The following is a 112,141-nucleotide window of genomic DNA, read 5'->3' as shown; positions in this document are numbered from 1 at the left end:
GAAGTGGAAGTTCCTACTGTTCATGGTAAAGTGAAGCTGAAAATTCCAGCAGGAACACAAACTGGAACAGAATTCCGCTTAAAAGGAAAAGGTGCTCCGAACGTACGTGGATACGGCCAAGGAGATCAATATGTAGTCGTTCGTGTTGTTGTACCGACGAAATTGACTTCGCAGCAAAAAGATTTATTACGTGAATTTGCAGGACAAGAAGAGCAGGATGATAGTTTATTCGGAAAGCTTAAACGTGCTTTCAAAGGGGAATAATGGAAATAAAAAATGGAGTTGGTAAATTGTGAAATGGTCAGAAATTAGTATTCATACAACAGAAGAAGCAGTAGAAGCTGTCTCTCATATTTTACATGAAGCTGGTGCTAGCGGAGTTGCGATTGAGGATCCAGCGGAGTTAACGAAAGAGCGCGAGCAACAATATGGTGAAATTTATGCATTGAATCCAGATGAATATCCGGCGGAAGGTGTATTAATAAAAGCATATTTCCCGCAAACGGATTCTTTACATGAAACGATTGCAGGTGTAAAATCATCTATTGATGTGCTTCCATCTTACGACATTGAAATTGGTACTGGAAATATTACCGTTAACGAAGTCAATGAAGAAGATTGGGCTACTGCTTGGAAAAAATATTACCATCCAGTACAAATTTCTGATACATTCACAATCGTACCGACGTGGGAAGAATATACACCATCTTCTCCTGATGAAAAAATCATTGAATTAGACCCAGGTATGGCGTTTGGTACAGGAACTCATCCAACAACAACGATGTGTATTCGTGCTTTAGAAAAAACAGTACAGCCAGGTGACACTATCATTGATGTAGGAACAGGTTCTGGTGTGCTTAGTATTGCAGCGGCAAAATTAGGTGCGTCTTCTGTTCAAGCATATGATTTAGATCCGGTTGCAGTTGAAAGTGCAGAAATGAATGTGCGTTTAAATAAAACAGATGATATCGTGTCTGTTGGGCAAAATAGTCTTTTAGAAGGTATTGAAGGTCCTGTTGATTTAATCGTAGCTAACTTATTAGCAGAAATTATTCTTTTATTCCCTGAAGATGCAGCGAGAGTTGTGAAGTCAGGTGGATTATTTATTACATCGGGCATTATTGCTGCGAAGGAAAAAGTAATTTCTGAGGCGTTAGAACAAGCTGGATTTACAATTGAAGAAGTGTTACGAATGGAAGATTGGGTAGCAATTATTGCACGAAATGCGTAATATAGATTTTAGTCTATAATGAAAAGGGGAGTCTCTCACTATAAGGTGAGGGACTTGCCGTTTGTTATATGAAAAATGATAATGTTTCGTTCTTTTCGTAAGTGTTGACTTACGAAAGGAACGAAACTCTACTAAGGTGATTATATGCAACGTTATTTTGTAGAAGAAAAACATGTAAGTGAAGCAAAAATTCGCATTGTAGGTGATGATGTACATCACATTGCGAGAGTAATGCGTATGACAGCTGGCGATCAAATTTATTGCTGTGTAAACGGAAAAACAGCAGTATGTTCAATTGATGAAATTACCAGTGAATTTATTAATACGGCTATTGTAGAATGGGTAGAGGCGTCAAGTGAACTTCCTGTTTTCGTGACGATTGCAAGTGGACTGCCAAAAGGAGACAAGCTAGAGTTGATTTTTCAAAAAGGAACTGAGCTTGGGGCAGCTGCATTCTTACCATTTCAAGCATCTCGCTCTATCGTAAAATGGGATGCGAAAAAAGCTGATAAAAAAGTTGAGCGTTTAAGAAAAATTGTGAAAGAAGCTGCGGAACAATCACATAGAAGTGAAATTCCGGAAGTACATGCTCCGGCATCATTTAAGCAACTGCTTACAATGAGTGGTGAGTATGATGTTTGTCTTGTTGCTTACGAAGAGGAAGCGAAACAAGGCGAGAAATCTAATTTTGCGAAAGCTTTAACGACAATGAAACCAGGTCAAAAGCTATTGATTGTATTTGGCCCAGAAGGCGGTTTAGCTGAGGAAGAGATTACAGCGCTTCGTGAACATAAATTTGTACCATGTAGTTTAGGACCAAGAATTTTAAGAACAGAAACGGCGCCGTTATATGCGTTAAGTGCTGCTTCGTATCATTTTGAATTGATGGGGTGATGATCAATGTCAACTGTTGCGTTCCATACGTTAGGTTGTAAAGTAAACCACTATGAAACAGAAGCCATTTGGCAATTGTTTAAACAAGGTGGTTATGAAAGAACAGAATATGAAAAGAAAGCTGATGTATATGTTATTAACACATGTACAGTAACGAATACTGGGGACAAAAAAAGCCGTCAAGTAATCAGACGTGCTGTGCGTCAAAATCCAGATGCAGTTATTTGCGTAACGGGATGTTATGCACAAACATCTCCAGCTGAAATTATGGCGATTCCAGGTGTAGATATTGTAGTTGGTACACAGGATCGTGAAAAGATGTTAGGTTACATCGAAGAATTCCGTAAAGAGCGTCAACCAATTAATGCGGTCCGCAATATTATGAAAACACGTGTGTACGAAGAACTTGATGTACCTTATTTCACGGATCGTACACGTGCGTCTTTAAAAATACAAGAGGGTTGCAATAACTTCTGTACATTCTGTATCATTCCTTGGGCGCGTGGTTTAATGCGTTCTCGTGATGGAAAAGAGGTTATTAAACAAGCACAACAATTAGTGGATGCAGGCTATAAAGAAATCGTATTAACGGGTATTCATACAGGTGGATACGGCGAAGATATAAAAGATTATAACTTAGCTGGATTACTTCGTGATATGGAAGCGGAAGTAGGCGGATTAAAACGTCTTCGTATTTCTTCTATTGAAGCGAGTCAAATTTCAGATGAAGTAATTGAAGTGTTAGATAAATCTGAAGTAGTTGTACGTCACTTGCATATTCCGTTGCAATCTGGTTCTAATACTGTATTAAAACGTATGCGTCGTAAATATACGATGGAATTCTTCCAAGAGCGTTTAGATCGTTTGAAAGAAGCGTTACCAGGCCTTGCGATTACATCTGACGTAATCGTTGGTTTCCCAGGTGAAACAGAAGAAGAATTCATGGAAACATACAATTTCATTAAAGAGAACCGCTTCTCTGAGTTACACGTGTTCCCTTATTCAAAACGTACAGGAACACCTGCAGCACGCATGGAAGATCAAGTTCCTGAAGATGTGAAGAACGATCGTGTTCATCGTTTAATTGAGCTATCTAATCAATTAGCGAAAGAATATGCATCAGCGTTTGAAGGTGAAGTGCTTGAAATCATTCCAGAAGAGCAATTTAAAGACGGCGACCGTGAAGGGTTATATGTAGGGTATACAGATAACTACTTGAAAATTGTATTTGAAGGATCAGAAGAATTAATTGGTAAGCTAGTGAAAGTGAAAATTACGAAAGCTGGCTATCCATATAACGAAGCGCAATTTGTTCGTGTTCTTGAAGATGATGTGAAAAAAGAATCAGCAAGCGCATAAAAAAGAGCGTGCAACCGGAAACGGTTTGCATGCTTTCTTTATTTGAAGCGGTTAAGTACTAGAAGGTGGAGAGGCGTTTCGTGCATCCCTGTATGAAAAAAGTTGAAATGATAAAAATATAGTTGTCTTCATGAAAGAAGGATACTAGCTATTTGTATAACTTTTGAAAAGGAAATGCTTCTATTCTTCTTTTATTCTGCCAAATAGTTGACCTGAAGTGATAAAATGTATTATAATCGTAAAAGACATGCTGAAGAAGTGTTTCTTTTTGCATGCTGAAGTTAGTATGTAAGTGTGATGTTTCGGAGGGAGGGAAAGAGAATGTCAAAAACAGTCGTTCGTAAAAACGAGTCTTTGGAGGATGCACTTCGCCGTTTTAAAAGATCGGTTTCTAAAACTGGTACACTTGCTGAAGCAAGAAAGCGCGAGTTTTATGAAAAACCAAGTGTAAAACGTAAGAAGAAATCTGAAGCGGCAAGAAAGCGTAAATTCTAAGAGAGGGTGTAAGTTATGAGTCTTCTCGGTCGTTTAAACGATGATATGAAACAAGCGATGAAGAATAAACAAAAAGAAAAATTAACCGTTATTCGTATGGTTAAGGCTGCTTTACAAAATGAAGGTATTAAACTGCAACATACTCTTACTGAAGAAGAGGAAGTAACAGTTTTAGCTCGTGAAGTAAAACAGTATAAGGACTCCCTCCTTGAATTTAAAAAAGCTGGTCGTGAAGACCTTGTTAATAAACTGCAAAGTGAAATTCAGATTTTAAGCGCATATTTGCCAGAGCAATTAACTGAAGAAGAACTAGTTGATGTAATCAAGCAAGTTATTTCTGAAGTTGGTGCGACTTCTAAAGCAGATATGGGTAAGGTGATGACTGCTGTTATGCCGAAAGTAAAAGGTAAAACAGACGGATCACTTGTGAATAAGTTGGTTATCCAGCTATTAGCATAAAAAAACGTCTCATTTCGTATGAGACGTTTTTTTATTGTTCTTATTAAGGAAAAACGCTATATTGCTTAATAAGCGTTTCTGTAAGTGATAGAAACGCCTCTGGTATGTAAAAAAAGGTAACAGCCTTAGTTATGATTAATCCCACCATAAAAAAAGCTTTTTCGTTTTCTTAATTTCTTCGACTAACTCCTCAATGCTTTCTGTTCCTTGTTCCACTATATCTGGACAAAATTCATACATTTCTTGCGCGAAAGATTGCATTTCTTCGTCTGTAGGTAACGCGCTAAAAATGGCATCAACCCAGTCATGATCTGCACCGATTATGATAAAAGGATAGCGATCATTCCATTTTCTTAGTTTAAAAATAACATCTATATTGCTAACTTCGTAATTAACGCCATTTGTTTGTTGGATTGTAAGGATATCAAATTGGTCATTTCCTTGTGTAATTGCAATTCTACACTCACTCTTACTTCCTTGACTAAAACTTCTTTCGCAAATAAAAGCTAAGTATCCAAGTTTCTGAACCTCAGATTGAAGTTTTATAACTTGCTGTTCAGCAGAATCCTCAAAGGTAACGAAAGAGACTCCGGCTATTTTAGATTTTGAATCAGTTGCATAAAAGGGCTGGATGCTGCTGTTAGTAACTTGTTTTATAACATTCAAAATTTCTTGACTAAATCCAATTTCCTTTCGTATTTCCTCGCTTATTAATTCATTTTTTTGTTTTTTAATGAATCCTAATATTTTTTTGAAATTCATATAACAACCACCTATAAAATATTCTTACTTACACCGCAAAATTCAGAGTGGAGCAATTTCCTTTTTCGGATTTTATCTCATTTGTCTAATGAATGACAACTACTTATTCTATGGTCAGTATGTCACGTCCAGAACGAATTGTAACAGGTTTTTTCAAGTTTCCAACTTCTTGCTAGGCTCAATTTCTTAATTTAACTTGTACTGATATCCCCTGAGGGCGCATATTCTTGTATTAATACTTCTATTATTATGGGTAACATTCTCTGATCCATCATTGTCCTGATAAATATGATTTCATATAGCGACTGTTTTAATTAACATGAGATGAACTCTTACAGAATATAGTTATGTTAGTGAAGTCGTTATAACACGATAGGCACTTGTGAAGAAATACATATATATGGGATGAGGAGGGGGTCTTTCGAGATGAAGAAATTAGAACAAATGAAAAATTGGTTAACAAAACAAGTAGACCTACCAGTGGATGTATTAATGGATCTGCCTCGGATTACTCTTGTTGGGCAAATACATATTTATATAGAAAATCATCGGGGGCTATTAGTGTTTTCAGATAAAGAAGTGCGATTGCTTTTAAAACATGGTCAATTACTAATTAAAGGACAATCCTTTGTTATTAAAACGATTCTTCCAGAAGAGCTTTTGCTCGAAGGGATAATTGAGCAAGTAACATTTTTAGAAAATGAAAAAAAAGGTGATTGAAGTGAAACTTCCATTTGTGAAGTTTTTCTTCTTTATCCTGTAAAAGTTTCGTTGATAGAGACCGATTACAGTTTTAATTTGTTTCATTTTAGTACGAGCTATTTTAATGCTTCAAATAAAAAGTAGTATATCTACTTTTAGAAAGGCAGTGAAGGTGGTAAATGAAAAATAAATGGTTTATAAAGTGGCTTGGATATGTAAAAGTGCGGATTGAAGGTAGAGGAGCGGAACGGTTTGTTAATGAATGTGTACGGAGGAATTTGTTAGTTTGGGATGTTAAGAAAATAGCTGATGAAACGTTAGTTTTTTGTATGTTGTTACGCGATGTGAAAAAAATAAAACCAATTTATAGAAAAAATGAATGTAAATTATATTTTATTGGACGTTATGGTTTTCCTTTTTGGAATAAGCGTTTAATTAAAAATAGTGGATTTTTAATTGGGTTTTTAATTTTCTTTTTTGGCGTGATTGCAATGTCAAATATGGTTTGGAAAATTGAAATTACAGGAGCAAAACCCGAAACAGAATATATATTGATGAAAGAATTGGATAAAATGGGTATTAAAAAAGGGAAACTACAATTTCAAATGCCGAATGTAGAAGATGTACAACGCCATTTGACAGATAATATTAATGCCATTACTTGGGCGGGACTAGAAGTAAGAGGAACGACGTATCATTTTAAAATTGTTGAAAAAAACGAACCAAAAAAAGAAAAGGAACAAAGGCCGCAAAATTTAGTAGCAAAAAAAGAAGCGATTATTACAAAAACGTTTGTAGAAGTTGGAAAGCCGGTTGTACTGAAGAATGATCATGTAGAAAAAGGGCAGATTCTCGTATCGGGAATATATGGTAATGAGGAAAGTCCGACGATTGTTTCAGCGAAAGGTATTGTGTATGGCGAAACGTGGTATACATCTAAGGTAGATGTTCCGCTAAAGACGCAATTCCAAGTGTATACTGGTAATGTATACAATGAACATTTTCTTAAATTTGGGGATACGAAAATAAAAATATGGGGATTTCAGCATGATAAGTATAAACGCTCTCGTACTGAAAGTGTAAAGCATGATGTGAAATTATTTGGTTTTACACTGCCGATTGCATATGAAAAAGATGTTGTGAGAGAAGAGGAAGAAGCGAATCGAGAATATACAGAAAAGCAAGCGCTGAAAGTAGCGAAGGAGATGGCCGAAAAAGAACTAAAGAAAAAATTGGATGAACATGCTATGATTGTAAGTGATAAGATTTTGAGTAAAGAGGTTGAGGCGGATCAACTAAAAGTCACATTGCATTATACTGTGGTTGAAAATATTGCAGAGCCACAACCAATATCCGAATCCGATATTCAAGGAGACTGAGTAATGGCAGAACAATTAGTAGAAATGAACCAACAATTGGAAAATACTAACGAAGCAATCGCTCTTTTTGGAGTCAATGATGCACATTTAAAAGTAATTGAACGAGAACTGAATGTATCGATCGTAACTAGAGGAGAAACTGTCCATGTATCTGGAGCAGTTGAAACGGTGACACTCGTAGAAAAAATCTTACAGCAATTACTTGTTGTAATTCGTAAAAGTATATCAATTTCAGAGAGAGATGTTGCGTATGCAATTCAGCTCGCGCAACAAGGGAAAATTGCTCAATTTGAAGAGTTATATGAAGAAGAAATTTTCAAGACTGCAAAAGGTAAATCCATTCGTGTAAAAACAATGGGGCAAAGAAGATATATTCATGCGATGAAGAAGAATGATATTGTCTTTGGGATAGGGCCTGCAGGAACTGGAAAAACATACTTAGCTGTAGTAATGGCTGTGAGAGCTTTAAAACAAGGATATGTAAAGAAAATTATTTTAACAAGACCTGCTGTAGAAGCTGGAGAAAATTTAGGTTTTTTACCAGGGGATTTGAAAGAGAAGGTAGATCCATACTTACGTCCATTATATGATGCCTTACATGATATTCTTGGACAAGAATATACGCAGCGTATGATGGAGCGAGGAGTAATTGAAATCGCGCCGCTTGCTTATATGAGGGGGCGTACGCTTGATGATTCATTTGTTATTTTAGATGAGGCTCAAAATACAACGGGTGCTCAAATAAAAATGTTTTTAACAAGATTAGGTTTTAGCTCTAAAATGGTTATTACAGGGGACCCTTCACAAGTAGACTTGCCAAAAGGGGTAAAATCAGGGCTATCCATAGCTGCTAATATTTTATCTGGTGTATCAGGTCTGTCATTTATTACATTAGAACAAACGGACGTTGTGAGACATCCATTGGTGCAACGTATTATTGAGGCATATGATAAAATGGAATGATCCTATTTGTCAGGATCATTTCTTTTTGTATGATAAGGTTGGCGAATGTCATATTTTTTACTATCATGAAAGATAAGGAAAATAAACTATAGGTACTGGTGTGTAAAATGTTGCCTCAAAGTATCGTTGGGTAGAAGAAATGAAAGCTATAAATAGTTTCACTTTATTTCTGGAGAGGAGAAGGTATTGAAATCATGTCAAGATCTCAAGAAATTTCTAAGTGGTTTCGTAATTTACAACATTCGAAAAAACTAAGTTGGATTTCTTACGTTGTGTTAGGAGCAGTGCTGTTTTTTGCGCTTATGAATAATGTAAAACCAGAACAATTAGATGTTAATATGTATTCTATTGCGAAAAAGACAATCCATTCTCCTATAAAAATTGAAGATAAAGTTACAACGGATAAAAAGAAAAAAGAAGCCGCTACAAAAGTTGAAGATCAATATACATATAAAAGTGAGTATAAACAAAACAAAGTTGATATTGTGAATGACGTCTTTGCTAAAGTGGATGAAGTGGTGCAAGAGATTAAAGCTGTTGGACCGGATGATCAAAAAAAGATGACTGATGCTGAGAAAGTGGATAAGTTAAAAAAGAAACTACCCGCTGACTTAACGAAAGAATTATCTGATTCAAACTTACTAAATTTGATTAATGCAGATTCGAGCCAATTAGTATTAGCGAAAGATGCTGCGGTCACAGCGATTAATAGTATCATGACTGAGCATATTAAAATGGACGAATTGAAAGATGCGAAAGAACGATATGTAAGTGAGATGAATAGTGTTAATGTTGATAATGGTTTAAAAGAGTCAATTAAGGCGCTAGGAAGATATGCAATTTCAGCGAACTATTTTTATGACCCGATCTTAACGAAAGAGAAGAGAAAAGCAGAGGAAGATTTAGTTCCACCTGTTTATATTCTTCAAGGACAAGTTCTTGTTAGAGAAGGTGAAACGATTTCAAGTGATGTGTATAATCAGTTGAAATTAGTTGGTTTGTTAGAAAAAGGGAACGGCTTTCAACCTTATGTTGGATTAGCGGTACTCATTGGTGTATTACTATACTTTATGCATAAACAATTTGAATTATTTTTAAAGAGAAAAAGAGAAGATAGACCGTATGTTTTAGCGTATATTACAATTTTGTCTATCACAATCGTCTTAATGAAAATCATTAGTTTGTTTCAAAAACTTGAATACGCAGGGATTGCATATGTTGTCCCAGTTGCGATGGGAACAATACTTGTAAAACTAATGATTGGTGATCGATTTGTCTTTTTAACGAGTATGATTTTTTCTGTATGCGGAAGTATTATGTTTAATGAAGGAGTAACGAGTACATTAAATTATAGTGTAGGGATTTACGTATTGTTAAGTTCATTATCGGTTAGTATTTTCTTGCGAGAAAAAAATCGTCGTACAATGATTTTACAAGCCGGTATACTCGTTTCTGTATTAAATGTAGTCGTATTAGCGGCGCTCTTATTATTACGTAATGGGAATTTTTCGCCTCTTGAAATTGGTACGCAATTATTAATGGCTTCACTTTCAGGGATTATATCATCCGTTTTGGCTATGGGGATTTTACCATATTTAGAAAGTGGACTTGGAATCGTATCAAGTATGAAGCTTATGGAACTATCAAGTCCAAATCATCCGCTTTTACGCAGAATTTTGTTAGAAGCGCCAGGGACATATCATCATAGTGTAATGGTAGCGAATCTTTCTGAGGCTGCTTGTGAAGCAGTTGGGGCAAATGGTGTATTAGCGCGTGTAGGGGCATATTATCATGATGTAGGAAAAACAGTACAACCGCAATTCTTTATTGAAAACCAAATGGGAATTAAAAACCCGCATGATAAATTAGATCCTGTAACGAGTAAAGATATTATAATTGCTCACGTAACGGATGGAGTAAGAATGCTCGAAGAATATCATATTCCACAAGAAATTATTGATATCGCTGGGCAACATCACGGTACAACGTTACTGAAATATTTTTATTATAAAGCTATTAAAGAAGATAAAGAAAAATATACAGAAGAGATGTTCCGTTATCCAGGTTCAAAAGCAACTTCGAAAGAATCGGCAATTGTTGGTATTGCTGATAGTGTAGAAGCTGCGGTACGTTCTATGAATCACCCAACGCCAGAACAAATTAATAATTTGGTGCAAAATATTATTAAAGATCGACTGCAAGACGGTCAATTTAGTGAATGTGATTTGACGTTTAAGGAACTACAAATCGTTGGAAAAACGTTGTGTGAAACGTTAAATGGTATTTTCCATTCGCGTATTACATATCCGGAACCTCCGGAAGAAAAGGAGAAAGAATGAGTTTGTTAATTGATTTTATTGATGAAACAGAAGAAGTAAAAGAAGAGTATATGAGTTTAATTCGTGAAGTGTTAGAAAAAGCAGCTCAAATGGAAAATATCGAGGATGGTGCGGAGGTATCGGTGACATTTGTAGATAATGAGCGCATTAGAGAAATTAATCGTGATTACCGAGATAAAGATCAACCTACAGATGTAATATCCTTTGCCATGGAAGAGATGGGAGAAGGAGAAATGGAGATTGTTGGTGTAGAGATGCCGCGCATGTTAGGGGATCTTATTATCTCTATTCCAAGGGCGAAAGAGCAAGCTGAAGAGTACGGACATTCTTTCGATCGTGAACTTGGATTTTTGGCGTTACATGGCTTTTTACATTTACTTGGTTATGATCACATGACAGAAGAAGATGAAAAAGAAATGTTCGGAAGACAAAAAGAAATTTTAGAAGCTTTTGGATTAGGACGATGAAAAAAGGAAAACTTATAGATAGTTTTGGATATGCTATAGCTGGTATATTCTTTTGTTTTCGTCATGAACGAAATATGAAAATCCATTATTTAGCCGCAGTCATTGTTATATGCTGCGGCTTTTATTTCCATATTACGAAAATAGAGTGGATGATATTACTTATTGTAATAGGGAGTGTAATGAGTTTAGAGATGGTAAATACGGCTGTGGAAAAAACGGTAGATTTAGCGACTGCCGATATTCATCCGTTTGCAAAAATTGCAAAGGATGTTGCGGCAGGAGCGGTTTTATTGTTTGCAATTATAGCTGTTATAATTGGTGCTATTATCTTTTTACCGTATATGGTATAGTTGCATTCCGAAGCTTTTATTAAGCTTCGGAAGTGCTGTAAGGGCCTTTAATGAGAGAGTGTATCTCTTCATAGCTGTGAACAGGAAGGATGCGGGAATATGAATAGTAAACAATTAATTCTAGAAGCAATCGAAGCGCGTAAACAAGCGTACGTACCATATTCTAAATTTCAAGTAGGTGCAGCATTATTAACGCGCGGTGGAAAAGTATATCGTGGATGTAATGTTGAGAATGCATCATATGGCTTATGTAATTGTGCTGAAAGAACAGCTTTATTTAAGGCGATTTCTGAAGGAGATAAAGAATTTGTAGCCATTGCGGTTGTAGCAGATACAAAGCGCCCAGTACCTCCTTGTGGAGCATGTCGACAAGTTATGGTAGAATTATGTAAACAGGATACGAAAGTATACTTATCAAACTTACATGGTGACGTTCAAGAGACGACAGTCGGAGAATTGTTACCAGGAGCATTTTTAGCGGAGGATTTACATGAATAGAAAAGGTTATAAATCAGGTTTTGTCTCTATTATTGGCAGACCGAATGTTGGAAAATCTACATTTTTAAACCGTATTATCGGCCAGAAAATTGCTATTATGAGTGATAAGCCACAAACGACTCGTAATAAAATTCAAGGTGTATATACAGAAAATGATGCACAAGTTATTTTCATTGATACACCAGGAATACATAAACCTAAACATAAATTAGGCGACTTCATGGTAAAGATGGCGCAAACGACATTAAAAGAAGTTGATATTGTTCTGTTTATGGTTAATGCAGTTGAAGGATTTGGTCGTGGTGAGGAATTCATCATTGAGAAATTAAAAGAAACGAAACAACCAGTATTTTTAGTCATTAATAAAATTGACCAACTTCATCCAGAGCAATTACTAGAGTTAATTGATCAATATCGTAAACTACATGAATTTGCAGAGATTGTACCAATTTCTGCGTTAGACGGTAATAATGTGGACGCTTTAATTGGAACAATTAAAAAGTATTTACCAGAAGGACCACAATACTATCCAGAGAATCAAGTAACGGATCATCCGGAGAGATTTATTATTGCAGAGCTTATTCGTGAGAAAGTACTACATTTAACACGTGAAGAAGTGCCGCATTCTGTGGCTGTTGTTATCGATGCGATTCAAAAGCGTGAGGGCGGGGCAGTTTATATAAATGCAACGATTGTTGTTGAACGTGCATCACAAAAAGGAATCATCATCGGAAAACAAGGAAAAATGTTAAAAGAAGTTGGTAAGCGAGCTCGTTTTGATATTGAAGCGCTACTTGGTTCTAAAGTATTTTTAGAAGTATGGGTAAAAGTGCAAAAAGATTGGCGTAATAAAATGTCTCAGCTTCGTGATCTAGGTTTCCGCGAGGATGAGTACTAAAATAGAGTAAAGTTGTAATCAGTGGATGGTTGGTTCATCCACTGATTATTGGTTTTTATGAACTTTGATAAATTAGGAAAAATTTTTCTCACATGAAAATGGACAAAATGGGTCAATTTAATAACAACAAAGGAAATTGGTTTATAGGCTACGCTTATTGAGAAAGGTGGATTCTTATGCTAGATTTTACCTGGAAGTTTTTCTCCAAAACAGGAAGCATTGAAACGTACTTGCTTTTGAAAGAAATGGAAAAAGACGTAAACGATGAGATGGATCAACATGAAGAGGAGCTAGCGCATCTAGACTCTCCAATTTCTTGACCCGTTTTGTTCAAACCTTGGATGGTGACGAACATGTTTCAAAAAGTTGAGGGCATCGTTATCCGTACGACAGATTACGGAGAAACGAACAAGATTGTTACAATATTCTCAAGAGAACTTGGTAAGGTAAGTGCAATGGCAAGAGGGGCAAAAAAACCGAAAAGCCGATTAGCATCTGTGTCGCAATTAATGACACATGGCCATTTTCTTATTCAAATGGGATCTGGGCTTGGAACATTGCAACAAGGCGAGATTATTTCAACTATGAAAGAAATTCGCGAGGATATATTTTTAACTGCTTATGCATCATTTATTGTTGAGTTAACTGATAAAGCAACAGAAGATAAAAAACATAATCCGTATTTATTTGAAATGTTATATCAAACGTTGCATTATATGTGTGAGGGTGTTGATTCAGAAGTATTATCATTAATTTATCAAACGAAAATGCTTCCGGTATTAGGGATGCGCCCGTACTTTGATACATGTGCGATTTGTCATCAAGAAACAGACTTTGTCGCCTTCTCCGTAAGGGAAGGCGGTTTTCTGTGCTCACGTCATGCAGAGCAAGACCCATATCGTATACCGGTAGGAGAAGCTGTTCATAAATTATTACGTCTTTTCTTCCATTTCGATTTACATAGGCTCGGAAATGTATCGGTAAAGGATAGCACAAAAAAACAAATGCGTTTAGTATTGAATACATATTATGATGAATATTGCGGAATTTATTTGAAATCAAGACGTTTTTTAGAACAACTTGATAAGTTTCAAATATAATTTTGGGCCGTATACGGTCCTTTTTACATACTTTCTTTTTCGAATAGCATATTTAGTATATAATATTTAAGAGATAGTATAACTTTTTTCGTTGTGCATTAAAGGTGGTGATTATCATAGAGCTGAATAAACGGCAAGAACATATCATTCAGATTGTAAAAGATCACGGTCCTATTACAGGGGAATCAATTGCAGCGCAATTGGGTCTAACACGTGCGACGCTAAGACCAGACTTAGCAATTTTAACGATGGCTGGTTATTTAGAAGCACGTCCACGCGTAGGTTATTTTTATACGGGTAAAACTGGGGGGCAGCTATTATCTGAAGCTGTTAAGAAAATTAAAGTACAAGATTATCAATCTAGACCGGTTGTAATTGATAAAAATGTTTCCGTATACGATGCAATTTGTACGATGTTTTTAGAGGACGTTGGTACATTGTTCGTTGTAGATCAGATGACTCTATTAGTTGGTGTTGTGTCTCGTAAAGATTTATTAAGAGCGAGCTTAGGAAAGCAGGATTTAACCTCTCTTCCGGTTAATATTATCATGACAAGGATGCCAAACATTGCGATGTGTCGTAGAGAGGATTCTTTATATGATATTGCGATGGAATTAATAGAAAGACAGATTGATGCAATGCCAGTTGTAAAAGATACGAAACAAGGTTTAGAAGTGATTGGGCGAATTACAAAAACAAATATTACACGTGCGTTTGTAAATTTAGTAAATAACGAATAAGTGTAATTTGTTTAAAGTGAGGTAATGTAATGGATAATAAAATCGTATATGTCGTATCTGATTCTGTAGGGGAAACGGCTGATTTGGTTGTTCGAGCAGCAATGGGGCAATTCCCGTTTGCTCCTGATATTAGACGTGTACCGTATGTAGAAGATACAGGGACATTAAAAGAAGTGATTTCGATTGCTAAGAGTAATCAAGCACTTATATGTTTTACGTTAGTTAAGCCTGATATGCGCCAGTATTTAGTAACAGAGGCTGCAAAAGAAGGGGTAGAGGCATACGATATTATCGGCCCTCTTATTGATCAAATTGAAGAAATTACGGGGCAAGTGCCGAGATATGAGCCAGGTGTTGTCCGTAGGTTAGATGAAGAATACTTTAAAAAGATTGAAGCGATTGAATTTGCTGTGAAGTATGATGACGGCAGAGATGCACGAGGTATCTTAAAAGCAGATATCGTGTTGATTGGTGTTTCGCGTACATCAAAAACACCACTTTCCCAATATTTAGCTCATAACAAACGCTTGAAAGTTGCGAATGTACCACTCGTGCCAGAAGTTGACCCACCTGAAGAACTATATCAAGTGGCAAAAGAAAAATGTTTCGGTTTGAAAATTACGCCAGATAAGTTAAATCATATTCGAAAAGAACGATTAAAATCACTTGGATTAAGTGATGGAGCAACATATGCAAATATTAATCGTATTCAAGAAGAAATTGATCACTTTGAGGAAGTAATTAGTAAAATAAATTGCCAAGTAATCGATGTATCGAATAAAGCGATTGAAGAAACAGCAAATATTATTGTGAATGCAGTGCAAAACCAAAAAATGTTTTAGCACATTTACCAAAGGTGAATGTGCTTTTTTCGCTCGTGTAAAATATGATACCTATGGATTTTGTAATAGATTGTAGTGTAATGGTTATACTTATACTCCTTTGTCTTTTAGTATATTCAAGGTGTGAGTTTGTCATCCTGAAATGTAAGATGAAAAAATAAAGGGATATGTAGCGTAGTTGAAGAAAATATATTATAATAAAAAATTGTGATAAAAACCTATATTTTACGTTTAGACTTTAATTTTTCAGAATAAACTAGGGATAGGATTTACGAAAAAGACATGTAATTACGTTAAATCGACAAAATCTATACAAGAAAACGCACATTATGGAAGGATTCACAGAAGGGATGTAGAATACAGAAATATGCAAAACATCAACAACATATTAGTTGGTGTAGATGTATATCCCGTGAAGGCTGAAATTGTGCAAGTTGGAGCGGAATTTCATGTCGGAATTTTGTTTGTCGCATCATATGCTCATCCTTTAAGGAAATAGCAAGGCAATTGGATCTTTGTAGATACTGAACAAAATGGAGTTGATTGTTATATGGATCAACATGCAAATGTTACAGATCTCAAGATCAAACAGTATATGTGGCTTGCTACTCTTCTTGTAAAAAGGTGTATATGTATTGTTTCTAAGAGATACATTTGTAACAGATGAGCAAATGTATACAATTTTATATAGCAAGTATGTATATGCGATTTATGCAGATAAAGGACCTATAGGAAAGGTTCAAAATCGTTTATACAATGTAATCGGCAACACTTTCTAACAAGTTTAGAAAAATATTGTCGAATTATAAAGGAATTTTTTAATTTATATCGAATACAAAATACGACACGGAGATGGAGTTATGGGGAACAGAATTCCCGAAGAAGTTGTTGAACAAATTCGGACATCATCCGATATTGTAGAAGTGATTGGTGAATACGTTCAACTTAGAAAACAGGGGCGTAACTATTTCGGCCTTTGTCCATTTCATGGTGAGAATTCTCCTTCATTCTCTGTTTCATCTGATAAGCAAATTTTTCATTGCTTCGGATGTGGAGAAGGTGGAAATGTATTTTCCTTTCTAATGAAAATGGAAGGACTGGCTTTTACCGAGGCTGTTCAAAAGCTAGGCGAAAGAAATGGAATTGCGGTTGCAGAGTATACATCAGGGCAAGGACAACAAGAAGACATATCTGATGACACTGTCATCATGCAACAAGCTCATGAATTATTGAAAAAGTATTATCATCATTTATTAGTAAATACGGAAGAGGGAAATGAAGCACTTTCATATTTATTAAACCGTGGTATTACGAAAGAGATGATTGAGAAGTTTGAAATTGGTTATGCATCACCTGCTTGGGATGCAGCGACGAAAATTTTACAAAAAAGAGGTTTATCGCTGTCTAGTATGGAACAAGCTGGCCTTCTAATAAGAAGTGAGAAGGATGGTAGTCATTACGATCGCTTCCGTGGAAGAGTTATGTTCCCGATCTATACGTTACAAGGTAAGGTGATAGCGTTTAGTGGAAGGGCGTTAGGGGATGACACTCCGAAATATTTAAATAGCCCTGAAACACCGATTTTTCACAAAAGTAAATTGTTGTATAACTTCCACCAAGCAAGACCGTTTATTAGAAAGCGTGGGCAAGTGGTTCTTTTTGAAGGATATGCCGATGTGCTAGCTGCGGTAAAAAGTGGTGTGGAAGAAGCTGTTGCGACAATGGGAACAGCTTTAACTGAAGAACAAGCAAAACTTCTGCGACGTAACGTTGAAACTGTTGTTCTTTGCTATGATGGTGATAAAGCAGGGCGAGAAGCGACGATGAAAGCAGGGCAATTATTGCTAAAAGTTGGTTGCCAAGTGAAAGTCACATCCTTGCCAGATAAGCTTGATCCTGATGAATATGTGCAACAATATGGGACTACCGCTTTTGAAAATCTTGTGAAATCAAGTGTGAGTTTTGTTGGTTTTAAAATAAATTATTTGCGTTTAGGGAAAAATTTGCAAGATGAGTCTGGCAAAGAAGAATATGTGAAAAGTGTTTTAAAAGAGTTATCGTTGTTACAAGATGCGATGCAGGCAGAGTCATATTTGAAGTCATTATCGCAAGAATTTTCGTATTCAATGGAAACACTTTTGAATCAATTGCACCAATATCGCAAAGAACAAAAGGTACAGCAAAAACAAATAAAGCAGGTTGCTAAACCGTCTCAAGTCGTTCAAACAAAACCGAAGTTAACAGGTTTTGAAAGAGCGGAAAGAGAAATTATTTACCATATGTTGCAAAGTGCAGAAGTAGCTGTTCGTATGGAATCCCATATAGAAGATTTTCATACAGAAGAACATAAAGGGATTTTATATGAACTATACGCATATTATGAAAAGGGAAATGAACCTTCAGTCGGAACATTTTTAAGTTGGCTCTCTGATGAAAAGTTGAAAAATATTATCACTGATATTTCGACGGATGAATTTATTAATCCAGAATACACAGAAGAAGTGTTGCAAGGCCATTTGGAGACGCTTAGGCGGCATCAGGAAAATCTTGAAAAGATGGAGATCATCTTTAAAGTGAAACAAATGGAAAAAACAGATCCTGTAGAGGCTGCTAAATATTATGTAGCATATTTACAAAATCAAAAAGCGAGAAAATAGCTTTTTTGATAAAGTTTTAGTATAATGAATGTTTGTATCTCGCGTAAGGAGGGGAACAGATGGCTGACAAACCAGCTCGTTCTAAACAAATTGAAACTGAAATGACCCTTGAGCAAGTGAAAGAACAACTCACTGAGCTCGGAAAAAAACGTGGCGTTCTTACATATGAAGAGATTGCAGAACGCATGAATGGATTTGAAATTGAATCCGATCAAATGGATGAATACTATGAATATTTAGGTGAACAAGGCATTGACTTAGTTGGTGATAATGACAACGAAGAAGGCCCTAATAATCGCCAAATTACAAAAACAGAAGAAGAGTTTGACCTCAATGATTTAAGTGTACCACCTGGGGTTAAAATCAACGATCCTGTTCGTATGTATTTAAAAGAAATTGGTCGTGTAGACTTACTATCTGCAGAAGAAGAAATTCGACTTGCAACGCGTATTGAAGAAGGCGATGAAGAAGCGAAACGTCGTCTTGCAGAAGCAAACTTACGTCTTGTAGTAAGTATTGCAAAGCGCTACGTAGGCCGTGGTATGCTTTTCTTAGACTTAATTCAAGAAGGTAATATGGGTCTAATTAAAGCTGTTGAAAAGTTCGATTATCGTAAAGGTTTCAAATTTAGTACGTATGCAACTTGGTGGATTCGCCAAGCTATTACACGTGCGATTGCGGACCAAGCGCGAACAATTCGTATTCCAGTTCATATGGTTGAAACGATTAATAAGTTAATTCGTGTACAACGTCAATTATTACAAGATTTAGGTCGCGAACCGTCTCCTGAAGAGATTGGTGAAGAAATGGATCTTGCTCCAGAAAAAGTACGTGAAATCTTAAAAATTGCACAGGAGCCAGTTTCTCTTGAAACACCAATTGGTGAAGAAGATGACTCCCATTTAGGTGACTTTATTGAAGACCAAGAAGCAACATCGCCTGCGGACCATGCAGCCTATGAATTGCTAAAAGAACAATTAGAAGATGTGTTAGATACACTAACAGATCGTGAAGAAAATGTTCTGCGTCTTCGTTTCGGTTTAGATGATGGACGAACTCGTACGCTTGAAGAAGTTGGGAAAGTATTCGGCGTAACGAGAGAGCGTATCCGTCAAATTGAAGCAAAAGCACTTCGCAAATTAAGACATCCAAGTCGTAGTAAGCGTCTTAAGGATTTCTTAGAATAGGTTATTTTTTAAGTTTACTTCACCTTTGTGAAGTAAACTTTTTTATTTTGTTAATTTTTGTTAAAATTTAGCTATCGGCAACGATTACAATTTCTTGTAATTTATTTTACAGAATTGTCTTTTGATTTGCAAATGCTCATTTTTCGATTTTTCGATTAATTTTGTTTATTCTATACAAAAATATATGTAGAAAAGCGAAAAATATGATGAGAAACGTTAATAATTATCGAAATAATAAGCTATATGACAATAAAAAACAATAAACTGAATTTATGGAATATTTTTAACAAGTAGTAGTTTTCTCTTTTCTGATAGAGCGTTTTCAAGTACAATGGAAATGACTGAATCATCTAACTATTTAGGGGTATAGAGGGGGGAGAAGAGATATGAAACGTAATCCGCTGATTCCGTTCGCTCTTATTGCAGCATTGGGTATTATCGTTATGTTTGTATTTTCATTTCAGGGGCTAAATAAATCTAAAGAGTTAGCTGATGCAAAAAATGGCGGGAAGCCAGCACAAACAGCATCAAAACCAGAGGATATTGTGAAGCAAAGCTGTACGAGCTGCCACGGTGATCAGCTACAAGGGGCAGTAGGACCTAACTTACAAAAAATTGGTGGGAAACTTTCAAAGGATGAAATTAAAGAAATTCTTTCGAAAGGAAAGGGCAATATGCCTGCTAATATAGTTCCAGCTGATCAAGCCACTAAAGTAGCTGATTGGTTATCGAAGAAAAAATAAAGTTCCGTATGACAAGTCTTTTGCTTATGCAAAGGGCTTGTTTTTCTATATTTTCTAAAATACGATGAATGATAGAGAAGTGAATTGTTGTTATGGGCTTGCAACAACTACTATAAATTCATTATCATGGAGACAGACTGACAAGAGAAGGAGTAATGGAAATACATGAATGAAGTAAAGCTTTCAAAACGATTAGAAGAAGTTGTGCGTGAAATACCGGTAGGATCTACAGTTGCTGATATTGGATCGGATCATGCGTATTTACCGTGTTATACAATTATAAATAATATTGCTACAAAAGCAGTTGCTGGAGAGGTTGTAGATGGACCGTTTCGCTCTGCACAAGCAACTGTAGCTGAAAGTGGCTTGCAAGATAAAGTAGATGTGCGTAAAGGGAATGGATTAGCTGTTATAGCGCCAGGAGAAGTAGATGTAATTACGGTTGCTGGAATGGGCGGAGCGTTAATTCGTGACATTTTAGAAAGTGGTAAAGAAAAATTAGAAGGTGTAACACGTTTAATTTTACAGCCGAATATTGCAGCACATCATATTCGTGAATGGTTTGTTGAAAATGGTTGGGAGCTTATCCATGAAAAAATCGTAAAAGAAGATGGGAAAATTTATGAGATTTTAGTAGGAGAGCGAGGAAATGTCGAAGCACCTTACTCGGAAAATAAACAAGCGGGATTGTTTATGGGGCCATTTTTAATAAAAGAAAAAAGTGAAGCTTTCGTTGAAAAATGGGAAGGGGAATTGAAAAACTTCCAAAATATTTTAAAACAGTTAGAACGTGCGGCTAATTCTGAAGAAACAAAAGCGAAACGTGCAGAAGTAGAAGCGAAAATGAAAATGATAGGGGAGATTTTATCATGAGTAAAATTCCAAACGGCCATGAAATTATTTCTTTATTTGAAAGTATGTATCCGAAGCATCTGGCGATGGAAGGAGATAAAATTGGTCTGCAGATTGGAGCGCTTAATAAATCTGTACAACACGTATTAATTGCATTAGATGTAACGGACGAAGTTGTGGAGGAAGCGATTCAATTAGGAGCGAATGTCATTATCGCGCATCATCCTTTAATTTTTAATCCGTTAAAAGCGATTCATACAGATAAAGCGTACGGAAGAATTATTGAAACGTGTATTAAAAATGATATTGCCATTTATGCAGCGCATACAAATGTGGATGTTGCCAAGGGCGGGGTAAATGATTTACTTGCTGAGGCGTTAGGGTTGCAAAATACAGAAGTTTTGGCACCGACATATGCAGAAGAAATGAAAAAAGTTGTTGTGTTTGTGCCAGTAACTCATGCCGAGGAAGTACGAAAAGCATTAGGAGACGCAGGTGCTGGTCATATCGGCAATTATAGCCACTGTACGTTTAGTAGCGAGGGTACAGGTACGTTTGTACCTCAAGAGGGGACAAATCCTTATGTAGGGGAAACTGGACAGTTAGAGCGCGTAGAAGAAGTGCGGATCGAAACGATTATTCCAGTTTCACTACAACGAAAAGTGATTAAAGCAATGGTAACGGCACATCCATATGAAGAAGTAGCGTATGATGTGTATCCACTTGATAACAAAGGCGAAACATTAGGGCTTGGGAAAATAGGATACTTAAAAGAAGAAATGACACTTGGACAGTTTGCAGAACATGTAAAGCAATCATTAGATGTAAAGGGTGCACGAGTTGTTGGGAAATTAGATGATAAAGTGCGCAAAGTAGCTGTACTTGGTGGTGATGGTAACAAATACATCAATCAAGCTAAATTTAAAGGAGCAGATGTATATGTAACAGGTGACATGTATTATCATGTTGCTCATGATGCGATGATGCTCGGTTTAAATATAGTTGACCCAGGACATAACGTTGAAAAAGTAATGAAGCAAGGTGTGCAAAAGCAATTACAAGAAAAAGTGGATGCAAAGAAACTCAATGTACACATTCATGCTTCGCAATTACATACAGATCCATTTACATTTGTATAAGAAAAATAAAAACCGTTGCTCATATAGGCAACGGTTTTTATTATTGTTCTTTTTTCACTTTTACACGAGGTAATATTTTTTGTAACGGTACTTTTCGAACTCTCTCCCATGTAGCGGGATTCATTGGGTCATATTGATCTAAGAAAGCGATAACTTCTTTTGTAATTGGAGTTGGAGTAGAAGCACCTGCTGTAACAGCTACGTTTTCTACACCTTGTAGCCACTCTAATTTAATCTCACTTACGTCTGCAACGCGGTATGCTTTCGTACCAGCAATTTCTTGTGACACTTGTGCTAAACGGTTTGAGTTGTTACTTTTCGGATCACCGACAACAATTGTTAAGTCTGCAACATCAGCTTGTTTAGCGACAGCTTCTTGGCGAACTTGAGTTGCTAAACAAATTTCTTTATGGAATTCTGCTGTTGGGAATTTTTTTTGAATGTCCTCCATTAAATGTTGAACATCCCATTGACTCATCGTTGTTTGATTCGTTACTAAAATTTTATCTGTTGGGATTTCTAATGTTTTTAAATCATCGGCTTTTTCGATAAGGTGAACGATGTCAGGTGCAATACCAACTGCGCCTTCTGGCTCTGGATGATTTTTTTTACCGATATAAATGACATGATACCCTTCCGCTTTCTTAGCTTCGATAAGGTCATGTGTCTTGGTAACATCTGGACAAGTGGCATCGATTGTTGTTAAACCTTTTTCTTTTGCGCGTTGTTTAACTTCTGGAGAAACACCGTGTGCAGTGAAAATAACAGTACCAGAATCAATTTTATCTAAAATTTCTAAGCGACTTGGACCGTCTAATGTGATGATTCCATCTTCTTCAAAAGCGTCTGTAACATGTTTATTGTGAACAATCATACCTAAAATATAAATGGGTCTCGGCAATGATTTATCTAATGCGGCGTTACGTGCAATTACCATTGCATCGACAACACCGTAGCAATAACCACGAGGGGAAATTTTAACAATTTTCATATGAGTAATCCTCTCCTTCTAAACAAGGGATACTTTTGTGCATAGTCTTTTACATTATAAAGGAGGAGTGGATAGAAAACAAAGGATTGTTACACATATAGTTTTGGTTTTGTTGCTGTTTTTTGAACAGGCTCCTCTCGTAATTCTTTTTCTATGACTGGCTCAATCACTATTTTTTTTCTTTTTCTTTTTTTTTGTGGAGGAGGCGGAGTTGCTACCTCAACCTTTTCTGTTATGTCTTCAGCCTGATTTTTAGTTGAATCTTCTTCCGTACTTTTTCCAGAGGTGAGGATTTTAACAATGCTTGGTAGGTTACGCATAATAGGGCCGTACTGTTCGACGACAGGGCTTACAGATTGAACGACTTGGGATACTTTTTCTATATTGTTTATCATATTAGTTGGATTCGAAATTAAATTCGCAAAAAAACTGCCGATGCCGCTACTGGATGCTGCTGTAGTTGTTGCACCGCCGCGCGTTTCGTTTGATTCGTACATTTGAGGGGGAATCATTTGCTCTGGATGCTGCTGCATGTATGGTTGATATTGCTGTGAGTACTGCTGTGGGTATTGCTGTTGATATTGGGGTTGATATTGTTGCCGATATTGAGGTGGCGGTTGCTGGTGCTGGTGCATCATTGGTGGTGGTCCTTCCATTTGTCGATAAGGCGGAACCATTTGCATGTAAGGTTCGGTTGGATCGTGTTTTTTAAAGAGTTTAGCAAGGAACCCTTTCTTTTTTTGTGCCATTGGTGGTAGTTGTGGAATTGGATATGGTGTATAAGGTTGCTGCCCTTGATTTGGATACATTTGTCTTGTAGGGGATTTTGGAAACATGTGAGAAATCCTCCTTTCTTCAGTTAGGTATATACACATACAATATGCAATAAGGGGGAAGAAGGTTAGTTTTTGAAGGGAAAACCTAAACTAAAGATGGATTTTACTTGTAGATTTCGATATAATGTAGACTTGACTGATTTGTGCGCGCAGTAGAAATTTAGAAAGAAGGTGTAACTTATGACACAACAAACTTTTACACAGTATGATTTTAAACCATTTTTAATAGATGCAGTTCGTGAACTACGCTTTACAGAGCCGACAGGAATTCAGCAGAAAATTTTCCCGGTCGTGAAAAAAGGTGTAAGTGTAATTGGACAATCCCAAACAGGTTCTGGGAAAACACATGCATACTTACTTCCTACATTGAACAGAATTAATGCAAGCCGTGAAGAAGTACAACTTGTTATTACAGCACCTACTCGTGAGTTAGCACAACAAATTTACGAAGAGATTGTGAAATTAACAAAATTCTGTGCGGAAGATCAAATGATTACAGCGCGTTGTTTAATTGGTGGAACTGATAAACAACGTTCAATTGAAAAGTTGAAAAAACAACCTCATATCGTAGTCGGGACACCAGGACGTATTAAAGACTTAGTAGAAGAACAAGCATTATTTGTTCATAAAGCAAATACGATTATTGTCGATGAAGCTGACTTAATGCTTGATATGGGATTCATTCACGATGTAGATAAAATTGCAGCACGCATGCCTAAAAACTTGCAAATGCTAGTTTTCTCTGCAACAATTCCTCAAAAACTAAAACCGTTTCTGAAGAAATATATGGAGAATCCAGAGCATATTCATATCAATCCAAAACAAGTTGCAGCTGGAAACATTGAACACTATTTAGTGCCTTCTAAACATCGTAATAAAATTGATTTAGTGAATAAAATGCTACTTCAATTTAAACCGTATTTAGCAGTTGTTTTCACGAATACGAAAAAAATGGCAGATCAAGTTGCTGATGGATTAATGGAACGCGGCTTAAAAGTTGGACGAATTCACGGGGATTTATCACCACGTGATCGTAAAAAAATGATGAAACAAATTCGTGACCTTGAATTCCAATATATTGTTGCGACTGATTTAGCAGCACGTGGTATCGATATTGAAGGAATTAGCCATGTTATTAACTATGAGCTACCATCAGATTTAGATTTCTTCGTTCACCGCGTTGGAAGAACAGCACGTGCCGGGCATTCTGGTATTGCAGTGACGATTTATGATCCAGCAAACGAAGAAGCATTAGATAGCTTAGAAAAACAACGTCATATCGAGTTTAAACATGTAGATTTACGCGGAGATGAGTGGGCAGATTTAGGTGAGCGTCGTCGTCGTAAGAGCCGTAAAAAACCAAATGACGAACTTGACGTTATGGCAACGAAAGTTATTAAAAAACCGAAAAAAGTAAAACCAAACTATAAACGTAAACTTGCAACAGAACGTGACAAAGTGAAGAGAAAATATAGCAATAAAAAAAGATAAGGGGTTTCCCTTATCTTTTTTTAATCTCGCTAATTTAAATGAAGAGTATAGTCTGTTTAAATACTCATATAAATTTGTGTAGTGCGTCTTTTGTGAACAAACAATTCACTACATATTTCTACAAATTATGCTATCATTATATCTATTGTATATTGAAGAGGTGATTGTATGTTAAAGATTGGATCTCATGTTTCCATGAGTGGTAAGAACATGTTATTAGCAGCAAGTGAAGAGGCTGTTTCATACGGTGCAACAACGTTTATGATTTATACAGGTGCACCGCAAAATACACGAAGAAAACCAATTGAAGAATTGAACATAGAAGCAGGAAGAAAACATATGGAGCTGAATGGTATTGAGGAAATTATCGTCCATGCGCCGTATATTATTAATGTTGGGAATACGACGAAGCCAGAAACATTCCAATTAGGTGTAGACTTCCTTCGTATGGAAATTGAAAGAACATCGGCATTAGGTGTAGCGAAACAAATTGTTCTTCACCCAGGAGCGCACGTTGGTGCTGGAGCAGATGCTGGTATTCAACAAATTATTAAAGGGCTTAATGAAGTACTAACGCCAGAACAGACGGTTAACATTGCGTTAGAGACGATGGCAGGAAAAGGAACAGAATGTGGTCGTAGCTTTGAAGAAATTGCAAAGATCATTGATGGCGTAAAATATAATGAAAAGCTATCTGTATGCTTTGATACGTGTCATACGCACGATGCAGGATATGATATTGTAAATGACTTTGACGGTGTATTAAACGAATTTGATAAGATCGTTGGTATAGATCGTTTACAAGTACTTCATATTAATGATAGTAAAAATGTACGCGGAGCAGGAAAAGACCGTCATGAAAACATCGGATTTGGTCACATTGGGTATAAAGCGTTGCATCACATTGTACATCATCCACAGTTAATGCATGTACCAAAAATTCTTGAAACACCGTATGTAGGGGAAGATAAAAAAGATAAGAAGCCACCATACAAATTGGAAATCGAAATGCTGAAAAACGGTACTTTTGATGAAGGGCTTCTTGAAAAAATTAAAGCGCAATAAGGAGGGGATTTCCCCTCCTTATTTTAGTAATTGCTGAAATAATGTATTTACTTGTTGGGCAGTGGCAGGGGAAGTTACTTTTGCAATCTGTTTTAAGAGCTCTAGTCGCTCGTTGTTATCGTAAATATTAATATTTTTACCTTTCATAAGTAAAACGATTTGGTCAGCTTGTGCAGTCGTAATAGAAACTTCATATTCTTTGCTATATTTTAATAACTCTTTTGTAGAAATATGATTTAATTTTTTATTAACAATTTGTTTAATGAGGTTCATCTTGTTATCCTCCTTCAGGCGTTCTTCTATCGAAATATATGAGCATATAGCTTGTACATATTCGTATAGAGTTTCTTTTTTCATGAGGAAAAGAAGCGTATGTTATAATATAAGGACAAAACTACAGAAAAAGAGTAAAGGGAGGACCTATGGAGCAAAAGCAACATCGAAAAGAAAGTGTTATTCATCTCATTTATCGTTTAGTTATGATTATTTTTGGGGCAGCATGCGCAGCGGTAGCGATTGAACTATTTTTAATGCCAAATAAAATTATTGATGGTGGAATTATTGGTATTTCTCTTATATTAGATTACCTTACTCCTAATATTTGGTGGTTAAGTTTTTCTACTTTAGTCGTTGTTCTCAATATCCCATTTATGTATTCGGGTTATAAGCAAATTGGAAAAACATTCATGTTATCTTCGGCATTTGGTATTGTAGCACTAGCATTCATTGAGTCAACGTTACATGCGGTGCCACCGTTTACAACAGAGCCTATTTTAGCGACTGTGTTTGGTGGTCTTATTTTAGGTCTTGGTGTAGGACTTGTAATTCGTCATGGTGGATCGTTAGATGGAACTGAAATTATGGGGATTTTATTAACGAAGAAATTACCGTTCTCTGTTGGTGAATTCGTAATGTTTGTGAACTTATTTATTTTTGCATGGGCAGCATTTGTGTTTGGTGTGGAACAAGCGATGTATTCTGTTATGACGTACTATATTGCATTTAAAACAATCGATACAGTAATTCAAGGGTTAGATGAAACGAAAGCAGTTTTAATTGTATCTGATCAATATGAGGAAGTATCAAATGCGATTTTACATCGACTCGGTCGTGGAACTACAAAGCTTGTAGCAAAAGGTGGTTATACAGATAAAGAAAAAGAAGTTATTTATGCAGTTGTAACGCGTCTAGAAGTGACGAAGTTAAAGTCAATTGTGCATGAAATTGATGAAAATGCGTTTGTTACGATTATGAGCACGCAAGAGACAAATGGTGGTAAGTTTAAATCGGCTATTCACTAAACGTATATAGGAATATTTTTCGAAAGCAGAGAATTTTTCTCTGCTTTTTGTTATAATAGTAAGGTTTCTTGAAAAAATAGATATATTTTAGGCAGATTGGTTTACAACTATAATAAGCTGTACTATAATTCAAATAGATATAAATCGGAATCATTCTGAATTAAAATAGGTGAGATGCTATGAATAATATATTAGAGATTGAAGGTTTAACATTCCGATACGAAGATCGGAATGTGTTAGAAAATATTAATTTGCAAGTTCCGAAGGGAGCTTTTTTAGGTTTAGTGGGACCGAATGGTTCAGGTAAATCAACTTTACTTAAGTGTTTATTAGGCGTTTTAAAGCCAAAAGAAGGAAGCATTCGTGTGTTTGGCGTTGATAGTAAGAAGTTTAAGGAATGGAATAAAGTTGGTTATGTATCCCAAAAAGCAAATAGTTTCAATTCTGGTTTTCCAGCAACTGTTTCTGAAGTTGTGTCAATGGGACTTGTTTCGAAAAAAGGGCTTTTTCGCTTTTTCACAAAAGAGGATAAGAAAAAGGTAGAAAAAGCAATTGCTGATGTAGGGATGAGTGAGTTTCAAGGTCGTAATATTGGAGAGCTTTCTGGTGGACAGCAACAGCGTGTATTTATTGCTCGTGCGCTCGTTAGCGATCCTGAATTGCTTATTTTAGACGAGCCTACTGTTGGAATCGATGTGAAAAATGTGGAAAGTTTTTACGAAATATTAGAGGATTTAAACAAAAGGCTCGGGATCACATTAATTCTTGTTACTCATGATATGGGAGCTGTTACCGAAAAAGTAACACATGTTGCATGCCTAAACCAACATCTACATTTCCATGGAAATGTAGAGAAGTTCCGAGAGTTAGAAGATGCAGAAATGTCCGTCTTATATGGACATCATGTTCATCGTTTAGAACACGAACATGAGCATCACGGGAGGATATAATGATACAAGATTTTTTACAATATGACTTTTTACGTAATTCTTTATATGCAGGTATTTTAATTGGACTTGTTGCACCGCTAATAGGTGTGTTTGTTGTTATTCGTCGTTTATCTCTTATTGCGGATGCATTAAGTCACGTGACGTTATCAGGTATTGCAGCAAGTTTATTACTTGAAAAAACCATTTTTACAGGTGGATTTTTAAACCCCTTATATATGGGGATGGTTTTTTCAATTGGTGGAGCGCTATTAATCGAAAAGTTAAGAACTGTATATAAGCACTATCAAGAATTAGCAATTCCGATTATCCTTTCGGCAGGGATGGGAGTTGGAGTTATTTTCATTTCACTTGCAAATGGATTTAACACAGACTTATTTAGTTATTTATTTGGTAGTGTCAGTGCTGTAACAAGTACGGATTTAATTATTATTGGGATTGTAGCAATTGTTGTTGTTGCGACAATTATTTTATTATATAAAGAGCTGTTTCTACTATCATTTGATGAGGAATACGCAGTATCAACTGGTTTAAGAGCGAAATGGATTCACTTTATTTTCATTATATTAGTTGCTCTTGTCATTGCAGTATCAATGCGTGTAGTAGGGGTTCTTCTCGTATCATCATTAATGACGTTACCAGTTGCAGCAAGTATTCGTATTGCTAAAGGATTTAAACAAACAATTTTCTTTTCCATTTTATTTGGTGAAATTGCAGTAATTGGTGGAATGTTTGCTTCGTATCAACTTGATCTAGCACCAGGTGGTACAATTGTTATGATAGCAGTTCTTATTTTAATCGGTGCGATTTTATGGAAGAAGAAAAAAACTGCATAAAGTAGGGATAGGTATGAATCTAACAGAAGCTTTACGCCTAATGAAGGAAAAAGGATACAAACATACTGGAAAAAGAGAAGAGATGCTCAGATTATTTGCAGCACATAATCGTTATTTAACTGCGAAAGACGTTTTAGAGCATATGAAAGACGATTATCCAGGGCTTAGTTTTGATACGATTTATCGTAACTTAACAGTTTTTGCTGAGATTGGTGTTTTAGAACAAACGGAATTAAATGGTGAAAAACATTTTCGTTTCACTTGTTCTATTATGGAACATCATCATCATTTTATTTGTTTGGATTGTGGTGGGACGAAAGAGATTACTTCCTGCCCAATGGATTTTATGAATAAAGATTTTACTGGTTATGAAGTAACGGGTCATAAGTTTGAAATATATGGTCGTTGTCCAAAATGTGCAAAGTAAAAGCTCGTCGGTTATATAACTGACGAGCTTTTTTTACGTAGAAAAGAAGGTTGCTCACAAATATTGTGGCAACCTTCTTTTTATTGTTCTTGTGTCTCTTTTTCTTTTTCTCGTTCAGCAGCCATTTCAGCAGCAATTACGTCGATTTCTTTTTTCAGTTCTTCTACCATTGTTTCTTCTGGTACTTTACGAACGACTTGCCCTTTACGGAATAATAATCCCTCTCCACGTGCACCAGCAATACCGATATCAGCTTCACGAGCTTCACCAGGACCATTTACAGCGCAACCAAGTACTGCAACTTTAATTGGTACTTGAAGTGTAGAGATGTATTCTTCCACTTCGTTAGCGATGCTAATTAAATCGATTTCAATACGACCACAAGTTGGACAAGAGATAAGTGTCGCTGCGTTAGACGCAAGACCGAATGATTTTAATAATTCACGAGCAACTTTTACTTCTTCAACTGGATCAGCACTTAATGAAATACGTAGTGTATTTCCGATGCCTTTACTTAAGATTGCTCCAAGACCAGCGGCACTTTTTACAGTTCCAGCAAACAATGTTCCAGATTCTGTAATACCTAAATGTAATGGGTAATCAAAAGCGCGAGCAGCTTTCTCGTATGCTTCGATTGCTAAGTTAACATCAGAGGCTTTCATAGATACGATAATATCGTGGAAATCTAAGTCCTCTAAAATTTTAATATGATGTAGCGCGCTCTCAACCATACCATCAGCAGTTGGGTATCCGTACTTTTCTAAAATGTGGCGCTCTAATGAACCAGCGTTTACACCAATACGGATTGGAATACCGCGCTCTTTTGCTGCATTTACAACAGCTTCTACTTTATGGCGACGACCAATATTACCTGGATTGATACGTACTTTATCAATGCCACCTTCAATTGCTTTTAAAGCAAGGCGATAATCAAAATGAATATCAGCAACAAGTGGAATGTTGATTTGTTTTTTTATATCAGCAATAGCATTAGCTGCGCGTTCATCTGGAACGGCAACGCGGACGACTTGACAGCCAGCTTCTTCTAAACGCTTGATTTCAGCAACTGTTGCTTCAACATCATGTGTTTTTGTTGTTGTCATACTTTGTATAATTAATTCATTATTACCGCCAATTGTTAAATTACCGACTTTAACTGGACGTGTTTTTGTACGATGAGTCATTTCATTCACGAATAGATCGCTCTCCTTATAAAAGAAGTTTCTTATTTAGTCCCTCATATCAATGATAGTATACGTGATATAGGGCTATAGAAACCGAAGTGCTCGGTTTCACTTTTACTATTGTATCAGCGCCTTTATGTAATTGACAAGGATTAAGTGATGGCTTATTGATATAACGGGAATTTATAAGACTTTCCAATTTGTATTTTTGTAGCAGATGTACTTTTGTTTAATTGTTTAAAGTCGTCAATGACTTTTTCTATGGAAGGAATTTTTTTCTTGTTAATTTGTTCTGTAATAGAAAGAACTGTCTCGCCAGTTTTTACTTCAATTGTTTTATAAGATGTATCCGTTTCTTTTTCTGTTTTATTCTCTTTATTTTGTTGGCTGTCTGTGTTTTCTTTTTTAATCGTTTGGGCAGCAGTTGTTTTTTTATATGAACTTAACATCGGTAAAGTACCGATTTTTATATCGTAATAAAATATATAACCGAGAACAAGCACGAATAGGAATATACCTAACCTCTTCATATTCTTCACTCCTTTGCTAGGAATATATGCTTGTCCAAAAAAAAAATGCCTATTTAGGCATTTTTTTATTTTTCTTTCGGTTGGGGTACCTCTTTAATCGTTAAGTATAGAACGATTAAAACAACAGCGATATAAATGAATGTTGCCCCAGGTACGACGATTTTGAATAAATCCATAATCATGAAGAAAATGGTTGGGATTGTGTAGCTGTATGCAGTTAGTGTCCAAACTTGTTTATAGGATAGTTTACGTTGACCGCTCATAGCAGAACCGATGAACGCAAGTAAAGTCACGCCTACAAAAGTGATGAATAATTGGAATAGGTACACTAAGAATCCAATAACAAATAATAAAATTGGATAAATATTATCGAATAAAGAAATAAATTCTTGTAGATCTTTTTTCTCAAGAGATGCACCTAACAAATCGTTATAAGAATACGTTTGTGTTTGACCATTTCCCATAGAGACTACTTTATCTTTTAAAACAAATAAACCTGTTTTATTTTGATATTTTTCTAGGTCTGTTGAATTTGGATCAAATACGAAAAGTGCATTTCCTTCTTCTTTTTCAATAGGCTGATCAATATCGGCTTTTAGTTCGCCATTTTCAATTTTAAAATCAGGTAAATCTTTATCGATGACTTGATTTACCATGCCTACACCATCTTGGATAAAACTACCGTACAAAAAAGTTCTTGGAATAGTAGTAATTAAGCAAAGTAGCATAATATACAAAATGGTTTTACCGATTTTTTGAAAACGGAATAGCGCCATATCTTTAGGCGAGTATATGCTTTTTACGAATTGGGTAAATATGGACATAGATTCACTTCCTTTATGTATGTATAAAATCATTGTAACGTAGGAATCTACAGAATCTCAAGATATATTATATTTACATATAGTGGAGATAACTAAATTTCTTTTTATTAACTTTCTTCTTTTAAATAAGAAAAATACAATTGACACTTTTCTTTTCTATATGGTAAATTTATCTTACATTTCTTAAAGGGCATATCCGATAGGAATTCCTTTATTTGATATGTTGTTACATACATAATTGTGGACCCTTAGCTCAGCTGGTTAGAGCAGACGGCTCATAACCGTCCGGTCGTAGGTTCGAGTCCTACAGGGTCCATATCCATTTCGCATGTTTATTATGTTAGCAGGAAGCTTCCTTGTAGAAGGAAGCTTTTTTTACGGAATATATGAGCATTTTAATTGAAAAGAAGTGGGAATTTTGCTACTTTAATGATAGCAAGACAATGTGATTTATTTGTTTGCACCCTATGGCAATTAGGGTAGAATGAAGTTGTATGTCACTTAAGTGGCAATACATAAACTGGGAGGAATATAACAATGGCAAAACACGAATTACCAAATTTACCTTATGCGTATGATGCTTTAGAGCCTCACTTTGACAAAGAAACAATGAATATCCATCATACAAAACATCACAACACGTACATTACAAACTTAAACGCTGCTTTAGAAGGTCATGCAGAATTAGCTGACAAAAGCGTAGAAGAATTAGTTGCAAACTTAAACGAAGTACCAGAAGCAATCCGTACAGCAGTACGTAACAATGGTGGCGGACATGCTAACCATACATTCTTCTGGACAATCCTATCTCCAAACGGCGGAGGACAACCTGTAGGTGAACTTGCAACTGCAATTGAAGCAAAATTCGGTAGCTTCGATGCATTCAAAGAAGAATTCGCAAAAGCTGGCGCAACTCGCTTCGGTTCTGGTTGGGCTTGGTTAGTAGTAAACAATGGTGAGCTAGAAGTAACAAGCACTCCAAACCAAGATTCTCCTTTAACTGAAGGTAAAACGCCAGTTATCGGTTTAGATGTTTGGGAGCATGCTTACTACTTAAACTACCAAAACCGTCGTCCAGACTACATCGGTGCATTCTGGAACGTTGTAGATTGGAACGCTGCTGAAAAACGTTACCAAGAAGCAAAATAATTGTAATAAATATAGAAAAAAGCTAGGGGAGAACCCCTAGCTTTTTTTCTATGCTTTCCTTTTACATAATTGGGCTTGTCTTTGGAAGACTAGAACATGAAGTAAAGGAGAGTTGTGTATGAAGTGGAAACATATAATTGGTGACGTTGAAGTGAATCGGGATTTAGTGTTATTGCTCCTTATAGGAGGTTTATACACGCTCGCAATTTCTTTATCGAATACGTTTGTAAATATTTATTTATGGAAACAAACACAAAATTATGTGAATCTTGGCTTGTATAATTTGGCCAGCGTTATATTACAGCCTCTCACATTTCTTGTAGGGGGAAAATTAGCGAAACGTATCGATCGCTCGATTTTATTACGAATAGGAGTAGGAACGCTCGCAATTTTTTTTATTGTTGTCTTAGTAGCGGGGAAAAGTGCTTCTCAGTATATTTTATTAATGGGGGCTCTTTTAGGAGTAGGATACGGTTTTTACTGGTTGGCTTTTAACTTATTGACATTTGAAATTACAGAACCAGAAACAAGAGATTTCTTTAATGGGTTTCTTGGACTTCTTACATCCTTCTCTGGGATGATCGGACCAATAGCAGCAGGATACACAATTTCACGTATGGAGAAATGGAGTGGTTATACTGTTATATTCTTTCTTTCATTAGTTCTATTTGCAATTGCTGTCGTCTTAAGCTTCTTTTTATCTAAAAGAGAATGTGAAGGGCGTTATGAAATCGTGCAAGTATTGAAAGAACGACGGATTGATAAAAACTGGGGAAAGATTACACGAGCTCATTTTTTCCAAGGATTGAGAGAAGGAACGTTTATTTTTGTCATTTCAGTATATGTTTATTTAGCAACTAATAGTGAGTTCGCATTAGGGAAATATAGTTTAGTGAACTCTGCTGTATCCTTTGTATGTTATTACTTAGTTGCTCGTATGTTAAAGAAGGAGTGGCGAAAAAAAGCAATTTTACTTGGAGGCATTATTTTATATGCTGTCGTCTTTTTAGTTATTTTCAATGTTACATACACGAAATTACTTATTTATGCGGCATGTATTGCGATTGCATATCCTATTTTACTTGTTCCGTATGGATCAATGACATATGACGTAATTGGTAGAGCGAAAAATGCGAGAGAATGGCGTGTGGAATATGTCGTTGTTCGGGAGCTGTGGTTAAACGCCGGAAGAATCTGTTCTATTTTAAGTTTTTTATGTGCTGTACTATTCTTTCCACCTGAAAAAAGTTTACCTTACTTATTATGTATTTTAGGTGCTGGACATTTTCTTATTTATTTTGCAGTTAAAAATGTCAAATATGATGAGGGAAATGCGAGTAAAACAAGTGTTGTAACGCAAGGGAACGCGCAAAACCAAACTGAACCAGAAGGTTAACTTCTCGTTTGTTTTATGCTAGAATAGAAAAAGATGTAAGACAGCAGTGAGGACACCTGTATGAAGGTGTCCCTTTCACATTACATAGCTGTTGGTAGAGGGGGTTTGTATGAGCAAGAAGCAGAAGCAAAATAAGAAAAAGACCCACGTTCCTTTTCGGTTAAACGTGCTGTTTTTCTGCGTGTTTTTAATGTTCTCCGCGGTTATTGTAAGGCTCGGATATGTACAAATTGTTCGCGGTGAAGAATATAAGAATGAAGTGGAGAAGAAAGAAAACTCAACGATAAGTAATCCTGTACCGCGTGGGAAAATATTTGACCGTTATGGGCGACCTGTAGTAGATAATGCAGCCATTCGTACTATTACATTTACAAAAATGAAAGGATCAACTGCAGAGGATCGCTTAGAAACAGCGAAAAAGCTAGCAGATTTGATTGAAGTACCGACAGATAAATTAACAGATCGCGATAAAAAAGATTATTGGCTTGCTATGCATAAAGAGGAAGCTAAAGAAAAAATTACGAATAAAGATCGTCAAGAGTTTAAAGATAAAAAAATTGATGATAAAGAATTAGACGAGCGTCAGCGCAGTCGTGTAACAGAAGAAGAGATTAATCAATTATCCGCAAAAGATCTAGAAATACTAGCGATTAAGAGTAAGATGGATGGCGGATATGCAATGACACCTCAAGTTCTTAAGAAAAATGCAACAGATGAAGAATATGCGATTATTAGTGAAAATTTAGCGCAATTGCCGGGAGTAGATACAAGTGTTGATTGGGAACGAAAATATGCATATGATGGTGATTTGTTCCGAAGTGTACTTGGTGGTGTAACAACTTCTGACGAAGGTTTACCAAGAGAAAGACTAGATTACTATCTTGTTCGTGATTATAATCGAAATGACCGAGTAGGAAAAAGTTATCTTGAACAACAGTATGAAGATAGTCTGCACGGTACGAAAGCAGAAGTTAGAAATGTTACAGATAAAAACGGTAATATTTTAGAAACGATTAATGTATCAAAAGGACAAAGTGGTAATGACCTGAATTTAACGATTGATATGGAATTACAAAAGCGTGTGGAGGATATTCTTACGAAGAATTTAATGAGATTTAAAGGAAGCGAACCTCTTTTAGATCGCGCATTCGTTGTAATGATGAACCCAAAAAATGGTGAAGTTTTATCTATGGCTGGGAAACAATTAGTTAACGAAGATGGTCAAACGAAAGTAAATGACTTTGCATTAGGTACCATGACAAGTTCTTATCCGATGGGGTCAACTGTAAAAGGTGCAACAGTACTTACTGGATATCAAACTGGTGCGATTCAACCAGGTTCAGTACAATTGGATGAACCAATTAAATTAAAAGGTACACCTACGAAGTCATCTTGGAAAACGATGGGATATATTAATGACCTTACAGCTTTAAAAATGTCTTCTAACGTTTATATGTTTAAAACAGCGATGAATATCGCCGGTGTTCAGTATGTGAGAGGTGGTACGTTAGATATACCTCAAAAAGCATTTGATACGATGCGTTATTATTTCGGACAGTTTGGACTTGGTGTAAAAACAGGAATTGATTTACCGAATGAATCTGCTGGTCAGATGGGGAGAGGTAGTCAACCAGGTTTCTTACTAGATTTATCAATTGGACAGTATGATACGTATACACCGCTTCAATTAGCGCAATATATTTCGACGATTGCCAATGGTGGATATCGTATGCAACCACAAGTTGTAAAAGAAATTCGTCAACCGGCAGTGAAACCAGATGAAGTTGGGAAAGTTGTTCAATCTATGGAACCGAAAGTATTAAATCGTGTTGATATGCCAGAATCGCAAATTAAACGTGTTCAAGAAGGATTTAGACAAGTGTATAATGATTCAGGTGGTACAGCTACCAAATACTTTACAGGTGCAAAATATAAAGCGGCAGGGAAGACAGGTACCGCGCAAACTGTGTATGGCGGAGATAAAGAGATTGGTAGAAAGGCAAATGGTGAACGTGTGGAAACATATAACTTAACATTAGTAGGTTATGCGCCACTTGAAGATCCAGAAGTAGCATTCTCTGTTGTTGTTCCATGGGTACATGATGATAAGACTGGTATTAATGGATATATTGGTCGTGAAATTATGGACGCCTACTTTGATTTAAAAAACCAAGAAGTAAATGGTGAAGCTCCAAAAGATGATAAAAACAATAAAAATAAAGATCAAGATGATGAATAAAAAAATTTTAAAAAAGCACACTATCTGAAAAGATAGTGTGCTTTTTTTTATGGTTTATGCATATCGTGTAATAAATGTGGACAAGTATACAATATTGGGAAATACGCGGCCTTATAAATAATACTTGTATATGATGAGATAGGGGATAACTGTTTTATAGGGAAATTATCAGAGAAAATGAATAACTACTACCGATTAAAATTGTATCCCGCTATTAACGGGCAGTAAGACCCCCATCTCAAAATTCAGCGAAAGCAAAAAAGTTAGGTGGGGGTCGGGCTGTCCGTAAAAGCCCGATTGGTGAGGGCTGATTAAAGTTTCACTTTATCGTATGTTGATTTTTGTGGAACTTTACAAAACTTTTACAAACAATTAAAACCGAATTAATAGTTTAGCAGTATTCTTATATCTGTAATCCTGTTATTTCCGGTTACTTCTAGGAGGAAGAACACGTGAAATGGATGCGTACACCGATTATAATTTTCGTACTATCGATATGGTTCCTCTGTTTTGAAATGTCTACTGCATTTGCTTTAAATGATATGGGAGAAGTGAGAGTTGATGGATCCTCAACGGTTTTTCCTATTATAGAAGCAGTAGCGGAGGAATATACAAAGGTGCATCCAGACGTGAAAATTTCCATCAGTGTTTCTGGAACTGGAGGAGGATTTAATCGTTTCAGTAAAGGAGAAGTAGATATAAATAATGCTTCGAGAGTAATGAAACAAGTCGAGAAAAATGAGATGAAGAAAAACTCTATTCAGTTCACACCTTTTGAGGTCGCTAACGATGGTCTTACAATCGTTGTGAATCGGCACAATACATGGGTAGACGATATGTCAGTAGACGAGTTACGTTTACTGTGGAGTGAAGATGGAAGAGAGAAGCGATGGTCACAAATTCATTCAACATGGCCACGTGAACAAGTGAAGTTTTATGCACCAGGCGTAGACTCTGGTACTTATGATTATTTTCAAAATGTCATCTTACAAAATCATCGCATTGTAAAAAAAGTCTCTTTGTCTGAAGATGATCAAGTTATTATGCAAGGGGTAATGAATGATAAACATGCCATTGCTTTTGTAGGATATGCTTATTATATGGCTAATCGAGATAAGGTGAAAGCAATAAAAGTGAATGGTGTATTTCCGACGAAAGAGACCATTCAGTCAGGTAAGTATAAGCCGTTATCTAGGCCGCTACTTACTTATGTGAATAATGCATCTATCCGAAATAAAATGAATGTAGCAAACTATGTTGAGTTTATGATTCAGCATGTTGGTAACCTCGCTGAAGAGGTCGGGTATGTAAAATTAAGAAAAGAAAAATACAATGAACAGCTGCGTATGTTAACAGAAATAAAAAGGTAATGTCAGGGTGGAAAGGGGTTTTCATCTTTGGCTCATAATGACAAAAGTCAAATTACATTTTCTGTACAACATTTGATTGAAAGAAATACAAAACAAAGAAAAAAAACGCAGCGAATCAATCGAATAATGCCTTTGTTACTAAAAATAATTGCTAGCGTTTCTATTGTTACGACACTTGGAATTGTTTTTACGCTCTCTAATGAAACAATCATGTTTTTTCAAAAAATATCATTGTACTCCTTTTTGACGGAGAAAGAATGGTTACCGTTTTTTGAAAATCCTAAATTCGGTATATTACCACTTATATGTGGAACGTTCCTTGTAACAGCAATCGCTATGTTTGTAGCAATTCCTATTGGTTTAGCGTGTGCCGTATTTTTAAGCGAATATGCTTCAAATAGTGCACGGAAAATATTAAAGCCGATGTTAGAGCTATTAGCAGGTATCCCGACAATTGTATATGGTTTTTTTGCATTAACAATTGTTACGCCGCTTTTACAAAGGATTATACCAGATTTACAGTTTTTTAATGCGATTAGCCCAGGAATCGTTATCGGATTTATGATGATGCCTACAGTTGCATCTCTATCTGAAGACGCGATGAGAGCTGTGGCGAAAGGGACGAAAGAAGCTTCATTAGCACTCGGAGCGACGCGGTTTGAAATGGTAAAACAAGTGGTGTTTCCGTCCGCTTTTACAGGGATTATGGCAGCAATTATATTAGCGGCTTCGCGTGCAATTGGTGAAACGATGATTGTTGTAATTGCGGCAGGATCCACACCAAATGTATCGCTTGATCCGACACATTCTATTCAAACGTTAACAGCCTATATTGTGCAAGTAAGTTTAGGTGATGCTCCGCATGGAACGATTACGTATTACAGCATGTATGCTGTAGGTGCAACATTATTTTTGTTTACTTTTATTATGAACATCATTTCGCAGTCAATTATGCGCCGTTTTAGGAGGATGACATAATATGCGGATGTTGAATCATAAAAAAATACAAAAAAACATGGCATCACGCTTTTTAAAAGATCGAATTTACAAATTGTTATTTTATATAGCGATTTTATTTTCAATCGTAATTTTGTTTGTGTTACTGTTTCAAATTGTTGAAAAAGGTATAAGCTATCTTTCAATAGATTTCTTTACAAATTTCGCTTCACGTAATCCGAAAGAAGCTGGTATTGCTGCAGCTTTGTCAGGGACAATATTATTTATGAGTATTGTTATACCTGTTTCTTTTATATTTGGAGTTGGAACAGCCCTTTATTTAGAGCAATATGCGAAGGAATCTCTATTTAAAAAAATAGTAGAGATTAATAATCAAACATTAGCAGGAGTACCATCCGTTGTATTTGGATTGCTTGGTTTAACTATTTTTGTATATGCTCTTCATTTAGGAGAGAGTATAGTTGCAGCAGCACTGACGATGAGTTTACTCGTCTTACCAACAGTTGTTGTGGCGAGTCAAGAAGCAATCCGATCAGTACCAAGTGCATTATTAGAGGGTTCTTACGGATTAGGTGCTACGAAGTGGCAAACGATGTATCAAATTGTATTGCCATATGCTTTCCCGGGGATTATAACGGGCTGTACGTTAGCGATATCAAGAGCAATTGGAGAAGCAGCACCACTATTAGTTATTGGGGCACTTGCGTTTGCAAATTATGTTCCATTTAGTATGTTTGATAGATTTACAGTTTTACCAATTCAAATTTTTAATTGGATGAGTAGGCCACAAGAAGAATTTCAGTATGTAGCAGCAGCTGGGATGATTGTTTTGTTAGGTTTGTTGCTATTTATCAATATATTTGTTTTATGGTTACGAAATCGAAAATAAGTTGGAAGTGGATGAAAGGGGAATTCAAATGGTAGCAACAGTAGTAAATGTACAGGTGAAAAACGAAGAGAAAATCGAGACTGCGCCAAAGAAAGTAGTATTTGATACGAAAAACTTAAATTTATGGTATGGGGAAGACCATGCTTTAAAAGATATTAATTTAAGTATTCATGAGAATGAAGTTACAGCAATTATCGGTCCAAGTGGCTGTGGTAAATCAACGTACTTAAAAACGTTAAATCGCATGGTAGAGTTAGTACCGATCGTTCGAACTACAGGTGTAATTGAGTATAGAGAACGCAATATATTTGATAAATCATATCCAGTTGAAGAATTAAGAACGCACGTAGGAATGGTGTTCCAAAAGCCAAATCCATTTCCAAAATCTATTTATGAGAATGTAGCATACGGTCCAAAAATCCATGGTATTCGTGACAAAAAGACATTAGATGAAATTGTTGAGAAAAGTTTACGCGGAGCAGCGATTTGGGATGAGTTAAAAGATCGTTTGCACGATAATGCATACGGTTTATCTGGTGGACAGCAACAGCGTCTATGCATCGCACGTTGCTTAGCTATTGAGCCAGACGTTATTTTAATGGATGAGCCAACATCGGCACTAGATCCAATTTCAACATTAAAAGTAGAAGAATTAATTCAAGAGTTAAAGAAAGACTTTAGTATTGTTATCGTAACGCATAATATGCAACAAGCAGCGCGTATTTCAGACAAAACCGCTTTCTTCTTAAGCGGGGAAGTTGTGGAGTATACAGATACAAACAAATTATTTACGACGCCTTCAGATAAGCGTACAGAAGATTATATTACAGGTCGCTTTGGTTGATATCGTTGCAAAGCTAAGAGAAAATGCCCTCTTAACAGAGGGCATTTCTTATTTTTATCTCACTTTAATAGGGAAGTAATACCTTCTCTTTATCTTAAGGTTTATTACAAGCGTAAGAGGTTATGTAGGAGATTTATCCCGCTATTTGCGGGCAGTAAGACCCCACCTCAAAATTCAGCAAAAGCAAAGAAGTTAGGTGGGCAGGCGGCCTGTAAAAGCCCGATTGATGAGGGGTGATTAAAGTTTCACTTTGTATATAATGGCACATAATATTGAGGGGGAAGAAAAAATGGTAAGAGAACAGTTTCAAGGTGATTTAAAAGTGTTACAGCAAAAGGTGATTGAGCTTGGCGAATTAGCAAATGCGGCTTTATTGATTGCTATGGAAGGTCTGCATACAAGGGATGTAGAGAAAGCGTTAGAGGTCATTGATGGTGATTACCGTATGGATAATTTAGAAGAGGAAATAAACGATCTTGCGCTTATGCTCATTACGAAGCAACAACCTGTAGCAAGTGACTTAAGAAGGATCTTTATTTCAATTAAAACAGCGACAGATTTAGAGCGTATTGCAGATCATGCTGTTAATATTGCAAAGGCTACAATTCGTCTTGGGGAAAAAGAAGTGGCTGTTAGTTTGCACAACCTGGATGAAATGTTTGCGGTTGCAAATAAGATGTTGCATTTAGCGTTAGAAGCATATGAACAAGAAAATTTAACTTTCGCGAAACAAATTGCTGAAATGGATGATTCCGTTGATGAAATATATGGAAAAGCAATTCGTGAGTTTATATCTTCAGTTCCGGAACAACCAGAAGCAATTACGCAAATTACACAATTATCATTTGTGGCGAGATATATTGAGCGTGTAGCAGACCATATTACAAACATTGCTGAAAATGTATTTTATTTAGTAAAAGGAAAGCATTATTTATTGAATGAGTAGGAATGAAAGTAGGTGATGAGAAATCACCTGCTTTTTTTAGTCAAAACATGACAAAAAAAGCTCGTTGTTTCCTTTAGTTTATGATGATAAGATGTATCATAATGTAATGGGAAAATTAGTATATATGTTGTTCGTTAATAAGTATTATTTATCAATTAATAGTAAGCGCTTTCTTGTTGTTTGAAACGTACGTTTTTATAGGTGGGAAATTTAATTATAGGGTCTTTTAAATGAGGATTCGTTTAACTAATCAAGTTTATGCTGCTAGTTCATGTGGGATAGAGAATATACATATGGTATATGGAGCTACTGAACATTATATAAGTGGAGGCTGAAGTATATGAAGGGGGTTATTTTAGCTGGAGGAAAAGGAAGACGCCTTAGACCATTAACATGTAATACTCCAAAGCCGATGTTACCATTATTAGAAAAACCAGTTTTAGAATACAATATTGAGTTATTACGCCAGCATGGTATTCGTGAAATTGCAATTACTGTTCAATATATGAGTACGACGATTAAGCGATATTTTGGTGATGGTAGTAAATGGGGAGTTAACTTGTATTATTTTGAAGACTCTCCTCCGCTTGGTACAGCAGGGAGTATTAAACAAGCAGAACAATTTTTAGATGAAACATTTGTTGTAATAAGCGGGGATGCATTAACTGACTTTCAATTATCAGAAGGAATTAGGTTTCATGAACAAAAGAAAAGAATGGTAACAATGTTTGTGAAAGAAGTAGAAAATCCACTCTCATTTGGATTGGTTGTAATGAATAAAGACCAGGAGGTTACACGATATATAGAAAAGCCGGGCTGGAATGAGGTAGTATCTAATGTTGTGAATACAGGCATATATATTATGGAGCCAGAAATCTTTTCTTACATACCGCCTAGACAATTTTTTGATTTCAGTCATGATGTGTTTCCGTTATTGGCAAACAAAAATGTGTTATTCGCATATTTGTCAGAAGGTTATTGGTTAGATATCGGCACATTTAATCAATATCGACAAGCACAATTTGATTTGTTAACGAAAAAGTTACAAGTACCTATTCCTTATACGGAAGTATTACCGATGGTATGGATGGGAGAAGGGGTGACGATTGGGAAAGGGACAAAAATTCATGGCCCCTCTTTCATTGGAGAAGGAGCAAAGATTGGTACAGGAGCTGTAATTGAGCCATATTCTATTATTGGAAAAAATAGTATCGTTTCAAATTATTCTCATCTTCAAAAAAGTATTGTTTTTGCAAATGCCCATATTGGAAAGTATTGTGAACTATTAGAAACGACAATAGGAGAGCGTACAATAGTTGAAGATGACGTTACACTGTTTCAAAAAAGCATTGTAGCGGATCACTGTCATATCGGGAGAAGTACGATAATTAAGCAAAAAGGAAAACTATGGCCTTATAAGGCGATTGATAGTCATTCGATAGTAGGAGCGGCTGGTATTCAAGAGAGTGAAATGAGTGCAGGGTGGTTACAAAAAAGCCGCATTGTAGGAAGAGGGAATGTTGAAATTACTCCCCAGTTTATCGTGAAGATTGCGATGGCGTATGGCTCTCTTTTTACAAAAGGAGAAAGTATATTAATTGGAAGTCAAGAAAATATAGAAACAACCTCTTATAAAAATTTATTTTTACATGCTATTCATGGTATAGGGATTCATACGATGGAATGCAAAGAAATGAACGAGTCACTTTTTCAATATAGTGTTCATCATTTGCAATGTGCAGGTGGGGTTTTCATTCAAGTGGAGAATGAGAATGAGATTGTTATAAAGTTGTATGGTCAAGCTGGCATGCCGTTAACGTATAAGCAGCAAAAAGAGATAGAACAAGTATATATGTCCGAATTGTTTTATTACGTGCATGAGAAAGAGATGGGGAGAAATAAGCTGGTTCATGTTTCTATGAATGAGTATATAGAAGTTATATTGGGGCATATTGATATCGAGAAAATACAGATGCAGAAGTTTCATCTTCTTATTAATAAGAGAAATGATACGTTGCAACATTTACTTATGCTCTTTCTACAAAGACTTGGTTGTACAGTTACATGGATTTATGCAAGCGAACAAAAAGATCATGTGAAAGCTTTGATGAAATCAAGTAAAGCAAATATGGCTCTTATGTTTTCTGAGCAAGGAAATCATTTCGAGTTATACGATAAACATAGTAATATTTACCAAGGTACAGATTTGGAAGAGGTAGATATTCCAGATTTCTTACTCGAATCTACAGGAAATATTTACCCAATGTCTTTGAAATTAGGAGAATGTTATCTTCTGTTTTATACGCAGGATGAAAGGAAGTCGTTTCAAGTAAGGTGGAAGCGAGATATTTTATATCGAATTGGAAAATTATTTGAGCTAATAGCATTGCAAGGAAAAACGTTTCTCAGCATAGTAGAGCAATCACCTCCGCTCTATTTACTTTATGATGAAGTGGTATGTTCATGGAATGAAAAAGGGAAAATTATGAGGAAATTATTGGATGATATTGAAAGGAAGGGAGAAGGTATATTTGAAGGAGTACAGTTCAAATATACTGAAAAAGAGTGGTCTTATATCGTTTCTGACACAAAACAACCAAAATTTTTAGTGTATTCACATGCTAGAAACCCAGTAATAGCAAGGGAAAACATGAAAAATCTTATAGAAAAAATTAGACAATATCAAAAGGTGTAGAATTTTTATTTTAAAAGTGGTATTATAGTATAGTCTGATTTAAGTTATTAGTACTGGAGGGAAATAAGAATGCGTGTGAATATTACTCTAGCATGTACAGAATGCGGAGATCGTAACTATATCTCAAAGAAAAATAAACGTAACAACGCTGAGCGTATCGAGCTTAAAAAGTATTGCAAGCGTGACAAGAAGTCTACGTTACACCGTGAAACAAAGTAAGCAGTAGGAATATTTTCCTACTGTTTCTTTTTTTATTCGATTCCTATGTTAAAAGTGATACACTATCATCATAGAGTAAAGTGTCACTGTAAGGAGGAGAATGTGTGAAAGAAGAGAAAGTGCGTTTGCGTAAACAAATAATAGAACACATGAATTCTTTATCAGAAGAACAATATACAACTTTATCAGAACAGATTGCATTTTCGTTGTATGCGCAAAAAGAGTGGGTTGAAGCTAAAACAATTGGAATTACTCTCTCAATGGAAAATGAAGTGAATACATATCCTATTATCGAAAAAGCTTGGGAAGAAGGAAAGAAAGTTGTAGTTCCTAAGTGTAATAAAGGAACAAGAACGATGTCCTTCCGGAAAATTAGTGATTTTGATCAATTAGAAACGGTGTATATGAACTTACGTGAACCGATTCCGGGACTTACGGAAGAAGTGAGTGCGGATGACATTGATCTTCAAATTGTGCCAGGCGTAGCTTATACAGAGCGAGGAGAACGGATTGGATACGGCGGGGGCTATTATGATCGTTATCTCGTGCATTATAAAGGGAAAACGCTATCATTAGCATATGATTTTCAAATGGTAAAACACATTCCGATAGAGCCATTTGATAAAAATATAGAAAAAATTATTACAGAAAAAGGAACAATGCTTATAAATGAGCTTGTATAGACAAATAAAAATTGACGAGACTTTTTCTTCTTGATTATAATAAAATATGTGAACGTTTTCTTATTATAATTTTTATAGTAAGTGAGCATAGAGGGTGATGAAATGGTATCTATTTATGATATTCAGCAATTGCTAAAGAAATTTGGTACGATTATTTATACGGGAGATCGAATTGCAGATTTACAATTAATGCAAGATGAATTGCGTGAATTAAATCAATCACAGCTAATCGATCCACAAGACTATCAAACAGCTTTATTTTTATTGAAGCAAGAAATTCAAAAAGAGCTAAATAAGAATTAGATAAAGGTAGGTAAGCAACATGGAAGAGAAATGGTTAGTTGGTGTTGACCTTGGTGGTACAACGATTAAATTAGCATTTATTAATGTATACGGCGAAATTTTACATAAGTGGGAAATCCCTACAAATACAGGTGAGCAAGGAAAACATATTACACTTGATGTTGCGAAAGCAATTGATAAAAAGCTAGAAGAATTAGGCGAATTGAAGAGCAAGTTAATTGGTATTGGTATGGGAGCTCCTGGCCCTGTACATGTGGCATCTGGAATGATTTATGAAGCGGTTAATTTAGGGTGGAAAAACTATCCGCTAAAAGATTTATTAGAAGTAGAAACAGGATTACCTGTTGTTATTGATAATGATGCAAACTTAGCAGCGCTTGGTGAAATGTGGAAAGGTGCTGGTGAAGGTGCAAAAGATTTAATCTGCATGACACTTGGTACGGGCGTTGGTGGTGGTGTAATCGCCAATGGTGAGATTGTACACGGCGTGAGTGGTGCTGCTGGTGAGATTGGACATATTACAGTAGTTACAGAAAATGCTTTCCCATGTAATTGCGGGAAGTCTGGTTGCTTAGAAACAGTAGCATCTGCGACAGGTATTGTACGTGTTGCTATGCAAAAAATACAAGAGACTAATAAAGAAAGCATGTTGCGTTCTATGTTAGCTGAAGAAGGACGTATTACATCAAAAGATGTCTTTGAAGCACTTGGACAAGGTGATGAATTAGCAGGCGAAGTAGTAGAAAAGGTAGCTTCTTATTTAGGGTTAGCTGTAGCGAACCTATCTAGTACGTTGAACCCAGAGAAAATTGTTATTGGTGGAGGCGTGTCTAAAGCTGGAGATGCGCTATTAGAACCAATTCAACGCTATTTCGAGCAATACGCTTTCTCACGTGCTGTAAAGAGCACGAAGTTAGCTATTGCAACACTTGGTAATGATGCAGGTGTTATCGGAGGAGCTTGGCTTGTAAAAAAGCACAAATACGAAGCGAAGATGATATAAGTTTTGAAATATGAAAAGAGGAAGGGGGAACCCTTCCTCTTTTTGTGTGAAATCTCGATGAAGAATAAAGTGTAAACGAATTAAGCTGCTGGTGGATACCCGTTATATAGAACAGTCATGATCGTAAACCATCCGAAAACGAGTACAGTTGCAATTGCAAAGCCGCTCGCGAAAAAGTTTTTTTCACGAAGTGTTCTAAGCGTAGCAAATACAGCTAACAGAGTGACAAGTGTAAAAATAATAACAAGGCCCATGCAATATCCTCCTCTGTCTACCCATTTCTTATTATGAGTTTTTGGAATATTTACTCTTTTATATTGTACATGTTTTAAAAATGATTGTCGAGATAGCATCCTTTCTTTTCCTAAGAGAAAGAAATGTTGTATCATTAAAAGTAAGTTTAATAACTGGAGGAGATTTTCATATGGAATGGATACAAATGCCGTTAGGCCCATTACAAACAAATGCTTATATTTTAATGAACGATCAAAAAGAGTGCATTATCTTTGACCCTGGGCACGAAGGTGAAAAGCTCGTTACATATTTACAAGAAGAACAATTAAAACCATTGGCTGTTTTATTAACGCATGCTCACTTTGATCATATCGGTGCTGTTGATGCGGTAAGAGACGCTTTTCATATTCCTGTATACGTACATAAAGAAGAAGCAGATTGGTTAGGAGATGCAACTGTAAACGGCTCTCAAATTTTTATGATGAACCGCAGTATTACAGCAAAACCAGCGGATCATATTATTGATGCAGAAGGTACATTAACAATTGGATCATTTAATTTTGAAATTTTTGAGACGCCAGGACATTCTCCAGGAAGTATTTCTTATTATAGTAAAGAGGCAAATGCTGTATTCTCAGGAGATGTATTGTTCCAAATGAGCATTGGAAGAACAGATTTGCCTGGTGGAAGTTTTGCTGAATTAATTGGAAGTATTGAAGAGAAATTATTTGTATTACCAGATGAGACAGCGGTGTTATGTGGACATGGTCCAGAAACAAGCATTGGTTTTGAAAAAGAAAATAATCCGTTTTTACAATAAGGAGTCATTATGGGAATGGAGCTCATTTTAAGAGAATGGATGGGGAAAGAAAAGGATTATTCAATTTCATATAGTACGTATATGAACCTTGTATTGTATACAGAAGGTCATGGATATTATATGAAAGAACGTGAAAAGATTGGAAGACAAGGGGATTTTTTTACAAGTAGCAATGTATCCTCTGTTTTTGCAAAAACTTTTGCTAAACTTTTTATTCGTCTTGTTGAAAATGGTGAAGTTGCTTCGAATATTTGTGAGGTTGGTGGGGGAACTGGAAAGTTTGCCTATGATGTTTTACAAGAATGGAAGCAATTATCTCCAAAAACCTTTATTGATTTAAACTATTCAATGATTGAAGTGAGCCCTTTTCATAGGAAATTACAGCAGGAGCACCTTAGCTCATTTTCTAATGTATCGTACTATACCTCTTATAGTGAAATGGGAGATTCTTTCGAGGGAATTCTTTTTTCGAATGAGTTGTTTGATGCATTTCCTGTTGAAATAATTGAGAAAAGAAATGGTATGTTGTATGAAGTGCGTATTACATATACAGAGGAAGGAAGCCTTTCAGAAATATGTAGGCCGTTAGATAAAAGAATTGGTCGATATTTATTGAAATATAATATTCATATTGCTGAAGGGCAACGTTTTGAAGTACCACTTGTGATGGAGGAGTATATAAAAGAAATTGCGAAATGGTTTCAAAAAGGTATATGTATTACAGTTGATTACGGATACACAAAAGAAGAATGGATGCATCCAGCACACCGTGAAGGAAGTTTGCGAGGTTATTATCAGCATAAGCTAATACGTAACCCACTAGCGCATCCAGGTGAAATGGATCTTACTACTCATATTCATTGGGACGAGCTAAAGGAGATGTTTAGTATGCAAGGAATGAGTGCAGTATGGCATAAGAAACAATCTGAGTTCTTGTTAGCTGCAGGGATATTAGAACAGCTTAAGAGCCATCAAGATATGAATCCTTTTTCTGAAACGCAAAAACAAAATCGAGCAGTTCGTTCTATGATTTTGAATGGAGGAGTAGGGAGTGCGTTTGATGTTGTTATACATACAAAAGATATGCAACATTTACATTTGGATCGGTATGTAACAATATAAAAAACAAGACACAGTATATACTGTGTCTTGTTTTTTAATACGACTTATGTAGTATTATATATTTCCTCTCATGATATATATTTATATTAAAGATATGAGATAAAAAATATAGAATACGTTCTTTTTCTTCGATTATTAGTCCCTAACCTAATAATACGCGAACGAGTTGAATTATTGTTTCGTTCTCTACTTTGTAATAAATTTCCAATCCTTTTCTTTCACTAGAAACGATTTTAGCGCTTTTTAATTTTGCTAAATGCTGTGAAATTGTAGATTGTGGCATGTTTAAGCCAGTGTACATTGTAGAAACGTTGCTTGGACCGCGCTCAATTAATCCTTTTACGATACATAAACGAACAGGATGAGCCAGCACTTTTAATAATTCTGCATTACTTTCATATAGTTCTAATTCTTTTTGAAAGGTTTCTAACATGTTCTTTTCCACCTCCGTGTGAGCTATTATACCATACTATACATACCAAAAATTTAAAGAAAAGAAAATAGTTGTTGCAGAAAAAAAGTCCTAAAGTAAAGAAATTGTAAGAAAAGAGACCATGATGTAAATAAAATAGGTAAATTAGCACGTTTTTGTAAAATGACATTTTTGGGTGAAAATTTCGATGCGTTTTAAAAATTGAAAGATATAGATATATTTGTAACACAATTTTATCATGATTTTCTTATTCTTTCAAATGAATATACGAAATTTTTAAAATAATATGACAAAGGAATTATAATGATATATATAGAATATAAAACAGGTTAAAAGAAAAGAAGCTGAATGTAATTCGCTTCTTTATGGTGATAATGAAATATTTGATTACGGCTGATAAATCTTAGGATAATCAAGTCATTAGTCATTTATTCTAAAATTCATCTTTTAGCAACGTTAAAAATCTGTGATTCCATATGTTCTCGTAAAAATCAATTGTCTCTTTTGCGGACATAAAAGGATTATTCAACGTAGAGGTTGTTTTCTGTATCATAAAGTTTTCGTATCCCAGTCCGTGGGCAAACTTAATCGTAGCATCCATACAGTACTCTGTTTGGGCACCGCAAAATTCAATGCGATTTACAGATAATTGATCTAAAATTTCTTTTAAGTTTGTTTTATAAAATGAATTTGCATGTGTTTTTCTTACAAAAAAATCTTGTTCTTGAACATCAAGATCGGTATGAATAGCCCAAAGTTCTTTCTCGGGTACTAAATCATCATCACAATGTTGAACAAAAAGGATTGGTTTATTTAATTTTCTGTATGAAGAAATTCTTTTATTTACTTTTGTTAGTAAGTTCTGTAAATCAAATAAATGCTCTCCGCCATAACATACGCCATTTTGTAAATCGATAACGATTAAAATATCTGCACAAGTATCCATTATTTTTACCCCTTTTTTATTTTTTAATATATCAATTAATCCATTATTTAGAAATAGATAATATACTTTTATTTTTTATGGACTATAAGAAAAATTTCAAATGACTATAGCTAAATCGCATAAAAAGAAGATATGAAAACCTATTCTCATATCTTCTTTTTTCTCTATGCATTTACAGGTTCTTCTACATAAGAAAGGGCATTTTCAAAATCGGATATTAAATCGTTAACATTTTCAAGACCGACTGATAACCGAAGTAATGAATTAGAGATTCCTCTTTCATCACGAGCTTCTTGCGACAGTGCTGCATGTGACATTTTTGCTGGATAAGAAAGAATTGACTCTACAGCTCCTAAACTAACTGCAAAAACAGGTAATTTTACTTTTGATAAAAATTGGCGGAGTGCATCTTCTGACTGCAAAGTAAATGATAAGACTGCTCCAGCTGATGTTGCTTGAGATTGTTGAATATCAAATCCGAGATGTGTTTGTAATCCCGGATAATAGACATTTTGTACTTTAGCGTGCTCTTGTAAATAATGTGCAATTTTATTGGCATTTTTAGCTGAATGCTCGAGGCGTACATGTAATGTTTTTAGACCGCGAAGTACGAGAGAACAATCTTGAGGTCCTAAAATAGCACCGAATGCATTTTGTAAAAATCCAAGCTTTTGAGCGAGTTCTGCATCTTTTACTACTGCTAATCCGGCAGTAACATCACTATGCCCAGCAATAAATTTTGTGGCACTATGAAGAACAACATCAGCTCCAAGTTCAAGTGGTTTTTGGAATAGTGGTGTCAAAAATGTATTATCAACAAAAGTAAGAGCCCCAATAGATTTTGCAAGTTTAGAAACCTCGCGAATATCTGTCACCTTTAAAAGTGGATTAGAAGGTGTTTCTACATAAAAGAGCTTTGTATTTGGTTTAATGCTTTGTTTTATTTCTTCTAAATTGGTCATATCAACAAATGTATGTGAAACACCGTAACGGGAGAGTACCTCAGTTATCACTCGGTAAGTGCCTCCGTATACATCTTCTGAAATGAGTACGTGATCACCTTGTGAAAGAAGGAGGAATGCAGTGGAAATCGCTGCAATGCCTGATGCAAAGGCGAATCCTTTTGTTCCACCTTCTAATAAAGCAATGATATCTTCAAGAGCTTCACGAGTTGGATTTCCTGACCTGCTATAGTCATATTTTCCGAACGTATCTACATCAAACTGGTGAAAAGTTGATGTGTTATAGATAGGAACGTTCACAGCTCCTGTTTGCGAGTCATGTTTATATTGGTTGTGTAGTAAGAGTGTATCTATAGAATAACTCATATTCTTACACCTTCTTTTACAAGTTTAATGGCTTGCTTTAAGTCTTGAATTAAATCGTTACTATTTTCAATGCCAACGGAGAATCGAAGAAGACGATTACATACACCGTTTGCTGTTCTAATTTCTTCAGGAATATCAGCATGTGTTTGCGTTGCTGGATAAGTCATTAAACTTTCTACACCACCAAGACTTTCGGCAAATGTAATTAAGGATAAAGATTGTAAGAATGGATTAATCCAAGCTTCATCTTTAAGGCGAAATGAAATCATGCCGCCTCTTCCAGGATAAAATACATCTGTCACCCCGTCTTCATCATTTAAATATGCAACAACTGCTTTCGCATTTTCTTCATGCTGTCTCATGCGAAGCGCTAACGTTTTCATACCGCGAATTAATAACCATGAGTCAAATGGGCTTAAAACTGCACCTGATGCATTATGATAATGAGCGATTTCTTCACAAAGTTCCTTTCCTTTTGCAACGACAAGTCCGCTTAGTACATCGTTATGTCCCCCTAAATATTTCGTTGCGCTGTGAAGTACAATGTCAGCACCTTCTGTTAATGGTTGCTGTATATAAGGTGTGTAGAATGTGTTGTCTACAATAAGAAGTAGTCCGTGCCTTTTCGCTACAGTTGCGACAGCAGCAATATCAGTAACTTGCATTAATGGATTAGTTGGAGTTTCTATGAAAATAGCCTTCGTTTCAGTTGTGATAGCTTGCTCAATTTGTTTAATAGACTGTGTATTTACGTATCTACATCGAACATTCCACTTTTTTTCATGTTCAGAAAATAATCGATACGTTCCACCGTATAAATCTTCAGATACAATAAGTTCGTCTCCAGAGCGGAATAGAGAAAGGACGAGGAGAACAGCCGCCATCCCTGAACTACAGGCATAACCTTGTTCGCCATATTCTAAGTCTGCGATTGCCTGTTCTAAAAGACCTCGAGTTGGATTGCCAGTTCGTGAATAGTCAAAGCCAGTAGATTTACCAATTCCTTCATGACGATAAGCGGTTGAGAAATAAACTGGTGGATTAACCGTTCCAGTTGTAGTTTCACTGCGATTGCCGATTTGTGCTAGTTTTGTTTCGATTGTTGACATGTGAAAATTCCTCCTTTTTAAATTGAAACATTAAGTGAATATAAAATAAAAAAAGCCTTCTAAGAAGAAGGCTTTCGGTTTGAATAGAGTCTTCTTCTCATCTGTCAAATCTTTCACAATTTGCTGGAATTAGCACCTTATTAACAAAATGTTAATGGTTGCTGAGGCGTCACAGGGCCAGTCCCTCTACCTCTCTAGATAAGAATGTTCGTATGAAATTTTTATTATGTTTTTAACTTTACAACAAAAGATAATTGAATTGCAACTTTATTTTGAAAAATTTTTATTTTTCCGCAAGTGTCATTGACTTTTACTTTTGTGCATGCTAAATTTATTAAAAAATTAACAAACATTGTTAAAAGGGGAACGCATTTCCTTTTAGCTACATAAATAAAATAATAAAGACAACTCTTATTGAGAGCGGTGGAGGGAAAGGCCCTGTGAAACCCGGCAACCTTCAAACGAAATGTTTGAAACGGTGCTAATACCTGCAAAACGAATGTTTTGCATAATAAGAGGAGGAACGATTATGTCCCCCTCTTCAAAGTGAAGAGGGGGTTTTTATATTGATAGAAATGAGGGAGATTCGTGAAATTACTAGATTTATTATCAAAAGGAATTGTAATAGGTGATGGTGCGGTTGGGACGTTATTGCATTCACATGGCTTGCAAAGTAGCTTTGAAGAATTGAATGTATCTGATCCAGACTTAATTATATCGATTCATAAACAATATGTAGCTGCTGGAGCAGATGTAATTCAAACGAATACGTATGGAGCAAATGAGGCGAAATTACGTATGTACGGATTAGAAAATCAAGTTACAGAAATTAATAGAGCGGCAGTAAAACTGGCGAAAGCATCTGTTACAGATAAAAATGCAATTTTAGGAACAATTGGTGGTATGAAACATATCGGAGCCGTTACAACGACTGATATGGAAAGGGAGTTTATGCTACTTGAACAGGCAGGGGCTTTACTAGAAGAACAGGTTGATGGATTACTATTAGAAACTTTTTACGATGAATTTGAATTACTTCATGCTGTTAAAGTATTGCGTAAGCAAACGAACATTCCAATTGTTGCTCAATTAGCGTTACATGAAGCAGGTACGACTCAAAATGGAAATGATGTCAATGAAATATTAAAGCAACTTATAGATTACGGTGCAAATGTTGTTGGATTAAATTGTCAACTAGGGCCGCTTCATATGACGGAGGCTTTCAAAATGATATCGATTCCGCAAAATGGCTATTTATCAGCATACCCAAATGCAGGTCTCCCGAATTATGTGGAGGGACGTTACGTATATGAGGGAAGCCCAGCTTATTTTGAGGCGATGACGCCGAGATTTATTGAGCAAGGTATTCGGTTATTAGGTGGTTGTTGTGGTACGACTCCAGAACATATTCAAAGTATGAAGCACGCTGTTGCGAATGTTACACCTGTAATAGAAAAAGACACCATTCAAAGGCCGAAAGTTGTTCATACGCATGAGAAACGTTCGAAGGCTCACGTCACTCTAGCAGAGAAAGCGAAAAAACAAACGACAGTTGTAGTGGAATTAGATCCACCGAAAACGTTAGATACACAGCGGTTTTTTGAAGGAGCAAGAGCTTTAAAAAGAGCGGGAGCAGATGCTATTACTCTAGCAGATAATTCATTAGCATCGCCTCGTATTTCTAATATGGCAATGGGTGCGTTATTAACGAAGCATGATATCCCGGTATTGACACATTTAACGTGTAGGGATCATAACGTCATTGGACTACAATCTCATTTGTTAGGTTTATCGGCGTTAGGGATGGAAGAAGTGTTAGCTTTAACTGGTGATCCAGCGCGCGTTGGTGATTTTCCTGGTGCAACTTCTGTATACGATTTGTCCTCTATTGAGCTCATTAAAATGATTAAAGAAATGAACGATGGACGTTCAATTTTAGGGAAATCAATTGGACCGGCGACAAGGTTTTCTGTAGGCGGCGCATTTAATCCTCACGTGAGGCACTTAAAAGCAGCGGTTAAGCGAATGGAACGAAAAATAGATGCTGGAGCGGAATATTTTTTAACTCAGCCAATTTACGATATCGCGTTAATTGAAGAAGTGTATGAAGCGACAAAGCATTTGGAACAACCTATTTTTATTGGAATTATGCCGTTAGTAAGTAAGCGGAATGCAGATTTTCTTCATTTTGAGGTACCGGGTATTACTCTTCCAGAAGAAATAAGAGAGAGAATGGATGGACACGAAACGAAAGAGGCGGCAATTGAGGAAGGGATTCGCATTTCGCAAGAATTGATCGACGCAGCGATGAAATATTTTAATGGTATTTATCTTATTACACCATTTTTAAAATATGAAATTACAGAACATCTTGTTAAATATGTAAGAGAAAAGCAAGAAGTGAAAGAAGGTATTAATTGATGAAGTGTATAGAAGAAAAATTACAAAATAGCATTTTAATATTAGATGGTGCAATGGGAACAATGATTCAGCAAGAGGATTTAACTGCTGAAGATTTCGGAGGAGAAGAGTACGAGGGCTGTAATGAATATTTAGTAGAAACAAGACCAGACGTTATTTTAAAGATTCATAAAGCTTATATTGAAGCTGGAGCGGATATTATTGAAACAAATACATTTGGGGCAACGAATATTGTACTAAGTGATTATGAGCTGTCTCATTTAGATGAAGAACTAAATGAAAAGGCAGCACTTTTGGCGAAGCAAGCTGTTAAAGAAAGCGGTAAGGAAGTATATGTTGCGGGAGCGATGGGACCAACAACGAAAGCAATTAGTGTTACTGGTGGTGTGACTTTTGAAGAATTGATTGTGGCTTATACAAGGCAGGCACGAGGATTATTAAAAGGAGAAGTTGATGTATTACTCGTTGAGACGAGTCAAGATATGCGTAACGTGAAAGCAGCTTATATTGGAATTCAAGCTGCTTTTGAAGAACTGAAAAAAACGGTTCCTATTATGATTTCAGGAACGATTGAGCCAATGGGAACGACTCTGGCTGGGCAAACAATTGAAGCTTTTTATTTATCAGTAGAACATATGAAACCATTATCTGTTGGGTTAAATTGTGCGACTGGTCCGGAGTTTATGAGGGACCATATTCGTTCACTATCTGATTTATCGGAGTGTTACATTTCTTGTTATCCAAATGCAGGTCTTCCTGATGAAGATGGACATTACCATGAGTCTCCATCTTCTCTCGCTGAAAAGGTGAAGCGATTTGCTGAAGAAGGATGGGTTAATATTATCGGTGGTTGTTGTGGCACGACACCAGAACATATAAAAGCAATGAAAGAAGCACTAGCATCTCTTAAGCCTCGTGACCATCATGAGAGAGAAGGACATGGAATTAGTGGATTAGAGGCACTGCAATATGATGAGTCTATGAGACCGTTATTTGTAGGTGAAAGAACGAATGTTATTGGATCACGTAAATTTAAACGATTAGTAGCAGAAGGGAAATTTGAAGAGGCTGCTGAAGTGGCAAGAGCGCAAGTGAAGAAAAATGCTCATATTATTGATATTTGTATGGCAGATCCTGATCGTGATGAAATAGAAGATATGGAGAAATTTTTGACAGAAGTTACGAAAGTGTTAAAAGTACCGATTATGATTGATTCAACGGATGAAAATGTTATGGCAAGAGCACTTACTTATATTCAAGGAAAAGCTGTTATCAACTCTATTAATTTAGAAGATGGAGAAGAGCGTTTTGAAAAGGTAACACCGCTTCTTCGTAAGTATGGTGCTGCAATTGTAGTTGGTACAATCGATGAAGATGGTATGGCAGTAAGTGCTGAAAGAAAATTAGAAATTGCAAAAAGAAGTTACGAATTATTAACGACGAAATATGGGATACGCCCGTCAGATATTATTTTTGATGCACTTGTGTTTCCAGTAGGGACAGGTGATGAAGAATATATTGGTTCAGCGGCAGCGACTATAGAGGGCATTCGCCTTATTAAAGAAGCGTTACCAGAGTGTTTAACGATTTTAGGTGTAAGTAACATATCATTTGGTTTACCACCGGCTGGACGTGAAGTATTGAATTCCGTCTTTTTATATCATGCTACGAAGGCTGGATTAGATTACGCGATTGTTAATACGGAAAAATTAGAACGCTATGCGTCGATTCCAGAGGAAGAAAAACACCTTGCAGATGCATTACTGTTTGAAACGACGAAAGAGACGTTAGAAGAATTTACAAACTTTTACCGAGTCGCTAAAAAGAAAGATGTCGTTGTGCAAGAAACGTTAACGCTAGATGAACGACTAGCAAATTATATTGTAGAAGGTACGAAACAAGGATTACACGAGGATTTAAGTCTTGCACTTGAAGAAGGAAGAAAACCTCTTGATATTATTAACGGTCCGCTTATGACAGGGATGGATGAGGTAGGACGACTATTTAATAATAATGAACTTATTGTTGCTGAAGTATTGCAAAGTGCCGAAAGTATGAAAGCTGCTGTAAGTTATTTAGAGCCACATATGGAATCTAGCGATAGTGCAAAAAAAGGGAAAGTATTATTAGCAACTGTAAAAGGTGATGTGCATGATATTGGGAAAAATCTCGTTGAAATTATTTTAGCGAATAACGGATATGAGATTATTAATTTAGGAATTAATGTACGTTCGGATCGAATTGTTCAAGAAGTACAAGAAAAGAAGCCGGACATTATAGGCCTTTCAGGTTTATTAGTAAAATCAGCGCAACAAATGGTAACGACTGCTGAAGATTTAAAAGCAGCAAATATTGATGTGCCCATTGTTGTAGGTGGTGCAGCGTTAACGAGAAAGTTTACAGATAATCGGATTTCACCATCATATAAAGGGCTCGTTTGTTATGCGAGTGATGCGATGACGGGGCTCGATATTATTAATAAGCTTCAAAAAGAAGAAGAGCGTGAGAAGATGAAACAGGATAAAAAAGAACGTCATCTTCATATCGTAAAAAAAGAGGAGAAGAAAGTAGAAATTCCAGCAGTAATTGAGCCATTACCGAAGGCTGAGGTTATGGTGCCTGATTCAACAAAACGAATTGTATTACGTGATATTCCGGCTCTTCATCTCGCTCCATTTTTAAATAGACAAATGCTACTTGGGCATCACCTTGGATTAAAAGGAAATGTGAAGAAGCTTTTGAAAGAGGGAGATAAGAGAGCACATGAATTAAATGATTTAATAGATGAATTATTGCAGGAAGGACAATCTTGGTTAAAGCCGAAAGCAGTGTATCAATTTTTCCCAGCGCAAAGCGACGGACAAAACATTGTAATATATGATCCAGAAGATCATACGCGTGTTATAGAGCGTTTCACATTCCCTAGACAAGGAAAGGCTCCCTATCGTACTTTAGGCGATTATTTGCGCCCAATTGGAGATGAGATGGACTATGTTGCTTTCTTATCTGTTACGGTTGGGGAAGGAGTTCGGGACATTGCTGAAGAGTGGAAGGCGAAAGGTGATTACTTACGTAGTCATGCCATTCAATCGTTAGCGCTTGAATTAGCAGAAGGACTTGCTGAAAAAACACATATGCTCATTCGTGACCGCTGGGGCATTCCAGACTCACCTGAACTGACGATGGAAGAACGTTTCCGTACGAAATATAGAGGAATACGCGTGTCATTTGGTTATCCGGCGTGTCCAGAACTTGCAGATCAAGAAAAGCTATTTCGCTTAATTCATCCAGAGGAAATAGGTATTTCATTAACAGAAGGATTCATGATGGAGCCAGAAGCGTCCGTAACGGCTATGGTATTTTCTCACCCTGAGGCAAGATATTTTAGTGTATTATAGTCTAGAAGGGGGAGACGTATGAAGAAAATAGTCTTTACAGGTGGCGGTTCGGCAGGACATGTAACACCTAATTTAGCCATTATCCCATATTTACAGGAAGACAACTGGGATATCTCTTACATTGGTTCTCATCAAGGTATTGAGAAAACGATTATAGAAAAGGAAGGCATTCCCTACTATAGTATTTCGAGTGGAAAGCTACGTCGTTATTTTGATTTAAAAAATATAAAAGATCCTTTTCTTGTAATGAAGGGGGTTATGGATGCGTATGTAAGGATTCGAAAACTAAAACCAGATGTGATTTTTTCAAAAGGCGGTTTCGTATCCGTACCAGTCGTAATTGGAGGATGGCTAAATAGAGTACCAGTTTTATTACATGAATCTGATATGACGCCAGGACTAGCAAATAAAATTGCGCTTCGTTTTGCTTCGAAAATATTTGTTACATTTGAAGAAGCGGCGAAACATTTACCGAGAGAAAAAGTAATATATACGGGATCTCCTGTACGTGAAGAAGTGCTGAAGGGAAATCGTGAAACAGGTTTAGCATTTTTAGGTTTTTCACGTAAAAAGCCAGTTATTACGATTATGGGAGGTAGCTTGGGCGCGAAAAAAATTAATGATACGGCTCGAGAAGCATTACCAGAACTTCTTAAAAAGTATCAAATTGTTCACCTTTGCGGAAAAGGTAACCTTGATGAAAGTTTACAAAATAAAGAAGGATATAGACAATTTGAATATGTACATGGAGAACTGCCAGATATATTAGCGGTAACAGATTTTGTTATTTCACGCGCGGGCTCCAACGCAATTTTTGAATTTTTAACATTACAAAAGCCGATGGTTTTAATTCCATTATCGAAATTTGCAAGCCGTGGAGATCAAATATTAAATGCAGAGTCCTTTGAAAGGCAAGGGTATGCCTCCGTATTATATGAAGAAGATGTAACTGTAAAATCTCTTATAAAGTATGTCGAAGAATTGAATCAAAATAATGAGAAGTATAAAACAGCACTAAAAAAATATAATGGAAAAGAAGCAATTAAAACAATCATTCAAAATATTTCAGAGGCATGATGAAACAATCATGCCTCTTTTAGTAGGGTGAAAGATTCCAAGAATTGATATTTTTATGTTACAATAAAGTGAAACTTTAATCAGTTGGGGGCATCCTCCATCTAACTTCTTTGCTTTCACTGGAATTTGAGGAGGGGGTTTTACTGCCCTCAAATAGCGGGATAACAAATGGGTTAATAGGGAAATTCCAATTAATGAAGCGTGAAAATACGAATGGATTAGGAGTGACTGTGTTGGAGCTAAGTCTCTATGAAAATACTGCACTTATTATATGCTTTGTGTTGTACGTTGGTAGTGTTATTGTTTATATTTCAAGGAAATTTTCGCAAGAAAGAGAGCTTGAAAAATCAGAGATAACAGCTGAACTAGAAATGTTAGCTGATGAAAGTTATAAAAAACAAAAAATAAAAGAAGACCATGAAGCATCCCATCATTTAAACGCAAATAAGTTTTAAAGATGGGGATTTTTTTTGAAGTTGTTCTTTATTATAGCTATAACAATTAACGCTAAAAAGGAGTTTCCCCATACATAATGAAGGAGTGTATATAAATGAATTTTTATATCGCCTCAGGTTTCCAAAATAAACATCTTGTATGTTCCGTAGCAAATGAACTGAAACATGCAGGATGGCACCATACATATGATTGGACCAAAAACGAAAGAGCAGTGAATCAAGAACAATTAAGAGAAATTGGTCAGGCAGAAAAAAATGCTGTAAAAGAAGCGGATGTGTTTTTACTTATATTAGATGGCGGAAACGGGAGCCATACAGAGTTTGGAATGGCGATTGCACTAGAGAAAACGATATATGTATATCATGCAGGAAACCCGCTCCAAACAACGTTCTATCACTTGCCAGAAATAAATATTTTTGAAGGAGATGTAGCTGAGTTTGCATCTTATGTTATGAATCATGTGAAATAATAGTAACTACCTAAAAGGTTATAAAAGTGATCTTTTGGGTACAGTGATGATAAGAAACGTATATAAAGGAGTACATAATATGAAATTAGAAAATGGATGGGAAACGAGCTTTTTAGAAGTCGTACAAAATAGTGAATTTAAGAAAGAGGCACTTCTTAGTCAATTGCTTTGTCAGGATAGTGAAGAAGTAGAAGAGCTTGTGGATGATTACGGCTACGAAGAACTTGTTGAACGTGAACATGATGATGAGTTAGCTGAAATCTTAGGAGAAGAACTTTTTAGTGAGATGGAACGCCAAGTATTCTTATCTTCAAACCCAGAAGAAAAACTTATTGCATTCGTCAATGGATTAGGTTTTCATGTGTTAGATTGGATCGTTCTTCTTGAAACAGAATTTGGCATTGATAGTGCAAACTTTACATCAGATGCTGTAAAGGTGTTAGAAAAGCGTTTCAGACAGTTTCCGTACATAGAGGACAATATAATTTTTGATATGACATTTGGAGAATCGATGGATGTATTAGAATCTGTTACAGGATTACAACTAAAGGAAAAGATGAACATATAATGAAAAAAGAACGTGATTCAATCACGTTCTTTTTTTACATAATAATAATTTTATCATCTAGTTTTGTCTGCCCGGTAAGAAGTGCGTTTAAATATTCCACTTTTCTTATACAAGCTTGTATATGTCTTTCAACCTCTTGTAACTCTGCTTGGTGATGTGTTTCAATTGGATGAATTTGTACGTTGAATTTTTCAAATTGACTACTATATGTTATTTCTGCATAGCCGCTCATAATATCGGTTTCGTTATGAAATAAAAATTGCCTCGTTTTGTCACAGAATGATACATCCTGAAAGCCATATACTTTTAATGCTTCAATTACTTTTTTAATCATTTTTGTATTCATTTTTTTAACCCTCTTTACGAAGTTCTACTTTTATATTATAACATAAAAAATTACATAGAAAGCGCTTCCAAGTGTATTTTATTATAAACTTTACGTTTCAATCACAAAAATGAAACAAAGAAAAAATAATTGTAAAGAAGGAAGGACTCTTTTATTGTTTCGTCATATATATAGAGAAATAGTGCAATGAAAGGAAATTTTCCGAGGTGGAGATCGTATTTCCAATTTGAGCGCAGTAAAAGAGGTGAGAATCTTGAACTTTGATATTGTAGGACAAAAAGCATATATAAAAGATGGACCGCATCGGAACCGAATTGGAATTGTAAAGAAAAACGAGACAAAATTAGCATCGCAGTTTGCTATTGTAATTGGAGAACAAATTATTGATGTAGAGCTAAAGGATATCGTGTTAGTTGGAGTAGACGTAGGACAATTTCATAAATGGTGCGAACAAAATGGTTATTTGTGAAAAGGACGGGCTGTGAGATAATGAAATATATTTGAGGAAAGAGAATATATTATTGTATTCTCTTTTTCTATGTTTAAGGAGGCGAAAATGAAATATAAAGAACAGGAGTTTACGTTGGAGTTAAAAGAGAACATTCAATGTATGGAGAAGGAAATAGAGCGAATATCACTTAAATTGTATAAAGAGTATTCGCATTTATACATAGAAAAAAACATGGAATTAGATATGGGATTTGCAAGAGAAAAAGAGAATCCCTTTGAGGTGGGTTATTATTCAACAGTTGCTATAGCTATATTAGATGAAGAAAAAGAGATGATCAAATTTCACAATATTCCAATTTATGAATGGTAAAGAATCTTTTTAGGAATGCCAATTCATTCAAACATTTTGGGTAGTAAGAAAGTAGGAGAACTCGCTGATGAATCTTGTTATGAGATTGAGGAAGAGTTAAAAGAGCAATTAGAAGAATACTTGGAGTGATAATTCTCAAGATAAGATCTATAAAGAGGGAACGGAATAAAAAAGACGCTAACAATTGTATGTTAGCGTCTTTTTTTCATTATGAAGCAATTTCACCAGTTTTTGTATCATCTTGATTGTACGTATCTTGATCTAATTCACCAAGCCATTTACTTGAAATAAGACCTGCTGTCATAGAACCACTTACGTTAAGAGCTGTACGACCCATATCGATTAATGGCTCAACCGAGATAACTAGAGCAACAATACCGATTGGTAAGTTCATTGTAGATAGTACGATTAAAGCTGCGAATGTTGCACCGCCACCAACTCCGGCAACACCGAATGAGCTAATAGCAACAACAGCGATTAAAGTTAAAATAAATTGTGGTTGTAATGGATCAATTCCTACAGTTGGAGCGACCATCATTGCAAGCATTGCTGGATAAATACCTGCGCAACCGTTTTGTCCGATAGATACCCCAAATGAAGCTGCGAAGTTTGCAATTCCTTCGGAGATACCAAGCTTTTCTTTTTGAGCTTCAATATTTAATGGCATCGCACCAGCACTAGAGCGAGATGTGAATGCAAAAGTTAGTACAGGGAACACTTTTTTCAAATATTGAATTGGATTTAAACCAGACAATGCAATTAATAATAAGTGAATGATAAACATTACGATAAGTGCTACATAAGAGGCTAACACGAAGTTACCAAGCTTTAAAATAGCATTTATATCGCTACCAGCAACTGTTTTTGCCATAAGAGCTAATACGCCGTATGGAGTAAGGCGTAAAATTAATGTTACCATACGCATTACGATTGCATATACAGCATCAAGCATTTTCTTAAATAGCTCTGCTTGTTCTGGATATTTTCGTTTTACACCTATAAAGGCAATGCCGATAAAGGCTGCAAATATTACGACAGAAATTGTTGATGTTGGACGAGCGCCTGTTAAATCAAGAAACGGATTTGTAGGCAATAGCTCTAATAATTTATCTGGAATTGTTGTCTTTTCAATAGAAGTAAATCTTTCTTCAACTAGTTTCAGACGAGCAGATTCTGCATCACCTTGTTGCAAGCCTGTTGCAGATACATCAAATCCTGCACTTGCAGCGATACCGACAGCTGCAGCGATTCCTGTAGTAAGAATTAAAATTCCGATAATAAGACCACTAATTTTACCAAGGTTTTTCGTTAACTGTAATTTTGTAAATGCTGAAATAATAGATACTAAAATAAGTGGCATAACGATCATTTGAAGTAATTTCACATAACCGTTACCAATTAAGCCAAACCAAGTATTTGATTCAATAATTACTTTAGAAGTTGGCTCATAAATGAATTGTAATATAAGACCGAATAAAATTCCGACTCCTAAAGCGGTAAATACACGTTTATTAAAAGATACATGCTTACGTTGCATATAATATAATACGCCAACTAAGATGAGCATGACTGCAACGTTAATTCCGACAAGCAGTGTATTCATGTTGATTCCCCCTAATTCCAATCTGTTATATAGAATATAAGGTAATAAAACCTATAAGTCAACTAGGAAATTCCGGGATTAAAAAAAAGATGGCAAAATGCCATCTTTTAATGTCCAGCCCCAGGGACAAGTAAAAATGTCGTGTAGTATGTAAATCCTATGAAGAAAACAGTTAAATATGCCCCAAATACGTATATATACATACGCTCTGTTAATTTTAAATAGCTTAAAAGTACGAAGAAACCTGTTTGTCCTAAAAATAGTAGTGCAGCCTGTTGCATATCTCCTACGTAAAACATAACCGAGAAAATTCCAGTCCAAAAGCCGAGAACGCGAAACATGCGATCCATGCTATTTCCCTCCTTTTCTAGAAAAAGTAAAACCTCTTTTCATTATAGTTTATTTTTCTTACTATTGTAAATATTCGTTTATATAAAAAGAAGCCAATTATTATTGGCTTCTTTTTATATGATAAATTAAATTGTTAGTTTATAATTACAAGATTTACATCCATCTAATAGACTATCATGTCGAGTTAATTCCATGTTAGGGAATAGGATTTCAAAAATGCCTTTCATCATATCTCCGTGCATGTTACAAATTTCAGTTGGATGATGAACAGCAACTTCTTTAAATGGACAATTGTGTACATCATAGAAAATTTTTGTTCCATCTGCACTTAATTCAAATGCAGGTGATAAGCCGGCTGTTGAGAAAGCTTCTTTTGCAATTTGAACTTTTTGCTCTACTGTTAAAGCATCTTCACTCACATTTAAACGTTGCATATGTTGTTGCATTAATTCGGCCCCGAATTGTTTTCCTGTTTCGTATAGCGCTTTTTCACCAGCAGCGCCAAGGCTAAGTAAAGAATTAAATGCTATTCTTGCTAACAATTGATAATCACGGAATGGAAATTGCAATTGAATAACATCTTCAGATAAGACATATAATCTGCTTGGTCTTCCGCCTTTTCCAGTTTTCTTCGTTTCCGATTTAAGCATATGAACATCTTCTAATTTAGATAAATGTAAACGCGCTACGTTTGGATGAATATCGAATTCATCTGCAATTTCTTGTACAGTTACGTAACTATGTTTTTGCGAAATATATTTATAAATGTAATAACGAGTTGGGTCAGCTAAAACACCTGTAATTTTTAAAGCTTGTTCCATGAGGATCTCCACCTTTATCACTTTATCCAAGATAATAACATTATAATACAGATAAACATGAGTATAGGTAATTTCAGACAATAATTCAGAAATTGTTCATAATTTCACAAACATATTTTTCCTTTTTGTTCTAGTGGAAATACAAAATTCCAAATTTTTATTGTGCATGTTTTCATGCTATATACATAGTGAGGAGGGAAAAGTGATGAATGGGATTGAAATTTTTGCGAATACAATTTTAAAAGAAGCGTGTAGGGTACAAGCGTCAGATTTACATATTGTGCCCCGGCAGAAGGATGTAGCGGTGCAACTACGTGTAGGAAAAGATTTAATGACGAGACATTGTATTGAAAAGGAGTTTGGAGAAAAACTTGTCTCACATTTTAAATTTTTAGCATCTATGGACATAGGAGAGAAACGGAAGCCACAGAATGGTTCGTTGTATTTGCAAATTGATGGACAAGAAGTGTATTTACGCCTTTCAACACTTCCAACAGTATATCAAGAAAGTCTCGTTATTCGCCTTCATTTACAAGCATCTGTGCAGCCCTTATCACATCTTTCGTTATTTCCAAGTACGGCAGCAAAACTACTCTCGTTTTTACGCTATTCACAGGGGCTACTCGTGTTTACTGGACCGACTGGTTCTGGGAAGACAACGACAATGTATGCATTATTAGAGGTAATTAGAAAAAAGAAAACACGTCGCATCATTACACTTGAAGATCCAGTTGAAAAAAGAAGTGACGATGTATTACAAATTCAAATAAATGAAAAAGCGGGTCTCACATATGAAACAGGGTTAAAGGCTATTTTACGTCATGATCCAGATATTATTTTAGTCGGTGAAATCCGTGATGAAGAAACAGCAAAAATAGCTATAAGAGCAAGTTTGACAGGACATTTAGTCATGACAACGCTGCATACGAATGATGCGAAAGGAGCAATCATTCGTTTCATGGATTATGGTATAACGAGGCAAGAGATTGAACAGTCTTTATTGGCTGTAGCTGCACAGCGACTTGTCGAATTGAAGTGTCCGTTTTGCAGAGGAAAGTGCTCAACTTTATGTAAATCAATGAGGCAAGTAAGGCAAGCAAGCATTTATGAGCTGCTATATGGATATGAGTTAAAACAAGCGCTTAAAGAAGCAGATGGAGAATGTGTTACTTACAAACATGAGACTTTAGAATCGTCAATAAGAAAAGGATATGCTTTAGGTTTTTTAGAAGATGATGTTTATGTTTAAGAAAACTTGGAGTTTAAGTGATCAAGTAGTATTGTTGAAACGTTTAGGAGAATTACTAGAAAAAGGCTACTCTCTTTTACAAGCATTAGAATTTTTACAGTTTCAATTACCTGTAGAAAAGAAAGTACAATTGCAGCACATGATTGAGGGGTTAAAAGATGGGAAAAGTCTACACGATTCTTTTCATCAGTTAAAGTTTCATCAGGACATGTTAAGTTATTTATTTTATGCCGAGCAACATGGTGATATTTCTTTTGCTTTGCAACAAGGAAGTGCACTTCTTTATAAGAAAGATAAGTATAGGAGAGATATGATGAAAATCATGCAGTATCCTATGTTTTTAATGTTTTTTCTACTAATCATGCTTTTTATTTTCAACCTCATTTTATTACCTCAGGTTGAAATGGTTTATAGTTCGTTCGGTTCTAATACACCACTACTTACAGAACAAATTTTAAGTGCAATAAAACTGCTACCTTACATTATTTTAACCGCTATTTTAACTGTTATTATTGGATGTAGTTTGTATATGTTGTATTTTAGGAAACTTCCACATATTAGCCAGGTAAAAATCATGCTTCGTATGCCCCTCATCAAAACATTTCTTATTTTAAAGCATTCACATTATTTTGCTACTCAGTTGAGTGGTTTATTAAATGGTGGACTATCAGTATGCGAAGCTTTAACAATAATGATGGAGCAAAGATATCATCCGTTCTTTCAATATGAAGCGAGCCGGATTGAAAGACAATTAATTGGAGGAGAACAGTTACAATCTATCATTGCTAAAAGTGGGTATTACGAGAAAGAACTTTCTTATGTTATTACGCATGGACAAGCAAACGGCAATTTAGCGATTGAATTAGGTGACTATAGCGATCTTATTATGGAAAAGATGGAACGGAAAATTAAACATATGTTAGTTATCATTCAGCCTATTTTATTTACATGTATTGGAGGAATCGTTGTCCTTATGTATTTAGCGATGATTATGCCAATGTTTCAAATGATGAATTCTATTTAGGGGGCATTTGTATGCAGAATGAGGAAGGATTTACTCTGTTAGAGATGCTATTAGTAATGGTTGTCATAACTATATTATTACTATTAATTATTCCGAATGTAGTTACACAGCGTTCATCGGTCCAAGGAAAAGGGTGTGCAGCTTACGTGAAATCTATAGAAGCGCAAATACAAGTATATCAATTACAACATAATAAAATTCCATCGTTAAAAGAACTGACAGATGAAAAGTATATTACAACTGATAAGTGCCCGAATGGCGAATCTATTCATATTTCAGATGATGGCTCAGTATCAATTAGGGCATTGTGAAACAACAGGGGTTTACTTTTTTAGAAATGTTACTCGTTTTATTTGCTATTTCTGTATTAAGTGTAGTTACGTATTTTAGTGTTCATTCCTTATACGAGCGACAAAAAGTTGAACAATTTTTGAGACAGTTTTCAAATGATATTTTGTATATGCAGCAATTAGCGATAAATCGTCAAAAGCACTATACATTACGTTGGCATAAAGATAGAAATATGTATGCTATAAAAGAGTCAGGTACAAAGTATTATATCGTCAAGCGGGAGTATGAAGAAGATATACAAATTGATTTGCATACGTTTCCAAATCCGATGACATATAATCCAAGTGGAAATATTAATAGAGGTGGTACGATTATAATTTCATATCGAAATTATAAATATGAAATTGTATTTCAGCTTGGAAGAGGGAGATTTACGTATCGTGAAATGTCAAAAAGGATCCATAATGGCTGAAATGATTGTATCGTTAAGTATTTTAATGATGGCTGTATCGTTACTACTACCGCAAACAGTATTAGTTATGCAAGAAAGAAAAAATATACAAATTCGTTATAAGGCATCTGGATTATTAAAAAAGGAAGCAATTATATATATGTATGGAAATGAAGAAAAGCGAATAATAGAAAAGAATATAAATGGAATTGTGTATTACACATATTGGGGAGGCAATGAAGTTTGTACCATGTGGAGAGATGTGAAAGACAGAGTGATGGAACAATGCTTTTATGTAGGAGAAAAAATAAATTAGAATTTGGTTTTTCATTAATAGAAATGATTGTATGTCTGTTTCTATTATCAATATTTTTTTTGCTCTTTCCCCGCCTACATTTCATTGAAATGGAAAATAAACAGTCGAAAGGGTTAAATGATTGGGAGTGGGATGTGTATTTAGGGCAAATGCAATTGGAGTTTCGTGAAGTATCATCTGGAGAACAGCTAGCATTTGAAAATGGAGAAAGTATTTTACGATTTCGATCGCGTAATGGGAGTGAAGTATCGTATGAAAAAGAGAATAGTCGTCTTATAAGAAAGGTAAATAGGCGCGGGAGGGAAGTTGTTTTACAAAATATTGGAACGGTTTCTTACAAACTAACACCTCATGTACTCATTATAAATGTGAAAGATACTAGCGGAAAAATATATGAAGGTGTAGTTATGCGATATAGTGAAATGGAAATGAATGTATGAGAGGGCAAAATGGGTTTACAATGCCTGGAACACTCATCTTTCTTATTTTATTAACTTCTTTTTTTATATACGAAACAAATATGTTGTTTACAGATAAAAATTTTTATATAGAAATAGAACAAAAGTTTTTACTGGATGAACTACTTAACCGATCTATTACAGATATAAAAAAAGACTTACAGCAAAAAGAAAAAGAAGGTGCATTTTTCTTTCAGTATGAAAAGGGAGAAGTGAGTGGAAATTATATCTTTGAAAATGATTTAATTCTCGTTGCGTTGCAGTGTACACTCAAACAGGAAGCTTTCTATACGGTGAGCTTTCGGTATAGAAAAAAGGATGGAAAAATAGTCGATTGGATAGAAGAATAGTATGTAAAAAATACGAAGAAAAACCAGGGATTTCTATTGTAAATTGAATTGATTTTTTAGAAGAAATGGATAAATATAATGATTAAAAGTTTAAATTTTCTCAAAAAAGAGAAAGGTAGAAAGAATGTGATATATTCATGCTATCCAATCATTATTTTTAGGGAGAATAGGGAAATGACAAACAACAATCAAATAGGTGAAAATAAGGAACAAACTATTTTTGATCATAAAGGAAATACGATTATGACAGAAGATAGAGAAATACACATTATTTCAAAATTCGAAGAACCTCTTATTGTCGTATTAGCAAATGTACTAAGTGATGAAGAGTGTGATGAATTGATTGAAATGTCTAAAAATAAAATGAAGCGTTCTAAAGTTGGTTCATCACGTGATGTAAATGATATTCGAACAAGTAGCGGTGCATTTTTGGAAGACAATGAACTTACTTCAAAGATTGAAAAACGAATTTCATCTATCATGAATGTTCCTGCGTCGCATGGTGAAGGATTGCACATTTTAAATTATGAAGTGGATCAACAATATAAAGCACACTATGATTATTTTGCGGAACATAGTAGATCAGCTGCTAACAATCGTATTAGTACGCTTGTAATGTACTTAAATGATGTAGAAGAAGGCGGGGAAACGTACTTCCCGAAATTAAATCTTTCTGTACACCCTAGAAAGGGAATGGCAGTATACTTTGAGTATTTTTATCAAGATCAATCACTAAATGAGCTTACGTTACACGGAGGGGCACCTGTAACGAAAGGCGAGAAATGGATTGCAACGCAGTGGGTGAGAAGAGGTACTTATAAGTAAAAGCGAGTGTTACGTTTTGTTCTTCATAGTATAAGAACAAAACGTTTTTTTATTAAACAAAGTAGCATCTTTCGTTATAATAACAATTAATAAATGACGATTGAGAGGACAGAAAATGAAATCTATATACATAACCGGCTATATGGGAGCAGGGAAAACAACAATTGGAAAAGCATTAAGTCAAGAACTTCAAATGGATGTTGTAGATACTGATCAAAAAATCGAAGAGAAGCAAGAGAAGGCAATTCGTGATATTTTTGCCGAAGAAGGCGAAACGGCTTTTCGGGAATATGAAAGCGAAATGTTACGTTCGCTACCAGTCCATAATGTCATTATTACAACTGGTGGGGGAATTATTGAACGAGCGGAAAATCGCAAGTGGATGAAAGAGAACGGAACTGTCGTGTATTTATATTGTGATCCGCATGTAATTGCAGAGAGGCTTCGTGAAGATACGACACGTCCACTATTTCAAAAGAAAGATATAGATGCATTTGTAACGAAATTTGAATTACGCCGAGCTTATTATGAAGAGGCTCATATTCATATCGATACGACAAATAAGTCTGTAAAGCAAATTATGAATGAATTAAAGGAAAAGATTAATGTATAAAAAAGTGGACATACTAATCAAGTAGAGGTGATGATAATATGTCTACTAATGATTATGTTCGCTTTGTGACGCAGCAGTTTGTGTCGTATATGGATGCTCCAAAAGAAGATCGAAAACAAAAGAAAGAACAACGCCGTGCTGAAAAAGAGCCATTTATGAATAAGTGGTTTGGTGTTATGCCGCTGAGTGCTGCTTTGTTTTATCGAAATGTAAAAAGTAAAAGAAAAAAATCAAGTTAAATTTTAGTCATATGTCTAGCAAAATAAAGATCCCCTAGTGTCGTAATACACTAGGGGATTTTTATTTACTGCACGGATTCTTGTTCTTCCGTAACGGCATGTATTTTATTGTTCACCCATACGAACCCTATTCCGATACAAATAGAAATGCCCCAGCCGACAGCGGTCATAATCGCTCTCATTTCACCGTAGCCATCTACACCAAAAACAGAGATGAAATAAATTTTTAAAAAGCTTTTTAATATAAATTGCAGCCCGAAAAATAACGTTAAATATTGCAGTGCTGGATATATACGACTATCACGATAAAGCTCACGACTTTTATCGCGGTCATGTCCTTGCAGCGCTGCAATATCCGCAGCGAAATATAACATGAGTGGTTTTTTTATGAAAATTGTACAGATGACGATAATACCGAGTACGATGTGATAATATGCATCATTCCACAACATTCGTTCAGCTGACCCAGATAATAAATCTACCGTTGTATTAGAAATGAGTGTAATTAAAATAAAGAACCCTGTCACGTTAAACTGTTTTTCTTTTTTAAAGGTATACAGTGTATAAATAATCCCCGGAACAGAGGAAAGTAACATCGCGTAATAAGGATCGATATAAGGTTTTGCAAATTTCCAAATGAGGAATGGGATTACGAGATAAAAGACAAGATCTAATATAGCTTTTTTATTTTGATTCATACAAAGCCTCCTTAAGTCATACATATATTTTATAATATAATTTCTGAAAATTGTATAAGGTTTAATGGGAAAAGAAAAAATATATCAATTTTCGAGGGGTTAGTAGATTGAAAAAAATTGCCCCTAGCGTAGTAAGTTTTTTTAGTATATAATAAAGGAAACGCTTTCATTTTTAATTTGTTCACAAAATGGACGGAAAATCACATATTTACTATCGATATGTTGCTTTATAATGAAACTAATTAAATATACATGCATACAATATTGTGAAATAAATAACATAAATAATCTATATAAATGTAAACGTTATCAAAAGAGAGAGGTGGAGACAATGAGTAAATTTTTCTTCAATCATAATCCAGCAACAGTAGAGGATGGAAGGCTTGTTAAATATGCTGAAATTATTTATGGAGAAGGTGGCCGTTCTGTATTAGAAAATTTAATGGTGAAGGCATCTATCAGATTGCGTGATCGTTATCCGAATAAATCTGACGAGCAGATCTCGAACCTAGTAAATAAAGGCATCCATGATATGTTTCAAAAATATGTGAGCGAGTAAGAGTAGCCAATGGCTGCTCTTATTTTTTGTATAAGGATTGTAACTCTAGCTGAAAATAAACATGTATTTTGAAAAACGTAAAAAGGAGTGGGAAAGATGAGCAATGGAATTGGACGTTCGAAAGAAAATCTTCCAACTGATGCAAATCATGTGAGTGCAAAGGATCGTGCACACCAGAAACGTATGGCACAGAAAAAACAGCAAGAGCGTAGTGGTGATAGCGAGTAGGGTAGAAAATAGCTCAAAAGAGGCTCCTTCTAAAGCAGAAGGAGCTTCTTCAAGATAGAAAATGATTCGCGGTAACATAAAAAAGGCCACCGTTAATAATTTGCACTGTAATATGTGGTTCATACTGTTCTTGCAGAGCTTGTTTTTCAATTTCATAGCTCTCAGGAAGTTCGTCACTTTCTTCATAAAAACGGTTTAAAAGGTCTAGATCATGATTCCAACGCACTCTTGCTTCTTTTGCCCACGTATGGTCATCTTCTGCAATTATATTTTTTAAAGCGTCTTCTATGCGTTGTAAACCACTTTGAGGTTTAATGATGGGCGAGAGCGTAAAACAAAAATCAGGTATTTTTGGTGTAAGTTTAATGTTTGTTAATGTTTCATGAAAGTTTGCCATCATTGTTCCAGAAATGAGATGAATGCCAATCGAGTGAAGGATGTCTTTTTTTCGATCACATTGATAGGAAACTTTTATATTAATACCGAGCCAAGGGTGGAGCGGTGTATGTGTTGCCCCATTATGTCTTACATCCTCATATAAACGTATGTAAGAGCCTAATTCTTTTGTCGTTTGGAAAATTTGATGTAGACGTGGTGAACCGTAGTGAATAAGCTCACCATCATTTTCTTCATTTTCTGGATTTGTAATAAGAGTAAGGCGCATCGGATTCGGTACGCCTCCTGTTTTCTCAAGATAGTGCCAATAAAAAGGGCGATTCATTAATAATTTATCCATCTCAATTGTTAACTGTACATCTAATAAATGAGGAGAACGTTCTAAAATTTCACAGTTATTCGCCTCAAAGAAATTGTATAAGTAATTATGAATTTCATGTTGCTGCATAGCCTTGCACCTCAGCTTCATTTCGTTTCGCAAAGTCGATAATAGATGTTAAGTTTTCCATCTTAATTCTAATTTCACCTTCGCTTTTTGATTGCGCGAAAATTTCTTGAATGTGCGCGTCGATGTTTTTCATATTAATTCTCGTTAAAATTTCATCGAGTTCACCGATAACACGCTCGAATAAGTTGATTTTTTCATATAACAGTTTCAGAATATGTTCTTCAACAGTATGCTTTGTAGCTAAGTTATAAATATGAACATCATTCTTTTGACCGAGACGGTGAATACGTCCGATTCTTTGCTCAAGACGCATTGGATTCCATGGCAAATCATAATTGATCATATGGCTACAAAACTGTAAGTTAATGCCTTCTCCGCCAGCTTCCGTTGCAATTAACACTTGGGCACGATTTTGGAAAAGTTCCTTCATCCAATCTTTCTTCCCGCGTTTAAATCCGCCGCGGAATGGGACGGAAGAAATACCGTGTTGTTGTAAAAACCATTGTAAGTACATCTGTGATGCTCGGTATTCCGTGAAAATGACGACTTTATCGTCAATTTCTTTTATAAGCTCTAGAGCTTTAGTTGCTTTCGAGTTGAAAGGAATATGATTAATTTTGTCCATTAGCACATCGATATGTGGATCTTTTATATAATGTTCATTTTCTTTCTGTCTTTTTTCTACATGCTTTTTCAATGAATAGTAAACAGCCTCACGACTACTGCACGCTTCCCGTTTTAAAGTTAACGATGAGAAAGCAGATGTGAAGGCGTCTTGCCCTCGCCAATTTTCGATATCATTATATAGAGCTTGTTCTTGTTCATTAAACTCAACAAAAATTGTACGTACATGTCTCTTCGGCCAATCGATACCGGTATTATGTCGTCTATTTCGCACCATTACTTTGTTAATGAGAGCTTTTAAGTCTTCATCTGATTCGGCTGAACGATTTTTGGAAGCGTAATATTCTTCAAAGTTGGATTGATTGCCTAGATGTCCTGGCTTTAATAAAGAAACAAGGTTAAAAATTTCATCAATCTTATTTTGAACAGGAGTAGCGGTTAGTAATAAACAAAACTTCTTTTTTAATCGTTGTGCAAATTCATAGTTTTTTGTTTTATTATTTTTCAGTTTATGTGCTTCATCGATAATAATAAGGTCATATTCTAAGTTCAACACGATATCGCGATGTGGTGAACGTTTCGCAGTATCAATTGATGATACGATTACGTCAGCTTGTTCCCACGAGTAGCTTTTCTTTTGTGCTACAGCGGGAATGAAAAACTTTGTATTCAGCTCGTATGCCCATTGTGATACGAGAGAAGCTGGGACAAGTATAAGTACCTTTTTCACAAGCCCGCGGACCATGTATTCTTTCAAAATAAGTCCAGCTTCGATTGTTTTTCCAAGACCTACTTCATCTGCTAGAATCGCTTTACCATTCATTTGTTCAATTACATTTTGAGCGACTTCTAATTGATGCGGAAGCGGTGTGAAATGGGATAAATGTTTCGGTGCTTGTAGTCCATCAAAAGTAGGAACAAGTAACGATTTTTCTGTTTCATAAGCTAAGTGATATAAATCCCAGTTTGTCCAAGGACCATCTTCATCAATTCTATTTAAAAAATTGTTTTGCCACGTCCGATCTACGGAAATATCGACATTCATTACGACTCTCCCACCTTTTATAAACTAAAGTAATTATTTTTTAATGTATGATGATTTGCCTTAAAAGAAGGCATAATTATCGTTATTAAAGGCTATATGATAGACAATAATAAAGTATTAAATCTCAAAAGCTGTATTTATTGTGTTTTAACATAAAAAATTCTAAATTATTTTTTATGCTAGAATATTGATGAAATATAGCGAATGATGTTAGGATAATGGTGTGAAATGTGTGGAATCTTTCGTATTTTATCCAAGAAAGTGATTTTTTATTTACGCTTTCATAAAAAAATATAATGAGATTCCGTATATCCTATCTTTTCAGAATGAAAATGTTTAGAAAAGGGAAGCAACTTTTATTGATTTGTCAAAGCATAAGGGGGAGAGAGCATGATTACATTACAACGTACACCGTTATTTGATGTATACGCGAAGTATGGTGGGAAAACAATCGACTTCGGTGGTTGGGAATTACCAGTTCAATTTTCAAGCATTAAAGAAGAACACGAAGCTGTACGTACAGCTGCAGGTTTGTTCGATGTGTCTCATATGGGAGAAGTTGAAGTAAAAGGTGTAGATAGTTTAGCATTTTTACAACGTGTTGTTACAAATGACGTATCTACCTTAAAGGTAGGGGGCGCACAATATACAGCTATGTGCTACGAAAATGGTGGTACAGTAGATGATTTATTAATCTACAAACGTGGTGAAGAAGACTATTTATTAGTAATCAATGCATCAAATATCGAGAAAGATTACGAATGGTTAGCAAGTCATGTAATTGGCGATGCGACAGTAGTCAATGTTTCTAGTGAAGTTGCACAGCTTGCAATTCAAGGACCAAAAGCAGAAGGCATTTTACAAAAAGTTGTGTCAGAAGATTTGAAAGAAATTAAGTTCTTTAAATTTAAAAACGATATTCTTGTAGATGGAATTCCAGCACTTGTATCTCGTACAGGTTATACAGGTGAAGATGGATTCGAAATTTACTGTAAGAGTGAAGATGCTGCAAAACTTTGGGAGAAACTTCTTGAAGTTGGAGCAGAAGAGGGCTTAAAAGCATGTGGTTTAGGTGCTCGTGATACACTTCGATTCGAAGCAACATTACCACTTTATGGACAAGAATTATCAAAAGATATTACACCGATTGAGGCTGGAATTGGCTTTGCGGTAAAAACAAATAAAGAAGCAGACTTCTTTGGAAAAGCAACGTTAAAAGAGCAAAAAGAAAACGGTGCGCCTCGTAAATTAGTCGGCATTGAAGTAATCGAACGTGGAATTCCTCGTACGCATTACCCTGTATTTATTGGTGAAGAAAAAATTGGGGAAGTAACGAGTGGTACACAATCTCCAACGTTAAAGAAAAGCATTGGTTTAGCACTAATTGATGTAAAATACGCAGCAGTTGATACAGAAGTAGAAATTGAAATTCGTAATAAACGCGTCAAAGCAGTAGTTGTTCCAACACCATTTTACAAACGTTCAAAGTAACGGGGAGAGGGGTAGATTTCATGTTGCATCGTTATCTTCCAATGACAGAAGAAGACAAAAAAGAAATGTTACAAACGATCGGTGTTCAAACGATCGATGAATTGTTCTCTGATATTCCAGAGAGTGTTCGTTTTAAAGGGGATTTAAAAATTAAAGAAGCAAAATCAGAGCCAGAGCTTTTAAAAGAGCTATCTCAAATGGCTAGTAAAAATGCTAACTTAAAAGAATACGCTTCTTTCTTAGGAGCAGGCGTATACGATCATTATGCTCCAGTAATTGTAGATCATGTTATTTCTCGCTCAGAATTTTATACAGCTTACACACCATACCAACCGGAAATTTCACAAGGGGAATTACAAGCAATCTTTGAATTCCAAACAATGATTTGTGAATTAACAGGAATGGATGTAGCAAACTCTTCTATGTATGACGGGGGTACAGCTTTAGCTGAAGCGGCAATGTTAGCAGCTGGCCATACTCGCAAAAAGAAAATTCTTGTATCTAGCGCGGTTCATCCAGAATCAAGAGCAGTACTTGAAACGTATGCAAAAGGTCAAAATCTTGAAGTTGTTGAAATTAATCATAAAGATGGTGTAACAGATTTAGACGTATTACAAAGTGAAGTAGATGATACAGTTGCTTGTGTAATCGTTCAATATCCAAACTTCTTCGGACAAGTTGAAAAATTAGCTGATATTGAAAAAATCGTTCATCAACAAAAATCATTATTTATCGTTTCTTCAAATCCATTATCATTAGGCGCATTAACACCACCAGGGAAATTTGGTGCTGATATTGTAATCGGTGATGCACAACCATTCGGTATTCCAACGCAGTTTGGTGGACCGCACTGTGGTTACTTTGCAACAACGAAAGCATTTATGCGTAAAATTCCAGGACGTCTTGTTGGACAAACTGTAGATTCAGATGGTAAACGTGGATTTGTATTAACGTTACAAGCACGTGAACAGCATATTCGCCGTGATAAAGCGACGTCTAATATTTGTTCAAACCAAGCGTTAAATGCATTAGCAGCTTCTGTTGCAATGACGGCACTTGGCAAACAAGGTGTGAAAGAAATGGCACGTCAAAACATTTCTAAAGCACAGTATGCAAAACGTCAATTTGAGGCGAAAGGCTTCACAGTAACATTTGCTGGACCATTCTTCAATGAGTTTGTTGTAGATTGCAAACGTCCAGTGAAAGAAGTAAACGATGCATTATTACAAAAGAATATTATCGGTGGTTACGATCTAGGCCGTGATTATAAAGAGCATGAAAACCATATGCTTGTAGCAGTAACTGAGCTTCGTACAAAAGAGGAAATTGACACACTTGTAAACGAAATGGGGGCTATCCAATGAAGAATCAAGACCAAGCACTTATCTTTGAAGTGAGTAAAGAAGGACGCATAGGATATAGCTTACCCAAATTAGATGTAGAAGAAGTGAAACTAGAAGATGTGTTTGAGAGCGATTATATTCGAGTAGAAGATGCAGAGCTACCAGAAGTATCTGAACTTGATATTATGCGCCACTATACAGCACTTTCAAACCGTAACCACGGTGTTGATTCTGGATTCTATCCACTTGGATCTTGTACGATGAAATATAATCCGAAAATTAATGAGAGTGTAGCTCGTTTCGCAGGATTTGCAAATATTCATCCACTGCAAGATGAAAAGACAGTACAAGGTGCAATGGAATTAATGTATGACTTACAAGAGCATTTAATTGAAATTACAGGTATGGATACTGTTACTTTACAACCAGCAGCTGGTGCACACGGAGAATGGACAGGTTTAATGTTAATTCGTGCATACCATGAAGCGAAAGGTGACTTTAACCGTACGAAAGTAATTGTACCTGACTCTGCTCACGGAACGAACCCGGCATCTGCAACTGTAGCTGGTTTTGAAACAATTACAGTAAAATCAAATGAAAATGGCCTTGTTGACTTAGAAGACTTAAAACGTGTTGTAAACGAAGAAACAGCAGCACTTATGTTAACAAATCCTAATACATTAGGTCTATTCGAAGAAAATATTTTAGAAATGGCAGAAATCGTCCATAATGCAGGCGGTAAGTTATACTATGATGGTGCAAACTTAAATGCGGTATTAAGCCAAGCACGCCCAGGAGATATGGGATTTGACGTTGTGCATTTAAACCTTCATAAAACATTTACAGGTCCTCACGGCGGTGGTGGCCCAGGTTCTGGTCCAGTAGGTGTGAAAGCTGATTTAATTCCGTACTTACCAAAACCGATTTTAGAAAAAACGGAAAATGGTTATCACTTCAACTACGACCGTCCAGAAGCAATTGGTCGTGTGAAGCCATTCTATGGTAACTTCGGAATTAACGTTCGTGCATACACGTATATTCGCTCTATGGGTCCAGATGGCTTGCGTGCAGTAACTGAGTATGCTGTATTAAATGCGAACTATATGATGAGAAGATTAGCGCCATTCTACGATCTTCCATTCGATAGACATTGTAAGCATGAATTTGTATTATCAGGTCGTCGTCAAAAGAAACTTGGCGTACGTACATTAGATATTGCAAAACGTCTGCTTGATTTCGGTTACCATCCACCAACAATTTACTTCCCATTAAATGTGGAAGAATGTATTATGATTGAGCCGACAGAAACAGAATCAAAAGAAACATTAGATGGTTTCATTGATAAGATGATTCAAATCGCTAAAGAAGTAGAAGAAAATCCAGAAGTTGTACAAGAAGCACCGCATACGACAGTCATTAAACGTTTAGACGAAACGATGGCTGCACGTAAACCAGTTTTACGTTATGCAAAGCCAGCTCCTGTACAAGTTTGATTAGAATAACAAAAGGAGAACTCGCTGCGGCGGGTTCTTTTTTTGTATGGAGAATTTGTGCAGAAATAGTGAAGAAAATGTTAAAAAATTATATTTTTTGTTTCCTAATGGTGTAAAGGTGTAGTTTTATAGGTAGTTTTGTTGAAAAAGTCGGTTTGATAAAAGTATTTATTTTTGTTAGAATTTTATTGAAATTAAGAAGATGTGATGAGGCAAAAATTACTCATTTTTATGTATATGTGAAAAAACGAGCAAGACGGGGGTGAAAGTGTGGGATATCGATGTTATAGAATGGTATACCATTTAGAAAATGGAGAAACAATTAAAGATGTAAAAGAATTTTGCTATCGAGACCAAGGGAAAGTGTTAGAAAGAGTAGCAAATCGTGTAATGGATAATAGAGAAGTGACGGCGATTGATAAACAAGGAACAATCATTTCAATAGCATGTGAGGACATTGTAAAGGTGGAACTTGATTACATAACAGAAAGTTAACCTTGAGTCATATCGAATTATTCGATAAAATAAACTGTTGAATGGTGAAGTGAGAAGAGAGGAGTTTATCATGGGTAGTACAAGACACTTTTATATGTTTATCTTAGCGTTTGTTCTTGTTGTGGCATTAACGATTTACTTAATCGTTGACAGCAGCTGGTACAACACGGTTCATCCGGCATTCCTTCTGTTTATGTATATAGGAATTGCAGTAGTAAGTTTCGGAATGAGAGACGAGATGTTAGATCGCTTTGAAAAGTGATACATATACGAAAGACCAACAGGAAAATGTTGGTCTTTTTTTCTTGCCAAAAATAGGATGCTGTGTATATACTGTATATATAAGGTATATACAGTATATACACACACTGGAGGAAAACATGAATATTATTATTTCGAATTCTTCCCAAGACCCTATTTATGTGCAAATAAGAAAACAATTAAGCCAGCTTATTTTAAATGGTGGTTTAAAGGGTGGAGACCAATTACCGTCTATTCGTAGCTTAGCGAAGGAATTGCAAATTAGTGTAATTACAACGAAGCGTGCGTACGAGGAGCTTGAAAAAGAAGGATATATAGAAACTGTTGCTGGGAAGGGGACTTATGTTTCACGTAAAAATAATGAACTATTAAAAGAACAGCGGCTACGTCTATTGGAAAGTAAGGCTGAAGAAATCGTAAAAGAAAGTAAAGTGTTGCAGCTTTCACTTGAAGAATTGCAGCAGATGATTGCGTTTTTATATAAGGGGGAATGAGAGAGATGTTAGAGTTAAAAAACGTTTGTAAAAGTTATGAAGATTTTGCAGTGAAAAATATAAGTTTTGCATTACCACGAGGATATATTATGGGGTTTGTCGGACCAAATGGTGCTGGGAAAAGTACAACGATCAAAATGATTATGAATTTAATTAGAAAAGATAGCGGCGATATAAAAATTTTTGGCAAAGACAATAAGAAAGCTGAAAAGGACATAAAACAAAATATTGGTTTTGTATATGATGAAAATCATTATTACGAAGATTTAACGTGTGAACAAATGAAACGTATTATTGCACCGTTATATAAAAAGTGGGACGAAAATCAATACCAATCGTATATGCACAGATTGCAAGTTCCAAAGTATAAAAAAATTAAAGAGCTATCTAAAGGGATGAAAATGAAGTTTGCGATTGCCATCGCACTTTCACATCATGCAGAGTTTATCATTATGGATGAGCCGACAGCAGGATTAGATCCAGTTGTCCGAAGTGAATTACTTGATATGTTGCAAGAAATTGTAATGGAAGATGAAGTATCTGTATTATTCTCAACCCACATTACAACGGATTTAGAACGTATTGCAGATTATATTACGTTTATCAACGATGGAGAAATTATATTTACTGGTGAAAAAGATGAATTAATGGAGAACTACGTAATCGTTAAGGGAAGCAATGATTTATTAGATCGAGAAGGAAAAGAACTATTTGTTGGATTACGAAAAAATAAATTCGGTTTCGAAGGTTTAGCGAAGGATAAACAAGGAATTATCGATTGGTTTGGAAATGAGGTTGTACTAGAAAAGCCTACATTAGATGACATTATCGTTTACACTGCGAAAGGGAGAGGTGCCTATGCGTCAGCTAATCTATAAAGATTTGTTCTTTTTTCGGGTTATGTGGTTAGTGTATTTTATTATGCCTCTTGTTTTCTTTGGATTAGATCCAGATGGTGAATTGTTATTTCCAATGAGTTGCTTACTCATAACGATATCATCTTCTATGATACTAATAGCGATGGATGAAAAAAATAAAAGTGATGTTATTATAAATAGTTTACCTGTTGGACGAAAGGATATCATTATTGCTAGATATATTTCGGGTGTAATATTTATTGTAGGTGGCATGATTTCTACTACGCTAGTTGTTTTTCTTATAAGAGGTATCGCTGTCATTGGTGATATTGGAGCTTATCATCCCAATTTGTATATTGAAATTCCTTGGTATGTAGTAGTCAGAGGTGCTGTATATTCTTTAGTTTATATTACAGCATTATTCCCGAGTTATTATGGGACAAAATCAAAAGTAGTACGTGGAATATTTACAGGTGGAGCCGCTGGAATAGGTGTTATTGTTGGAATGTTTATTGGTGACGGAGAAAGTGCTACGGCATCATTCATTGATTGGATTATGAATCCATTACATTTTGGCATATTTATAGTTGGATTAATCACACTAGCTAGTGCCTATATCGCTTCTATGTTTCTTACAATTAAAATTTATGAAACGCGTGATTTATAGAGAGGAGAATTCATATGCAACAGTTGATTTTGAAGGAGTTTTTTTTACAGAAGAAGATGTTTCCTTTCTATTTTTTAATACCCATTTTATCTATTTTTAAGGATTCCGTCGAACCAATGGGGATTGCAATAGGAGTATTTATAACATGTAGTACGATTATATATATTTCTTTTTATTATGACGAGAAAAGTAAAGCAGAAAAAGTGTTAGTGAGTTTGCCTATAACGAGAAAAGAGATAATTATAGCTAAATATATTTCAAGCACATTATTTATTATGGCTGGTTTGAGTGTAACTTTTATAGTCTTAATATTAGGAAATATTTTATTGAACAGAGATATAGTTATGCCTGGGTATGCAATATTTTCAGCAATAGTAGCAACTTTGATTTATTGTGCAGTAACGATACCGACTAATTACATTGGGGGATATAAAGTTATTACTGTCTTGAATTTGATTATGCTTTTTCCTTTAATGGGTATGATTGGTCTTATGTGCAATATTTTTGGTGATAAAACAATTATGTTAAAAGTACTTCACTCTCAAGAGGCTACACAAGCAATGGGTGTTCTTGGTATCGGAGTATTAGTGAGTATATTCGTATCCATGTTCCTCTCAATGAAAATGTTTCAGGAGGCAGAGTTATAGAAGGAGCATTTTCATATTAGGAGGGGTAATACATGATCAAGCAACTAATTTTAAAAGATTTCATTATTCAATGGAAATTTTTAATTTGGTACATACTGTATCCTGTTTTCTTTTATATGGCCTTAACAGATACGGAAAATCTGTTCATAATTATGTCAGTAATTATTACAATTGGGGCAACAGTAAAAACATTTGAAGCAGATAGTAAAAATGAGAGTGAAGTTATAGTAAATAGTTTACCAATATTGAGAAAACAAATTGTGTATGCGAAATATATAGTAGCAATTATTATTCTTTTTATAAGTGTAACGATCGGTTGTTTCACGATGAGAATGAAGAGTGGGGTTAACTTATTTGAATTTATTGAAACGACAATGGTTGCTAGTAGTAGTTTTATTTTAGTGTATTTAAGTTTGGTTATACCGCTATCCTTTTGGCTAGGGTATAAGAAAACTATTTTTATTGCGATTTTTATACTAATAGCACCTATGGCTGTTTCTTCTATTTTCTTTGGAATCAACCTAGAACAAATTCAGCTATATAACAGCTTGTTATTCATTGGTTCAATATGCATGTTCATAGCATCTATCTTCGTTTCAGTAAAAATATATGAAAAAAGAGAATTTTAAAAGGTGCCTTAAAAAAGGCACCTTCTTCAATAACGACAATACGAGAGCAGTAGTTTATAGAAAGAAACGCTATTTGGTACATCTTTCGGAGTATGTAATATAAAGCTGAAAACGATGATGAGAATAAGAAATAGGAAAAATAAAAATAGGATTTGCTTATGTATAGAATTTTGCATATTATTCACTCCTTTTTTAGGTAGTATGTCCAAAAGAAAGGAGTGTATGAAAAATTTTAGGAGGGGAGAATGATGAACAAAAGAAAATGGTTATATAGAATAGGGGTACTTTTCGTTTCAATCGGTCTCATATTAGCAAATTTTTATTCAGACATACCATCACCGTTTCCTAATTTGCATAAAGGAATTGGTATAAGTATTGTCATAGTTGGTCTTCTTTGTCTTATTGCATCTAACTTTTATAGAAAATATGAATGAATACAAAAAAGGACAGTTACTCTTTTTCAGAAGTACTGTCCTTTTTAAATAACTTATTCCATAGCTTGGCGATACTCCATATAATGACGATTGCAATGGAGGCAATAATTGACCAAGCAATAGATGCAATTTCAAGTGCCATGCTAGGAAGGAAGGTAAGAATGGATACTACTTTATGAAACAACCATTCTATTATATGAAAACTTATTTGTAATAGAATGACGATACCAAGTGTGATCCATGCTAATATTTTCTTTCCTTTTTCTTTCCACATGACATTCACCTCACGTTAGCTTAATAGTTTTAAGCCAACAGCGCCGCATAGAATGCAGCTTAAGAAAGCAAGACGACGCCAATCCGCTGATTCTCGGAAAATGAGAATGCCTAGAAGTGCACTTCCAGCAGTTCCGATTCCAGTCCAAATTGCGTAAGCAGTTCCCATCGGTAATGTGTTCATCGCAAGAGATAAGAAGAAGAAGCTTACGCCGAAGTTAGCGATTAAAATAACTTTTGGTGCCCAGCCTTTCTTTTCAGTGGCTACTTTCATAAAGAGTACACCAATAATTTCACAAATACCAGCTAGAATTAAAAATACCCAAGCCATTTTATGCGGCCTCCTTCGCTTCTTTTTCTTCTGTTACTCGTTTTAAACCAATTACTCCGAAGAAGATTAAACCGATTAATAAAACTTTTACGATAGAGAAAGGTTCTCCGAAGATGAAAATCTCTGTAAGAACAATTCCACCAGCTCCAATTCCTGTAAAGACTGCGTATACAGTGCCGACAGGTAAATCTTTATAAGCTCTAAATAATAAGACGAAACTAATTGTAATTAATAGAGCAACACCAGCCCATTCAAGTGGTGCCTCTGCTTTTTTTAGTCCAATCACCCAAAAGATTTCAATAATACCAGCGATGATTACATAAATCCATGCCATATGTCATTTCTCCTTCCTACCAGTCGTTAGGTAAAGGGCTTAAAAACGACGCATTGCAAAGGAGCAATCCGTCAGTTTGAAAGTCCGCGCCAAAATACTTTCCAAGAAGCGTCTAAACGTGTCTCAAAACGATTTAAACCTGCGTATAGTAGTTCAACCATAAGACCGTCGAGTAAGCATAGAAAAGCCTCTAAGGCGTCTTTTACTTCAATGTTATGCAGCTCATCTTGTTCGCTTGCTCTTTTAAATACAGGGAATAAAAGTTTTCCGACGTTTTCAATGTGTACATTTGCTTTATTAATAATTTGTTCGCGAAATGCATCAGGCGGAAAATAAGAAGTTCGTAACCAAAACATTGATTCTTCACTTTCACCAAAGCGTTTTGCATAGCCTTTTAATAATTTTAAAAGCAATTCTTCAGTAGACGAATTGGAAAAGCTTTCGATATCGCCTGTGAAGCTCTGCAAATCTTTTTGAAGAGCAGATTCTAAGCATATGAAATATAGCTCTTCTTTTCCTTTAAAGTGTGCGTAAATCGATGGTTTTTTAATCCCAACTTCTTGAGCAATATTTGCCAATGAAGTTCCTTCATAGCCGTAGCGTGCGAAATGAGAAAGTGCTACAGCTTTAATGCGGTTTGCTGTCATTTTCATCCCCTACCTACCGTTCGTTAGGTTCATTATATGAGATGAAAAATATAATGTCAATAGGTGAAGAGCTGAAAAAGAGCGTTATAGGTAACGCTCTTTTTAGACAGTCTCTCGCTCAATTAAATGGAATGAAAGTTCTTTTGCACTGCCGACAATTTGCTCGCTTTGGATCTGCTTATGGAATAAAGAAAAAGCATGTGAGCCCATTGCGAGACCGGGATGTTCAATTGTGGAAATTTCTAATGCCTTTGAAATTTCATGATTATCAAATCCAAGGATAGCAAGGTCTTCAGGTACTCGAATACCATGTTTTTGAGCCTCTGTTAATAAACCAGCTGCAACTTGATCGTTCGCTGTAAAAATAGCAGTTGGACGATTTTTCATATTTAAAATACGATGGAGTATTTGTGCTCCGTCCTGCATTGTATAGCATTGGTGGAAAATCCATTCAGGATGCAACGTTTTCCCTTCGTTACGAAGGGTATCGGCGAACGCTTTTTCGCGCTCCATGGAATTTACACTTGTTTTTCTTGCTAAACAAATTCCGATTTTTTCATGGCCTTTACTTAGTAAATAGGCAGTACCGAGACGGAAACCTTCATAATGATCTACGTAGATGGATGAAATGAGGGGGTGCTTCATTTTTTCACATGAAATAATAGGGGCAAATTTTGCGAAAGGTTCGATTTGTTCCCAAGAGCTCGTTCGGGAGCAAATAATCATCCCATCAAATTGTTTCATTTTCATCATTTCAAGAACACGAATTTCTTCAAGGCTATCGTAATTTGTTTGGCATAAATTAATGTGATATCCAGCTAATAATGCTTCGTTACCGATTCCTTCAATAATGGTACTGAAGTAGGGGAGGTTAATGAAAGGAAGCATAACGCCAATTGTATATGTTTTCCCTCTTATTAAATGGACAGCATTTATATTTTTTGCGTAGTTTAATTCTTCAACAGCGTCTAGAACACGCTTACGCTTTTCTTCTTTTACGTAAGGGTGATTATTTAGAACACGAGAAACAGTTGATATTGATACACCAGCAGTTTTAGCAATTTGTTTTATATTGGCCATATGTATCACCTCTTTCCCTTATTATAAAGGGAAAATAATAAGAAAGAAAAAATCTTGACCTGAAAAGCTTTTCACAAACTATGGTATTAATAAGACTTCTTTTTATTCGCGTAACCTTTTCACTTGGGCGTAAGAATGATAGGGGTCTTTTTTGTTTGCAAAAAGTGTTGTCAAAATGTGTGAGAATAACGTGGAAAGTTTTCAAAGGTGGAGTTTGATGACAAAGCGAATATGAAGAGCATATCAACGCTTCGTTCGTTAAGAGAGCGGTATGAAAGGGCGGAAACAAATTGAAAAAAAGAATCATTTGTTTCGTGTTTTCTAGTTTTGTACTTAGTTCGTGTTCGTTTCAGCAAACGATGCAAGAAGAAAAACACTTTGTGGGAACAACAGGAGGAGCTATGGATCGTGTTACGGATCCTATTCCGCTAAAGGAACTTCCAAAATATTTTCCGGTGAAGTTTAAAGTTCCAACGTTTTTACCGTACGACATTACAAGTGATGTGAAGGGTGAAGTAAGAACGCTTGGGAAAAAGAACGCTGTCTTAACGATTAAATATAAACAGAAGGAGCCAGGTAGAAATGAGTATATTGAGTTAAATGTCGCGAACTTTCCTTATAGTTTTCCGGATCTTATGGAAGAGAAGCGATTTCAAGAACAAATGAAACTGAATAATGGAACGTCTGCTTATTTTAAAAATAAAGATAATTATGAACGTGGTGACGAATTTGCTACGCTTATATGGAAAGAGAAAGGAATTGAATATCAGCTGCTGTATCGGAATGTAGAAGAGAACGATGAAAAGGTAATCAAGCAGAATTTATTATACATTGCGAATAAGATGAAATGAAAAAACTAGCTGATTTATTCAGCTAGTTTTTTGTATGTTATTATTTCTTTTTAATTTTGCCTGTCCAAGATTTAAATCCACCTTGTAATTGGTAGAAATCTTTGTAGCCTTGTTTTTTTAAGTATTGCGCTGCACGACCTGTACGGAATCCGCTTTGGCAATATAAGTAAACAGGTTGATCTTGACGAAGTTCTTTATGGCGAAGGCGAATTTGTGATAACGGAATGTTACGTGCACCTAAAATATGCCCTGCGTTATATTCGTCTGCTTCACGAATATCGATAAGCTGTGCTTTACGGTAGCCAGCGCGAAATTCTTCTTCTGTAAGAGTTTTAATTAATTTTTTCTGATAGAAGTACATCCATACAGTGTAGCCGATAAATGCTACGATTACGGCTAATAAAATAATCCAAGTTGTTGACACGATTCTATCGCTCCCTTTTTTCTTATCCTACTTTCAATATTATAATGCCCATATGTATTTATGCAACAGATTCATTTGCATATAACAAGAAATTTCGTATTCTTTCACAAATTTTGTCGAATTTGGTAGACTAGAGAATGTGAAAAATAATTGGTTATATGAGGTGCAGGATGGGAAAAGAAAAATGGTGTTATATTAACTCTGGTCAATGTTCACCGGCATTTAATATGGCGTTAGATGAATGTTTGTTAAATTGGCAAAGTGAAAAGAAAATGCCACCAACAATTCGTTTTTATGAATGGGAAGTACCAACATTAACAGTTGGATATTTTCAACGTGTTGAGAAAGATATTAATATGGATGTAGTTAACGAAAAAAAATATGGATTCGTTCGTCGTCAAACAGGCGGCAGGGGTGTACTACATGACAAAGAGTTAACGTATAGTGTTATTGTGTCTGAAGATCATCCGAATATGCCGAAAACAGTTACAGAAGCATATCGTGTTATTTCGCAAGGCTTATTAGATGGTTTTAAGGCATTAGGGTTAGAAGCATATTATGCAGTTCCAAAAACAGAAGCAGATCGTGAAAATTTGAAAAATCCACGTTCAGGTGTATGTTTTGATGCACCATCTTGGTATGAAATTGTAGTGGAAGGAAGAAAAATTGCTGGTAGTGCTCAAACACGTCAAAAAGGTGTTATTTTACAGCATGGATCGATTCCATTAGAAATTGATTTAGATGAACTATATGATCTATTTTTATTCCCAAATGAACGTGTGAAGGAACGTATGAAGAGTATGTTCTCTTCTAAAGCAGTAGCAATTAATGAATTAACAGACCGTACATTTACGATAGAACAGTTAATTAAAGCGTTTGAAGTTGGCTTTGAAAAAGGATTGGATGTAGAACTTGTTCCATATGAATTAACAGAAGAACAGTTACATGAAGTTCAAACGTTAGCGAAAGAAAAGTATGAAAGTAATGAGTGGAATTATAAAAAATAAGAGATGGCAATTGCCACCTCTTATTTTTTTATAGTAAATTAAGTACTTTTTCTACTTTGATTCCTTTATCTTGTAAAGAACGAAGGCGACTTACAACGTCCATAATTTCTTTGTCAAATGTAACGCTAATACCTTGGCTTTGTAGTTCTTCTTTTAAGCTTTCAATAGAATCATCTATGTCGATGCCAAGCTCGTAATCTTGACAAACTTCAATTGTCTTTTTCACGAGTTTCACATAATTTTCTTGTAGTTTTGTATTTGTTTCAGTCAAAGCAGATTGCTTCGGTTTTGCAGGCGCAACCGGTGCAGACTCTTGCTTTGTAACTGGAGTTGGTACTGCTTTTTTCACAGGTGCTGGAGTAGATAATTCCATAGCAGCTTCTACACTTACTGGCTTCGGTGTTGGTACCGGAGTAGGTTTAGGTGCTGCAGGTGTTTCTACTCGCGTAACAGGTTTTGGAGCAGGTGTAACTGCTTTTGGCGCTTCTACAACTACTTCTTTTTTCGGAGTAGCTTCTACAACAGTTTCTTCTTGCTCAGCAGCTTCTTTATTCTCTTTGCTCCACATAACGCGTTCAATTTCTAGAGAAACATTGTTTTTGTTCATCGCTGTTAATGTAACTTTACCAACTTCAGCGTTCCCAGTGAAATCAACAATTTTATAAATAACACTCTTGTTCCAATCCACGTTTCCGCTCAAAAATAATTCTTCGTTACATTTCGGCGTTAAGCCCTCGATTTTAATTTCTGCGTTTACACCGTTTTCACTATATACCATAATTAGCGAAGCATTTACATCTTCGTCTGCTAACATTAGTTCACGTACCATTTTGCCGGTGCGTACTTGCGTTTTCTTCTTAACTGACATCTAATTTCTCCTCTCAAAAATTCAGTAATAATAAAAAAATCGTATAACGAAAAATAATTGCTCACGAAGATTTATGATACCGATAATAAAAGCATCACGTCAACAATTAACTTTAATTATTTTGCATTTTTCTTATTTTCTTTATGAAATTTTTCAATTTGTAAAATTAGACAGAAGAAAAAACAGCCTTTTGAAGGGCTGTTAAAAATTTGATTTTTTATATAGTAATTTATATAAAATAAAAAATAAGATAGCGATTAAGGCATTTTGCCAAAAGGTTAGATGATAAATGAGATAAGGTTGTTTTTTAAAATAAATATTTAAGAATATAGCGGAACAAAACGGGATAGCAAATGCGAATCCAAATAGAATTCTTCTTTTCCAATTCACTTTCTGATCAAAGGAGTATCGCTTTAATAAATATAAAATAAATAGTATACCTAGTATAATTATTGAAACAGACGAAGTAGTTCCAAGGATACTAAAAGGTGGACTTATTATTTCGGTGTTCTTTTCAAAAAAGAAAATGAAAAGAGAAGCAATGGTGTCCATTCCAAACTGTATAGCGAGAAGTAAGCTAATAACAAAGCCGATTAAAGAAGTTTTTTCTAACATTGTTTGAACCGGCAAAGCCGATATGAGTTCATCACAATAAGATTGTAAGTCATCACCAAAAATGTCATAAGCATTTTTATTTTCTGTTTGTGCTTCGATGAGATGGTCTAATATTTCTAGTAATAGTTCTTCTACTTGTTGCTCTGGCACGTTAGATAAACGAAGATAAACTAACATATCGCTATAAGCAACTTCATTTTCAGGTGTTAGAAGCTCACGTTTTTTATTATTCAATTCAATCATGTCTTGTGCATTCATCCCTATCACTCCCCCTGTAATAAGTTATTTACCGTAGTTGAAACCATTCCCCAGCTTTGTTTAAATTCTTCAAGCTGCTCTAATCCTTTATCGGTTACGTGATAATATTTTCGTTTTGGACCGAGTGAGGAGGCTTTTAATGTTCCTTCAATCAATTTTTCTTTTTGCATACGTAACAATAACGGATATATGCTTCCTTCGCTTACGAATGTAAATCCGTGTTTATTTAATTTTGTGCTCAGTTCATATCCGTACACTTCTTCTTGTGAAATGATGTATAGGATGCAACCTTCTAGTACACCTTTTAACATTTGGCTGTGCATGATTTCACCACCTTTTACTCAGGTAACTTGCGTTGCAAGGTAGCTGTTATCCAAATTATAACATTCAGTAACTTGCAACGCAAGTTACTGAAGTGGAAAACTTTAATGCGTGTTAATTTTTTAACGTTTCCCATACTAACGAGAGGGAGGGAAGCACATGAAACCATTTATGCCAAAACTCGTTTACTTTGAACCAAAGGCACTTGAATATCCGCTTGGAAAAGAGCTTTATGAGAAGTTTACGAAGATGGGATTAGAAATTCGTGAAACGACATCACATAATCAAATTAGAAATTTGCCAGGAGAAAATGATTTGCAAAAGTATCGTAATGCAAAGGCTACACTTGTCGTTGGAGTAAGGAAGACGCTAAAGTTTGATACGTCAAAACCGTCAGCTGAATATGCAATTCCGCTCGCAACAGGGTGTATGGGACATTGTCATTATTGCTATTTGCAAACAACACTTGGGAGTAAGCCTTACGTTCGTGTGTATGTGAATCTTGATGAAATATTTGAGAAGGCAAAGCAATATATGGATGAAAGGGCACCTGAAATAACAAGATTTGAAGCAGCGTGTACATCAGACATTGTTGGGATTGATCATTTAACACATGCATTAAAGCGGGCGATTGAATTCATTGGAGAAAGTGAATATGGGCGCTTACGTTTCGTCACGAAATATTCGCACGTTGATCATTTATTAGATGCAAAGCATAATGGGAAAACTCGTTTCAGGTTTAGTATAAATTCACGATATGTAATTAAAAATTTTGAACCAGGGACATCGCCATTTGAGGAGCGAATTGAGGCGGCACGTAAAGTAGCAGGTGCAGGTTATCCACTTGGTTTTATAGTCGCGCCACTTTATATGCATGAAGGATGGGAAGAAGGATATCGTGAACTATTTGAGCGACTGTACAATGCGCTGAAAGATATGACGATACCAAATTTAACGTTTGAATTAATTCAGCATCGTTTTACGAAACCAGCGAAAAAGGTTATTCAAGAGCGTTATCCAAATACGAAGCTTGAAATGGATGAAGAGAAGCGAAAGTATAAATGGGGACGATATGGAATTGGGAAATATGTATATAAAAAAGATGATGCAGAAGTATTGGAGGAAACGATTCGAGGATATATTCATCACTTTTTTCCTGACGCAGAAATTCAATATTTTACATGAAAGGAACTTGTATGTGAATACAGGTTCTTTTCACTTTTGCAGATTTAGGCTCGTTTCCACCTTGTCACGTTATTCTTTCTGGTGTATCATTTTATTGATTGCTTCGTACGGAATAAGCAAAATGAAATTGGATGGAGGAAACCGATGCCTACCCCTAGTATGGAAGATTATATTGAACAAATTTATTTGTTGATTGATGAAAAGGGTTATGCCCGTGTATCTGATATTGCTGAAGCGCTTAGTGTACATCCATCCTCTGTAACAAAAATGGTACAAAAATTAGACAAAGACGAATATCTAATTTATGAAAAATATAGAGGGCTTGTATTAACATCAAAAGGTAAAAAAATCGGGGAACGTCTCGTATATCGACATGAATTGTTAGAACAGTTTATGCGCATTATCGGTGTGGATGAAAGCAAAATTTATAATGATGTAGAAGGAATTGAACATCATTTAAGTTGGGAATCAATTGACCGTATCGGTGATTTAGTACAATACTTTGAACAAGATGAGGTTCGAGTGGAAACACTTCGTGGTGTTCAAAAAGCAAATGAAGAGAAAAGTAATTAAGGGGAACGGATGGCGTTTCCTTTTTTATTTCAATTCGAAAAGGATGGGAGAATTATGAAAGCAATTATTTTTGATTTTGATGGATTAATTGTGGACACAGAAACGATATGGTTTCACTCTTTCAGAGATGCTGTTCGTGAATACGGCGGGGAACTACCTTTAGAGGAATTTGCGAAATGCATTGGAACAACAGATGAGGTACTTTATGCATATTTAAATGATCAATTAAAAGAGAAGTTTAACAAAAGTGTATTAAAAGAAAAAGTGGCAACTTTACATAAAGAGAAAATGAAAATACCAGAAGCTCGTGACGGGGTAAAAGAATATTTAGAAGAAGCGAAAGAAATGGGATTAAAAATCGCACTAGCTTCTAGTTCGTCTAGAGAATGGGTTATTCATTTTTTAGAAGAGCTACAGATTCGAGAATATTTTGAAGTAATTAAAACGAGAGAAGATGTTGAGAAGGTAAAACCAGATCCAGCTCTTTATCGAGTTGCAATAGAAGAATTAGGAATTAAGCCATCTGAAGCTGTTGTATTTGAAGATTCATTAAATGGATTGAGAGCAGCAGTTGCAGCGGGATTAACGTGCGTTGTTGTACCTAATGATGTGACACGGAATTTACCATTTAAAAATCATCATCTTCGAATTGAAAGTATGAGAGAGAAAAGTTTAAAAGAAGTGCTTCAAAGTATAAAAAAAGACCGTATTTCCTAAAAGGAAGCACGGTCTTTCTTTTTACTTTTTTTTCCTTCAATGACAGTTAAATGAGACTGTTTTCTTTTTCGTTTCAAAGTGGAAGAATTCCCTTTTTTACTTTTGTCATTAGAAGTATTTGACTTAAAGAAAGAATTGCCTAGGGGTGCTACATTTTGTTTCCCATGTTTGCGGTTCGATTGTTTTGCCGCACGCTTATATGAGCTTTGCGAATTTGCGGAACCACTGGAATTTGTAAACATCTTGTATAGCAAGTAAAAGATACCGACAACAAGTAACATGTACCCGATATTTCTTAATACACCCATGGGGTTTGTAATAACAGATGAAACAAGGCCGAATATTGCCAATCCAATAATAAGCACAAATATAGCGAAAGTAAACGAACGACCGTTCATAAGGGACACCTCCTAAAAACGTATATTAAAATTAGTATATTAACGATGAGGAAAGGAGTTGAACACCATTTTTAAATAATTATTGTTTGTTCTCTAAACGTAATAATTCTTCAAACGATGCAATTGCTACTTCCACTTGGTCATCTGTTGGTTCTTTCGTTGTTAATAGTTGTAGCCATAACCCGGGATATCCAAGTACGCGTAATACGGGAATATCTCTTAATCGATTTGTAAATTGCAATACTTCAAAAGAAATACCAAGTACAACTGGAATTAATAAAATTCGGTTTATAACTCGTGCCCAAAGAGGATCTGTAGGGACTAGGAAATAAACGAACATTCCAATAATGACTGTAAATATAATAAAGCTACTGCCGCATCTATAATGGAGGCGAGTTTGCTTTTGAACGTTTTCTACAGTCAGAGGAAGGTTATTCTCATAAGCATTGATTACCTTATGCTCTGCACCGTGATACTGAAATACCCGCTTAATAAGTGGGGTTAAAGAAATAAAGTATATATAGCTCAATAATAGCATGAGCTTAATGACACTTTCGACAATGATTTGCCCAGTATGAGATGGGAAAATCGGTCTCGTTAATTCAGCTAATAGTGCAGGAACTGCTGTGAAGATGACTTTACCGAATATGAAAGATAAAACGCCAACAGCTGCAACTCCTAATACCATCGTTAATTTTGATTGTTCTTCTTTTTTATTTGCAATTTGTTCATCATCTTCTGGATGGACGTCAAATCGTTCTGAAGCGAAGTTTAAATGCTTTGCTCCATTCGCACTTGCATCCACAATAGCGGCAATACCTCGTAAAAATGGAATTTTTTTTAGGATAGATAATACTTTATTACGAACGCGTGGTAATCGATAAAATTCAATCGATTTATCTTTACGACGAACCGCTGTAACAGTATATTCTCTACCGCCAAACATAACTCCTTCTATGACCGCTTGCCCGCCATATATTTGTTTTGACTCTTCTGCCATGTTAACACCAACCTGTATTTGTTTCTCTCTTATGTAGAAAAAGAGGCAATTGTCATACTGGGTTCTGTCGTTTTGAAATAAGACAATCACCGAGTTTCCTTTATTTTATCGGCAAATACAAGTAGATGACAAGGGAAAATGTTATGAGAGTCGGACATTTCTTATTTTTTTTATAGACAAATTTCGCAGGATTTAAACATGCTTCAAAATAGTTTCGGGCATACTATTGAGCGGAGGTGTCGATGTGAGTCAAGAACAATTAGGAACAAGGAATTTTGTACAAATCGGTTTGTTTGGTGGAATCTTTTGGGGCGGGATATGGTATTTCCTTCATATATTTTCATTCACGGAGGCGGGACCGAATTATTTCCTTTTACCATTTGCGTTTGGAAGTTGGAAGGAAGGTGTATGGGGGAATGTGTCAGGAATAGTTTGTATGGGACTTCTTTCAATTTTGATTGCCTTTTTGTATAAAGCATTTTTTGCGAAGTTTGAAGGGATTATTCCGGGAATTATTTATGGGCTATTTTGGTGGGCATTGCTGTTTTTTGGGATGGGTTTAATGGCCCCTGTTATTAAAAGTGCGCTCCATTTACCAAAAGAGACAATTGTGACGACAATATGTATTTTTATATTGTATGGTGTGTTTATAGCATATTCTGTTTCTTACGCAGTAAATAGCAATAAAGTAGAACAAGAAGGGCAAGAGAAGACGAACTATTCAAATAAGTAACTCCTATGTTAAAATATTGTATAGATATTTAATATTAAGGAGTTTTAAGAATATGAAAAAGTTACTCCTCGTAAACGGTCCTAACCTAAATCGCCTCGGTGTTCGTGAGGTAAATGTATATGGAAAGGGCACGCTAGCGACACTTGAAGCAGATATGAAGCAAGAAGCAGAAACAATGGGAGTGGAGTTAGAATGTTTCCAATCGAATCATGAAGGTGCCATTATCGACATTATTCATGAAGCGGAAGATATATATGAAGGGATCATTTTAAATCCAGGAGCATTTACGCATTATAGCTATGCGATTCGTGATGCCATTGCGAGCATTTCGATTCCTGTTATTGAAGTACATATTTCTAACATTCATCAGCGTGAATCGTTCCGTCACGAATCTGTGACGGCAGCTGTTTGTGCAGGACAAATTGTTGGATTTGGTTTTTATGGCTATAAGTTAGCGTTATTTGCATTAATGGAGAAATTGAGGGAGGCATAAAGTAATGGAGAAAATTGAAAGATTACGAAGTGCATTTGGTGAGGCTGGCATTGACGGTATTTTGTTAACAAATGAACATAGTCGTAGATATATGGCTAACTTCACAGGAACAGCAGGTGTAGTTCTTATTTCAAAAGATCGTGCTCAATTTATTACAGATTTCCGTTACGTCGAGCAGGCAAGTAAACAAGCGGTTGGATATGAGATTGTACAGCACGCAGGATTGATCATTGATGAAGTGGCAAAGCAAGTGAAAGAGCTTGGAATTCAAAAGCTTGGTTTTGAGCAAGATACTCTTACATATAGTTCTTATTCAGCGCATAAGGAAGCGATTGATGCTGAATTTATCCCAACTTCTGGACTTGTAGAAAAGTTACGCTTGATAAAGACTGATTCAGAGATTAAGATATTAAAGGAAGCTGCACAGATTGCAGATGCTGCCTTTGAGCATATTCTATCATTCATTCGCCCGGGAGTATCTGAAATTGAAGTGTCAAATGAACTTGAATTTTTCATGAGAAAACAAGGAGCAACATCTTCTTCGTTTGATATTATCGTTGCTTCAGGTCTTCGTTCGGCATTACCGCACGGCGTGGCATCTGAAAAAGTGATAGAAACAGGAGATTTCGTTACATTAGACTTCGGCGCTTATTACAAAGGATATTGCTCTGATATTACTCGTACGATTGCAGTCGGTGAACCATCTGATAAATTAAAAGAAATTTATAATATCGTTTTAGAAGCGCAACTACGTGGTGTGAACGGTATTAAAGCTGGTTTAACAGGTCGCGAGGCTGATGCGCTAACGCGTGATTACATAACGGAAAAAGGATATGGTGAATACTTTGGACACTCTACTGGTCATGGAATAGGTCTTGAAATCCATGAAGCGCCAGGTTTAGCGTTCCGTTCTGATACAGTACTTGAACCCGGCATGGCTGTAACAGTAGAACCAGGTATTTATATTCCAGGTATTGGCGGCGTACGTATTGAAGATGATATCATTGTGACAAGTGAAGGTAATGAAGTAATTACGAAATCACCAAAAGAACTTATTATTTTGTAATACACAGGAGGATTTTTTTACATGATTTCAGTAAACGATTTTCGTACAGGTTTAACAATTTCAGTGGACAATGCCCTTTGGCAAGTACTTGATTTCCAACACGTAAAGCCAGGTAAAGGTGCTGCATTCGTTCGTTCTAAACTACGTAATATTCGCACAGGATCTGTTCAGGAGAAAACATTCCGTGCAGGTGAGAAAGTAGAAAAAGCACACATCGAAAACCGTCGTATGCAATACTTATACGCAAGTGGTGAGGCTCACGTATTTATGGATAACGGAACTTATGAGCAAATCGAGCTTGGTGAAAAACAAATCGAGCGCGAGCTTAAATTCCTAAAAGAAAACATGGAAGTAGCAATCATGACTTACCAAGGCGAAGTACTTGGTGTTGAACTTCCGAATACAGTTGAATTAAAAGTGTCAGAAACAGAGCCTGGTATTAAAGGTGATACTGCTTCTAACGTAACAAAACCAGCTACATTAGAAACTGGTCTTGTTGTACAAGTACCAATCTTCATTAACGAAGGCGAAATGCTTATCATCAACACTGGTGAAGGTAAATACGTTTCTCGTGCATAGTAGAAAAGCACTCGTGATAATTCACGAGTGCTTTTTTTATAGGAAATAGGGTAGATAGTAAATAGCTGTTATAATAAAACTGACTAAAACAAGTGAAAGAGTACCCATAATAGATGGAGTCAAAACAATTTGAAATGGTTTTATTTCGCCAGTCTCAACACCAGTTAATGTTTTACTTATTGCGTGATCTGTAATGTTATTTCTATGGTTACTCATAATAATTAACCACATAATTGCAAATATTGCTAAACTACCAAGGGAAAATGTCTCTATAAATGACCAACCGACCAATAAGGAAAAAAGATAAATAAGAGCTAATTCTACTACAACGGTTAAACTAATTTTCAATGTCTTCATATTTTTCCCCCTCATTCTGTAATCTCAACCAGTTTAAAAAATTTTCACGTGACACGACATGCAAAGAGCAAGTTGACTTTACTTCTTTCTCTAGTGCAGCGTATTCGTCTGGAAACTTGTTTTCCACATGCAATGAAATATAAGGTAGTTTTTCTTGTGCTTTTAACGAGCGGGTATTATTCGTTTTAGCACCAGCAAATACGTAGGAAAGTTGTAAGTCTAAAAAGGCGATTTTAAAGATTTCTTTTTTAGCAGCCTCGTTATAGCCTTTTCCCCAGTACGGATAGCCGAGCCAACTACCAATGTGAGATTGCTTCTTCTCATCATTAATATGTTTAAGTGTGGTGAGGCCAATTATTTCATTCTCTTCATTCACAATCATTCTCGATAAGGATTTCTTTTGATGTTCTTCTTCTATTGCGAAAAGAAGAAATGCTTTTGTGTCTTCGATGTTTTCTACCGTTATCCCTAATGCATTTTTTATATGTGGATCACTTGATAGCTCGAAAATCACATTTGTATAGCGTAAATCGAGTGGTAATAAAGTAACGTGCTGCATGTTTTCTACCCCTTTTAAACTAAATGTACCATAATATACCATAAAATAATATGAATATTCAGATTCTAATTCGGGCTTTAGAGAAAAATTATGTTTTTACTTCTGAAATAGACAACCTCTGCATATGGTTGTACAAATATATTCTTTTTAAGAATACGAAGTTAGTAACTGTTACGGGAGAAGGTGGAAGAATGAAACAGTGGCTAGCGGCAATGGAAACATCCGTGCTTGTTATGGGAGCACTTCGATTATTTTCAGGTAGTGCGGAGATATTTGCTGCTTTGCTTATGCTTTATGTGAATGATGCGAAGAAAGCGTTGTTTATAAATGGTATGTTAGCGTTTGTTGGACCTACCGTATTAATTTTAACAATGACAATTGGGATAGCGAGTGTAGCAAGTGAAATTTCTTTCTTGAAGCTCTTTTTTCTAGCGCTTGGAATTTGCTGTATTTTTATCGCATTACTGAAATAGTAAGTCGAGTATAGTGGGGAGAAGCCGATGAAAGAGGTATTAGAAGTTTTACCAAAAACGATGAAGTATTTAATTGAAGAATGTAAGCAATACGATGCTTTAGAGGAAATTCGTGTTCGAATTGGAAGACCGCTAGAGTGTATTGCACACGGAAAGGTGTTTTTTTATGACTATATCACTACTGCAGAGGATGCTATTTACTTACTGAATAAGTTAAGTCAATTCTCAATTTATACGATGGAAGAGGAATTAAAACGTGGGTATGTGACACTTCGCGGGGGGCATAGAATCGGATTAGCGGGAAAAGTCATTACAGAAAAAAGCGCAGTGAAAATGATTCGTGATGTCTCTTCCTTTAATATTCGTATTGCTCGTCAAAAAATAGGGATTGCTGAACCGCTTTTGCCATATTTGTATGAAAAAAGATGGTTAAACACGATGGTAATTGGCCCTCCGCAAACGGGAAAAACGACACTTTTAAGAGATGTAGCTCGTTGCATGAGTCAAGGAGTAAGTGCTTCGGAAATTCCTTCTTGTAAAGTGGGGATCGTTGATGAACGGTCAGAAATTGCTGGCTGTGTGAAAGGGATCCCGCAATATGATTTTGGTACCCGAGTCGATGTGTTAGACGCGTGTCCAAAGGCAGAAGGAATGATGATGATGATTCGTTCTATGAGTCCTGATATTTTGATCGTAGATGAAATTGGCCGTAAAGAAGATAGTGAAGCAATTATGGAGGCAGTGCATGCAGGTGTTCAGCTTTTTATAAGTGCACACGGATTTTCCTATGAGGATGTTGTGAGACGTCCATCGCTAAAGGCAGTGCTAGAGCTTGGTATATTTGATAGGTTTGTGGAGTTGTCAAAAGCGAGGGGTCCAGGAACGGTTATGCAGGTGAAAGATAAATATGGAAAACCAGTGCTATCAAGTAGAAAGGCTGAGGGCGTATGGTGAAAATATTCGGTGCAGTGTTAATCGTTGCGGTCAGCACCTTTTTCGGGTTTTCATACGCTAAAAGATATAGTGAGAGGCCGAGGCAACTTAGATTATTAAAATCAGCACTTCAATCATTAGAAGCAGAAATTATGTATGGACACACACCTTTATCTGAGGCTGCCGAGCGATTAGTTAAACAAATGCCAAAGCCATTAAATTGGATATTTCAAAGTTTCGCCAGAAGACTACAAAGCGGGGAACAAACAGTAAGAGAAGCGTGGATAGATAGTTTGAAAGAGAACTGGAAGTTAACCGCATTTCAACAAACTGAGTATGAAATACTGCAGCAATTTGGTGAAACGCTCGGGCAACATGATCGTGAATCACAACAAAAACATATTCGCTTATGTATTACACATTTGGAGAGAGAAGAAGGAGAAGCGAAAGCACTACAACTGCAATACGAAAAAATGATTAAGAGCTTAGGGGTACTAGCAGGGCTACTTATTGTAATTTTACTGCTATAGGGGGGAGAAAGGCGATGTCCATTGATGTTGGATTAATATTTCAAATCGCCGGAATCGGCATTGTTTTAGCTTTCATTCATACTGTACTAAAAGAATTAAAGCGGGAGGATATTGCAAATTGGGTTATCCTTGTCGGTTTTGTCGTCATTTTATTTCATGTTGCATTTTTAATTAACACGCTATTTGACAAGATTAAAAGTGTCTTTCTCTTCCAGTAAAGGAGGCGGTTCGAATCGAAATTATACAAATTGTCGGATTAGGCCTCGTTGCTACGTTTTTAGCTGCTGTTTTGAATCAGCATAAATCTAGTATTACATCTTTATTTATTGTGTTCGTAGGTAGCGTGATGTTTCTTATTTTAATCGATCAAATTCATTCTATTTTACAAATGATTGAGAGAGTAGCAAGTGAAGCGAAAGTTAGTAACGTCTACGTGGAAACGTTACTAAAGATTATTGGAATTGCTTATATTGCTGAGTTTGGAGCCCAAATTACAAAAGATGCTGGTCAAGGTGCCATCGCTTCGAAAATTGAACTTGCTGGGAAAATCTTAATTCTCGTTATGGCGATTCCTATTTTGACGGTTGTAATTGAAACTATTCTCGGATTTTTACCGACGGGATAAGGGGGAGTGAATGTTGAGGAGGTTTGGAGCTAAGCTGCTATTTGCTTGCTTCCTTTTCTTTTCTTTACCGGTTGTTGTACAAGCTTCTCCTGTAGAAACAAACGTCGTTGATCAACAATTGGATAAGCTCGGAATTGAAGATGTGAAGCAATTTTGGGACGGGCTTGTTACAAAATATGGAGGCTATTTGCCAGAGAGTCAAAAAGGGAGCTTTATGGAGTTTGTAAAGGGAGAAAAAGAATTCTCTCTAAAAGAGTGGATGATAGGGTTATTAAAATATTTATTTCATGAGCTTGCTGCTAATGGAAAACTGCTTGGCACACTTATTATGCTCACAATCTTTAGTGCATTGTTGCAATCACTGCAATCCGCTTTTTCAAAAAGTAGCGTAAGTAAAATTGCTGATGCTGTTGTGTATATGGTACTTATTATTTTTGCTTTAAATAGTTTTTATGTCGTTATGACATATGCAAGAGAAACGATACAAACAATGGTAGATTTCATATTAGCGTTATTGCCAATTTTGCTGGCGCTTATAGCAACTGGGGGCGGGGTTGTATCTGTATCATTTTTTCATCCGGTTATCATTTTCTTAATGAATACGAGTGGGCTTCTTATGAATTATATCGTTCTACCACTTTTATTACTGGCAACGATATTAAGTATTGTAAGTACAATGAGTGATCAATATAAAGTGACGAAATTATCCAAGCTTCTGCAAAACGTTAGCGTAGGGATTATCGGTGTCTTTTTAACAATTTTTTTAGGAGTATTATCTGTACAAGGGACAGCAACAGCTGTTGCTGATGGAATAGCTGTGAAAACTGCTAAATTTGTAACAGGAAACTTCATTCCAGTAGTTGGAAGGATGTTTACAGAAGCGGCAGATACTGTTATTAGCGCATCAGGATTATTGAAAAACACAGTCGGAATTATTGGGCTCGTCATTTTATGCTTAATTGTTGCTTTTCCAGCGATTCAAATTTTCTGTATTGCATTTATTTATAAATTCGCAGCAGCAGTATTGCAACCGGTTGGCGGCGGAGCAATTATTCAATGTTTAGACATTATTGGACGAAGCATCATTTACGTATTTGCTTGCTTAGCTATCGTATCATTTATGTTCTTTTTAAGTATTACAATTATTATTGCTGCGGGGAATATTACACTTATGATGCGGTAGGAGGTGAAGAGTATGCAATTTGTTACAGAGTGGATCAGAAATATTATCGTTTTTTTGCTCTTAGCAACAATGCTTCATCTTATTCTTCCAAATTCGAATTTGCAAAAATACGTTAAATTCGTTGTAAGTCTTTTGTTAGTTGTATTAATTTTAACGCCCCTTTTTAAACTATTGCAGACAGATGTAAATGAAGTAATTGCAAATTTTAATGAAGAAAAGTACGTAGCAGAAGGATCTGTAAAAAATTCAATAGATTCGAAGAAAAAAGAAATACAAGCTCTAACACGTGCATATAGTTTAGAAGAGATGGCTACCAAAATGAAAAAAGAAGTAGGAAAAGAGTTTGAGAAAAAGTATGGTATGACTGTCTCTGAAATACAAATAGTCGCAGCAGAAAATACAGAAGAAGTAAAGTCAGCGAAAGATATTCAATCTGTTGTTGTGACGTTGAAAGAAAAAGAACGTAGTAAAAATGATGCAATCGAAACAGTAAAGCCAATTGAAATTAACACGAAAGAGCCTCCAAAAAAAGTGGAAGAAACGAATGTAGAAATGAAAGATTTCTTTTCAAGCAGGTGGCAACTAGAGGGTAAACAAATCCAAGTTCAAATGGAAGGGAGGACAGGTAGAGTAAATGGACAATAAAGATAAAAATTCGAAGTTCTCATTTTTTCGAAACTTATTGAATGGGGATCAAAAAGAAAACAACGAGAAGGGTAAAAAGATAACACCTAAGTTTTTACTTGTCCTACTCATACTTGGAATTTTGCTTATGTTTTCTAGTAGTCTCTTTTCAAGTAAAAAAGAAGAAGTACCTGTATTTAAAGAACAAAAAACTCAAAATCAAGAAAAAGACGTACCAACTTTCGGACAAAAAAGTAATGATAGTATGTCAAATGTAGAAAAATATGAAAAAGCGTATGAACAAGAATTAAAAACTGCTTTAGAAGAAATAGCAGGAGTAAAAGACGTAACGATTAAAGTGAATTTAGATTCATCTGAAGAAAAAATTTTAGAAAAAAATACAGTGAAACGCTCACAAACAACAGGTGAAACAGATAAAACAGGCGGTAAGAGAGAAGTAGAGGACGAGTCTCTTGATGAAAAGACTGTCATTATACGTGAAGGGGATAAAGAAACTCCTGTTGTTTTACGAACAGAGAAGCCGAAAGTACGTGGTGTTCTTGTCGTAGCAAAGGGAGTGGATAATATACAAGTTAAAGCAATGGTAAAAGAAGCTGTGATAAGGCTGCTAGATGTACCGGCCCATCGCGTTTCAGTTTCACCGAAAAATTGATAGGGAGGAAATAAAGTGTTAAAAAAACAAACAGTTTGGTTATTAACGATGTTAAGTTTAGTTGTTGTACTATCTGTGTATTACGTGACAACTCCTGACAAAATGAATACAGCATCGCCGGCAACAGGTGAAAAGATTGGACAAGAAAAACAAGGTACTGATAAAGCAGTAACAAACGAAGCGCCTAAAGAAACTCCGAAAAAAGAAAATACAAGCAAGGAAACAACAAATAAAGAAACAGACAAAAAAGAAAATGCAAAAAAAGAAACAAGTAAAAAAGAGGGCAATGTATCAGTTCAATCAAGTGATGAGAATTTCACAGCTTTACGTATGCAAATGGAAGATCAGCGTAGTGAAGCGAAAGCAAAATTACAAGAAGTGATGAGTTCAACAAAAGCTTCAGCAACAGAAAAGAATAAAGCAAAAGAAAATTTTGATGCCATTACGACAATGGAAACGAAGCAAGAATTACTTGAGACAGTAATTAAATCTCAAGGAGGATATCCAGATGCTCTTGTAAGAGCTGATGGTACTGACATTAGAGTAACGGTTAAAGCGGCAAAACATTCACAGAAAGAAGCAAATAAAATTATTCAACTTGTAAGAAGTGAAGGCGGATCAAAAGATGTAGGTGTGAAATTTGATCCACCAGCGAAATAAGTGAAACTTTAATCCGCAGGGATTTCCCTGCGGATTATTATCTTTTATTAAGCAAAGGGTATGCAAATAGTAAAATAGAGTATGTAAGTAAACGTGTGAATAGAAAAAAGCTATCATTTTCGATAGCTTTTTTCTATTTCGTCTTTGTAGTTATTTTTACTATGTTCAACTCGGAATGGAGAAACACGTTGCGAGTAAAAGATTAATGGTTCATGGTACTGATGATTACTTTTTCCGGATTTGACGTGGATGCAAAGAACACATGCCCAAACGATTACAGCAGGTAAAAAGAGAATGAGCCATATCATATTTCCACACCTCGACACAATATATTTTCTACACTTTGAACATACTATTCTTATATGAAGGAATGATGAACGGCGTGTAAACAAAAAAATAATATTTGGTAAAAATATGTTATTGACTATAGGTGTAGTGAAGAGTGGAGAGGGAATGGCATGTTTGCTGTGTAACGTTTTGCTAAAGTAGTGAATGTTTTTTAAGAAGTGGTCTTGCCAATTTCATGTGAAACTTGGTATTATTACTAGGTATTAAATTTTTATTGGAATAATATTTTTACAGGAGTTTCGATTTATTATAAAGAAATATAAATTGGAATGTTTAAAAAATTTATCGTAAGATGGAAATAGTAAATATTTCTATTAGTTAATGAAATATATTTTCTAATAGAATACATCGTATTTTTACAGTCAATCTAGTTTTCGTGACGAGAATCTGTAAAAACGGGACAAACAAGAGTATGGGAGTGGATTTTACATGTTTAAAATTCAAGAAGTTCGTGAATTAATTAAATTAATTGATAGCTCTAATATTGATGAATTTGAATACAAAAAAGACGGTACAACAATCAAAATGAAAAAGCGTGGTAATGAAGTTGTTGCTGTGCAAGCACCTGCAGCAAAACAAGCTATGCAACCAGTAGCGCCTGTTGAAGTTGAAACGACAGTAGCAGCAGCGCAAGCAGAAGCGCCAAAACAAGAAGAGAAGAAAACTGTTCAAGATGAAAACCTACATAAGATCACCTCACCAATGGTAGGTACATTCTATTCTTCTTCTTCACCTGATACACCTCCATATGTAAGTGTTGGGGATAGAGTATCGAAAGATTCTATCGTATGTATTGTCGAGGCTATGAAGTTATTTAACGAAATTGATGCTGATGTAGAGGGCGAAATTGTTGAAATTCTTGTTAATAACGGACAGCTTGTTGAGTATGGACAACCGCTATTTCTTGTAAAAGCGTAATAAGGGAGTCTTTGTGATGATAAAAAAAGTATTAATAGCCAATCGTGGGGAAATTGCTGTACGAATTATTCGTGCTTGTAAAGAAATGGATATTGAAACAGTTGCAATTTATTCAGAAGCAGATAAAGAGTCACTTCACGTACAGATTGCAGACGAGGCGTATTGTGTAGGACCAACGATTTCGAAAGAAAGCTATTTAAATTTGACGAACATTATTAGCGTTGCGAAGTTAACAGGCTGCGATGCTATTCATCCGGGATACGGATTTTTAGCAGAGAATGCAGATTTCGCAGAGTTATGCCGTGAATGTAACTTGATTTTTATCGGTCCAAGTCCAGAAGCTATTTCAAAGATGGGCACAAAAGACGTTGCTCGTGATACAATGAAAGAAGCAGGGGTTCCGATTGTACCAGGTTCACAAGGGATTATTAAAAATACCGAAGAAGCGATCGAGCTTGCTAATCAAATTGGATATCCAGTTATTATTAAAGCGACTGCAGGTGGTGGCGGAAAAGGTATTCGTGTTGCACGCCATGAAGAAGAGCTTATAAAAGGAATTCAAATTACACAGCAAGAAGCTAGTACCGCTTTTGGGAACCCTGGTGTATACTTAGAAAAGTACGTTGAAGATTTCCGCCATGTTGAGATTCAAATAATGGCAGATACACACGGAAATGCCATTCATTTAGGAGAGCGTGATTGTACAATTCAGCGCCGTTTGCAAAAACTATTAGAAGAAAGTCCATCACCTGCACTTGATGAAGATATTCGCAAGCAGATGGGTGAAGCGGCAGTTAAAGCGGCGGTAGCGGTTGATTATACAGGTGCTGGTACGGTTGAGTTTATTTATGAATATAAAACGAAAACCTTTTATTTCATGGAGATGAATACGAGAATTCAGGTTGAGCATCCGGTTACTGAAATGGTAACGGGAATGGACTTAATTAAAGAACAAATTCTTGTTGCTTCAGGAGAAAAGTTATCGTTACAGCAAGAAGAAGTACAATTTAATGGTTGGGCAATTGAATGTCGAATTAATGCGGAAAACCCTGCCAAAAAATTTATGCCATCTCCAGGTAAAGTAGAAATGTACTTACCACCAGGAGGATTTGGTATTCGCGTCGATTCAGCTGTATATCCGGGATATTCAATCCCACCTTTCTATGATTCGATGGTTGCTAAATTAATTGTTCACGGAAAAACACGTGAAGAGGCAATTGCAAAAATGAAGCGCGCACTTAGTGAATTTGTCATTGAAGGCGTACATACAACAATCCCGTTCCATTTGCAATTGCTAGATCATCCTGATTTTGTAAAAGGTGAGTTTAATACGAAATTTTTGGAAGAGCATGAACTTGTGACGCAGTGATACATTAAAGGAGGTTTTTTTCATGGCTGAACATATGTTAGATATGGGTCAAGATACAACTCTTGGTAAAGTAGAAATTGCACCAGAAGTAATTGAAGTAATTGCAGGTATTGCAGCTGCTGAAGTAGAAGGTGTAGCGGCAATGCGCGGTAATTTTGCTACAGATGTTGTTGAGAAGTTAGGTAAGAAAAATCATGGTAAAGGTGTAAAGGTTGAATTAGCAAACGAAGATATTATCGTTGACCTTTATGTTGTAATGTATTTTGGTGTAGCAATTCCAGTTGTTGCACAAAAGATTCAAGACAATATTCGCCAAGCACTCTTTACGATGACAGGACTTGAGCCAAAAGAAGTGAATGTTCACATCGTTGGCGTAACATTCGAAACACAAAAAACAGAAATCGAACCAGTGTAAGAATGAAAAGGTGCCTAGTAACATAGGCATCTTTTTTATCGTTTCATTTCTTCACAAATTACAACCCTCTAATTATTATACTATTTCAAAAAATAAGAAATAAACAAGAAAATGTGTCGTTTTTCCAAAAAACGTACATTGTGATAAGATATGGAACTTGAAGTTAATCTTTTTATTATTTTTCAGCCTTGTAACCCGTGTGTGAAACGATAAATTGTGTTATTATCATTGTATTATAAGGTTGGAAAATCAATGAAAACTGTAAGAGTAAGTGAATTGACGGCTTATAAATTATAATAATATAACAAAGTATAAGGAAAGACTTGAAGCATAAAGGAGAGTTACAATGAAACGTAGGACGGCTAGAGAAAGAGCAATGCAAGCATTATACCAAATGGATATTACAGGTGAATTAGAACCGAAAGTAGCAGTGGAAAACACGCTAGATGAAGGCGAAGAAACAAATGAGTTTCTAGAGTCACTTGTAGTAGGTTTTGTAGAAAATAAAGAAGCAATCGATGAAGCGATTCGTCAAAACTTAAAAAAGTGGAAGCTTGAGCGTATTAGCATTGTTGATCGCAGTATTTTACGTGTAGCTGTGTATGAAATGAAATACATGGAAGAAATTCCACACAACGTAACAATTAACGAAGCAATTGAAATTGCTAAAACATTTGGGGATGAGGAATCTCGTCGTTTTATTAACGGCGTTTTATCTAATATAAAAGATACACTGTAAATTCTTTAAGGGGGAATCTTAAAATGGTAGCAGTAATCATCAAAGGAAATGAAGTTGCGGAGAAAAAACGAGCACAATTAACAGAAGAAGTTGTGAAGTTGAAAGAGCAAGGTATTGTACCAGGGTTAGCAGTTATTTTAGTTGGAGAAGATCCAGCATCTCGTTCTTATGTGAAAGGAAAAGAAAAAGGCTGTGAACAAGTAGGGATTTACTCAGAGCTAATTGAACTTCCTGAAACAATTACTGAGGAACGTTTGCTTGCTGAAATCGATCGCTTAAATGGCGATGACCGTATTAATGGCATATTAGTGCAATTACCTTTACCAAAACATATTGAAGAAAAAGCTATCATTGAAAGAATTTCACCAGAAAAGGATGTAGACGGATTTCACCCAATCAGCGTGGGACGTATGATGACGGGACAAGATACATTCCTTCCATGTACACCGCATGGTATTGTAGAATTAGTAAAAGAAACAAATCTTGATATTTCTGGAAAACATGTAGTAGTAATTGGAAGAAGTAATATTGTCGGTAAACCAGTGGGGCAATTGTTTTTAAATGAAAATGCAACTGTCACATATTGTCATTCTAAGACGCAAAATATGAAAGAGTTATCGAAGTTAGCTGATATTTTAATCGTAGCTGTTGGACGACCTAAAATGATAACAGCGGATTATATTAAAGAAGGAGCGGTTGTAATTGACGTTGGTGTTAACCGTTTAGAAACAGGAAAACTTTGTGGTGATGTTGACTTTGACAACGTGTTAGATGTTGCGGGTTACATTACACCTGTGCCAAAAGGTGTTGGTCCAATGACAATCACAATGCTTCTTCATAATACTGTTGAATCTGCCAAACGTGCAGGTGTCGTTTGTAAATAATTTGAGTCGGCTATGAGGAGAGAGAAATGGAGAAGCAATATTTAACCGTTACAGCGTTAACACGCTATATAAAAACAAAAATAGAATATGATCCGCATTTGCAGTCTGTTTGGTTAAAAGGTGAAATTTCCAACTTTAAAAATCATAGCCGTGGCCACATGTATTTTACATTGAAAGATGAAAATGCAAGAATCGCAGCGGTTATGTTTGCGGGTCATAATCGTAATATTAAATTCAAACCTGAAAATGGGATGAAGGTACTCGTGAAAGGGAAAATCTCTGTTTACGAGGCGAGTGGTTCTTATCAAATTTATATTCAAGACATGCAGCCTGACGGAGTCGGAAATTTACATTTAGCGTACGAACAGTTAAAAGTTCGCTTAGAAGAAGAAGGACTTTTTTCTCAAGTTTATAAAAAAGCAATTCCTCCTTACGCTAAAACAATAGGTGTGATTACGTCGCCAACAGGAGCAGCGATTCGTGATATTATAACAACGATTAAACGTCGTTATCCAATTGGGAATGTTATTGTATTTCCGGTACTTGTACAAGGGGAGTCAGCGGCTCCCTCGATTGTACAAGCGATTCGTACAGCGAATGAAATGGGAGAGATAGATGTACTAATCGTTGGTCGTGGTGGAGGTTCTATTGAGGAATTATGGGCTTTCAATGAGGAAATGGTTGCAAGAGCAATCTTTAAGAGTGAAATTCCTATTATTTCGGCAGTAGGCCATGAAACGGACTTTACAATCGCAGATTTTGTTGCAGATTTACGCGCACCAACACCGACTGCAGCAGCTGAGCTAGCAGCACCTAATATTATAGAGTTACAAGAAAAGGTATTACAAAGAACTCTGAGATTGCAAAGAGCAATGAAAGAGTTAGTACATAAAAAAGAAGAAAAACTACAAGTGTTGCAAAAATCGTATGCGTTCCGTTATCCAAGACAAGTATATGAGCAAAAGGAAGAGCAATTAGATAGAGCGCTAGAACAGCTTGTTTTAGCGAAAGAGCGCTATATTGATAAAAAGGTGAATCAGTTAAAGCAACTTTCATTTTATTTAGAGAAGCACCACCCATCTCAAAAAATTATTCAAACGAAGGTAGCTGTTGAAACTTTGCAAAAGCAATTACAACGTGAAATGCAAACGTTACTTCAAACGAAAGAATTTGCCTTTGTAAGAGCTGCTCAAAAACTTGAAGCGTTAAGTCCGCTTAAAGTAATGATGAGAGGGTACGGGCTTGTATATGATGAAGAGAAGCAAGTGTTAAAAAGTGTGAAAGATGTAAGCCTTGGAGATGCTGTTTCAGTTCAATTACAAGATGGAATACTAGATTGTAGCGTATCAGGCATAGAGGAGCGTGAATTGAATAATGGAAAATAAATTAAGCTTTGAAGAGGCAATTTCGCAACTTGAGCATCTTGTTTCTAAGCTAGAACAAGGTGACGTACCTTTAGAAGAAGCGATTTCTTATTTTAAAGAGGGTATGGAATTATCTAAGCTTTGTGATGAGAAGTTGAAGAATGTACAAGAACAAATGGCAGTTATTCTTGGGGAAGATGGAGAGCTTGAACCGTTTACTGCTTTAGGAGATGAAGCATAGTGACGATTGCTTTTGATACTTTTTTGAAGGAAAGTAAAACTTTCGTAGAAGAGAAACTTGTAAGCTATGCAAATGAATTACAATGTCCAAATGTACTTCGTGAAGCGATGGCATATTCTTTAGAAGCGGGTGGAAAACGTCTCCGCCCGTTACTTTTGTTTGCAACATTACAAGCGTTTGGGAAAGAAAGAAATCTTGGAGTAGGTGCAGCTTGTGCTCTTGAAATGATTCATACATATTCGTTAGTTCATGACGATTTACCTTGTATGGATGATGATGATTTAAGAAGAGGAAAGCCCACAAATCACAAAGTATTTGGTGAAGCGATGGCAGTTTTAGCAGGAGATGGCTTATTGACGTATGCTTTTCAAGTTATTATGGCATATGAGCAAAAAGAAATTTCTGCAGAAAAAAAAGTAAGACTTGTACTTGAACTTGCAAAAGCAGCAGGACCAGAAGGAATGGTTGGCGGACAAGTGGCAGATATGGAAGCTGAAGGGAAACGCCTTACAATTGATGAATTGGAGTACATCCATAAACATAAGACCGGAAAACTGCTTGAATTTGCTGTACTTGCGGGTGCGATACTTTCTGATGCGACAGAAGAGCAAGAAGAAAAGTTGCTTACGTTTGCTAAATATATCGGTCTAGCTTTCCAAATTCGAGACGATATTTTAGATGTCGAAGGCACCGAAGAAGAGATTGGAAAACCGATTGGTAGCGATCTTTCTAATGAAAAGAGCACATATACGACGTTGTTTACTGTAGATAGAGCAAAGGATATTTTAGAAGAAACAATTGCAGAAGCAAAAGGTGCAATTAGCTCCTTGCAATTACAAGATGAATATTTACTATCTATTTGCGATTTGATTGCAAAACGTAATAACTAATATAACAGCGTTTTCATTTGTTGAGTCATTCATCATTTTATGATATAAATGTAGGAAAAGGTTTTTCTTTTCTTGTTATTGGCAAAAATATATGTAGATTACATTGCCGTTATCACTTCGTGTTAGCGGCTATTTTTTTCATCGCCTAAAGAAATATGGTTTATAATAGGATTAAGGCGCAATAGACTGGTTAATAGCGGGACAAGACGAAAAATAGAAAAGAGAATTTCTTGTTTTGTGTAAATGTTTTTTATAATATTTGACATGTTGACAGATTATGAAATGAAAGTGAGTGATCCATGTGGATCTAACGCAAATTCAAAACCCTAGTTTTTTGAAAGATATGTCTATCAGTGAACTAGAGGGATTGAGTGAGGATATTCGTAAGTTTTTAATTGAAGAGCTCTCTCAAACAGGTGGACATATTGCACCTAATTTAGGTGTAGTAGAACTCACAATTGCTCTGCACAAATTA

The 112,141-nt window shown here is 35.7% G+C and carries 136 protein-coding genes, 1 tRNA gene, 1 pseudogene and 2 riboswitches (2 of these 140 only partly in view); of the genes and pseudogenes, 104 read left to right on the top strand and 34 right to left on the bottom strand.

Annotation, left to right across the window (positions count from 1 at the left end; all coding sequences use genetic code 11):
* The 6 genes from dnaJ to N2V79_RS21140 form a co-directional block, all read left to right on the top strand.
* Window positions 1-264, top strand: partial view of a chaperone protein DnaJ gene (dnaJ, locus tag N2V79_RS21165; protein ID WP_000043947.1) — the 3' end only. The gene continues 852 nt to the left of window position 1, outside the view; the window shows 264 of its 1,116 coding nt (coding positions 853-1,116); its start codon lies off the left edge, out of view; the stop codon is at window positions 262-264.
* A gap of 28 nt (window positions 265-292) precedes the next feature.
* Window positions 293-1,231, top strand: a complete 939-nt coding sequence (prmA, locus tag N2V79_RS21160) for a 50S ribosomal protein L11 methyltransferase (protein ID WP_000872103.1) — start codon at window positions 293-295, stop codon at window positions 1,229-1,231.
* A 144-nt stretch (window positions 1,232-1,375) separates the two neighbouring features.
* The gene (locus N2V79_RS21155) at window positions 1,376-2,125 is read left to right on the top strand and encodes a 16S rRNA (uracil(1498)-N(3))-methyltransferase (RefSeq protein ID WP_001190142.1); all 750 of its coding nucleotides are present in this window, start codon (window positions 1,376-1,378) and stop codon (window positions 2,123-2,125) included.
* Window positions 2,126-2,131: 6 nt separating this feature from the next.
* Complete coding sequence (gene mtaB, locus N2V79_RS21150) at window positions 2,132-3,484, top strand: tRNA (N(6)-L-threonylcarbamoyladenosine(37)-C(2))-methylthiotransferase MtaB (RefSeq protein ID WP_000108679.1); 1,353 nt, start codon at window positions 2,132-2,134, stop codon at window positions 3,482-3,484.
* A gap of 321 nt (window positions 3,485-3,805) precedes the next feature.
* A complete protein-coding gene (gene rpsU, locus N2V79_RS21145) occupies window positions 3,806-3,979 on the top strand; it encodes a 30S ribosomal protein S21 (RefSeq protein WP_000048061.1) in 174 nt (57 codons plus the stop codon).
* A 15-nt stretch (window positions 3,980-3,994) separates the two neighbouring features.
* Complete coding sequence (locus N2V79_RS21140; protein ID WP_000054582.1) at window positions 3,995-4,438, top strand: GatB/YqeY domain-containing protein; 444 nt, start codon at window positions 3,995-3,997, stop codon at window positions 4,436-4,438.
* Between the two features lie 135 nt (window positions 4,439-4,573).
* On the opposite strand, the gene N2V79_RS21135 is transcribed toward N2V79_RS21140, so the two are convergent.
* A complete protein-coding gene (locus N2V79_RS21135) occupies window positions 4,574-5,200 on the bottom strand; it encodes a DUF4253 domain-containing protein (RefSeq protein ID WP_001009615.1) in 627 nt (208 codons plus the stop codon).
* Between the two features lie 426 nt (window positions 5,201-5,626).
* Here N2V79_RS21135 and yqfC point away from each other — a divergent pair, with 426 nt between their 5' ends.
* The 18 genes from yqfC to N2V79_RS21045 all read left to right on the top strand — a co-directional run bounded on the left by yqfC (window position 5,627) and on the right by N2V79_RS21045 (window position 22,056).
* Window positions 5,627-5,920, top strand: coding sequence for a sporulation protein YqfC (yqfC, locus tag N2V79_RS21130; RefSeq protein ID WP_000732269.1), 294 nt, complete (start codon window positions 5,627-5,629; stop codon window positions 5,918-5,920).
* Between the two features lie 161 nt (window positions 5,921-6,081).
* Complete coding sequence (gene yqfD / locus N2V79_RS21125; protein ID WP_000792498.1) at window positions 6,082-7,281, top strand: sporulation protein YqfD; 1,200 nt, start codon at window positions 6,082-6,084, stop codon at window positions 7,279-7,281.
* Window positions 7,282-7,284: 3 nt separating this feature from the next.
* Entirely contained in the window at window positions 7,285-8,244 is a 960-nt protein-coding gene (locus N2V79_RS21120; RefSeq protein ID WP_000840520.1) for a PhoH family protein, read from the top strand.
* A 194-nt stretch (window positions 8,245-8,438) separates the two neighbouring features.
* Window positions 8,439-10,583, top strand: a complete 2,145-nt coding sequence (locus N2V79_RS21115; RefSeq protein WP_088022805.1) for an HD family phosphohydrolase — start codon at window positions 8,439-8,441, stop codon at window positions 10,581-10,583.
* Window positions 10,580-11,050, top strand: coding sequence for an rRNA maturation RNase YbeY (ybeY, locus tag N2V79_RS21110; RefSeq protein WP_088022803.1), 471 nt, complete (start codon window positions 10,580-10,582; stop codon window positions 11,048-11,050). Before N2V79_RS21115 ends, ybeY begins: the two co-directional genes overlap by 4 nt.
* Window positions 11,047-11,400 (top strand): diacylglycerol kinase family protein, encoded by a 354-nt coding sequence (locus tag N2V79_RS21105; RefSeq protein ID WP_000715464.1) that lies wholly within the window; start codon window positions 11,047-11,049, stop codon window positions 11,398-11,400. The genes ybeY and N2V79_RS21105 overlap by 4 nt, the downstream gene beginning before the upstream one ends.
* 99 nt (window positions 11,401-11,499) lie before the next feature.
* Window positions 11,500-11,898 carry a cytidine deaminase gene (locus N2V79_RS21100; RefSeq protein ID WP_088022801.1) on the top strand — a complete coding sequence of 133 codons (399 nt, stop codon included), beginning with the start codon at window positions 11,500-11,502 and terminating at the stop codon, window positions 11,896-11,898.
* Window positions 11,891-12,796, top strand: coding sequence for a GTPase Era (era, locus tag N2V79_RS21095; RefSeq protein WP_001080230.1), 906 nt, complete (start codon window positions 11,891-11,893; stop codon window positions 12,794-12,796). Before N2V79_RS21100 ends, era begins: the two co-directional genes overlap by 8 nt.
* A gap of 176 nt (window positions 12,797-12,972) precedes the next feature.
* Window positions 12,973-13,116: a YqzL family protein gene (locus N2V79_RS21090; RefSeq protein ID WP_000883924.1), complete on the top strand. Its 144-nt coding sequence runs from the start codon at window positions 12,973-12,975 to the stop codon at window positions 13,114-13,116.
* Window positions 13,117-13,149: 33 nt separating this feature from the next.
* Window positions 13,150-13,896: a DNA repair protein RecO gene (gene recO / locus N2V79_RS21085; RefSeq protein WP_000487011.1), complete on the top strand. Its 747-nt coding sequence runs from the start codon at window positions 13,150-13,152 to the stop codon at window positions 13,894-13,896.
* A gap of 107 nt (window positions 13,897-14,003) precedes the next feature.
* Window positions 14,004-14,636 carry a helix-turn-helix transcriptional regulator gene (locus N2V79_RS21080; RefSeq protein ID WP_000583756.1) on the top strand — a complete coding sequence of 211 codons (633 nt, stop codon included), beginning with the start codon at window positions 14,004-14,006 and terminating at the stop codon, window positions 14,634-14,636.
* A 29-nt stretch (window positions 14,637-14,665) separates the two neighbouring features.
* Window positions 14,666-15,478 carry a pyruvate, water dikinase regulatory protein gene (locus N2V79_RS21075; RefSeq protein ID WP_000368944.1) on the top strand — a complete coding sequence of 271 codons (813 nt, stop codon included), beginning with the start codon at window positions 14,666-14,668 and terminating at the stop codon, window positions 15,476-15,478.
* A gap of 635 nt (window positions 15,479-16,113) precedes the next feature.
* On the top strand, window positions 16,114-16,257 hold the full coding sequence (locus N2V79_RS21070; RefSeq protein WP_000479733.1) for a hypothetical protein: 144 nt from the start codon (window positions 16,114-16,116) through the stop codon (window positions 16,255-16,257).
* Between the two features lie 81 nt (window positions 16,258-16,338).
* The gene (gene dnaG, locus N2V79_RS21065; protein ID WP_340720197.1) at window positions 16,339-18,135 is read left to right on the top strand and encodes a DNA primase; all 1,797 of its coding nucleotides are present in this window, start codon (window positions 16,339-16,341) and stop codon (window positions 18,133-18,135) included.
* Window positions 18,136-18,194: 59 nt separating this feature from the next.
* Window positions 18,195-19,322 carry an RNA polymerase sigma factor RpoD gene (gene rpoD, locus N2V79_RS21060; RefSeq protein WP_000764066.1) on the top strand — a complete coding sequence of 376 codons (1,128 nt, stop codon included), beginning with the start codon at window positions 18,195-18,197 and terminating at the stop codon, window positions 19,320-19,322.
* Window positions 19,323-19,708: 386 nt separating this feature from the next.
* A complete protein-coding gene (gene cccA, locus N2V79_RS21055; RefSeq protein WP_000828142.1) occupies window positions 19,709-20,065 on the top strand; it encodes a cytochrome c550 in 357 nt (118 codons plus the stop codon).
* A gap of 165 nt (window positions 20,066-20,230) precedes the next feature.
* Complete coding sequence (locus tag N2V79_RS21050) at window positions 20,231-20,938, top strand: tRNA (adenine(22)-N(1))-methyltransferase (RefSeq protein WP_001006547.1); 708 nt, start codon at window positions 20,231-20,233, stop codon at window positions 20,936-20,938.
* Window positions 20,935-22,056, top strand: coding sequence for a Nif3-like dinuclear metal center hexameric protein (locus tag N2V79_RS21045; RefSeq protein WP_340720196.1), 1,122 nt, complete (start codon window positions 20,935-20,937; stop codon window positions 22,054-22,056). The genes N2V79_RS21050 and N2V79_RS21045 overlap by 4 nt, the downstream gene beginning before the upstream one ends.
* Window positions 22,057-22,096: 40 nt before the next feature.
* Here N2V79_RS21045 and N2V79_RS21040 read toward each other — a convergent pair whose 3' ends face one another.
* Together N2V79_RS21040 and vrrA are read right to left on the bottom strand one after the other, a co-directional pair.
* Window positions 22,097-23,047: a 4-hydroxy-3-methylbut-2-enyl diphosphate reductase gene (locus N2V79_RS21040; RefSeq protein ID WP_000706657.1), complete on the bottom strand. Its 951-nt coding sequence runs from the start codon at window positions 23,045-23,047 to the stop codon at window positions 22,097-22,099.
* A gap of 89 nt (window positions 23,048-23,136) precedes the next feature.
* Complete coding sequence (vrrA, locus tag N2V79_RS21035; RefSeq protein ID WP_000484179.1) at window positions 23,137-23,883, bottom strand: VrrA/YqfQ family protein; 747 nt, start codon at window positions 23,881-23,883, stop codon at window positions 23,137-23,139.
* A gap of 180 nt (window positions 23,884-24,063) precedes the next feature.
* Here vrrA and N2V79_RS21030 point away from each other — a divergent pair, with 180 nt between their 5' ends.
* Together N2V79_RS21030 and N2V79_RS21025 are read left to right on the top strand one after the other, a co-directional pair.
* Window positions 24,064-25,374 (top strand): DEAD/DEAH box helicase, encoded by a 1,311-nt coding sequence (locus N2V79_RS21030; RefSeq protein ID WP_000194023.1) that lies wholly within the window; start codon window positions 24,064-24,066, stop codon window positions 25,372-25,374.
* A 168-nt stretch (window positions 25,375-25,542) separates the two neighbouring features.
* Window positions 25,543-26,439 (top strand): deoxyribonuclease IV, encoded by an 897-nt coding sequence (locus N2V79_RS21025; RefSeq protein ID WP_000912471.1) that lies wholly within the window; start codon window positions 25,543-25,545, stop codon window positions 26,437-26,439.
* A gap of 18 nt (window positions 26,440-26,457) precedes the next feature.
* On the opposite strand, the gene N2V79_RS21020 is transcribed toward N2V79_RS21025, so the two are convergent.
* Window positions 26,458-26,712 carry a DUF2624 domain-containing protein gene (locus tag N2V79_RS21020; protein WP_001048958.1) on the bottom strand — a complete coding sequence of 85 codons (255 nt, stop codon included), beginning with the start codon at window positions 26,710-26,712 and terminating at the stop codon, window positions 26,458-26,460.
* A 149-nt stretch (window positions 26,713-26,861) separates the two neighbouring features.
* Here N2V79_RS21020 and N2V79_RS21015 point away from each other — a divergent pair, with 149 nt between their 5' ends.
* The 4 genes from N2V79_RS21015 (at window position 26,862) to N2V79_RS21000 (ending at window position 29,950) form a co-directional block, all read left to right on the top strand.
* Window positions 26,862-27,740, top strand: coding sequence for a YitT family protein (locus tag N2V79_RS21015; RefSeq protein WP_000435960.1), 879 nt, complete (start codon window positions 26,862-26,864; stop codon window positions 27,738-27,740).
* A gap of 179 nt (window positions 27,741-27,919) precedes the next feature.
* Window positions 27,920-28,690, top strand: a complete 771-nt coding sequence (locus N2V79_RS21010) for a metal ABC transporter ATP-binding protein (RefSeq protein ID WP_001059662.1) — start codon at window positions 27,920-27,922, stop codon at window positions 28,688-28,690.
* On the top strand, window positions 28,690-29,523 hold the full coding sequence (locus tag N2V79_RS21005) for a metal ABC transporter permease (RefSeq protein WP_000613817.1): 834 nt from the start codon (window positions 28,690-28,692) through the stop codon (window positions 29,521-29,523). The genes N2V79_RS21010 and N2V79_RS21005 overlap by 1 nt, the downstream gene beginning before the upstream one ends.
* 13 nt (window positions 29,524-29,536) lie before the next feature.
* Window positions 29,537-29,950 carry a Fur family transcriptional regulator gene (locus N2V79_RS21000; RefSeq protein WP_001054516.1) on the top strand — a complete coding sequence of 138 codons (414 nt, stop codon included), beginning with the start codon at window positions 29,537-29,539 and terminating at the stop codon, window positions 29,948-29,950.
* An 80-nt stretch (window positions 29,951-30,030) separates the two neighbouring features.
* Here the strand turns inward: N2V79_RS21000 and ispG are convergent, their stop codons facing one another.
* The 3 genes from ispG to yqgB form a co-directional block, all read right to left on the bottom strand.
* Window positions 30,031-31,134: a flavodoxin-dependent (E)-4-hydroxy-3-methylbut-2-enyl-diphosphate synthase gene (gene ispG / locus N2V79_RS20995; protein ID WP_161114734.1), complete on the bottom strand. Its 1,104-nt coding sequence runs from the start codon at window positions 31,132-31,134 to the stop codon at window positions 30,031-30,033.
* A 164-nt stretch (window positions 31,135-31,298) separates the two neighbouring features.
* Window positions 31,299-31,664, bottom strand: a complete 366-nt coding sequence (gene yqfZ, locus N2V79_RS20990; protein WP_000825415.1) for a protein YqfZ — start codon at window positions 31,662-31,664, stop codon at window positions 31,299-31,301.
* A gap of 65 nt (window positions 31,665-31,729) precedes the next feature.
* Window positions 31,730-32,488 (bottom strand): protein YqgB, encoded by a 759-nt coding sequence (gene yqgB, locus N2V79_RS20985; protein WP_000021895.1) that lies wholly within the window; start codon window positions 32,486-32,488, stop codon window positions 31,730-31,732.
* Window positions 32,489-32,730: 242 nt separating this feature from the next.
* On the opposite strand from yqgB, the gene N2V79_RS20980 reads away from it, so the two are divergent.
* The 14 genes from N2V79_RS20980 to glcK all read left to right on the top strand — a co-directional run bounded on the left by N2V79_RS20980 (window position 32,731) and on the right by glcK (window position 47,181).
* A tRNA-Ile gene (locus tag N2V79_RS20980) sits at window positions 32,731-32,804 on the top strand.
* Window positions 32,805-33,025: 221 nt separating this feature from the next.
* The gene (gene sodA, locus N2V79_RS20975; protein ID WP_001052031.1) at window positions 33,026-33,637 is read left to right on the top strand and encodes a superoxide dismutase [Mn]; all 612 of its coding nucleotides are present in this window, start codon (window positions 33,026-33,028) and stop codon (window positions 33,635-33,637) included.
* A gap of 118 nt (window positions 33,638-33,755) precedes the next feature.
* Window positions 33,756-35,033, top strand: coding sequence for an MFS transporter (locus N2V79_RS20970; RefSeq protein WP_023523062.1), 1,278 nt, complete (start codon window positions 33,756-33,758; stop codon window positions 35,031-35,033).
* A 109-nt stretch (window positions 35,034-35,142) separates the two neighbouring features.
* Window positions 35,143-37,272, top strand: coding sequence for a peptidoglycan D,D-transpeptidase FtsI family protein (locus tag N2V79_RS20965; RefSeq protein WP_098678671.1), 2,130 nt, complete (start codon window positions 35,143-35,145; stop codon window positions 37,270-37,272).
* A gap of 461 nt (window positions 37,273-37,733) precedes the next feature.
* Window positions 37,734-38,642 (top strand): PstS family phosphate ABC transporter substrate-binding protein, encoded by a 909-nt coding sequence (locus N2V79_RS20960; RefSeq protein ID WP_206702091.1) that lies wholly within the window; start codon window positions 37,734-37,736, stop codon window positions 38,640-38,642.
* 27 nt (window positions 38,643-38,669) lie between these two features.
* The gene (gene pstC / locus N2V79_RS20955) at window positions 38,670-39,620 is read left to right on the top strand and encodes a phosphate ABC transporter permease subunit PstC (RefSeq protein WP_000940904.1); all 951 of its coding nucleotides are present in this window, start codon (window positions 38,670-38,672) and stop codon (window positions 39,618-39,620) included.
* 1 nt (window position 39,621) lies between these two features.
* Window positions 39,622-40,488, top strand: coding sequence for a phosphate ABC transporter permease PstA (pstA, locus tag N2V79_RS20950; protein ID WP_029443309.1), 867 nt, complete (start codon window positions 39,622-39,624; stop codon window positions 40,486-40,488).
* Window positions 40,489-40,516: 28 nt separating this feature from the next.
* Entirely contained in the window at window positions 40,517-41,332 is an 816-nt protein-coding gene (pstB, locus tag N2V79_RS20945) for a phosphate ABC transporter ATP-binding protein (protein ID WP_000226681.1), read from the top strand.
* A gap of 289 nt (window positions 41,333-41,621) precedes the next feature.
* Window positions 41,622-42,278: a phosphate signaling complex protein PhoU gene (gene phoU, locus N2V79_RS20940; RefSeq protein WP_000251246.1), complete on the top strand. Its 657-nt coding sequence runs from the start codon at window positions 41,622-41,624 to the stop codon at window positions 42,276-42,278.
* 340 nt (window positions 42,279-42,618) lie between these two features.
* Window positions 42,619-44,973, top strand: coding sequence for a sugar phosphate nucleotidyltransferase (locus N2V79_RS20935; protein ID WP_048563824.1), 2,355 nt, complete (start codon window positions 42,619-42,621; stop codon window positions 44,971-44,973).
* Between the two features lie 69 nt (window positions 44,974-45,042).
* Window positions 45,043-45,192 carry a 50S ribosomal protein L33 gene (gene rpmG, locus N2V79_RS20930; RefSeq protein WP_001265616.1) on the top strand — a complete coding sequence of 50 codons (150 nt, stop codon included), beginning with the start codon at window positions 45,043-45,045 and terminating at the stop codon, window positions 45,190-45,192.
* Window positions 45,193-45,296: 104 nt separating this feature from the next.
* A complete protein-coding gene (locus N2V79_RS20925) occupies window positions 45,297-45,875 on the top strand; it encodes a 5-formyltetrahydrofolate cyclo-ligase (RefSeq protein WP_069356203.1) in 579 nt (192 codons plus the stop codon).
* Between the two features lie 102 nt (window positions 45,876-45,977).
* A complete protein-coding gene (locus tag N2V79_RS20920; protein ID WP_000253699.1) occupies window positions 45,978-46,178 on the top strand; it encodes a YqgQ family protein in 201 nt (66 codons plus the stop codon).
* A gap of 19 nt (window positions 46,179-46,197) precedes the next feature.
* On the top strand, window positions 46,198-47,181 hold the full coding sequence (gene glcK / locus N2V79_RS20915) for a glucokinase (protein WP_000391701.1): 984 nt from the start codon (window positions 46,198-46,200) through the stop codon (window positions 47,179-47,181).
* A gap of 80 nt (window positions 47,182-47,261) precedes the next feature.
* Here the strand turns inward: glcK and N2V79_RS20910 are convergent, their stop codons facing one another.
* Window positions 47,262-47,435: a DUF2759 domain-containing protein gene (locus N2V79_RS20910; protein ID WP_000524852.1), complete on the bottom strand. Its 174-nt coding sequence runs from the start codon at window positions 47,433-47,435 to the stop codon at window positions 47,262-47,264.
* 170 nt (window positions 47,436-47,605) lie between these two features.
* Between N2V79_RS20910 and N2V79_RS20905 the strand changes: the two genes are divergently transcribed.
* A complete protein-coding gene (locus tag N2V79_RS20905) occupies window positions 47,606-48,235 on the top strand; it encodes an MBL fold metallo-hydrolase (protein ID WP_098127707.1) in 630 nt (209 codons plus the stop codon).
* Window positions 48,236-48,244: 9 nt separating this feature from the next.
* On the top strand, window positions 48,245-49,357 hold the full coding sequence (locus tag N2V79_RS20900) for a class I SAM-dependent methyltransferase (RefSeq protein WP_340720195.1): 1,113 nt from the start codon (window positions 48,245-48,247) through the stop codon (window positions 49,355-49,357).
* Window positions 49,358-49,499: 142 nt separating this feature from the next.
* Here N2V79_RS20900 and N2V79_RS20895 read toward each other — a convergent pair whose 3' ends face one another.
* From N2V79_RS20895 to metI, 4 genes are all read right to left on the bottom strand, one after another.
* Window positions 49,500-49,790, bottom strand: a complete 291-nt coding sequence (locus N2V79_RS20895) for an ArsR/SmtB family transcription factor (protein WP_000894377.1) — start codon at window positions 49,788-49,790, stop codon at window positions 49,500-49,502.
* Between the two features lie 433 nt (window positions 49,791-50,223).
* Window positions 50,224-50,736 carry a cysteine hydrolase family protein gene (locus N2V79_RS20890; RefSeq protein ID WP_069356200.1) on the bottom strand — a complete coding sequence of 171 codons (513 nt, stop codon included), beginning with the start codon at window positions 50,734-50,736 and terminating at the stop codon, window positions 50,224-50,226.
* 164 nt (window positions 50,737-50,900) lie between these two features.
* A complete protein-coding gene (metC, locus tag N2V79_RS20885; RefSeq protein WP_023523020.1) occupies window positions 50,901-52,064 on the bottom strand; it encodes a cystathionine beta-lyase in 1,164 nt (387 codons plus the stop codon).
* Window positions 52,061-53,173 (bottom strand): cystathionine gamma-synthase/O-acetylhomoserine thiolyase, encoded by a 1,113-nt coding sequence (metI, locus tag N2V79_RS20880; protein WP_000103889.1) that lies wholly within the window; start codon window positions 53,171-53,173, stop codon window positions 52,061-52,063. The genes metC and metI overlap by 4 nt, the downstream gene beginning before the upstream one ends.
* Before the next feature lie 94 nt (window positions 53,174-53,267).
* Window positions 53,268-53,378, bottom strand: a riboswitch (SAM riboswitch).
* A 203-nt stretch (window positions 53,379-53,581) separates the two neighbouring features.
* Window positions 53,582-53,691: riboswitch (SAM riboswitch) on the top strand.
* Between the two features lie 70 nt (window positions 53,692-53,761).
* On the opposite strand from metI, the gene N2V79_RS20875 reads away from it, so the two are divergent.
* From N2V79_RS20875 to N2V79_RS20850, 6 genes are all read left to right on the top strand, one after another.
* Window positions 53,762-55,594, top strand: a complete 1,833-nt coding sequence (locus N2V79_RS20875) for a bifunctional homocysteine S-methyltransferase/methylenetetrahydrofolate reductase (RefSeq protein ID WP_000770353.1) — start codon at window positions 53,762-53,764, stop codon at window positions 55,592-55,594.
* Entirely contained in the window at window positions 55,594-58,992 is a 3,399-nt protein-coding gene (gene metH, locus N2V79_RS20870; protein WP_340720194.1) for a methionine synthase, read from the top strand. The genes N2V79_RS20875 and metH overlap by 1 nt, the downstream gene beginning before the upstream one ends.
* 18 nt (window positions 58,993-59,010) lie before the next feature.
* Window positions 59,011-60,069 carry an undecaprenyldiphospho-muramoylpentapeptide beta-N-acetylglucosaminyltransferase gene (murG, locus tag N2V79_RS20865; protein WP_089171761.1) on the top strand — a complete coding sequence of 353 codons (1,059 nt, stop codon included), beginning with the start codon at window positions 59,011-59,013 and terminating at the stop codon, window positions 60,067-60,069.
* A gap of 194 nt (window positions 60,070-60,263) precedes the next feature.
* Entirely contained in the window at window positions 60,264-60,524 is a 261-nt protein-coding gene (locus N2V79_RS20860; RefSeq protein WP_000817964.1) for a DUF3966 domain-containing protein, read from the top strand.
* Window positions 60,525-60,619: 95 nt separating this feature from the next.
* A complete protein-coding gene (locus tag N2V79_RS20855; protein WP_001012331.1) occupies window positions 60,620-60,994 on the top strand; it encodes a nucleoside 2-deoxyribosyltransferase in 375 nt (124 codons plus the stop codon).
* A 79-nt stretch (window positions 60,995-61,073) separates the two neighbouring features.
* On the top strand, window positions 61,074-61,562 hold the full coding sequence (locus N2V79_RS20850) for a hypothetical protein (RefSeq protein ID WP_141544804.1): 489 nt from the start codon (window positions 61,074-61,076) through the stop codon (window positions 61,560-61,562).
* A gap of 34 nt (window positions 61,563-61,596) precedes the next feature.
* Here the strand turns inward: N2V79_RS20850 and N2V79_RS20845 are convergent, their stop codons facing one another.
* A complete protein-coding gene (locus N2V79_RS20845) occupies window positions 61,597-61,908 on the bottom strand; it encodes a hypothetical protein (protein WP_001093240.1) in 312 nt (103 codons plus the stop codon).
* Window positions 61,909-62,161: 253 nt separating this feature from the next.
* Between N2V79_RS20845 and N2V79_RS20840 the strand changes: the two genes are divergently transcribed.
* Together N2V79_RS20840 and N2V79_RS20835 are read left to right on the top strand one after the other, a co-directional pair.
* A complete protein-coding gene (locus N2V79_RS20840) occupies window positions 62,162-62,377 on the top strand; it encodes a DUF3912 family protein (protein WP_001008326.1) in 216 nt (71 codons plus the stop codon).
* Between the two features lie 87 nt (window positions 62,378-62,464).
* Window positions 62,465-62,857 (top strand): annotated as a pseudogene (locus N2V79_RS20835) (hypothetical protein).
* A gap of 79 nt (window positions 62,858-62,936) precedes the next feature.
* On the opposite strand, the gene N2V79_RS20830 reads toward N2V79_RS20835, so the two are convergent.
* From N2V79_RS20830 to N2V79_RS20820, 3 genes are all read right to left on the bottom strand, one after another.
* Window positions 62,937-64,331 (bottom strand): L-cystine transporter, encoded by a 1,395-nt coding sequence (locus tag N2V79_RS20830; RefSeq protein ID WP_001094344.1) that lies wholly within the window; start codon window positions 64,329-64,331, stop codon window positions 62,937-62,939.
* Between the two features lie 107 nt (window positions 64,332-64,438).
* On the bottom strand, window positions 64,439-64,681 hold the full coding sequence (locus tag N2V79_RS20825) for a DUF2626 domain-containing protein (RefSeq protein ID WP_000375619.1): 243 nt from the start codon (window positions 64,679-64,681) through the stop codon (window positions 64,439-64,441).
* A 126-nt stretch (window positions 64,682-64,807) separates the two neighbouring features.
* The gene (locus tag N2V79_RS20820; RefSeq protein ID WP_000434107.1) at window positions 64,808-65,503 is read right to left on the bottom strand and encodes a helix-turn-helix transcriptional regulator; all 696 of its coding nucleotides are present in this window, start codon (window positions 65,501-65,503) and stop codon (window positions 64,808-64,810) included.
* A gap of 205 nt (window positions 65,504-65,708) precedes the next feature.
* Here N2V79_RS20820 and comGA point away from each other — a divergent pair, with 205 nt between their 5' ends.
* The 10 genes from comGA to N2V79_RS20770 all read left to right on the top strand — a co-directional run bounded on the left by comGA (window position 65,709) and on the right by N2V79_RS20770 (window position 71,319).
* The gene (gene comGA / locus N2V79_RS20815) at window positions 65,709-66,752 is read left to right on the top strand and encodes a competence type IV pilus ATPase ComGA (RefSeq protein ID WP_001013187.1); all 1,044 of its coding nucleotides are present in this window, start codon (window positions 65,709-65,711) and stop codon (window positions 66,750-66,752) included.
* Window positions 66,745-67,776: a competence type IV pilus assembly protein ComGB gene (gene comGB / locus N2V79_RS20810; protein WP_083530659.1), complete on the top strand. Its 1,032-nt coding sequence runs from the start codon at window positions 66,745-66,747 to the stop codon at window positions 67,774-67,776. The genes comGA and comGB overlap by 8 nt, the downstream gene beginning before the upstream one ends.
* An 11-nt stretch (window positions 67,777-67,787) precedes the next feature.
* The gene (gene comGC / locus N2V79_RS20805; RefSeq protein WP_053563652.1) at window positions 67,788-68,087 is read left to right on the top strand and encodes a competence type IV pilus major pilin ComGC; all 300 of its coding nucleotides are present in this window, start codon (window positions 67,788-67,790) and stop codon (window positions 68,085-68,087) included.
* Entirely contained in the window at window positions 68,084-68,539 is a 456-nt protein-coding gene (gene comGD / locus N2V79_RS20800; protein ID WP_002094140.1) for a competence type IV pilus minor pilin ComGD, read from the top strand. The genes comGC and comGD overlap by 4 nt, the downstream gene beginning before the upstream one ends.
* On the top strand, window positions 68,532-68,834 hold the full coding sequence (locus N2V79_RS20795; protein WP_000829462.1) for a hypothetical protein: 303 nt from the start codon (window positions 68,532-68,534) through the stop codon (window positions 68,832-68,834). The genes comGD and N2V79_RS20795 overlap by 8 nt, the downstream gene beginning before the upstream one ends.
* Window positions 68,804-69,274 (top strand): competence type IV pilus minor pilin ComGF, encoded by a 471-nt coding sequence (comGF, locus tag N2V79_RS20790; protein WP_000923102.1) that lies wholly within the window; start codon window positions 68,804-68,806, stop codon window positions 69,272-69,274. Before N2V79_RS20795 ends, comGF begins: the two co-directional genes overlap by 31 nt.
* On the top strand, window positions 69,271-69,642 hold the full coding sequence (comGG, locus tag N2V79_RS20785; RefSeq protein ID WP_069356197.1) for a competence type IV pilus minor pilin ComGG: 372 nt from the start codon (window positions 69,271-69,273) through the stop codon (window positions 69,640-69,642). Before comGF ends, comGG begins: the two co-directional genes overlap by 4 nt.
* A 174-nt stretch (window positions 69,643-69,816) precedes the next feature.
* Window positions 69,817-70,467, top strand: a complete 651-nt coding sequence (locus N2V79_RS20780; RefSeq protein ID WP_000183863.1) for a 2OG-Fe(II) oxygenase — start codon at window positions 69,817-69,819, stop codon at window positions 70,465-70,467.
* 115 nt (window positions 70,468-70,582) lie between these two features.
* Entirely contained in the window at window positions 70,583-71,080 is a 498-nt protein-coding gene (locus N2V79_RS20775) for a shikimate kinase (RefSeq protein ID WP_000836660.1), read from the top strand.
* A gap of 38 nt (window positions 71,081-71,118) precedes the next feature.
* On the top strand, window positions 71,119-71,319 hold the full coding sequence (locus tag N2V79_RS20770; protein ID WP_000106083.1) for a YqzE family protein: 201 nt from the start codon (window positions 71,119-71,121) through the stop codon (window positions 71,317-71,319).
* Window positions 71,320-71,384: 65 nt separating this feature from the next.
* On the opposite strand, the gene N2V79_RS20765 is transcribed toward N2V79_RS20770, so the two are convergent.
* Together N2V79_RS20765 and N2V79_RS20760 are read right to left on the bottom strand one after the other, a co-directional pair.
* Entirely contained in the window at window positions 71,385-72,017 is a 633-nt protein-coding gene (locus N2V79_RS20765) for a VC0807 family protein (protein ID WP_001073111.1), read from the bottom strand.
* Between the two features lie 141 nt (window positions 72,018-72,158).
* Window positions 72,159-72,275, bottom strand: coding sequence for a hypothetical protein (locus N2V79_RS20760; RefSeq protein WP_001987222.1), 117 nt, complete (start codon window positions 72,273-72,275; stop codon window positions 72,159-72,161).
* A gap of 73 nt (window positions 72,276-72,348) precedes the next feature.
* Here N2V79_RS20760 and N2V79_RS20755 point away from each other — a divergent pair, with 73 nt between their 5' ends.
* Window positions 72,349-72,576, top strand: a complete 228-nt coding sequence (locus N2V79_RS20755) for a hypothetical protein (protein ID WP_000032702.1) — start codon at window positions 72,349-72,351, stop codon at window positions 72,574-72,576.
* 96 nt (window positions 72,577-72,672) lie between these two features.
* The gene (locus N2V79_RS20750) at window positions 72,673-72,804 is read left to right on the top strand and encodes a hypothetical protein (RefSeq protein WP_050844516.1); all 132 of its coding nucleotides are present in this window, start codon (window positions 72,673-72,675) and stop codon (window positions 72,802-72,804) included.
* 49 nt (window positions 72,805-72,853) lie between these two features.
* On the opposite strand, the gene N2V79_RS20745 is transcribed toward N2V79_RS20750, so the two are convergent.
* Together N2V79_RS20745 and N2V79_RS20740 are read right to left on the bottom strand one after the other, a co-directional pair.
* Window positions 72,854-73,648 carry a YqhG family protein gene (locus tag N2V79_RS20745; protein ID WP_044784477.1) on the bottom strand — a complete coding sequence of 265 codons (795 nt, stop codon included), beginning with the start codon at window positions 73,646-73,648 and terminating at the stop codon, window positions 72,854-72,856.
* Window positions 73,635-75,317, bottom strand: a complete 1,683-nt coding sequence (locus N2V79_RS20740; protein WP_001100040.1) for a DEAD/DEAH box helicase — start codon at window positions 75,315-75,317, stop codon at window positions 73,635-73,637. Before N2V79_RS20740 ends, N2V79_RS20745 begins: the two co-directional genes overlap by 14 nt.
* 390 nt (window positions 75,318-75,707) lie before the next feature.
* On the opposite strand from N2V79_RS20740, the gene gcvT reads away from it, so the two are divergent.
* From gcvT to N2V79_RS20685, 11 genes are all read left to right on the top strand, one after another.
* Window positions 75,708-76,808 (top strand): glycine cleavage system aminomethyltransferase GcvT, encoded by a 1,101-nt coding sequence (gcvT, locus tag N2V79_RS20735; RefSeq protein WP_000631769.1) that lies wholly within the window; start codon window positions 75,708-75,710, stop codon window positions 76,806-76,808.
* Between the two features lie 20 nt (window positions 76,809-76,828).
* On the top strand, window positions 76,829-78,172 hold the full coding sequence (gene gcvPA, locus N2V79_RS20730; RefSeq protein ID WP_000903240.1) for an aminomethyl-transferring glycine dehydrogenase subunit 1: 1,344 nt from the start codon (window positions 76,829-76,831) through the stop codon (window positions 78,170-78,172).
* Window positions 78,169-79,644, top strand: a complete 1,476-nt coding sequence (gcvPB, locus tag N2V79_RS20725) for an aminomethyl-transferring glycine dehydrogenase subunit 2 (protein WP_000795695.1) — start codon at window positions 78,169-78,171, stop codon at window positions 79,642-79,644. Before gcvPA ends, gcvPB begins: the two co-directional genes overlap by 4 nt.
* A 291-nt stretch (window positions 79,645-79,935) precedes the next feature.
* Entirely contained in the window at window positions 79,936-80,139 is a 204-nt protein-coding gene (locus N2V79_RS20720; protein ID WP_000262496.1) for a DUF3929 family protein, read from the top strand.
* A gap of 70 nt (window positions 80,140-80,209) precedes the next feature.
* The gene (locus N2V79_RS20715) at window positions 80,210-80,401 is read left to right on the top strand and encodes a hypothetical protein (RefSeq protein WP_000535933.1); all 192 of its coding nucleotides are present in this window, start codon (window positions 80,210-80,212) and stop codon (window positions 80,399-80,401) included.
* A gap of 118 nt (window positions 80,402-80,519) precedes the next feature.
* Entirely contained in the window at window positions 80,520-80,894 is a 375-nt protein-coding gene (locus tag N2V79_RS20710) for a GntR family transcriptional regulator (RefSeq protein ID WP_001021350.1), read from the top strand.
* 5 nt (window positions 80,895-80,899) lie between these two features.
* On the top strand, window positions 80,900-81,772 hold the full coding sequence (locus N2V79_RS20705) for an ABC transporter ATP-binding protein (protein ID WP_065222868.1): 873 nt from the start codon (window positions 80,900-80,902) through the stop codon (window positions 81,770-81,772).
* Window positions 81,753-82,418: an ABC-2 transporter permease gene (locus tag N2V79_RS20700; RefSeq protein ID WP_078400978.1), complete on the top strand. Its 666-nt coding sequence runs from the start codon at window positions 81,753-81,755 to the stop codon at window positions 82,416-82,418. The genes N2V79_RS20705 and N2V79_RS20700 overlap by 20 nt, the downstream gene beginning before the upstream one ends.
* A 14-nt stretch (window positions 82,419-82,432) precedes the next feature.
* On the top strand, window positions 82,433-83,065 hold the full coding sequence (locus tag N2V79_RS20695) for an ABC-2 transporter permease (RefSeq protein ID WP_340720193.1): 633 nt from the start codon (window positions 82,433-82,435) through the stop codon (window positions 83,063-83,065).
* Window positions 83,066-83,097: 32 nt separating this feature from the next.
* Window positions 83,098-83,694, top strand: coding sequence for an ABC-2 transporter permease (locus tag N2V79_RS20690; RefSeq protein ID WP_340720192.1), 597 nt, complete (start codon window positions 83,098-83,100; stop codon window positions 83,692-83,694).
* A gap of 245 nt (window positions 83,695-83,939) precedes the next feature.
* Window positions 83,940-84,128: a hypothetical protein gene (locus N2V79_RS20685; RefSeq protein WP_088022411.1), complete on the top strand. Its 189-nt coding sequence runs from the start codon at window positions 83,940-83,942 to the stop codon at window positions 84,126-84,128.
* Window positions 84,129-84,144: 16 nt separating this feature from the next.
* Here the strand turns inward: N2V79_RS20685 and N2V79_RS20680 are convergent, their stop codons facing one another.
* From N2V79_RS20680 to N2V79_RS20660, 5 genes are all read right to left on the bottom strand, one after another.
* Window positions 84,145-84,402, bottom strand: coding sequence for a DUF3975 family protein (locus N2V79_RS20680; protein WP_000265371.1), 258 nt, complete (start codon window positions 84,400-84,402; stop codon window positions 84,145-84,147).
* A 15-nt stretch (window positions 84,403-84,417) separates the two neighbouring features.
* Window positions 84,418-84,732, bottom strand: coding sequence for a DMT family transporter (locus tag N2V79_RS20675; RefSeq protein ID WP_000312623.1), 315 nt, complete (start codon window positions 84,730-84,732; stop codon window positions 84,418-84,420).
* A 1-nt stretch (window position 84,733) separates the two neighbouring features.
* Complete coding sequence (locus tag N2V79_RS20670; RefSeq protein ID WP_000312339.1) at window positions 84,734-85,066, bottom strand: DMT family transporter; 333 nt, start codon at window positions 85,064-85,066, stop codon at window positions 84,734-84,736.
* A 71-nt stretch (window positions 85,067-85,137) separates the two neighbouring features.
* Window positions 85,138-85,719: a TetR/AcrR family transcriptional regulator gene (locus N2V79_RS20665; RefSeq protein WP_002005730.1), complete on the bottom strand. Its 582-nt coding sequence runs from the start codon at window positions 85,717-85,719 to the stop codon at window positions 85,138-85,140.
* Window positions 85,720-85,815: 96 nt separating this feature from the next.
* Window positions 85,816-86,793, bottom strand: coding sequence for a LacI family DNA-binding transcriptional regulator (locus N2V79_RS20660; protein ID WP_340720191.1), 978 nt, complete (start codon window positions 86,791-86,793; stop codon window positions 85,816-85,818).
* Window positions 86,794-87,107: 314 nt separating this feature from the next.
* Between N2V79_RS20660 and N2V79_RS20655 the strand changes: the two genes are divergently transcribed.
* Window positions 87,108-87,644: a DNA polymerase III subunit delta gene (locus tag N2V79_RS20655; RefSeq protein WP_340720347.1), complete on the top strand. Its 537-nt coding sequence runs from the start codon at window positions 87,108-87,110 to the stop codon at window positions 87,642-87,644.
* Between the two features lie 40 nt (window positions 87,645-87,684).
* Here N2V79_RS20655 and N2V79_RS20650 read toward each other — a convergent pair whose 3' ends face one another.
* Window positions 87,685-88,068 carry a rhodanese-like domain-containing protein gene (locus N2V79_RS20650; protein WP_000108653.1) on the bottom strand — a complete coding sequence of 128 codons (384 nt, stop codon included), beginning with the start codon at window positions 88,066-88,068 and terminating at the stop codon, window positions 87,685-87,687.
* A gap of 170 nt (window positions 88,069-88,238) precedes the next feature.
* Between N2V79_RS20650 and N2V79_RS20645 the strand changes: the two genes are divergently transcribed.
* The gene (locus tag N2V79_RS20645) at window positions 88,239-89,075 is read left to right on the top strand and encodes a lipoate--protein ligase family protein (protein ID WP_000514081.1); all 837 of its coding nucleotides are present in this window, start codon (window positions 88,239-88,241) and stop codon (window positions 89,073-89,075) included.
* Window positions 89,076-89,103: 28 nt separating this feature from the next.
* Here N2V79_RS20645 and N2V79_RS20640 read toward each other — a convergent pair whose 3' ends face one another.
* The 3 genes from N2V79_RS20640 to N2V79_RS20630 form a co-directional block, all read right to left on the bottom strand.
* Entirely contained in the window at window positions 89,104-89,943 is an 840-nt protein-coding gene (locus N2V79_RS20640) for a hypothetical protein (protein ID WP_053563664.1), read from the bottom strand.
* A 201-nt stretch (window positions 89,944-90,144) separates the two neighbouring features.
* A complete protein-coding gene (locus N2V79_RS20635; protein WP_069356190.1) occupies window positions 90,145-90,816 on the bottom strand; it encodes a DUF1129 family protein in 672 nt (223 codons plus the stop codon).
* Window positions 90,817-90,821: 5 nt separating this feature from the next.
* On the bottom strand, window positions 90,822-91,139 hold the full coding sequence (locus N2V79_RS20630) for a PadR family transcriptional regulator (protein WP_000556083.1): 318 nt from the start codon (window positions 91,137-91,139) through the stop codon (window positions 90,822-90,824).
* 157 nt (window positions 91,140-91,296) lie between these two features.
* Between N2V79_RS20630 and splB the strand changes: the two genes are divergently transcribed.
* The 3 genes from splB (at window position 91,297) to N2V79_RS20615 (ending at window position 93,612) form a co-directional block, all read left to right on the top strand.
* Complete coding sequence (gene splB, locus N2V79_RS20625) at window positions 91,297-92,322, top strand: spore photoproduct lyase (RefSeq protein ID WP_065485176.1); 1,026 nt, start codon at window positions 91,297-91,299, stop codon at window positions 92,320-92,322.
* A gap of 144 nt (window positions 92,323-92,466) precedes the next feature.
* The gene (gene mntR / locus N2V79_RS20620; protein WP_001143080.1) at window positions 92,467-92,895 is read left to right on the top strand and encodes a transcriptional regulator MntR; all 429 of its coding nucleotides are present in this window, start codon (window positions 92,467-92,469) and stop codon (window positions 92,893-92,895) included.
* Window positions 92,896-92,949: 54 nt separating this feature from the next.
* Complete coding sequence (locus N2V79_RS20615; protein ID WP_053565474.1) at window positions 92,950-93,612, top strand: HAD family hydrolase; 663 nt, start codon at window positions 92,950-92,952, stop codon at window positions 93,610-93,612.
* Here N2V79_RS20615 and N2V79_RS20610 read toward each other — a convergent pair.
* Window positions 93,609-94,010, bottom strand: coding sequence for an SA1362 family protein (locus N2V79_RS20610; protein WP_001014463.1), 402 nt, complete (start codon window positions 94,008-94,010; stop codon window positions 93,609-93,611). The genes N2V79_RS20615 and N2V79_RS20610 overlap by 4 nt on opposite strands.
* Before the next feature lie 79 nt (window positions 94,011-94,089).
* The gene (locus tag N2V79_RS20605) at window positions 94,090-95,010 is read right to left on the bottom strand and encodes a DUF1385 domain-containing protein (RefSeq protein WP_000807120.1); all 921 of its coding nucleotides are present in this window, start codon (window positions 95,008-95,010) and stop codon (window positions 94,090-94,092) included.
* A 244-nt stretch (window positions 95,011-95,254) separates the two neighbouring features.
* On the opposite strand from N2V79_RS20605, the gene N2V79_RS20600 reads away from it, so the two are divergent.
* Genes N2V79_RS20600 through efp form a run of 4 tightly spaced genes read left to right on the top strand, consistent with a single transcriptional unit; the run spans window position 95,255 to window position 97,881 of the window.
* Window positions 95,255-95,743, top strand: coding sequence for a YqhR family membrane protein (locus tag N2V79_RS20600; protein WP_048563838.1), 489 nt, complete (start codon window positions 95,255-95,257; stop codon window positions 95,741-95,743).
* 52 nt (window positions 95,744-95,795) lie between these two features.
* The gene (gene aroQ, locus N2V79_RS20595; protein WP_000735140.1) at window positions 95,796-96,236 is read left to right on the top strand and encodes a type II 3-dehydroquinate dehydratase; all 441 of its coding nucleotides are present in this window, start codon (window positions 95,796-95,798) and stop codon (window positions 96,234-96,236) included.
* A gap of 4 nt (window positions 96,237-96,240) precedes the next feature.
* The gene (gene pepQ / locus N2V79_RS20590; RefSeq protein ID WP_000411057.1) at window positions 96,241-97,302 is read left to right on the top strand and encodes a Xaa-Pro dipeptidase; all 1,062 of its coding nucleotides are present in this window, start codon (window positions 96,241-96,243) and stop codon (window positions 97,300-97,302) included.
* 21 nt (window positions 97,303-97,323) lie between these two features.
* A complete protein-coding gene (gene efp, locus N2V79_RS20585) occupies window positions 97,324-97,881 on the top strand; it encodes an elongation factor P (protein ID WP_048563839.1) in 558 nt (185 codons plus the stop codon).
* Between the two features lie 36 nt (window positions 97,882-97,917).
* Here efp and N2V79_RS20580 read toward each other — a convergent pair whose 3' ends face one another.
* Both N2V79_RS20580 and N2V79_RS20575 read right to left on the bottom strand, forming a co-directional pair.
* Entirely contained in the window at window positions 97,918-98,238 is a 321-nt protein-coding gene (locus tag N2V79_RS20580; RefSeq protein ID WP_340720190.1) for a hypothetical protein, read from the bottom strand.
* Window positions 98,219-98,797, bottom strand: a complete 579-nt coding sequence (locus tag N2V79_RS20575) for a GNAT family N-acetyltransferase (RefSeq protein WP_023522996.1) — start codon at window positions 98,795-98,797, stop codon at window positions 98,219-98,221. Before N2V79_RS20575 ends, N2V79_RS20580 begins: the two co-directional genes overlap by 20 nt.
* Before the next feature lie 191 nt (window positions 98,798-98,988).
* On the opposite strand from N2V79_RS20575, the gene N2V79_RS20570 reads away from it, so the two are divergent.
* From N2V79_RS20570 to N2V79_RS20530, 9 genes are read left to right on the top strand one after another with little or no spacing between them, the layout of a single operon-like run.
* The gene (locus N2V79_RS20570; RefSeq protein ID WP_000816050.1) at window positions 98,989-99,270 is read left to right on the top strand and encodes a YqhV family protein; all 282 of its coding nucleotides are present in this window, start codon (window positions 98,989-98,991) and stop codon (window positions 99,268-99,270) included.
* Between the two features lie 27 nt (window positions 99,271-99,297).
* On the top strand, window positions 99,298-100,224 hold the full coding sequence (gene spoIIIAA / locus N2V79_RS20565; RefSeq protein WP_000665907.1) for a stage III sporulation protein AA: 927 nt from the start codon (window positions 99,298-99,300) through the stop codon (window positions 100,222-100,224).
* A complete protein-coding gene (spoIIIAB, locus tag N2V79_RS20560; RefSeq protein WP_000238703.1) occupies window positions 100,218-100,733 on the top strand; it encodes a stage III sporulation protein SpoIIIAB in 516 nt (171 codons plus the stop codon). The genes spoIIIAA and spoIIIAB overlap by 7 nt, the downstream gene beginning before the upstream one ends.
* 14 nt (window positions 100,734-100,747) lie before the next feature.
* A complete protein-coding gene (gene spoIIIAC / locus N2V79_RS20555) occupies window positions 100,748-100,951 on the top strand; it encodes a stage III sporulation protein AC (RefSeq protein WP_000020914.1) in 204 nt (67 codons plus the stop codon).
* 23 nt (window positions 100,952-100,974) lie between these two features.
* Complete coding sequence (gene spoIIIAD, locus N2V79_RS20550; protein WP_077393170.1) at window positions 100,975-101,358, top strand: stage III sporulation protein AD; 384 nt, start codon at window positions 100,975-100,977, stop codon at window positions 101,356-101,358.
* 10 nt (window positions 101,359-101,368) lie between these two features.
* Entirely contained in the window at window positions 101,369-102,541 is a 1,173-nt protein-coding gene (spoIIIAE, locus tag N2V79_RS20545; protein WP_000946113.1) for a stage III sporulation protein AE, read from the top strand.
* Between the two features lie 12 nt (window positions 102,542-102,553).
* Window positions 102,554-103,186, top strand: coding sequence for a stage III sporulation protein AF (spoIIIAF, locus tag N2V79_RS20540; RefSeq protein ID WP_001161037.1), 633 nt, complete (start codon window positions 102,554-102,556; stop codon window positions 103,184-103,186).
* Window positions 103,176-103,838, top strand: coding sequence for a stage III sporulation protein AG (gene spoIIIAG / locus N2V79_RS20535; RefSeq protein WP_340720189.1), 663 nt, complete (start codon window positions 103,176-103,178; stop codon window positions 103,836-103,838). Before spoIIIAF ends, spoIIIAG begins: the two co-directional genes overlap by 11 nt.
* Window positions 103,839-103,853: 15 nt before the next feature.
* On the top strand, window positions 103,854-104,498 hold the full coding sequence (locus N2V79_RS20530; protein WP_065485172.1) for a SpoIIIAH-like family protein: 645 nt from the start codon (window positions 103,854-103,856) through the stop codon (window positions 104,496-104,498).
* A gap of 113 nt (window positions 104,499-104,611) precedes the next feature.
* Here the strand turns inward: N2V79_RS20530 and N2V79_RS20525 are convergent, their stop codons facing one another.
* Window positions 104,612-104,806, bottom strand: coding sequence for a hypothetical protein (locus N2V79_RS20525; protein ID WP_002000935.1), 195 nt, complete (start codon window positions 104,804-104,806; stop codon window positions 104,612-104,614).
* Window positions 104,807-105,275: 469 nt separating this feature from the next.
* Between N2V79_RS20525 and accB the strand changes: the two genes are divergently transcribed.
* The 9 genes from accB to dxs all read left to right on the top strand — a co-directional run.
* On the top strand, window positions 105,276-105,764 hold the full coding sequence (gene accB / locus N2V79_RS20520) for an acetyl-CoA carboxylase biotin carboxyl carrier protein (protein ID WP_000472863.1): 489 nt from the start codon (window positions 105,276-105,278) through the stop codon (window positions 105,762-105,764).
* A gap of 16 nt (window positions 105,765-105,780) precedes the next feature.
* Window positions 105,781-107,133 carry an acetyl-CoA carboxylase biotin carboxylase subunit gene (accC, locus tag N2V79_RS20515; protein ID WP_000592870.1) on the top strand — a complete coding sequence of 451 codons (1,353 nt, stop codon included), beginning with the start codon at window positions 105,781-105,783 and terminating at the stop codon, window positions 107,131-107,133.
* Between the two features lie 22 nt (window positions 107,134-107,155).
* A complete protein-coding gene (locus tag N2V79_RS20510; RefSeq protein WP_000807630.1) occupies window positions 107,156-107,548 on the top strand; it encodes an Asp23/Gls24 family envelope stress response protein in 393 nt (130 codons plus the stop codon).
* A gap of 346 nt (window positions 107,549-107,894) precedes the next feature.
* Window positions 107,895-108,287 (top strand): N utilization substance protein NusB, encoded by a 393-nt coding sequence (gene nusB / locus N2V79_RS20505; RefSeq protein ID WP_000830247.1) that lies wholly within the window; start codon window positions 107,895-107,897, stop codon window positions 108,285-108,287.
* Window positions 108,288-108,310: 23 nt separating this feature from the next.
* On the top strand, window positions 108,311-109,171 hold the full coding sequence (folD, locus tag N2V79_RS20500; protein ID WP_000226732.1) for a bifunctional methylenetetrahydrofolate dehydrogenase/methenyltetrahydrofolate cyclohydrolase FolD: 861 nt from the start codon (window positions 108,311-108,313) through the stop codon (window positions 109,169-109,171).
* A gap of 26 nt (window positions 109,172-109,197) precedes the next feature.
* Window positions 109,198-110,556 carry an exodeoxyribonuclease VII large subunit gene (gene xseA / locus N2V79_RS20495; protein ID WP_000415244.1) on the top strand — a complete coding sequence of 453 codons (1,359 nt, stop codon included), beginning with the start codon at window positions 109,198-109,200 and terminating at the stop codon, window positions 110,554-110,556.
* Window positions 110,546-110,776 (top strand): exodeoxyribonuclease VII small subunit, encoded by a 231-nt coding sequence (gene xseB / locus N2V79_RS20490; RefSeq protein ID WP_000428423.1) that lies wholly within the window; start codon window positions 110,546-110,548, stop codon window positions 110,774-110,776. The genes xseA and xseB overlap by 11 nt, the downstream gene beginning before the upstream one ends.
* The gene (gene ispA, locus N2V79_RS20485; protein ID WP_000150374.1) at window positions 110,776-111,666 is read left to right on the top strand and encodes a (2E,6E)-farnesyl diphosphate synthase; all 891 of its coding nucleotides are present in this window, start codon (window positions 110,776-110,778) and stop codon (window positions 111,664-111,666) included. Before xseB ends, ispA begins: the two co-directional genes overlap by 1 nt.
* Window positions 111,667-111,967: 301 nt before the next feature.
* A protein-coding gene (gene dxs, locus N2V79_RS20480; RefSeq protein ID WP_000366452.1) for a 1-deoxy-D-xylulose-5-phosphate synthase crosses the window boundary here: on the top strand, window positions 111,968-112,141 show its start. The gene runs 1,719 nt beyond the window's last position; 174 of the gene's 1,893 nt are visible here — the first part of the coding sequence; it begins with the start codon at window positions 111,968-111,970; its stop codon lies beyond the right edge, outside the window.

This window comes from Bacillus sp. CH_70, assembly GCF_038007045.1.
Lineage (GTDB): Bacteria > Bacillota > Bacilli > Bacillales > Bacillaceae_G > Bacillus_A > Bacillus_A cereus.
This window is presented reverse-complemented; position numbering and strand designations above follow the sequence as displayed.

Bases quoted from the DNA above. Each gene is read 5' to 3' on its own strand.
- N2V79_RS21120 (WP_000840520.1), top strand. From the start codon at position 7,285: ATGGCAGAACAATTAGTAGAAATGAACCAACAATTGGAAAATACTAAC.
- N2V79_RS20675 (WP_000312623.1), bottom strand. From the start codon at position 84,732: ATGGCTTGGGTATTTTTAATTCTAGCTGGTATTTGTGAAATTATTGGT.
- N2V79_RS20645 (WP_000514081.1), top strand. From the start codon at position 88,239: ATGGGAAAAGAAAAATGGTGTTATATTAACTCTGGTCAATGTTCACCG.
- N2V79_RS20775 (WP_000836660.1), top strand. From the start codon at position 70,583: ATGAAATCTATATACATAACCGGCTATATGGGAGCAGGGAAAACAACA.
- N2V79_RS20795 (WP_000829462.1), top strand. From the start codon at position 68,532: ATGGCTGAAATGATTGTATCGTTAAGTATTTTAATGATGGCTGTATCG.
- N2V79_RS20820 (WP_000434107.1), bottom strand. From the start codon at position 65,503: ATGGAACAAGCTTTAAAAATTACAGGTGTTTTAGCTGACCCAACTCGT.
- phoU (WP_000251246.1), top strand. From the start codon at position 41,622: ATGGTAAGAGAACAGTTTCAAGGTGATTTAAAAGTGTTACAGCAAAAG.
- N2V79_RS21040 (WP_000706657.1), bottom strand. From the start codon at position 23,047: ATGAAAATTGTTAAAATTTCCCCTCGTGGTTATTGCTACGGTGTTGTC.
- mtaB (WP_000108679.1), top strand. From the start codon at position 2,132: ATGTCAACTGTTGCGTTCCATACGTTAGGTTGTAAAGTAAACCACTAT.
- N2V79_RS21140 (WP_000054582.1), top strand. From the start codon at position 3,995: ATGAGTCTTCTCGGTCGTTTAAACGATGATATGAAACAAGCGATGAAG.
- N2V79_RS20895 (WP_000894377.1), bottom strand. From the start codon at position 49,790: ATGTTAGAAACCTTTCAAAAAGAATTAGAACTATATGAAAGTAATGCA.
- spoIIIAG (WP_340720189.1), top strand. From the start codon at position 103,176: ATGGACAATAAAGATAAAAATTCGAAGTTCTCATTTTTTCGAAACTTA.
- ispG (WP_161114734.1), bottom strand. From the start codon at position 31,134: ATGACTCATCGTACAAAAACACGTCCAGTTAAAGTCGGTAATTTAACA.
- N2V79_RS21030 (WP_000194023.1), top strand. From the start codon at position 24,064: ATGACACAACAAACTTTTACACAGTATGATTTTAAACCATTTTTAATA.
- N2V79_RS20680 (WP_000265371.1), bottom strand. From the start codon at position 84,402: ATGTGGAAAGAAAAAGGAAAGAAAATATTAGCATGGATCACACTTGGT.
- splB (WP_065485176.1), top strand. From the start codon at position 91,297: ATGAAACCATTTATGCCAAAACTCGTTTACTTTGAACCAAAGGCACTT.
- comGB (WP_083530659.1), top strand. From the start codon at position 66,745: ATGTTTAAGAAAACTTGGAGTTTAAGTGATCAAGTAGTATTGTTGAAA.
- N2V79_RS21015 (WP_000435960.1), top strand. From the start codon at position 26,862: ATGGAGCAAAAGCAACATCGAAAAGAAAGTGTTATTCATCTCATTTAT.
- N2V79_RS20715 (WP_000535933.1), top strand. From the start codon at position 80,210: ATGGGTAGTACAAGACACTTTTATATGTTTATCTTAGCGTTTGTTCTT.
- N2V79_RS20510 (WP_000807630.1), top strand. From the start codon at position 107,156: ATGGCTGAACATATGTTAGATATGGGTCAAGATACAACTCTTGGTAAA.
- cccA (WP_000828142.1), top strand. From the start codon at position 19,709: ATGAAACGTAATCCGCTGATTCCGTTCGCTCTTATTGCAGCATTGGGT.
- N2V79_RS20770 (WP_000106083.1), top strand. From the start codon at position 71,119: ATGTCTACTAATGATTATGTTCGCTTTGTGACGCAGCAGTTTGTGTCG.
- N2V79_RS21010 (WP_001059662.1), top strand. From the start codon at position 27,920: ATGAATAATATATTAGAGATTGAAGGTTTAACATTCCGATACGAAGAT.
- N2V79_RS20665 (WP_002005730.1), bottom strand. From the start codon at position 85,719: ATGAAAATGACAGCAAACCGCATTAAAGCTGTAGCACTTTCTCATTTC.
- comGG (WP_069356197.1), top strand. From the start codon at position 69,271: ATGAGAGGGCAAAATGGGTTTACAATGCCTGGAACACTCATCTTTCTT.
- efp (WP_048563839.1), top strand. From the start codon at position 97,324: ATGATTTCAGTAAACGATTTTCGTACAGGTTTAACAATTTCAGTGGAC.
- spoIIIAE (WP_000946113.1), top strand. From the start codon at position 101,369: ATGTTGAGGAGGTTTGGAGCTAAGCTGCTATTTGCTTGCTTCCTTTTC.
- N2V79_RS20900 (WP_340720195.1), top strand. From the start codon at position 48,245: ATGGGAATGGAGCTCATTTTAAGAGAATGGATGGGGAAAGAAAAGGAT.
- N2V79_RS20695 (WP_340720193.1), top strand. From the start codon at position 82,433: ATGCAACAGTTGATTTTGAAGGAGTTTTTTTTACAGAAGAAGATGTTT.
- N2V79_RS20920 (WP_000253699.1), top strand. From the start codon at position 45,978: ATGGTATCTATTTATGATATTCAGCAATTGCTAAAGAAATTTGGTACG.
- N2V79_RS20575 (WP_023522996.1), bottom strand. From the start codon at position 98,797: ATGCAGCACGTTACTTTATTACCACTCGATTTACGCTATACAAATGTG.
- nusB (WP_000830247.1), top strand. From the start codon at position 107,895: ATGAAACGTAGGACGGCTAGAGAAAGAGCAATGCAAGCATTATACCAA.
- N2V79_RS20780 (WP_000183863.1), top strand. From the start codon at position 69,817: ATGACAAACAACAATCAAATAGGTGAAAATAAGGAACAAACTATTTTT.
- dnaG (WP_340720197.1), top strand. From the start codon at position 16,339: ATGGGGAACAGAATTCCCGAAGAAGTTGTTGAACAAATTCGGACATCA.
- gcvT (WP_000631769.1), top strand. From the start codon at position 75,708: ATGATTACATTACAACGTACACCGTTATTTGATGTATACGCGAAGTAT.
- N2V79_RS20755 (WP_000032702.1), top strand. From the start codon at position 72,349: ATGAGTAAATTTTTCTTCAATCATAATCCAGCAACAGTAGAGGATGGA.
- gcvPA (WP_000903240.1), top strand. From the start codon at position 76,829: ATGTTGCATCGTTATCTTCCAATGACAGAAGAAGACAAAAAAGAAATG.
- spoIIIAF (WP_001161037.1), top strand. From the start codon at position 102,554: ATGCAATTTGTTACAGAGTGGATCAGAAATATTATCGTTTTTTTGCTC.
- accB (WP_000472863.1), top strand. From the start codon at position 105,276: ATGTTTAAAATTCAAGAAGTTCGTGAATTAATTAAATTAATTGATAGC.
- N2V79_RS20670 (WP_000312339.1), bottom strand. From the start codon at position 85,066: ATGGCATGGATTTATGTAATCATCGCTGGTATTATTGAAATCTTTTGG.
- N2V79_RS20845 (WP_001093240.1), bottom strand. From the start codon at position 61,908: ATGAATACAAAAATGATTAAAAAAGTAATTGAAGCATTAAAAGTATAT.
- N2V79_RS20660 (WP_340720191.1), bottom strand. From the start codon at position 86,793: ATGGCCAATATAAAACAAATTGCTAAAACTGCTGGTGTATCAATATCA.
- N2V79_RS20970 (WP_023523062.1), top strand. From the start codon at position 33,756: ATGAAGTGGAAACATATAATTGGTGACGTTGAAGTGAATCGGGATTTA.
- N2V79_RS20960 (WP_206702091.1), top strand. From the start codon at position 37,734: ATGCGTACACCGATTATAATTTTCGTACTATCGATATGGTTCCTCTGT.
- accC (WP_000592870.1), top strand. From the start codon at position 105,781: ATGATAAAAAAAGTATTAATAGCCAATCGTGGGGAAATTGCTGTACGA.
- N2V79_RS20850 (WP_141544804.1), top strand. From the start codon at position 61,074: ATGAAATTAGAAAATGGATGGGAAACGAGCTTTTTAGAAGTCGTACAA.
- N2V79_RS21100 (WP_088022801.1), top strand. From the start codon at position 11,500: ATGAATAGTAAACAATTAATTCTAGAAGCAATCGAAGCGCGTAAACAA.
- N2V79_RS21135 (WP_001009615.1), bottom strand. From the start codon at position 5,200: ATGAATTTCAAAAAAATATTAGGATTCATTAAAAAACAAAAAAATGAA.
- pstB (WP_000226681.1), top strand. From the start codon at position 40,517: ATGGTAGCAACAGTAGTAAATGTACAGGTGAAAAACGAAGAGAAAATC.
- N2V79_RS21155 (WP_001190142.1), top strand. From the start codon at position 1,376: ATGCAACGTTATTTTGTAGAAGAAAAACATGTAAGTGAAGCAAAAATT.
- yqgB (WP_000021895.1), bottom strand. From the start codon at position 32,488: ATGTCCATATTTACCCAATTCGTAAAAAGCATATACTCGCCTAAAGAT.
- N2V79_RS21020 (WP_001048958.1), bottom strand. From the start codon at position 26,712: ATGAACCTCATTAAACAAATTGTTAATAAAAAATTAAATCATATTTCT.
- N2V79_RS20745 (WP_044784477.1), bottom strand. From the start codon at position 73,648: ATGCAGCAACATGAAATTCATAATTACTTATACAATTTCTTTGAGGCG.
- yqfC (WP_000732269.1), top strand. From the start codon at position 5,627: ATGAAGAAATTAGAACAAATGAAAAATTGGTTAACAAAACAAGTAGAC.
- N2V79_RS20935 (WP_048563824.1), top strand. From the start codon at position 42,619: ATGAAGGGGGTTATTTTAGCTGGAGGAAAAGGAAGACGCCTTAGACCA.
- N2V79_RS20610 (WP_001014463.1), bottom strand. From the start codon at position 94,010: ATGAACGGTCGTTCGTTTACTTTCGCTATATTTGTGCTTATTATTGGA.
- murG (WP_089171761.1), top strand. From the start codon at position 59,011: ATGAAGAAAATAGTCTTTACAGGTGGCGGTTCGGCAGGACATGTAACA.
- metI (WP_000103889.1), bottom strand. From the start codon at position 53,173: ATGTCAACAATCGAAACAAAACTAGCACAAATCGGCAATCGCAGTGAA.
- yqfD (WP_000792498.1), top strand. From the start codon at position 6,082: ATGAAAAATAAATGGTTTATAAAGTGGCTTGGATATGTAAAAGTGCGG.
- sodA (WP_001052031.1), top strand. From the start codon at position 33,026: ATGGCAAAACACGAATTACCAAATTTACCTTATGCGTATGATGCTTTA.
- N2V79_RS21115 (WP_088022805.1), top strand. From the start codon at position 8,439: ATGTCAAGATCTCAAGAAATTTCTAAGTGGTTTCGTAATTTACAACAT.
- rpmG (WP_001265616.1), top strand. From the start codon at position 45,043: ATGCGTGTGAATATTACTCTAGCATGTACAGAATGCGGAGATCGTAAC.
- N2V79_RS20685 (WP_088022411.1), top strand. From the start codon at position 83,940: ATGATGAACAAAAGAAAATGGTTATATAGAATAGGGGTACTTTTCGTT.
- N2V79_RS20525 (WP_002000935.1), bottom strand. From the start codon at position 104,806: ATGATATGGCTCATTCTCTTTTTACCTGCTGTAATCGTTTGGGCATGT.
- spoIIIAC (WP_000020914.1), top strand. From the start codon at position 100,748: ATGTCCATTGATGTTGGATTAATATTTCAAATCGCCGGAATCGGCATT.
- N2V79_RS20830 (WP_001094344.1), bottom strand. From the start codon at position 64,331: ATGAATACACTGCTTGTCGGAATTAACGTTGCAGTCATGCTCATCTTA.
- metH (WP_340720194.1), top strand. From the start codon at position 55,594: ATGAAGTGTATAGAAGAAAAATTACAAAATAGCATTTTAATATTAGAT.
- vrrA (WP_000484179.1), bottom strand. From the start codon at position 23,883: ATGTTTCCAAAATCCCCTACAAGACAAATGTATCCAAATCAAGGGCAG.
- N2V79_RS20760 (WP_001987222.1), bottom strand. From the start codon at position 72,275: ATGCATGTATATTTAATTAGTTTCATTATAAAGCAACATATCGATAGT.
- glcK (WP_000391701.1), top strand. From the start codon at position 46,198: ATGGAAGAGAAATGGTTAGTTGGTGTTGACCTTGGTGGTACAACGATT.
- N2V79_RS21025 (WP_000912471.1), top strand. From the start codon at position 25,543: ATGTTAAAGATTGGATCTCATGTTTCCATGAGTGGTAAGAACATGTTA.
- N2V79_RS20635 (WP_069356190.1), bottom strand. From the start codon at position 90,816: ATGAATGCACAAGACATGATTGAATTGAATAATAAAAAACGTGAGCTT.
- N2V79_RS20720 (WP_000262496.1), top strand. From the start codon at position 79,936: ATGGTATACCATTTAGAAAATGGAGAAACAATTAAAGATGTAAAAGAA.
- N2V79_RS20640 (WP_053563664.1), bottom strand. From the start codon at position 89,943: ATGTCAGTTAAGAAGAAAACGCAAGTACGCACCGGCAAAATGGTACGT.
- gcvPB (WP_000795695.1), top strand. From the start codon at position 78,169: ATGAAGAATCAAGACCAAGCACTTATCTTTGAAGTGAGTAAAGAAGGA.
- N2V79_RS20765 (WP_001073111.1), bottom strand. From the start codon at position 72,017: ATGAATCAAAATAAAAAAGCTATATTAGATCTTGTCTTTTATCTCGTA.
- pepQ (WP_000411057.1), top strand. From the start codon at position 96,241: ATGGAGAAAATTGAAAGATTACGAAGTGCATTTGGTGAGGCTGGCATT.
- N2V79_RS20860 (WP_000817964.1), top strand. From the start codon at position 60,264: ATGAAGCGTGAAAATACGAATGGATTAGGAGTGACTGTGTTGGAGCTA.
- N2V79_RS20905 (WP_098127707.1), top strand. From the start codon at position 47,606: ATGGAATGGATACAAATGCCGTTAGGCCCATTACAAACAAATGCTTAT.
- N2V79_RS21075 (WP_000368944.1), top strand. From the start codon at position 14,666: ATGGATAATAAAATCGTATATGTCGTATCTGATTCTGTAGGGGAAACG.
- N2V79_RS20965 (WP_098678671.1), top strand. From the start codon at position 35,143: ATGAGCAAGAAGCAGAAGCAAAATAAGAAAAAGACCCACGTTCCTTTT.
- spoIIIAB (WP_000238703.1), top strand. From the start codon at position 100,218: ATGGTGAAAATATTCGGTGCAGTGTTAATCGTTGCGGTCAGCACCTTT.
- N2V79_RS20855 (WP_001012331.1), top strand. From the start codon at position 60,620: ATGAATTTTTATATCGCCTCAGGTTTCCAAAATAAACATCTTGTATGT.
- metC (WP_023523020.1), bottom strand. From the start codon at position 52,064: ATGAGTTATTCTATAGATACACTCTTACTACACAACCAATATAAACAT.
- yqfZ (WP_000825415.1), bottom strand. From the start codon at position 31,664: ATGAAGAGGTTAGGTATATTCCTATTCGTGCTTGTTCTCGGTTATATA.
- comGA (WP_001013187.1), top strand. From the start codon at position 65,709: ATGAATGGGATTGAAATTTTTGCGAATACAATTTTAAAAGAAGCGTGT.
- N2V79_RS21045 (WP_340720196.1), top strand. From the start codon at position 20,935: ATGAGTAAAATTCCAAACGGCCATGAAATTATTTCTTTATTTGAAAGT.
- ybeY (WP_088022803.1), top strand. From the start codon at position 10,580: ATGAGTTTGTTAATTGATTTTATTGATGAAACAGAAGAAGTAAAAGAA.
- xseA (WP_000415244.1), top strand. From the start codon at position 109,198: ATGGAGAAGCAATATTTAACCGTTACAGCGTTAACACGCTATATAAAA.
- N2V79_RS20710 (WP_001021350.1), top strand. From the start codon at position 80,520: ATGAATATTATTATTTCGAATTCTTCCCAAGACCCTATTTATGTGCAA.
- N2V79_RS21105 (WP_000715464.1), top strand. From the start codon at position 11,047: ATGAAAAAAGGAAAACTTATAGATAGTTTTGGATATGCTATAGCTGGT.
- N2V79_RS20700 (WP_078400978.1), top strand. From the start codon at position 81,753: ATGCGTCAGCTAATCTATAAAGATTTGTTCTTTTTTCGGGTTATGTGG.
- rpsU (WP_000048061.1), top strand. From the start codon at position 3,806: ATGTCAAAAACAGTCGTTCGTAAAAACGAGTCTTTGGAGGATGCACTT.
- N2V79_RS21050 (WP_001006547.1), top strand. From the start codon at position 20,231: ATGAATGAAGTAAAGCTTTCAAAACGATTAGAAGAAGTTGTGCGTGAA.
- N2V79_RS21090 (WP_000883924.1), top strand. From the start codon at position 12,973: ATGCTAGATTTTACCTGGAAGTTTTTCTCCAAAACAGGAAGCATTGAA.
- era (WP_001080230.1), top strand. From the start codon at position 11,891: ATGAATAGAAAAGGTTATAAATCAGGTTTTGTCTCTATTATTGGCAGA.
- aroQ (WP_000735140.1), top strand. From the start codon at position 95,796: ATGAAAAAGTTACTCCTCGTAAACGGTCCTAACCTAAATCGCCTCGGT.
- N2V79_RS20630 (WP_000556083.1), bottom strand. From the start codon at position 91,139: ATGCACAGCCAAATGTTAAAAGGTGTACTAGAAGGTTGCATCCTATAC.
- xseB (WP_000428423.1), top strand. From the start codon at position 110,546: ATGGAAAATAAATTAAGCTTTGAAGAGGCAATTTCGCAACTTGAGCAT.
- N2V79_RS21005 (WP_000613817.1), top strand. From the start codon at position 28,690: ATGATACAAGATTTTTTACAATATGACTTTTTACGTAATTCTTTATAT.
- N2V79_RS20890 (WP_069356200.1), bottom strand. From the start codon at position 50,736: ATGGATACTTGTGCAGATATTTTAATCGTTATCGATTTACAAAATGGC.
- folD (WP_000226732.1), top strand. From the start codon at position 108,311: ATGGTAGCAGTAATCATCAAAGGAAATGAAGTTGCGGAGAAAAAACGA.
- pstA (WP_029443309.1), top strand. From the start codon at position 39,622: ATGCGGATGTTGAATCATAAAAAAATACAAAAAAACATGGCATCACGC.
- N2V79_RS20615 (WP_053565474.1), top strand. From the start codon at position 92,950: ATGAAAGCAATTATTTTTGATTTTGATGGATTAATTGTGGACACAGAA.
- rpoD (WP_000764066.1), top strand. From the start codon at position 18,195: ATGGCTGACAAACCAGCTCGTTCTAAACAAATTGAAACTGAAATGACC.
- N2V79_RS20825 (WP_000375619.1), bottom strand. From the start codon at position 64,681: ATGGATCGCATGTTTCGCGTTCTCGGCTTTTGGACTGGAATTTTCTCG.
- spoIIIAA (WP_000665907.1), top strand. From the start codon at position 99,298: ATGAAAGAGGTATTAGAAGTTTTACCAAAAACGATGAAGTATTTAATT.
- N2V79_RS20605 (WP_000807120.1), bottom strand. From the start codon at position 95,010: ATGGCAGAAGAGTCAAAACAAATATATGGCGGGCAAGCGGTCATAGAA.
- N2V79_RS21000 (WP_001054516.1), top strand. From the start codon at position 29,537: ATGAATCTAACAGAAGCTTTACGCCTAATGAAGGAAAAAGGATACAAA.
- N2V79_RS20910 (WP_000524852.1), bottom strand. From the start codon at position 47,435: ATGGGCCTTGTTATTATTTTTACACTTGTCACTCTGTTAGCTGTATTT.
- N2V79_RS20570 (WP_000816050.1), top strand. From the start codon at position 98,989: ATGAAACAGTGGCTAGCGGCAATGGAAACATCCGTGCTTGTTATGGGA.
- N2V79_RS20750 (WP_050844516.1), top strand. From the start codon at position 72,673: ATGAGCAATGGAATTGGACGTTCGAAAGAAAATCTTCCAACTGATGCA.
- comGF (WP_000923102.1), top strand. From the start codon at position 68,804: ATGCTTTTATGTAGGAGAAAAAATAAATTAGAATTTGGTTTTTCATTA.
- comGC (WP_053563652.1), top strand. From the start codon at position 67,788: ATGCAGAATGAGGAAGGATTTACTCTGTTAGAGATGCTATTAGTAATG.
- mntR (WP_001143080.1), top strand. From the start codon at position 92,467: ATGCCTACCCCTAGTATGGAAGATTATATTGAACAAATTTATTTGTTG.
- N2V79_RS20740 (WP_001100040.1), bottom strand. From the start codon at position 75,317: ATGAATGTCGATATTTCCGTAGATCGGACGTGGCAAAACAATTTTTTA.
- N2V79_RS20705 (WP_065222868.1), top strand. From the start codon at position 80,900: ATGTTAGAGTTAAAAAACGTTTGTAAAAGTTATGAAGATTTTGCAGTG.
- N2V79_RS20690 (WP_340720192.1), top strand. From the start codon at position 83,098: ATGATCAAGCAACTAATTTTAAAAGATTTCATTATTCAATGGAAATTT.
- N2V79_RS20580 (WP_340720190.1), bottom strand. From the start codon at position 98,238: ATGAAGACATTGAAAATTAGTTTAACCGTTGTAGTAGAATTAGCTCTT.
- recO (WP_000487011.1), top strand. From the start codon at position 13,150: ATGTTTCAAAAAGTTGAGGGCATCGTTATCCGTACGACAGATTACGGA.